Source organism: Nostoc sp. DedQUE04, assembly GCF_034530995.1.
Taxonomy (GTDB): Bacteria; Cyanobacteriota; Cyanobacteriia; order Cyanobacteriales; family Nostocaceae; genus Nostoc.
On record NZ_JAVRCA010000008.1, the window covers coordinates 1 to 115,343 of the forward strand.

Genomic DNA, 115,343 nt, shown 5'->3' on the forward strand with positions numbered 1-115,343 from the left:
ACGACCTCTGTGAGGGCTGGCAGCTTGCAAAAGAGACTTAACGGGAAAAGTCAGATAGGTGTATCAGGTTCTTGTATTTTCAGTTTTTTGCATTCCAATGCGGTCAAAGCTTTACCTGGCAACAGTTCTGAATTTTCGGTCATAGCTGTAGAGGGCAGTAATAAACCAGTTAATATCGTGCCTATTGAAGTCACTTCAGGCTTTTGGTTAAATCAAGCATTCAAGGATAATACTAAAGCTCAAGCATTGATATCAGCGTGTATGCAAGAGGCACTACAACGGCGTTGTGATGCTGTCTTCAAGGTAGCCAAGACTGAACAACAGTATGAAGCGCAAGCATCTATTAATAGGGAATCCTGGGAACAAACAAGACAGTATTTAAGAGAGTCCCATAATGCCTTTACTCTTGCTTGTTCAAGATGGAAATTTAACGCAGCACAAGCGCATGATTCAGTTACTCTTGCTGTATGCGGTAAAAAAGCCTCTGAACTACGAGAGCTGGATGTGATAGAGGGCGCTCCTGATATCGGATTAAATCATATTGAGAACCTAGAAGCAATGAATAAGATAGCTAAGGTGAAGAATAACTTTGCTAGATACAAAAAAGGCAATGTTAGAGAACGCATCATTAGAGCGCTATTTGATGCCATTAAGCAATAAAAATATCCTCTAACGGAATGTAAGCCACTAAGAGGATATCGCAAATAACAAGACTCTCTCAATAGCTGCGAACTAACGAGAGAGTCCTATGCACTAAAAACCAGTGCTAATAATATTCATTCTGACAACAACAATAATACTAACAATGAAAAACAATATCGTACAGTTCTACAGACCCATTACCTTCATTTTTTGCTTAGGTTCATTGAACTGCTGGATAAGAGAAATATGTGATGAATACAGCTTGCTATCTTTGACTTGGGACGGGCAAAAGCTTGTATGTTGCAAAATAGACCCTATATGGGCTGAAGATTATGCACAAGAATTAATAAGTGCAGTATTGAGACAAGTTCCTATGAGCTTGCCAGATGAGGAACCCTTGGATATAGAGTACGCTAATGACCCTTGTAAATTGGGTGCTACCTTAGATAACACCCGCGATAACACCGCTGATGTCATCCAAAATGACACCCATTCTGTAGCATACTCAAGACCACATATTCAAGATGACAATGACCACGTGATAGAGCTTGAGTTAAGGGCAAAAGAGTGGGCGCTACGTTATCCACACGTAACAGTGGAACAGTGGAAAGCAATCTTTCTTGGCAACTTACCCGATTAAGGGTCAAGGGTTAATCGGTTTGTCGTGAGTTAGCTACTCGCTAGCAGAAAAAGTTATTCTAAAACCTTAAGGTATTAGAAAAACATTTTCTACTAGAGGCTGTATGGCTTTATGTTTTTGGGGTTTTTAACTCGCGGCTGAACAAGTAACTCCTAAGTTCATCGTTACATGGCTTTTGGACTAGCGCGAGAAAATCCCTGTCTGTGGATGCCGTGATTGACCATGAACACCCTTAAGCATCAAAACATACCGTTAACTTGGTGCAAGTGCCTTAAAGGCGATTTTGTCGCTAGGTGTTAAAGTTTGCTCACTTACGCAAGGTTCGAATTGTTGTTTTTTTTGCCAACAAATAATGGGTATTTGGTTGGTACAAGATACTGATATACCCCATAAAAAAAGATGACATCCTGTGGTGTCATCTTAGATAGTATCACGGGTGTCATCTAAGATGGCATCCGTTTTTTATGGGTATACCCTACTGCTTCACAATCGCTGGAAGGCTGATTCTATCGATATCAAGCCTGAGGTAATGCTCTCGGATTATTTATTCAATCAATGGTTTATTGAATTGTTTTTACTGGCACTTTAGCTTTGTCGTCTTTTATTTGGTAGTCGCTCGGAAGGTGTTTGTAATGCTTCAATAATTCCACTAGTTGCTGAGGTGTTATTCCACGACCATTCCTCCTTATAAAGTACTCAATACTTCTAATATGCACCCCGCTAATTCGGGCATTCATCCAATCTTTATCGTCAAAGATTAACTCACTACTACTGTAACCACCAATCTGGGAAGAGTGCCCATTGACAAACATAATAGCTAGTGATGAAAGTATCCTGTCACGAGTGACCTCCTTTAGTCGTTTATATTCCACAACGATATACCCTTCCGATGTCTCATAACGTGTCACCTCCTTATATCGACAATTCATTTCAATGACTTGATATTCGTGAGAGTGTTCAATAACAAATTTATTAGATGGCTTTGTTTTGCAAAGCTCATGATATGTCAACATTGTTGTACTCCTATATGCATAAGTGATACGTTCTTTGACGATTCAACGACACAATGCAGAATCAACTGCCTGGCATCATAACATCACTAACATCACCCAAATATCTTTTGGCAATCATGTTGGGAGAATTGCCTACCCACTTAGCTATCATTACGCTATCAACGTTACTTCTGACCATCATTGTTATAGCAGTATGTCTCATCTGGTAAGGATTCCTATACTCAATCTCCGGCAAAGTCTCAAGTACAGACTTCCATGCCCTATTAGCAAAGTTATGCCAGTCAATAAGACCACCTTTTTTAGCAGGAAATACGAAATCATCAAGAGAACATTTATCAGGTTTGATAGCATTAATGACGGTCTTTATTTGGCTGTTTACTGTAATGGAGCGCTTTGATTGGGTCTTAGTACCTGCCTCTATCTCGCCACTTGCTGTTAGCTTTTGACAGAAGGTAATCTTCGTTCCTTTGATGTGTTTCCATTGCAACGCAAGTGCTTCCTCTGGTCTACATCCAGTAGTAAACAAGAATTCCACCAATGGAGCGTAGTAGTTATAGTTTGTATTCGCATAAAAAGCTTTAATAATCTGCTTGCGTTCATCATCGCTAAAAGGATTGATATCCTCTTTAGTTCCTGATTTTTTTGTCGATGGGATTAAGTTTCTCAATCCCTCAAAAGTGTTTGACTGTAACTTGCCACTAGCTACACCCCATTTACAGCAAGCATTTATCAATTTCCACTGCTTCTCGATACTACTAGTGGATGTACCTTTATGGTCTTCTACTAGCCAGTGCATTACAGCAACAGCATCTCTCGCTAACTTGTGAGGGCATTTTATAAGCTTGTTTTTAATGCGGTCGTAGTCAATCATGCTGTTTGCCATCAAGGTTTTAGACTTGAAACGGGTATAGTCTTCAAACAGTTGCAGTAAATCAACCGCATTCACTGACAGCCTTGCAGCAACAATCTCTCTTGCTTCTTCAGCGTCCTGTATAGCGGCTTCCTTTGTTCTGCCTTGCATTGCATTAGGCTTGTACTTTGTCAATGTGGAGTCAAAATATCCGGTTGTGCAGTCTTGGTAAATTCGATTAGCAATTTCTTCAGCTTTTGCAAGTGCTAACTTGTCGTGATAACTTGCTCCGGGTGTGGGGCTGAAACTATATCTTTTACCTGCGTGGGAAAACCTGATGATTATTGACCCGTTATTCTCCCTTGGTGTAATTTCTCTCATATTTGCCACATTTCTTACTTGTTTACACTATTCTGGCATAAAACTGGCATAAAAAGACATCGAAGGAGTCAGTGTTTAACGTAAAACTCTTAACTAGCTTGGTTTTTAAGCAATATTGAGATAGGACTGAAAATCCTCGTGTCACCGGTTCAAGTCCGGTTCCTGGCATCGAATACAGCTAAAAACACTTCTGACATATTGCATAAGCAAAAGAGTTGCCTGCAAGTTGTTTTTAGCTGGGGTGGAGAACGCTATTAGAATGCGTTCCTTCCCTACACCCTTAGCAAGTTGAATTTACCTATAATCAAAGATAATCAAAGAAACCGAAGCCACTGCGGTAATAGTCATGCTGTCAGAAAACCTTAAACTCGTTGGGCTTCCAAGCACTGACGAACTAGCCTGCTCGGACGATATACCTGTGGATAATGAGGATCAAAATTTTCTGTCCAACATTCTACTGTTCCTATTAACCTCGATTTGGGCAACGCGCACCGATTGGTTTTTCGGCGTAGACATGGCAATCTACCACACAACAGGGGCTAATGCGAGAGTTCCCATAGTACCAGATGGGTTTTTGAGTTTGGGAGTCGATCGCAAAAAAGGTGGTAAATCGCGTAGAAGTTACGCTGTCTGGGAAGAAAATGAGGTAGTACCGATACTAACATTGAAGATGGTATCCCATTCCCCAGGAAGTGAATACGACGAAAAGTTAGAAATTTATCGGAAACTTGGCGTACTTTACTACATTATTTACAACCCCGAATATTGGCAACGCGATCGACATCAACCATTTGAAATTTACAAATTGGTAGATAAAAATTATCAATTACAAATTGGCGAACCCCATTGGATGCCAGAGGTTGGTTTAGGAATTGGACGACATCAAGGTGTTATTGGTGGAATTGGTCAGGAATTTCTATCTTGGTATGACGAACAAGGAAATCGGTATTTAACGGCAGAAGAAAAAGCAGAAAAGTTTGCACAGCATTTACGTTCTCTTGGTATTGACCCCGATAATTTACCCAGCAATCCGTAAATTAGGTTTGCTTCAAGCTAAAAAGCGGGAATTTGTTAAGTAGTTGAAATCTTGTCAGCTTTTATGCTTAAAATTGCACAAGAGGTTTATTTAGCATCTACTGACAGCTAAAGTTAACCCTTTGCAGGACTACCCCAAGCAATGCTGACTGAAATTTTACCTTTCCGTTTTGAGTTAGACACGATCGCGATCGCTGGAGCGAGTTTGTGGTCATTGGCGCTATATCTAGGTTTTTCCAAAGTCAATGAATGGGTAATCGAGCAACTCAATCGCTGGTTTAACTTTGCCGAACGATCGCTTTATACCAGCGAGTCAGAATTTGAAAAGACTCGTAAAGCCAGAGAATCCCAAAACGCTTTCTACGCCTCACTGTTTAGCATTGTGCCTTTTTTGGTAGTTGGCGCTTTAGTTAACTGGGGTGTAGAACTCAGTTTAGGGTCTAGTTGGGGAATCAGCTTAGGTATACTTGCGTGTATTAGTTGTGGCATTTTTGAACTGGGACGACGCAATGGCGAATCTTCGGATTAAGTGCTGGTCTTTAGAAGTTCACCAAGATTGTTCGAGAAGCTTTTTTAAGCGTGGCTTGATATCATAATACCTATTCTTGTCCTCCATAGCTTTTGAGTAGCCTAATCATTTCTTCAAAATTGATTGATTTTGCATAAGCAAGAGGAGTTTTGCCATTACGATCTTTAGCATTTATATTTGCACCCTTAGATATCAAAAATTCAGATGTTTCTAAAATATCTTTTAAATGAATACGTGCCTTACCTTCTTTAGTATTAATTTGTGCTTTATAGTGTAGTGCAGTTAAACCTTTATCATTTGTTGCATTAATATTTGCACCTTTTGCAATGAGAAGTGCAGCAATATCTTTTCTGTATGCAAAATCAAGTGGTCTTAAGCCCTCAGAACTCACATTGTTAACATCTGCATTCATGGAAATTAGTAGTTCGACGTATACTTTACAACCAAATCCAACTGCTGTATGCAATAAAGGAAATGGCGAACCCCAAGCATATGGGGCATATTTAGGTATCGGCTCATTAATCATCTGAGGATATTTTTGAATACCTCTAAATAAAGACTCTATTATTTTTTTCTCTCGACATGTTTCTCTGCTTACAGGAGGAATTAATATTAATACCTTTTCTTCTTTGATAATTTCTTTTTTTGTAGCTTGCTGTTTTGCATAACTTAAATTCTTACTATATTCAGCAATTTTTTTCTGAGCGATCGCATAATTTTCGCTATTATATGGTATAGTTCTCATCAAATTTATTGCTTCTTGCCATTTACTATAAACTAAATTCCAATCATCCTTAGATACAGATGATTGACTTATAGTAGTAGCGCTAACAGCTGCATCTAGTGCATCTTGAAAAGTATTTTTAGGCGATTCTGATGAAATTTTAGAATTATTTAGAGACAAAGATGATTCAGCTTTTGGCGAGGAAATGGGTGATTGTACTGTTAATTGCACTTTTTGTGGTGATGAACACCCAGCTAAAAAAATTACCAATAAAATACTTGTATAAGCGGGTACTAAAAAAAATCGCATCAGGATAATTGTATTTAAAGTATATATTTTAGGACTTACGCAAACTCTACGAATTCTTGGCGTTCTTCTCTACGAGACGCTGCGCGTTGGCAGAAGCCGTAGAGAAGGCGTCTTGGTGGTACCCTTCAGCAAGCCGCAAAGCGTCTACGAGAAATTAAGCTTTTTGGCTATTTTTGCGTAAGTCCTGTATTTATTACTTTCTATAATTCCCAACCGAAAGTGTAAAACAACACGGCTATACCTTTTCGATTTTTTGATTGGTTGACCATTTATCGTGATGTGTTTGTTACTTATAAAGCCAGTTTGGGCTACATTTGGGCTTAATTTTTGTCTAAGTTTCACTATTAAAAATTCAAATTAAATTCTGCCAAACTGTTCCTACTTCCCAATCTCCTCACCAACAATCTGTGCTATCTTCTGCGCTGCACCGCTTTCACCGCGAATATTTCGGAGTTTAGCGCGCATATTATCCAATTTTTCTGGATTCGCCAAAAAGTCTAAAACCATTTCTCCAATATCTTGTGGTTGAACTTTACCCATAATTTCTGGGACTATCTCTTCTTGTGCCCAGATATTTGGCCATGCTAATAAACCTTTACGTCTCACAAATCTCAGAAATGACCAATTAATCACCTTAGCGCATAGCGTACCGACTACTGGCAGATTTGCCAACAATCCAGGTAAACCATCCCAAGAACGCATGGCATCAAGTTGCTGCGTTGGCAGTAAAACAATCATTGGCACTCCTAAAGCACCAAGTTCAGCAGTGTTTGCACCCACCGTAGTCAAGCAGATACAGCACTGGGATAATAGGTGATATGCAGGATTTTCTTGCCACAGTTCCACAGTTAAGCCCGTTGCAGTTTTGAGCAATGCCTTGCCTTGAGCATCCTCTGGGATAATTAAGGAAGCACCGCCAAAGCCAAAGATTTCAGCAATAGAGTTCTTTTGGGGATTGGCAAAACTAGCTAAAGTTGGTAAATCCAAAGTTGGGGCTACAGGAATCACAAATCTGATTTGCGGTCTTTTTGCATGAATGTATTCGGCAATAGCTAAACATAATGGTACTCCTTGGGCTAATTTTGCTGCTTTTGAACCAGGGAGTAACCCAATCAATTCAGTCTCTTGTTCTACTTTGTGGGTTCGCCCTTGGCGTTCTCGAATAGTAGCCGTTGACGCATCTATGTCATTAGTCATTTGTCCTTTGTCGTTTGCTAAGGACAAATGACCAATGACTAATGACGAATGACTACTAGCTTCTAGCATCAAATCACCGACAACAGTGAATTTGTGAGCATATTTTGCTGGGACTTTGGCTGCTACTTCGGGTTTCATCACGCCAAAGCGATCGATCCAGTTATGCCAACGAGCTTCCCATTCAGCGTAAACAACTGTGCGGTATCCGAGCTTTTTGCCTATAATCACTGGAAAAATTTGATCGCCGCCCAAAAAAACGATAACACCGCGACTTCTCCAATCCCAATTTTCAAATGTTTTGCCCCAAAGCAAAAATTGCCAAAAATGTTCTGCTCCCTGAACTCTATCTACTTCGGGGTAAGAAAGAGCGATCGCTGCTTCTTTACCACTGGCATTTGAGCAAGGCGATAATACCACAGAAATTCTCACTACAGAACGGTCATCCCCTAGTTCTTGCCGCAACGCCTTTACTACTGGACGCACCCAGGTTGTTACTTCACCTGGGCCATTTGAAAGGATCAGAATATCTACTTGAGTCATTAGTCAAAAGGCAAATATTACCTAATTTGTTCTTATGCTATAGGTATATACTGTAGCTTGTTAATGAGATTTGATAACCTCTTTCACATTAATTTTGCATAGAGTTGGCAGTTATTTAATCGCTACCACTGTCACCTAGATTGCGACTACTGGCTTTCACCTACATTTAGTTGAGATTACCCAATCATCCAAAAGTTTTAATTTTAAATACCTATTTTACTAGATAAAAATTGACCATTTTATAAAATTTAAATATCAGTAATATTATCTAATTTATCAAAAAAATATAGCGATAAAGTTGATTATTATATTTTCTGTAAAATATATTTTTGGAATTTATACCATTTTTTTAAGGCTGCGCCAAACCCTTTTAACTTATTTACTTTCTTTATTTCTTTGTATTTTTTGCGTCGTTTGCGGTTCGTTTTTCTTTTTTATTTCTTCTACTTAAAGATGGTTTAGCGCATCTTCATACAGAATTGGTATTACCCGATGGTAAGCCTATACGTACTTCGCAATACAGGTCTTTAAAGAATGGTTAGCAAAGTTTAGGGTATTGACAATCGCAGCGATGGGTAACAATCATAGCTGCAATTATTAATAATTTTTTGGGCAATCTAAATATAGCCCTTTTTTTTGCTTATCAAACCCATTATTTAGAGGGTGAACCCTGCGATCAAAGGCAATTCCAGCCCATCTGACATTAAAATGTATTCTTCACGCAATTTACTGATTCGATTTATTCTTGGCGGCACTACTCTTCTTGTGAGTATTTCTGCTTATTTTAGCTATCAAGCTGCTCGGAAAATAACGCTACAAGACTTGAGAGGAAAAGCTTTTTTAGAGGTACAGAGAGGAGTTGATGAAATTGAGGAGTGGTTACATATTCGCAAAGTCGAGGTACAAACCCTTGCTCATACTTCAACTGTACGCTCCTTAAACTGGTCTATAGCAGAACCTTATTTAAAGTCAGAAGTTGAGCGGATCGATGAATTTTTCTTTTTCCAAATAGTTACCCCGGATGGTTCGTATTTTAATACTAAGATTGGTCGGTCAAATAAGAATATTAAGGATCGAAACTACTTTCAAAAAGCATTAGCGGGAAAAAGCAACATTTCCGATCCCTTTATCAGCCGTTCCACAGGTATTCCTTTAATTGCGATCGCCACTCCAATCTGGTCTGATTCTCCTACCAATCGTTCACCGATTGGGGTTTTCCACGGCAATGTTAAAGTCGATCGCATTGCAAAGGTGGTTAACTCGTTGCGCTACGGCAAGAACAGCTATGCATTCGCCCTCAATTCCCAAGGAGAAGCGATCGTCTATCCCAACTCAACCTTAATGTCAACGTTAGAAAAACCTGCACCCAGCCTGCTGAAAATTCCAGATCGGAATTTAAATGCGATCGCGCAGCAGATGGTAAAAAAACAACAGGGAATTCAATTGATGGAAATTGACGGCACTAAAAAGTATGTTGCTTATGTACCGTTACAAGAAGCTAATTGGTCTGTGGCTTTGGTAATTCCGCGCCAAAACATTGAATCTCGGCTACAATTCCTCGATCTGATCGCCCTAATTGTGGGCGGATTGACAGCGATTATCGTCACTGTCTTGTGGCAGGTACAAGCTTTTGAACAAGCTCAACTGAAAAAATCTAAAGCAGCGGCTGATACCGCAAACCGGGCTAAGAGCGAATTTTTAGCCAACATGAGCCATGAACTGCGAACGCCCTTGAATGGTATTTTGGGTTGCGCTCAAATTTTGCTGCGTTCCAAAGCTTTGCCAGAGTCAGAGCAATATCATGTAAACATTATTGAACAGTGTGGCTCTCATCTACTGACTTTAATTAATGACATTTTGGATCTTTCCAAAATTGAAGCGCGAAAACTAGAACTGAATCCTCAAGATGTGCATTTTCCGTCTTTTTTACAGGGTATTGTCGAAATTTGCCAGATTCGGGCAGAACAAAAAGGCATTTTGTTTGTCTATGAACCCACAAGCAACTTACCCACAGGAGTTCATGTCGATGTCAAAAGGTTACGTCAGGTTCTTTTGAATCTGCTGGGAAATGCCATTAAATTTACCGATGAGGGTAAAGTTAACTTCGAGGTTGAGGTAATCGATCGACTGACTGCTGATGAACAGACAGAGAAATATCGCATTCACTTTAGTGTAAAAGACACAGGAATTGGCATAACTCCAACCCAATTGGGCAGCATTTTTCTGCCATTTGAACAAGTAGGTGAAAAAAAGCATCAGATAGAAGGGACGGGGCTGGGTTTAGCTATTACTCGGCAGTTGGTGCAGATGATGGGTAGCGATATCCAGGTTAAAAGTGAGATCGGTCAGGGTAGTACTTTCTGGTTTGAAATTGCGATCGCCCAAGCCAACGAATGGGTACAGTCTGCGATGGCTGTATCCAAGGGGCAAATCATTGGCTTTGCAGGTAGACCCCGCACGATCTTAATGGTGGACGATCGCTGGGAGAATCGCACAGTAATTACAAATTTACTGCAACCATTGGGTTTCAAGGTGGTTGAAGCCAGCAACGGTAAAGAAGGTTTAGAAAAAGCGATCGCCTTGAAACCAGACCTAGTGATTACAGATTTACTGATGCCAGAAATGGATGGGTTTGAATTGATTAAACACCTACGTCATACCCCAGATATCCACGATATCAAGATTATCGTCTCTTCTGCTAGTGTCTTTGAAGCCGACCAACATCGCAGTCTGCAAGCAGGAGGTGACACCTTTTTGAGCAAACCTGTACAGGCAAATGAATTACTGCATCAATTAGAGTGCAATTTAGGTTTGACATGGATTTACCAGCAATCTGAGGAACAAAAAATTAATTCTTCGCCTACAACACTTGATACACCAGATAAATTGACTCCTCCTTCACCCGATGTATTGCAAGAATTGATGAATTTAGCCAGTAAAGGTAACTTCAATGACATTTTAAAATGGGCAGATAAACTAGAGGAAACAGACGCAAAATTCACTCTCTTTGCTAACCAATTGCGGCAGCTAGCGAGGCAGTTTGATGAAGATTTAATCCTTAATTTTTTGAGCGAAAATTCAAAGGATTAATTTTCCTAAATTTATGGTGATTTTATGCCGTGAATTTTGAATTGAGAGTCTTCTCCTTTAACGTTTTGCAAAGAAGCAACGTGAATCAATATAGGATAGAAATATTATGACAGTAACTATAGGCGACCAAAAAAATTTCCTAAATAGCAATCCTAGTAGAGGAATTATTTTAGTCGTGGACGATAACCCTGCCAACTTACAAGTTTTATCGAGCTTTTTGGATCAGTCTAGCTTTGAAGTTTGGGCAGCTCGCAGTGGTGAAAAAGCCATTCAGAGATTAGACAATGATAATTTACCTGATTTAATCCTGCTTGATATCATGATGCCGGGTATCGATGGGTTTGAAACTTGTAAATACCTCAAAAGTGAAAGCAATCCCCGTATTCGGGATATTCCGATCATTTTTATGACTGCTCTTTCAGATACTGCTGACAAGGTTAAAGGATTGCAATTAGGAGCCGTAGATTATATTACTAAACCTTTTCAGTATGAAGAAGTATTGGTGCGAATAGAGCACCAACTGAAACTGAGAAATTTGACGAAAACCTTGATTGACAAAAACGCCGAATTACAACAGATTCAAACCCAACTGATTCAAGCAGAAAAGGTCGCAACTTTGGGTCAAATGACAGCAGGAATTGCCCATGAAGTAAATAATCCCATCAATTTTATTGCTGGAAACTTGCATTTTATTGAAGAGTATTTCCAAGAGGTTGTTAATTTGCTCGAACTATATCAAAAGTATATACCCGATCCCCCGGATGAAATTCAAAATGCTATTAAAACAAAAGATATCAATTATTTGTTAAATGATTTATCCAAAATTATTCAATCTATGCAAATAGGTACAGATCGCGTTACAGAAATTGTGTCATCCTTGAATAAATTCTCTCGACACGGAGAAGCAGGTAAAAAACTGGCTAACCTCCATGAAGGTTTAGAAACTACACTACTCATTCTTGGACATCGACTTAAAGCAAATGGTCATCGTCCAGCAATTAAATTAATCAAAGAATATGGAGAATTACCACTTGTTGAGTGCTATCTAGGCGAACTAAATCAGGTTTTTATGAATTTGATTGGTAATAGTATCGATGCAATTGAAGAAATCCAAAAAAATCAATATTTTGATGAAAACTTTCGACATATTGGGATGATTTGGATTAAAACTGAAGCAATTGGAGAGCGAGTTATTCTCAAAATTGCAGACAATGGCTCAGGAATCAGTGAAGCAAACCAGACAAAGATATTCGATGCTTTTTATACTACAAAAGTCATCGGTAAAGGAACAGGACTAGGTTTATCTATTGCTTACCAAATTGTAGTTAGCAATCATCACGGTAAGCTAAATTGCCATTCAACACAAGGTGAGGGCACCGAGTTTGTGATTGAATTACCTATTCTATAAATTAAAATCCTAAATTCTACCCACATTGGCTGAATTATTAGTTGCAAGCTCAATTACTACCAGAGAAAAAAGCAAACTCTCGTTTAATATTCCAGCGCTTCCCGTCGTGAAGCAGCAAGGTTAATTTGTCAGCAGTAAACTCAAAATGCAACTGACGATTTTCAAATTCTGGCCAAGCAGCTTTAAAATTCTGCTTTGTTAAATCCCGAAATGCAACCGTTAAATGGGGGGAAAAAGGGCGGGTTTTAGAAACTTTATCAACAATTCCCAAGTTGCTTTCTGTATAAGCCATTAAATCAGCTTGCAAAGTTAAAAGTTCTTGACTTTTGACGACATTAATGTATGTGACACGAGGTACAAAGGCATCAAACCCTTGCAGTGTAATTGCTACTAGCTGTTGTCCACTGGTAAACTCCTTCAAGGATGCTTCTAATAGTGGCAAGTTATCATCTGCCCATTCAAAGGGCGGTTGCAGGGTAATATGAGGCGGAGACTTTAGCGCCCCGCTACTAGCATAGCGTGAGGCAAAGTATTGCTTAATCTCGTTGGCGTAGTCTTGAATATCTTGCGGTGGTAGGAGGGCAACAAAAAAGCGGCTCATATATCTATATCAATTATTTTTATTGCTTAATAATTGGTGGTTAATGGGAAAACTTAGGAAAGATGGATCGAGTTGGCGCTTGATCCGTCATGTTGTTTACTGAAAGAGAAAATTAAATGAGCGATCAAATTATTCTGTCTGATGAGGATGTTGTTTCTATGGCTCAGGATGCTAACTTGACTGGGGCTTCAACATCAACAGGTGAAGAATTGATGCAACGTCTGAAGTATTTAGTGCATAGGAACAGCAACTTACAAGCGGATAAGGCTTCAGATTGGTTTGAAGATGGTGCGAACTGTAAGCTTTTACTGGCTCAGGGTGGCGGCTGGCAGAAAGGTAAAATCAGAATTCTCTTTGAATTTGTTTCTGAGAACCCGAAACCAACAAAACCATTGATTTCCACTAACTCGGCATCTCCACTGGATGATCTACGATCGCACCTAGAAGTCTAACATTCACAGATGCGTTGCTTCTGCTGTTTTAGTGAAATCTTCAGTAAATCGCTATAGTTCGTGTATATTGCTACTTGTTTGCTACTCAAAAATAGTCATAACTAAAGCAGGATGTTATTGTAACTGGAGTTAAGAAGCCAATGCCGTGGTTTGTAAAAATAGGAGTAAACCTCGTCACAACAAGCTTTTTATAGAATTCAGTCACGTTTCTACTCATTTGCTACTCAAATGCACTGTCTTTTATGAGATTTTTAGCGATCGCAAGCAGGAATTTTGCTACTCAAATGCTACTCATTTAGAGCAATGGACTCTTAATCTATTGGTTGCGGGTTCAAATCCCTCGTCACCCACTACTTCCAGCCCTTCAAAAAACCCTTTGACTAATTCTTGACTAAATTGAGCAAACGCTCTCTTCCGAAAGCCTTGTCTATCAAGGGTGAACAGCGCCAAAGCTTTGACTAACTTAAATAAAAACGATTACTGCCCAGTGGACTTTCTCGTGTGTCCATAGCCAGTTAAAATTTAAAAGCTCACACGCCAGGGCCGCTTGACCTTATTCCCGGTTCCGGTGGTATTGCCTTGGCTTTAATATAGCAAGTGACAAAAACGGGATTATGGAAGAACCAACAAACAGTAAACCAATAATCGCAGCAATCATTGATTCACAAAACTATCTTTACGAGCAATTAAAAGAACAATTAGCAATAGAGGATAAAACTGAATATGAATTAATTACGTTGGGATTAGCTCTATACAAATTAGGCTCAGAATGCTTAGAAAAAGCAAATTACAAGCCTCAAGACAGTTAAAGTGTGACAAAAACACAATTATGCCATTTAAAATTTTTGATAGCCCTTACCATGCGGCTATTGACCGGGTATCGCGTATTTTGTCGCCCAAGACAATCTATAGAATTTTAACAGAGGGTTATTTCTTAGGTTTTCAGAAATTGCCTCCAGATGTTTTTGTAGCGGCTTGTATTATTGTCTGCTTACATAGAATTTCTAAGAGTCCATTAGCGTTATTTACTTTTGGGAAGTATGAACGAAGATGAAGCTAAAATTTATAATTTATTACTAAAGACTGGCCCGTTGAGAGCCGTCCAGATTCATGAAACCCTAAACATGGGATTTCATCGGTTATATCCAGCCATACATCGGCTTAGAAAGCAGGATTTTATCCAAGGGCGTAAGCAGCCTGGGAACCAGTTGACCTACGAGCTTACAGGGCTAAAACCTGTTGAGTGACAAAATGGAGATTATGACTAATCGGTACTATTACAAATTAGAAGGACAAACCCCGATTCCTGTTGAGTCCTTCATGGAGTGGTCTTTGTGGATAATGTCAGCTAGCACCACGGTTATGATCAATGAACTTAAAGACTCTATAATTTCAACTAGATTCGTGGGCATAGACTTAAACCCTGGCAGCAGCAACTTGCTTTCTCAACCGATGATATTTGAAACATTGGTCATGGGTGGGGTAATGGATGGAAAAAGAAACTTCTACCCCACTTGGGATGAAGCAATACAGGGGCATCTGAAAATATGCACACAAGTTTTTAAGCTTTCAAATGACTAGAGTGAATCCCCAGTGAGTTAATCTGGAAACGCACATGGGAAAACAGCGTCCGCTTGCCCGTACACTACACAACGCCTGTCAGAAGGTAGTGGACATAGTGCAGGAGAAGGTTAACTCTTCTTCAGGATGGGAGGCAGGGAATAAATACTTGTGCATTCCCTAATTTGTCTAGAGTCCCCATAAAAGTTTCAGTTACCCTGAATCCCCACAAGACATGAATGAATTAACCATCGCAGAAGATCCAAAACAATTTCTTAAACAGATGATGAGTAGTTTTTCGGAAAGGATGTGGTCTGCTGGCTGGCTTTCAGGGCTTGAGTTTATCCTATGGAAAAAGGTCAGGTCATGCTCAGATGACCTAACCTTACGAGAAATAGCTGACTTTAATTTTTATGCAGGATTGGCTGGTGGGTGGTGGATCTGGGAAAAAGATCAAAAGTCTGAGGTGTTTGTCACTCTAGATCGATGGCTAGAGATTTACAACCAAAATGTAAACTCCCAGTAACTAAAACTTGTCATCTCGGATTTGGAAATTAGATTGTTTGTTGAGAAACCCCGCAATCTGCTTGACCCAGTTAGCAAGTCGGTCAAACTTGTGCTTGACCATGTTTTCAATACCGTTAAGCCGATATTCAACGAAAAGCTTTTTTTCGTTGTACTCAGTTAGATGCACGTCTAATTTTCTTTCAACAGTGTAGAGGCGATCGACAAAGTTATCTTTAAGTTGATCGACAGCTGTTAGTACAGTAGACTCAACTCGGTTAATTTTAGCGTTGATATTTGCCTCTACCTGTGCCAATCGGTAAATTGCTCCTACTAAAGTAAGCAGTCCAAGAATAATGGTTAAAGCATTGTTAATATCAATTTTCATTTTATATACCCAGCGATGTTTTTATCGCTTGAACATCATCTTCTAGGGTTGTCGTATCTATTCCCTCATATTGGTAAATAGCAATATTGGCATTGATAAACCATTTAGGAACTTGCAGGGACAGGAAGTAATTAGTATTCAAATCACTAAAAAATATTAAATTAAACTTACCTAAAAATAAGCTTTCAGGTTCACCGACGAAACTTGCACCCAAGCCAGTTGTTAAACTGCGGCGTAAATATCCTGCATAGTTCCAAATTTTTCCTACAGGAACAGTAGTGTTGACAGACACAGCAATGATGGGTTTATCAAAAACTACGGGAATATTTATTTCAGTTATCCTTTGATATATTGGTTTCCCTGCTGAATCATTTAAGTAACTTACAGCAGGGAAAGAATCACTGTATTGCAAATTCCAATTACTTTCTATCCCTAGCTGTAAATTCCTACTCACTTATACCCCTCGGCACATTATCAACTCGACATGATCGCAAAATTCACCCACTATTTCGTAAGGATTCTGTACCCCATGTAATTGCAGCTTATCGCAGTAGTCAGCTAGAGAGATTTCATTCTGTAACCATTGTCTTGCTGCTTGGTTACACCCAATCATCCCAGCGAATTCTGCATCGCTGGCATCAATATCAATCTCTACTGCTAGTAAATCAATATCATCGCTGGGAACCCATAGAAATCCTTCTCTCTGGGCTATTGGGCTATACATGGATTAAATTCCTTCTGGGGTGAACTTGTAGGATTTTTTGACTGTAGCGGTGCCGGCATTTTTCCAAGCACTTGCGCCACTTGCCCTAGTTTTAATATCCAGAACAGCTGTGTCAAAATCCTCAGACATCGTTTTCCCACCAAAGGGCATTGATACTGTATCAGTTGCAGGCTTTTTATAAGTAGCTCCAGTGATACGGGAGACACGATCAACAAAAGATTCTTTGTTGGTAAAACTCAGCTTAGCAAACTTATATTTGGGGTTTTGCAAAACCACAGGGGTAGTTCCGGCCGCTGTGAGGAAATACTGCCCAAGCAATGCAGTACGCAGAGCATTGGCTACATCTTTCCCAACAGCCGTGCCTTGGGTCGCGTCTAAAATCTTAGATGTCTCAATGTAGGTAACGATTGTGCCGGTAGAGTTGAAGGGAATAATAAAACCATCTGCAAACACCGGTTTAGCTCTGCCAGTACTAATGCCCGGAATTGCGTCATACAAAGCTTTTTTCTGTTCTAAGGTCTTTGCCTGCCAAGCTTTGTAAGCATCATATCTAGCCTTTTGGCTTTCATATCTGTTTAACGCTCTAAAACCCATATTGATTAATCTCTCGTTTAGATTTTTTTCCAACATAGGCTAGTTTTTAACGTTATCCGTTGTGGTGAAACCTAATAGGTTTCAAAGAAATTTCCCGACCGAATTTCACAGCCACTCTACTAACGACTTATTTCTAAGCGTGGTATCAATCAGGAATATCGGAGAAACCAAATTACCTAAAGAGATATAGGCGTATCGAAATCGGAGTATGGCAACTGGTCTGTATCGCCTGTTGTTGTACTGTTTTCCTAAGATAGTTGTCTTTCCAGCCGTGGCAGTAGTTGTACTGGCTTTGTCTGGATCGTTTAGCAGAATATGGCTGTCACCCTTGTAAGGTACATCAATTGCGTTACACATTTTTGAATATATACTTACCGCATCAGCTTTAGAGTTGACCAACAGATAATTCCCTTTTGCAAAACCGTTATCTGGATCGGTGTAGCTTGCTGATTTATTCCCAGTGGTGTAAGTAATTCCTTTTTTATTATCTAAAAATAAAGTTTTAATTTCGTTTGCAATTGCGGTCATATCTGCTTTAGTAATAGCCGGCTTTGCACCTTCACTTGAGCATGAAAAATTCATCAGCCTACAACTTTTTTCATGCTCGATTAATGGTTCGTCTATTGGTTTAGCTGCTGCGTCCTGCGAGAAATATAAAAACAGTTGGGGATGACCTGCCACAGGTGGGGCTGTATCAAATTTTGAGCCATAAACTATAGCTAAATTCTTCCTACCATATCCCAACAAATCAAACAATAAATGATGCCGCAAATTCATCATTAATTGATTGTCATTATCAACCATTGTGCAAGCAACTCTTAAAGCGCTGCGAGGGCTTGCTATATTCGGTTTCCAGTCATTTCCTAAGTCAGAGAAATATTTTTGAACGAGTGCATTGTGTTGAGGTATATAAATTTTTTGCAAATGCTCAAAAGGATCAAAATTGTCAGGCAAGGAATCTTCTGGAGGTGGCTTTGGTATTATGTCAGACATTTTTAATCACCCCCATCGAAAATGTCGTCAAGCACTAGCTGTAAGAAATTAGTGGAATCAGCTTTTGCTTGATCGCCTTCAGTCTTGACCACAGCAGGATCGGGAACATCTAGACCGGGTTTGTAATGAATTACTGTGCCATCGGCGTTGTGAAGTGGATGTTCTTGCGCGTCTGTAGGATCTTTCTGTGATATCTCTCGCTTTAGGTCGGCGACACTACTATCAACGCCGTCCTTTGCAGCAACTAAAGCGATAGGAATCGCAGTGACCAAGGCGATTGCTTGCAAATTCTCACCAACGAGATTCATTTGATTAAAGAATTTTCCTTTCAAATTTGGTTGAGGATTCATATAACTGTAGGCATTTTCGAGAAGTACTCCACCCTTGCGAAGTGCGTTACCAATTTTGCCAACATTCCCGCCGATCACCTCTAAACCCGCAGTTAAAATACCTCCAAGTCCTAGCACTTGGTTATGGATGTTTAGTGCAGCCTGGTAAATACGGTTAGCTTGATCCCACTTTTGTTGTATTTGAGCTGCTGTTGCCTCTCCTACGGTGCTGACAATGACTTCATGTACAGCCTTTCCAAGTACATTACTAATGCTTATTGGCGTTCCATCAAGTCCTTTCGGCAGGATAAATGCTGTTACTTGGTCAATAATCATGAATAACGTTTGACCGAGATTGGAGGACAGCATTAGCGCATTGTGTACCGTTGTTGCAAAAGTTAAAACCGCCAGGGCTTTTTCAATGTATGTATTTTCAGCAACGGCTGTCACTAATCCACTAATTCCACCTGTTACCTGTTGACCTAACTTATTGTTGATGACGTTTAACAGTGCTAAATTTGCGCCATTCACAACAGCACTTGAAGCGCTGACCACAGTAGCAAAACCAGTATTTACTGACGCTTTAATACCCGCTATTGCACTTCCCAATACACCCTGCGTTTGTTGATGTTGTGCGGCGATAAATGCCTTTAATTCAAATACTTCTGCTTGTCCCATATCCTTCCCGTCCTTACCATCTCTGCCAGGGAATCCGTTTCTACCGTTAATACCATTTCGCCCATCTCTACCAGGAATGCCGGGTAACTGAACTTGTACAACAGTGGTGATACCGTTCTGTCCGTTCGTGCCGTTCGTGCCATTTCTGCCAGGTAATCCCGGCAGACCGCGATCGCCTTTGTCACCCTTGAGGCCTCTCAGTCCTTGCAGTCCTTTAACCAACTGAACTGTGGCGATTACCGTTGTTGCGATCGCAAGTGCTTCACCTGCCTTTTGCAATGCTTGTCCACCGAGTTTTGCAGCCTGCTGCCCAATTCCTTCTGCTTTGATGCCTTGTTTGTAGGCTGTGGTGGCATTTTCATTTGCTGTTGCGGCATTACGAACCGCACCGTCAGCTGTCAATTGCGCTTGTTTGGCATTGATTAAAGCACTTTCAGCTATGCCTTGGGCCCTAGCAGATGTCACCTGTGCTGCCCCTGCCTTTAAATTCGCCGCCTCACCAATACCTTTGGCATCTTGGGCGATATTTTTCACTTGTGCGATTGTAGTTTCGTTGTTACCGATCCGGTTTTGAAGTCCCAGGAGTTTGCCAAGAACGCGGGATAAGTCGTTACCCAACGCCACTACACCGTTTTCTACTGCGTCAATGCGATCGCCAAGAATAACTAGTGTTTGTAGTTGCTCAATTATGGTAAATATCGTGCCGATAACCTGAAAAATCTCCAGAATCCTACCTGCTAGTCGCCCTGTGGCTGCTAAAGCTTCTGAGCTTATACCAACTGCTTTTGCAGCATTCGCTACGGCAGTCGCGGTTTTTGATTCTAGTACGCCGATTGCCCTACCTAACCCATCAATTCGAGAACCGACACCATTTACTATCTGCCTTAACCCTGTCGCCTCACTAGCAGCATTAATAACAGCGTTTGTGGCTTTTGCAGATTCAGTAATTGCCTGCCCCGATCGTGATATTGCTTGATTGGATAATCCTTTCGCCAGTTCTGCGTCTTTGGCTGTTTTTATGACTTCAGACAATGATTTATTGGCAGTAGATTTCGCGCTATTGGCTGTACTTGCTACGTCAGCAATAGCGTTATTCATACTAGCTAATGTTTTTTCAAACCTTGCATTCTTTTCTAGAACTTCAGTTGTTTGAGTTACAGCTTTTTTAGCGGTAGCTTCGTTGTCTCCGATGGCAGCTTTCATTTGAGCTAGCGTAGAAGCAAAGCCAGAATTTCTAGATTCTATTGCTGCATTTACTGCTGGTTTTAATTGTGTTGTCAATGCTGCACCAACAGCAACAGCAACAAGCGATTGAATGCTATTACTACCACCTGGCTTTAATGACAATACGTCTCTTTTTAGTGCATCAATTTGTTGCTGAAGCTTGTCGCAACAATCACACTTTCCAGCGCAATCAAGCGCTGATTGCATACTCCCAATCACGCTGGACGTACTCATATATTTAGCCGCAATTCCTATTTTTTAATTGATTAGAAAGACCTTCAATTTGCGCCCAGTCACTATTAGAAATACACTTACCACTGCAACCAGTACCGCAAGCTGTCTCGCATTCCGATAGCGTCTGGTAAAGTCCCAGAGTTCCGTGTACCGTGCTTTTGATGCAAGCACCGTTAATGCAATCGTATTTGATATCTGGTAGAGGATCAGGAACGAAACTTTTAGAAACAATGTATCCATTGCCCCAGTTTGCAAGAAAAATTCTTCCATCACACGATGAAATCAAATTCATAGTTGGACTTGCGCTAACCAGAATCGGATTGTCATCTGCAAAGCCAGGATAAGTTTCTGTATAGTCGCGGTTTCCAGTGTTATACAGTCTAGTTATTAAATTCCAAGTCCCTGATACACCACAATTAGCCATTAGTAATTATCCGGGTCAATTGTTGAACTTGTATCGAGTTTTGCAAGGTTGATTGTCAACTGATCGACCCTATAAGAATCATTGTTACTACCTCTAGTCGTAAAGCTAGAAAATCCCTTATCAATATAAATACTTTGGTCGGTATTTGTACCAAAGTTTGTTTGTGTTAAATAACTTTGTGCGTTCAGATTTATTGCTGCAAGATGTCCTTCTGCGCTTGCACTACCCGGTGTAGCTAGTCCTGCTGTTTGTAAAGCGCTATCAGGAATAAACAGCCCTGCGCTTGGTGTTGTTGCACCACTTGCTAAACGTGTTGCACCTGTTCCAAAAATTTGAACAATTGTAGGTTCTGGCATGAAACGGATTTTTTTATGAAGTGAATAAATCCGTTGTATGAACTAATCAAAATAATGTAAATGTTCCACTTTTATGTAAAAGCAGCACATTTGCTGAGGACGTGGAACCCTTGCAGTGAATAGGATTAATCCAGATTTTGCTATTAGCTAAAAATAGAAATATTCCGGTTTAGCCATTGGGAGTGGTTAAACCGGAACAGTTAATAAGAGAAGGTCGAAATGAAAAATGATAGAGAAGGTCAAGCTGCTGTTATCTCAAATGCGGATTGCTCGAAAATTCGCACCAAAATCAGGAGTCGCAAATACAAATTACTTTTTGATTTGGCTTGGTACACGGGTGAGCGCTGGGGTGCTTTGGTACAGCTGCGAGTAACCGATGTTTACAGCGAGGATGGCAGCCCACGTGAGTATATCAATTTTCGAGCCAGAACGCGCAAGGCTAAACCTAACAGTAAGCGCAAGGCACAAGACCCAGCCGCCAAACGCAAAAACCGACAAGTGCCAGTGCATCCAGTCCTTAAGGAGATATTGCTTGCGTACAAGCCAGAATCAGATTCTCTCTACTTGTTTCCCGCCCGCGAAGGTGACAAACCGATTTCCTTGAGGTGGGCAGATGCAATTTTACGCGCTGCCGTTGAAAAAGCTGGATTGTCTGCCAAAGGAATTAGCACCCACAGCACCCGCCGGAGCTTCATTACCAATCTGGCAAACAAGGGTATCAACTTGGCGATGATTAAAAAAATTACTGGTCACTCAGATTTAAAAGTGCTTTCGGCGTACATCGAGGTCAGCGAAGACGATATGAAAAACGCGATCGCTACTCTATAACACCAATTTTGTGACTTTGTGACAAGCAATACTCTAAACGGATAAGCTGTATTTGCCGATAACACAAATGGGCTTTACTCGCGATCGCACTTTTATCTCTTGAAAAGTACGATCGCATTTTTAAAGGAGAAGAATATGCCTTCTGCAACTAAAGAACTGACTGTACAAGAACTGATTCAGGAATTACTAGACTTTCCGGTTGATGCACATATCTGCTTGACGGATGCCTATGGTGAAACGTATACCATCATCGGCTTTGAGGCTGGATCTGACTGTGTGAATATCGTCATCGCTGACGATGTTGATGACGACGATAGCGATGACGAAGGTTAAGCCCAAAGACAGCGGGGTTTCCTTTAACCTGAAGTCGTCAAATCCTCCACATGGTAAATGGAGGATTCAAGATCATGACAACTTATGTAAGCTATAACTGAATTGCTAAACTTGTGGGGCTTGAATTATTGGCAGAGTTTAGTTGCTCCAGCCCCACTCCCAACAGCAGTAGGTTTTCCACACTCTGACCCGTTCTTATAAATTTTTATTTCTAACTTCCCTTGTCCCAACAGTGTTCCATCTGCCGAAACTATGGATTGTTTAGGAGCAGAAAAGCTTACCTTGTGGGGAAGTATTACTTCAACGTTTTCTACTCTTGAAGGTGCGGTCAGGTCTTTGGTTGAGCCGATAACATACGTTCCAACAATCTTAGTACCCTTGGGGCCATTCCACTGAACCTCGTATTTGTCTGAACCACTAAAAGAATTTGCTACTGAAATTGGGTTTGTGTTTGATGTTGAATTCGGTGAAGGGATGCAGGAAGAAGTACATCCGTGTAAAAACGCAAGTCCAGCGATAGCTGATAGTCTTATGGAATTTCTCATTTTTCTTGGTGAAAACAATAAGTACAAAATTATTTTTCCCAGTATTGAGTTATACATTACTGTGCCAAGAATAGAAAGCTTATCAAGTGCAGGACAATCCATCCGCCTTGAACATCGATCGCAATACTTGTCGATCGCACTCTGGCGGATTATAATGTCAGGCTTTTACTAGTTGATGCGGGAAGTAGGCTTTTGCAAGTCGTTTTTTGCGATCGTCAGATTTTAACCAGATGCCATCGGCTCGAATGGTGGTGATGGTGGCAAAGGTTTCCTTGTACTTGCCAACCAGAATAACTACTTTGTCCCCCACACTAAATTCACTCCTGGGGGATTGTTCACAGCATTGTAAATCCGTGAAGGTCAGACTAAATCTGCCTCGCCCAGTCACATGACAGCTGGCTTCGGAAAACTCATCAAAAATTTGGAATACTTTTACCTCTCGCTGGAAAGATGCACTCCAGTAAGTGCCTTTCTCTTCAATAAATGGCAGGATGGGTAACTCTTGTTCTGTGGCTTGTAGTACATAGCCTTTGTCGTCGAGGCGATCGCGATCGCCTTGGATCACCTTGCGATCGCAAGGCGATCGCCTTACCGGATCACCTTCTGGATTGCTTGCTGGTTCTGCGTTTCCGGCTAAGGTGATCGGGCGATCGTTCTTGATGTTGATTTTTTTCTCTGATTCAGGATTTGATAAAATTGCAATTTTTGATGTACTTAGATGATCACCTTCCAAATTCTCTGGCAAGTTATCGGCTGAAATGGTTTCTAGAAAATGGTTGGTATTGTGGTTGGTAAGGTGATCCGTCAAGGTGATCATAGAGGTGATCACAGGTGATCCATCGTTTTTATACACATCATCATTTTTGCCATTTATCTCGTCATGATAAGTGTTTGAGTCATTTTCAGAGGTGATCCGCGGAGATGGTGTTATTGTTGCACTTTGTAACAGAATTTCTGTACTACAATTTTCGGATTCCCAAGCAATGTAATACAGCTTTTTCGTCCCGCTAAGGCTTCTCTCGTCAAGGCTTATTAGTCCGTCTCTGGCTAATTGCGATAAGCAGCGCCGTGCGTTACCAGAGGTCGTGCTGATATAGTGAGCTACTTCTTCAGCTTCAAATTTGTTGTTAGCGTGTTCCTGTAAAAACTTAACGATGCGGTCTTTAGTGGAATTGTCTGGTGAGCCGAGTTCTTGCCCAACTTCCTCTAACAGAGAAAAACTGAAATCCTCTTCGTTGAAAAATAGGCGATAGCTCGCAGGGAAGCGGCGCGATCGCGATTTCTCGATCGTGAGAATTTTCTCTTGTGGACTAGCGCTGCCGCTAGTGTCTTTTTCGAGCTTGATAACTTCTGAGACGGCGTTCCTAACTGCTGTTGTCCCCCTAGCTCCTCCGCTTTTGTTGGTGTGGTGAACAATGACTACGGTTATCCCTGTTTCTGCCGCGAACTTGTTTAGCTCCAGGACTGGGCGAGAGTATTCTGTTCTGTTTTCGTCGTAAAGGGAGTGGCGGTTAACAAAGGTCAGTGAGTCGATCATCACGATTGCAGGTTTAAATTCATTTGCGTCTTGGTACAAAATCGGCATTGCGTCAGTATTCCAGCCAAATCTAACTTCTGTCCTTTGGCGAACTTCTGTACCTGGTTTGAATCCGCGCTTGTTGAGCGCCTGGAGCATATCGTGTTTTGACTCGTCACCTTGATAAATCAAAACGCGGCGACTATCGGCGGTGGCAGGAAACCCATTCCAGTTTTTACCGGAGGCGATGCAGTGGAGCAAGTCGTAAAGCCATTTGGTTTTACCCACGCCACCATCGGCAATAACTAGCGCGGTGGTTGCCTGTGCGAGTATCCCTCCTAAAAGCCATTTCCTTCCCTCTGTTCCTATTTCCTCTTCAAGTTGATCTAAGCTTTTGCGTGGCTCGACTGTGGCGCACAGTGATTTTATGTAGAGGTCTTCAAGTCCTGTTATTCCTTTTTTTATCTCAGGGTGAGCATTAGCTAGTAGATTAAGCCTGTATAGTTTCAGACTAGGGTCAGATGTTTTAAGGTAAACATCTTCTAGTTCACTTATTAGCTTCTTGTGATGCCACAACTCATTCTCTTCTTTTGTTGGAGCTAGTGGGGTTTCAATTACTGAGAGAACTTTGCTTTTAGAAGCTACACAAATATCTGTCCATTCTGCTTCAGTATCGTAAGCTAAATGTATAAGTTCATTGCCTGCTTTTATAAGTTCTCTACGTCGGGCTGTTAGCATTACTAACGTAGCTAAACTATCAATGTTGATAGCGCTAACTGTTCTATCAACAAGAGTAGCTAATTTATTTCTGCCACCAATTTTTGCTAATAAATCATGGTCTGATAACCAGCTAGTAACGTGCAATAATCCCGATGAACCGCCTGCTGGTAGTCCTTTTTTACAAACACGAAGACAAGCTTGATAGATATCTCTATGTGCGCCAATATAAAAGTGTTCTGTTCTTAGTCTGTCTTTAACTTGATAAATTGCATTTGGATCAAGCAATATACCACCTAGCACCGCTTCTTCTGCTTCAATATTCTGCGGCGGGAGCCTGTCATCAACAGATTTAAAGTTTGGTTCTTCGGTATATGTATAGGGGATTACTACCATTTTTTTGTCCCCCCATTAGCTAGCTTTGAATTACTTGATGTGATAGAATACAGGAAGGTAACGGTTATTTGACCGCTTAATCTTATTAAGTATTTGTTCATTTTTTATTCAATCTTTTTGGTAATTGATTCACCAATGTCTAAATTGGTGAGTTTTTTTTGCGGGCAAGAAGTTGCCTAGTTGCTGTTTAAGAACTACCTCCTCTGATTGAAGTCACGTTGGGTTGTCTTTAGGGTGCTAAGGGTGTTGAATTCAGCTAGCAGCTTGGTACAGATTGGGTCTTTGGACTGTTCTCGCCCCTTAGTTTCGGCTAGCTCTGCGGCCAGTGCATAAGTTAGTTCTAGAGTGGAGAGCAGATGCCTACGGAGGAAATCCACTGTACGCTCTAGTCTGTCTAGTCGCTCCTGGGTTAGGTCTTTGGGTTTAGGAAGTGGTTTTTGGTGAGGATTCAACATCGGAAAGCTGTAAAAACAATAGAAAGTTATCTAATTCGTCCTCGGTCAACAGGAGGCGCGATCGCACTCCGTAATATTTCTGCAAATGCTCTCGACCTTGTTCTACCGTCCAGTCCAGGCGCTGCATCTCGGTATCTATCTTGGTCATGAGGTCTTCGAGTCTTTGTCCTTCGGTTTTTTCGTCGGGCATTGGGTGTTAGATATGCAAATGTGGCTCCCACTGGTAAGTTGCCTCCGAGAGGCTTTGTTCTACTCGTTTGTAAAGATGTCCTTGATGGAAAATGAAACCAGGGAATTCAAGTAAGCCGACCAATTCCTTTGTTGCTACTATTTCCCCTGTGCTGATTTTTAGAACTACTTTCATGGTTAGTAATCAACATTGCTGGTCAGTCAAGTCTTCGTGGCGATCGCACTCCGATTTCAAGTGAGGCGATAGCGCCACGAATAAAGCCGTCTACCCAAATAGGTAAACGGCTTTATTCTGTATGGCTTATAGTTACTTCTTTTAGCTCTTTGAGTCTGTCTCTTAGGATCTCTGCTTGTTCTTCGTGGTAGGCCAGCTGCTTTTCAGTTTCATCAACTAGCTGGCTGATGATTTTCCCAGGTATTGAGTTGTTTGTGAATGATCTTGAGGTATGGGAATCTCTTTTGTTGCTATCTTCTCCAGAAGTTCCGAGCGAGTAAGTCCCAGGCTCTGCGCTAGTCTCTGAAAGAGTTCCCATGCTTCGGGATTGACTTTCAAACTGACTCCCTTTGTTTCTCTGCCTGACCTCGGACGACCTTTTCCTACCATTTTTTATTTCCATTGGTGAACACCTCGATTATTGCATATCCAGAAATCCATTATTGACTAGTATATCTGGATATGCAATATTTATTGATTAATGGATATCCGTAAATCCATAAAGCAAATCTCCCCAACGCCTGACAGTTCGCGTTGCAACCGGAGCAAGCACCCGCGCCACCTTGCGCGGAAACACCCTGTACCTGATGCCCAATGACTGATGACTGACAACTGCATTCACCCGTAAGTCGTAGCGTCGCGGGGTTAGCAGCCATTAAAAATCCAGAGCAAAGTGCCCTGGATATCCTCAACTAAGTCGGTTCAAAAATAACGTTGAAAGGGAGAACAGCATGAATGTAACAGAAATCAATTAAAAAGGCGATCGCAGCCAGGTTTAAAGACTGCGATCGCCGTCAACAAATGAATGAAATTAAAGATATTTCAGCAATATTAGGAGGTAAAGCCAACCTAGCTTAACGCTCAAATCCAGTCAGCACAAGCATTTTGCCAAAATGACTGCGGCGCGATGCCTGCGGCGAGCTACGCTAACGCAGTAGTAAAAGACCACTATACAAGGACTTAAATACCGCATAAGCGGCACTATAACCCTAGTATGCAGGGACTTAAATACCGCATAAGCGGCACTATAACCCTAGTATGCAAGGACTATGGAAGCACTAGAAGCCACTAGTAATGGCAACAAATCAGCAAAGACTGAGGACAAGACCGAGGCAAAGCCCAAAAAAGAGAGAGCAAGGCGATACTTGCCATCTTTACCCAGCGCCGGCTCTGCCGCAGACATGAATCAAGTCGAGTATTTGGGACTAGCTGACAGAACAGCAGTCGAGTGGGATTCTCTGAAAAATTACGAAATGTTCAGCCTTTCACCGGATGGTTCATTCCCTCTAATGAAAGTCAGTCGTAGCAAAGCCGTTCGCCTTGCGGATCGTGAAGTGATGATGGTCGGCGGCGGTCGATGCTTTCGAGTTTCCTTATCAAATCATCCCAAATCCAAAACAAGCCCTAGTTCGCCCTAGAGCTTGTTTGGAGAGACAAATGTCCCTATCAAGCTATTCAAAATTTACCATGAAACCACTAACACCCAAAGAACAGAAAGTAGTTGATGAATTTGAATCAGCCCGTCCTGGGCTGGGTGCGATCGCAGAAAACAACATCCGCCACAACGACAAAACAGGCTGGGCTGAGATCATCGCTGATACCCCAGAATCCGAGTTGATAGTCCGTGAAGGTTTTTCTAGCAATTCTTTTATGTACAAGAGGATTGGCTGATGAAAACACTAGCGCAACTCATTGGAGAAACATCAGGTTTAATTTCGGAAATCAAAGCACATCCTGATTACCAAAGTCTTGTAAACCAAGGCTACCAACCAGAGATCACCCTTAGCGATGCTTATGCAATGCTTGGTAATCTCATGTGGGAAATTGCACCATCACTTATTAGCGGGGGCAGATGAAAACACTTTCCGAACTAATAGTTGAAGCCTCACTACTAATTAGTGAAATCAGCAATCATCCAGACTACCAGGCTTTGATAGAAAAAGGATATTACCCAGACTTGACTGTGGGTGATGCCTTTACAGCGCTTGCTTACCTAACTTCTGAAATCGATCCACCAGTAATTACGGTTCCTGAAATACCTGAAATTGAGGTGACTCATGAATCAAGAGCGTAGTCCGTGGTTAGAAATTGCGATCGCGATCAACGAAGAACTCAAACAGCAGCCACCAGAGGTACAGGAATCTATTCGGCGGATGGATCGCAAAACCTACCCCGAAACGTGGAAGGCAATTCGAGAAAGGGAGCAGGGAGCAGGGGGTACTAAGGAATGAATCAAATTTTCATTCTTATTCTCACCACTTCAGCGCTAATTATTGGCATCATTGCACTTTGCAAACAGCAAAGCCAGCAACCTTTTTACTTGAAAATAGAGGTGCAGTATGGGAAATGATCTAATAGATATCAAAGTTGCCTCACCTCCCAGAACTGCCAACGCCCACACTTGGGTAGAGATGCACTTGCCCAATGCCAAAACGTTAATGCGTTATTGTGCCTGGGGAATGGGTCGTGTAGTATTCTCCTTTGGATTGTTCAGCCTTTACGGTGTCACATCTGCTTTGAAATTGGGTATTACCATCACTCAAGCGACCGAAACCGCCGTCAAGAAACTACTGAAAGTCTACGATGCCTTGCCCTACGCGGGGGTTCCCATGTCCCAAGTCATTGAAGCCTCAGCTGTTCCAGTCGATGAACCACTGGAAATCATCACTGATATCATCGCTGCTATTGAAGGCAAACAGGTGATGATCATCGGCGAAATGGGTACTGGGAAATCAACTCTGGCCCAATACCTCGCCTACACCATCGGCGGCGCGGTGAAAGTGTATGAGTGTGAAGGCACTCCCACTGACTGGTCAGGCTTGGAAGTCATTGGTCGCGGCGAAGATTGGGTGGCAATTGACCGGGGAATGACAGAGGATCTAGACGATTTGAGCAACCAAATGAAGATCCGCAACGAACGCGGGGACGCTGCATTAGCCAGTACTGAGCGCGTAATCATCGTTGAAGAATACCCAGAACTGGTTTCAAAAGTAGGCAGTTCCGGTGAGTGGCTAGAGCGTCACGCCAGGAGGGGACGCAAAGCGCGACGCTTTACAATTTTACTCTCGCAGTATGACCGTGTAGCAGCCTGGGGGCTGGAAGGTAAAAGCGATTTAGCCGATGCTTTCTACCGTATTCGCCTTGGTAAAAAGGCGATAGCCCACGCCAAATCATTGAAAAATGAAGTGCTTATTAACTGGTTAAAAGCTGACCAGTCACACTGTTTACTCGACGATCAGCCGCTCAAACTCCCTCCATACAGAGAGATGAAAGCCGCAGCGCTGCGCGGTGGTTCGACCATAGCACAACCTTACTATGACAACGCGATCGCGCCCGAAAAACCACCTAAAAATGACCTCAAAACCGCTCTGGGCAAGGATTTTGAGGAAAATTGTTCCGATAACGACCGGGTACTTTGGCGGCTAATTCAACGCTTGGGAGGTGAAAAAAGTGATAGTGCGATCGTGACGGAAGTCCTTGGCTTCACTGGCAAGCGCTATGGGGAGGGTGCAGCGCTTTTGGAGCGGTTGAGAAAGCAATTTGGAGGGTCAACAAAATGAGTAGTGATTTCAAAGTTACTTTAACTCACGACAGTGGCGATGCAGGTGTAAATAGAAGCTTTAACATGAGCGCGATCGAGGTGGAAGTGCATTTTTCCAAGGAAGTAAAAATCCTTCAAAACTCCCCGATAAGTGCCGTTAGCGTCAAAGATGAGCATGGCACAGTAACTATTGAAAAGCGGAAAAGTAGCTAGTTCAAAATTTGAGAGCGATCGCTAACTTTTAGGAGAGCGATCGCTTACCTGATTCAAACACTTCAAACTTGTACAAGCCAAAAATATCAAATATTTATCATGGCAGCTATTGACCGAGCGAAGGAAATTATCAAGGAGGCAATTCGAGCGACCCAAGCGGGTAACTCCGCTCGAATCCCGGTTGAAGATCAAGCCAATTTAGCTGTATTTCAACGAGCGTTAAGGTCGGCAGATATTCAGCGAATGCTTGTACAAAAAAATGTGTCAGTTGAGTTCTACATTGCAGAACCGCCAATTGAACAAGCTAAAAAATGGATGCTGAAATTTATTAGTGAAGCTCCAGCAGATGTCCGTGAAATTGTTTTCCCGTACCGTGCGCGCGACTGTGCCGATGCACAAGCAGCCTTGGAATTGGCAGAAGTGCAAGCCGCCTTAACTCGTCGTGGCATAACAGCTTCAATACAGCGAATTGATGACCAGCCATCAATTGTTATCGCCAGCATCGACCAAGTGATTAGCGGCGAACTTGACCGATACATGAGGGAACGGGAGTAGAAAAGTCAAAAATATTACATCATGTGTAGTGGAATTTGGATTCTATAAAAGTACTGAAACTCTAAAAGAAGAAGTTTACAACCTTCCCTTCTAGCAAGGTTTTGACTTAAATCAATTGATTTTATCTCAACAAAAAGTAGGTAAAAACCTACTTCATTTTGGGATGAATTTTTAATGGAAATTTTATGAAAAATATTGAACACCGAATCAAGGAGGCGAACGGACGACTCCGTAATTTTGGCATAAATATAGAGCAAATTGGCAGCAGACTTTACTTGCGGGCAACGCTTCCCCCAAAGCCACAATCAACAAAAAATAACTGGCATCAACAAAAAATAAATATTACTGTCGCCAACCTTGACGGGGTAAAGCTTGCTGAGAAGGAAGGCAAGTTACTCAGGCTTAAATTAGATACCAAAACTTTTGATTGGAACGATTATTTGAAATCAGAATTGCAGGACAGTAAAGTGAAAACTATTGGTGAGTTGATTCAAGAGTTCGAGAAGGATTACTTCGAGAGAAGGCAACGTAACTTCAAAACAGAAAGTACATGGAAGATTGAATATCAGACAGTGTTTAAAACACTACCTCAGCACGAAATACTTAACACTGAAGTGTTAAAGCAAGCCATTTTAACAACCACACCAGACACTAGAACCCGGAAACGATTTTGTCTGACACTGCGATTATTAGCTAAATTCGCTGACCTTGACTTTAACCCTAATTCTTATTCAGGAAGTTATGGCTACAGAAGCAGGCAGATCCGTAGTCTACCAACGGACAAATTAATTCTTGAATGCCATTCAAATTTAGCCGACGCGAAGTGGCAGTGGATATTTGGAATGCTTGTCACTTACGGATTGAGAAATCATGAAGTATTTTTCTTAGATTTAGAGCAGCTACGAGCAGGTAATAAAATTATTACCGTCCTCGCCGGCAAGACTGGCTACAGAAAAATCTGGCCTTTCCATCCAGAGTGGTTTGACTCATTTGGCTTGCCTAATGTCAAAATCCCCGATATCAACTTAAACCGAAGTAATTCTGCAATAGGCAGAACTGTTACTCAAAGGTTTAGACGAAATGATGGTTTACCATTCAGGGTTTACGATCTGCGTCATGCTTGGGCTATTCGCACTTTAGAGTATGGAATTGATATAACCCTTGCAGCGCAGCAGATGGGGCACAGCCTGTCAGTTCACAGTAACCTCTATCACGCTTGGATCAACGCTGAACATCACCAAAGAGCTTTTGACCTGGCAATAAATAAACGCGATCGCCCCGTGCCGCCAGAATGATGAATTTATAATTTATAGTTCTGAGTTAACCAGCAGCTAGTTGCTGGGCTTTTGCGTTGCGATCGTAATGAGACGATGACTCTTAATCTATTGGTTGCGGGTTCAAATCCCTCGTCACCCACTACTTCCAGGCTGCAAATTTTACCCTTGACTAATTCTTGACTAAATCGAGCAAACGCTCTCCTCTGAAAGTCTTGTCTATCAAGGATAAACAGTACTAAAGCTTTGACTAGTTTAAATAAAAACGATTACTGCCCAGTGGACTTTCTCGTGTGTCCACTAGGCAGTTAAAATTTAAAGGCTCACACGCCAGGGGCCGCTTGACCTTATTCCCGGTTCCGGTGGTATTGCCTTGGCTTTAATATAGCAAGTGACAAAAACGGGATTATGGAAGAACCAACAAACAGTAAACCAATAATCGCAGCAATCATTGATTCACAAAACTATCTTTACGAGCAATTAAAAGAACAATTAGCAATAGAGGATAAAACTGAATATGAATTAATTACGTTGGGATTAGCTCTATACAAATTAGGCTCAGAATGCTTAGAAAAAGCAAATTACAAGCCTCAAGACAGTTAAAGTGTGACAAAAACGGAATTATGCCCATTCGGTACTACAAGCTAGAAGGAAAAATACCCATCGCCGCTGAGTCGTTTCTAGATTGGAATTTATGGATGGCTTCAGCTAGTTTTGGTGACACTACAGTTATGTACAACGATTTCAACGACTCTTTAGTTTCAACTAGATTTGTGGGTATAGACTTAAACCCTGGTAGTAGCAACTCTAACTCTCAACCAATGGTATTTGAAAGTATGGTTATGGGTGGCGTACTGGACGGGAAAAAACAACTTTACCCCACTTGGGACGAAGCGATACAAGGGCATCTTAAGATATGTAGTCAAATTTTGGCTCTAAGTTAACTCCAACTTGTCTACAAGTTGCCTACAAGATAATTCCCCATTCCCGATCCAAGTGACAATGAATAACCTCTTAAAAGATTGGCTGTCAATGCTTACAACCATTTTGCAATATTATGATCGCAACTATGGCTACCCTTGGGGAAGACTAAAACTTTTAGGATCAACGTTACTAATGTTCGCTTGCTGGTTCGGAGCTTTAATGCTTGTTGTGGATGTAACAACAGAACTTATGAGAGTTTCCAAGTGACAAAATGGAGATTTTGACCAATGGATCAAAATACCAGCAACGCAGCAAAACACCGATTCTGTTGCACTTGTGGAAGGTACTGCAAAGAAGATGAGCAGTACTTTCCTGAGTCTGTACACTGCCTTTGGTGCTACACTCTGCAAGATGTCATTAAGCAGAAGAGATTTTTCATAGTTCCTCACTCCTGCAAATTGTTAGAGTTAATCCCCAGTGAGTTAATCTGGAAACGCACATGGGAAAACAGCGTCCGCTTGCCCGTACACTACACAACGCCTGTCAGAAGGTAGTGGACATAGTGCAGGAGAAGGTTAACTCTTCTTCAGGATGGGAGGCAGGGAATAAATACTTGTGCATTCCCTAATTTGTCTAGAGTCCCCATAAAAGTTTCAGTTACCCTGAATCCCCAGATGAACAAAGAAACAGAAACAGATATAGAAAAGTTACTGCGGCTTCAAAATGAAAGCTACCAAGAGCTAAAACTTACTCTAGGACTAGAAGGAAAATCTCAAATAGAGCTTTTAGCAATAAGTCTAGCCCTGACAAAGTTGGCAACAGAAGCGCGGGAGTTAGCAGGGGACACAAACCGTTAAGTTAATGAGTGAATATATGAATGAACCAACGATCGCAGAAGACCCGAAACAAATGGTCTGGGAGATGATGACCAGTTTTTCAGAAAGAATGTGGTCAGCTCGTTGGCTTTCTGGGCTTGAATTCATCCTATGGAAAAAGGTCAGGGAATGCTCGGATGACCTGACTTTGAGGGAGATTGCTGATTTTAACTTCTACGCCGGATTAGCTGGCGGCTGGTGGATGTGGGATAAAGTAAGGAAATCTGAAGTGTTTGTAACTTTCCCTGAGTGGCTCTCGATTTACTCTTCAAAGGCGAACGAATAGAGAGTTATTCGTTCTGCTGAGTCGTTTCTTCGTATTCCCTAATTTTGAAATCAGTATCACGTTGTAAAAAACGCTGAATATCCCTTGTGTAAAACAACACCCTTTTAAACTTGTGGTCAATCTTCTCGTTTAGCTGCCCCAGAAGCATTTGAATAACATCCTTCCGATTTACATATTCTTGAATATGTAAAGCCAAAGTTCTATCAATCTCACGAATTTTTTCAGCATTCCTTGCTTGTTCTTCGAGAGTTTTTTCAATTTGAGTAATCGAATTTGAAATCCGATTCATTTTGCTGATGACAGTAATAGCTACACCACCAAGAACAGAAACACTAACAAGAATCCCTAAAAATATACCAGTGCTTTCTAAGGTTAGTGTTATTCCTGGGGAATTAGAAGGAGTAACAGCTACTACTGACCGCATAGTATTCATTATTTAATAACTGTGATTTTTATAATTTAAACAAATCAATTACCGAAAATATTTCTTCGACTCCCCAACCGCTAGAAAGCCCTAAAGAAGCTGAATCTTGATTCCGAAATACTCGATATTCAAGCGCTAAAGATTTATTTGCAGCTATTGAAAACTTGCCGCTAAGTTCTGCTAAACATTGAGTATCCACCCCAGACCCAGGATAGATTGAGCTACTATTCAACAAAACAATGTTATCAGTAACATTCCTCAACCTAATTCTTGATGTTGCAGTTCTATAAAAAGGTGAAACTGCATTCAATATATAAGTTCCAGCAGGTAATACAAACTCATTATTAGAAAGCGTAACCGAGGCAGTGTCATCAGTCGCAATACTATTAAGCTTTCGTTTATTCCAGCTTCCTGCTGTAGCATTTCCCCCCTCCGTTCCAGATGGTTGGAGTTCCCTTAATTGGATGTAAATAAGTCCACTAGAAGAGACAGAGGGGGTATATAAAGGCATTATTATGTCAACTCCCGAACCAAAGCGTTACCGTTTGCAGCCGACCAAATACCACTGATTACGCCAGTATAACGAAATGGCACTTCATAATATCCACCTGCTGATAACTTGGCAGTAAAAGCGTTTGTTGCTGCGGTTGCAGCAAGTTCTAGATATAAAATAGCGGTGCTATCATTCCAAATCGTTGCACCTTTGCGGTTGGAATTGGCAGCCAGGATTGTAGTGCTACTTGTACTAGAAGCAACAGTAGTCGGGGTTGATGTAGCACTAGTCGATTCAGTTACTGTTACTGATGCTGGATTAACAAGAGCCATTACTCAATACACTCCGTGAAAGTTAATTTACAGTTGCTGGCAGAAATGGCTGAAACCTTTCCAACGTAAAGATTAGATTGGTTGATTTCATAACTTCCTCTCGGTTTTAAAACAATTCCTCGACCAATAGCACCTTTGGATTTATCGCCCAAAATCAAAGTGATATCAGAAGAAGAATTGTTTATGAAAGCTGCATATTGCCTGTTACTGTTGGCGTTCAAAACTGTATCGCCAACAGTCCCGGTCAAGTCTTTGTCCCCATGAAGGCAGTTGCTAAATTTAACAACTTCAATCGTGGTAGAAGAATTGTTAATCATAATTAATCAGTAGGGTCGTCGAGGTTGTCAACAAATAATGCAGTATCCACCTTGACGCGCACAGTAAATTCAAATTCTGGTGCTTCTGGTGTACCTGTTATTTGTTGTGATGCAAATTGAATTGGTGGAAGGTTAGCATCAATCCTCGCTTCATTTACTTGGTCAGTCAGCGCAGACAATCCTTGCATCAACTTCACAATACCTTTAACGCAGGAAGTATTAAGCGTTAAATTATCGGCTGTTGCTAAATTGAAATTGAGTTTTACTTGGTTGTTTCCAACAAACTCAATTGCACCTGCGGCTAATTTTTCAGATAAAGCTGAAAAGCTTAATGTCGTCATAAATTATCAGTTTTGAATTCAAGAGTTAGTTTATTCGGAGAGAGTTGGTAATAGCTACTGTTGGTTTTGCACTATCCATATTTGTTTATATTTCTAGCGCTGTATTCTTACCGTCACGTCATTCCTTAGTACTTAAGAATAGATGTATTCGGTAACTTTAACTTTGGCAGTTGTTGTTAGCACTCCTGTACAAATGCCGACAATGGCATTTTGACTAGAATTATTATCAAAAAATTTCTCGCCGGGAGCGAGTGAAAAATCATAATTACTAGCAGAAACAGTCACAGTATTAGCAGTTGGGTCAGTCCCAATAGTTACGTACTTAAAATAAACTGTTGAGGGTCCTACATTTGTAAACAGGCATGAATGCCTACTTCCATCAGCCTTTTCACCGACAACTGTAGTTTTAGATGTGGTAATACTAACATCATTAATTGGTTGAGCATTCGTAGCCTGCTGTTTGTTGATGGAGGAAGAAAACATAACATTAGATGATTGAAAAACTTCTATATTGATTTGCCAGGGAATTAGAGACTTATCTAATCGCTTGAAAGCTAATCTTTGCGCAGTCATTCCTTTGAGTAAAGGCAGATATAAAATCTCTTTTTCTTCTCTGTAAGTTAACCTTTGAGGACTAAAAATATTGATGCCGTTATCATCAAAACCTTGGGCAACTAAAGCTCTAAAATACATATCACTTGTCGAATCAACACTACAAATGTGCTGGATTCTAAATAACTCTGTGCTGAGAATATCTGTTAGAGTCCAAGTACTTGTAATCTCAAAAATGCCCAAGGATTGCCACGACATCTTACGTTGTTGGGTCAACTAAATTATCTGGAAACTGATTAGCATCAACTGCAATTTCAACAATGAAAGCAGTAAAAGTAAGACTCATAGCAAATTATCAACTTTAAATTCAATCGTTTCAAGTTTTGCTCTAACAGTCTGAATTAATTCTTCTGTTGAGTCGGTTTCTAATCCTGTGTACTCCCAAACGCCCAAAGTTACCTGTTCAATCCAGGGTAGTGCTTCAAATCGCAAGCGGTAATTACTGGTAAGTTTTGGAAAGATTACTAACTCAATGGCGTTGAGTTTAATTAAATGGCGAGTGCCGTCTATTTCAGTAGAAGGAACCTGCCCCAATCCCTCAAAAATCACCGTGTCGTCAATGTAAATACCGCTGATTTGCTGGTAGAAGTAACCGGCTCTAACCCAACTTGGCTTGGCATTCAACCAAGAAGCACCGACCAAAAAAACGTGCTTGTCTGTTAGGTAAGGAAGCTCAACCGGGTCAATGAGAGGAGCGCGAATTCTGCGGTTTTGGGGATTGCCTACCAGTTTTTGATAGTAGGTCAATTCCCATGCCCCGACCGCTGTCAGGTCGAGGTTAATTGTCATACTCCAAATTCCCAGTCATCAGCTAGTTCAAAAACATCAAATTCCTCTTCATCCAGGAAATCAAGAAAGGTATCGGGGTAAATTTCTCCCCTGAGAAACGCCGCCGTAATTTGCGCGCGCTGGAGCATGAGGTTAATTTCTTCTTCATACTCCAGCTGAGATTGCCCTGGATACCAAATTGCGGGAGTTTCTAACTTATTCGCCACTGCCAGTTAAAACAAAGTATTCAGGAGTGAACCAGACTCGACCGTAAGCGCCACCCAGCTTGCCTTTGACTGCGGTGAAAGCAGATTTAACCTCAGTGTCTAGCGCTGTTGCCACCTTAATGGAAATAGGAGCGGTGTAACTGTACTGGGTATTACTGCCACGATTGCCGGGAGCATATCTCTTGTAAGGACGAGTGCTACCCAGTGCCCGAATAATTTGCGGCGAATCGTCTGCCACCGTTGCATGAACCTGAGCCGGTCGAGCGCCACGAGGTAACGGATCTTCTGCGCCTGCATCTGGAATATTTAGCTCGGTTTGCCCAAAGAATAAGACACCTTTTTGGGATGCTTGTACTTTGTATTTTTTGGCACTTTCACCAGCAGCAATTTGCATCGGTTTGTAAGCTACGGCAACTTTAGGCTGCTTGCGGCTGGTTGCTCCTTCTTCTCGAACTGGGGGATTATAATTTTCCCGTGCTTGAGCGTATTGAAGGTCTTTTTGAATCTGTTTGAGGCTCTTACGTCTGCCCATACTTAGTTATTTTTTTGTGTAAATTACTTCGCGTAATTCAGTTCTAGCAGACGTTTTGGGTCAATTTTCCCAGACGGATTACTTAAAGTAGTCCAGCAAATTTTTGGAGTAATTCTTAACCAACTCGCTCGATCACGCTTCGTAATCTAGTGCCCCCGACTGACACCAAGTTGACTGGGTTTGGTTGCCCCCAAATCAGTAGTTGAGCGTAACGGAACTTCACATCAGCACGGCGACGTTTGATTGGTTTTTTGACGGTGCGACCGTAAACCCGATGAGTACCTGGGGACGAGGAATAAGTGCGATCGTTCTCGATGTACTGAAAGAAATCACGATCGAAGGGATGCTCTTGAATTTCCAAAACTGACCTGATGGTGCTTTCTGCTTCGGCTTTACTACTTACAAGTAATCGCAAATTATAACCCCGATTTTCATCTGTATATGTTGCCTTAAAGTGTCCTTTGCTCCAAATAAGCGGAGGAGTAGCAAAGATGTTTTTAATATTCCTGGCTAACCGTTCTGCATCACTTCTACTGATAGTTTCGCTTGATTCTGTCATCAACCTAAAGGTAATTTCTCCCTCTAGCTGTGGCAGTCCATCACCATGAGTTTCGTGGTTATACGCTTCCAAGAAATATAGTTTAATTTGTGGTTTAAAAGTTCTGTCTGTTTGAGCATCATAAACAGGTACGCCATAAACTGGACGCTGCAATGCTTGAGCGTGTCCAACAGTAACTTCAAACAACCACATTCGCATTAAGGTCATTGTTGATGTGTCTGAATCCTTCATCAAGCAAGAATGTTTGAGTCTGGGCTTCGGGTCACTAACATCGTTGTCAGGTTGATTTTTAAAATAAGCTTGAACTGCTTTGTTATGTTCAAGCCTAATTATGTCTTGAAGATTCTCCCATTCGTCAAAACCTTCTGGCAATGGCATTATTCATCCGCCTCCTTATCCGAATCTGATATCGCTATTCCTGTAGCACTAACTAATTTAGAAGCATCAAATCCCGCTTTGACTTTTATTGCTTCTGGTGGTTGTACGCCTTGCTTTGAGCCGTCTTCTTCACCGATTGATTTGCCTAGCTCGTTCTTCAATTCTCCAATTTGAGCAATATTTTGCTCTACAGAGACGACTTCCGAAGCTACTTGATCTATTTGAGAAACAACGTTAGTAGTTCCTTCTAATGTGGTGAAAAATTTGTTATGGAAGTTTGGTTGTGGGTTGAACCACCTATAAGCACTTTCCCCAACTTCACCCCATTTTCGCAAAGCATTTCCAATTAAAGCTACATAGCTACCAACAACTTCCAATGCACTAAGAATTGAATACCCGATTGATTGCAACGCATTAAATATGTTTGCAGTCGCTTGATAGATTCGATTAGCTTTTTTATAATTAGCTACCAACTCGGTGTAATTTGCTTCACCAAATATTGCTTTAAAGAAATTAGCAGTCCATTCCGAGGCGATGCTACCAAAACCGGATTCTTCGCCTTTCTCATTTTTCCACTTGAAGCCTACGGCTTGAGAGATGTTATCAATGGCAGCGAATAGAGTTTGAGCTAAGTTATTGGAAAGCATTAAGGCATTGTGGAAGGTAGTAATTAAAATCAGAATGTTGAGGATTCTATCTACTTGTAAGGTTTGCCACAGCCGAGTAAATGTACCAGATAATCCGCCAGGTAGTAAATCACCTAGTTTCGTATTAATTAACTCTAAAAGTGCTAACTGTGCAGCGTTTGCCCCAACATTAATTTTGTCTAGAAGATTAGCTGTATTTTGATTATTATTTTGATTAACTTTATTGGCAGAATCATCTATTGCTTTTCCTAAACATCCCCCAGGTTGAGCAATTTCGCATACTGCACCTTGAGTTGTTTCTTTATTGGCAGCTTGTACCGTTGGGCTTTTTGCGATCGCGTCTGGTATGCCTTGAATAGCTGGTGTCAAAGCTGCAAGCCCAGTTGCTATTGCTGTTAACCGTTTTATTTGGTCATCAAAATCTTTTTTTTGTTCGTCTAGCGCTTTTTTGATATCGTCATTGGCTGCCTCCGTCGGCGTCCTTGGCGATGGCTGCGATTTTGCTTTTGGTACGGGCGATAGAGCATCGCTAATCGGTACAGGTTTCGCTGTTTCGGGTACATACGCGGGATATGCGAACGTTGACGGATTTGTTGCTGTTGTGGTGGCTTCACCGCTTGAAAGCATCGGCGTAATGCGTGGTACAGCGATGTCTTCAGCTTCGGCGAATGGCAATGGCTGTGGCGCGTTTTTGATCGCTGGCAACATCCCGCCCAAATTCGACGGCTGGTGTTCTGGATTGGGTAAGTACGATGGTGCAAGTCCGCCATGCCCGACAAAACCACGCGCACCGTTGGGTGTATTATTTGATGGCATTGATGGGGCGATATCACGTGATTCTGGTTTGTTTTTACCTGCCGCAGGGATGCCAGACGGGATAATATTATCGTTGCCAACTGGCGACGAATCGTAACGGTAAGGCGTGTTGTCCGGCGGCGGCGATGGTACGGTCTTGTCGATATAGCGATCCTGGGTACCACCGCTGACGTAGGTAATAGATATCTGAAGTCCGTAAGGCTTCGTCGCCGGGGCAAAACCATTACCTTGTATGCGGTTTAGAATACTTCCATCGGCATTTCGAGCAACAATTCGACAGCCTGGTGCGCCTTCTGGCGGATTTTCTTCTAAATGAATATCGCTTATTGGCCCATAGACCTCGGCATTCATTACCTGATTATCACCAGGCTCACCATTAAAGGTAGTTTTCCAAGTGCATCGCACAGAATAAAGCGCTCCAACACCTTGACCACCAAGAAAAGGTGGGTAGTTTGGCACAAAAGTCTCAAGGTGTCCCACCCCAGAGGGCAGTTGTGGGGGAAAAAGTGCATTCGCAAGATAACCACCAGCAAAACTACCAATAGACGATCCGATATATCCACCAAGCGGCCCGCCAATAGCAGTGCCAATAATGCCACCAACGACGCCACCAGCGAGAACACCGGCAGTAGTTGTAGCAGCTTGCGTAACAGATTGTCCGGCAATTAATGCACCTGCAAATGTCAGTCCAGCGTTAACGCCAGGAACAACAAGTCTCCCTGCTGCTTGCGGAAGTGCTTTTGGTAATGTTTGTCCGATACCGCCAATGGTGTTACCAATCGCTTCACGCAGTATGGCGGGGCGTGGTGTCGCAGTGGGTTCGACAAGTGAATCTGCTCGTGCTGCCGTGCCGCTGATAGTGGGGGGCGGTGAACCTGTGGACGGGAATGGCTGACGTTCGGGTGTCGAGCGCTGAATTTGAGCGACAGGTGATTCCCTCCGTGGTGGCTCTAGGTCAGGGTTTTCAATACCGTTTATACGATTTTTAATTTGCTGTCGCTGTGCTTGCTCCCTACCAAGTATTTCCTCCTCTACAGCCTTCTCTCTCTGTACGCGTTCTTTATGATACTCAGGGTAGTGTGCAGTTTCCATTTCCCATAAACGCTTCTCCATTATCCGCACAGCGGGGTTATCCCTGTTGGATTCGGTAATCGGCATGGACGGTTGAAGTGGAACTGCTGGTGCTGGACGCTCTAACAATGCCCCATACATATCAGCGTCAGCGTAGTCTAAAGATGCGAACTGCCGGGGGTTGATAGCGTCTGCCATATCAATTCTGCTTAAATGCCGCAGGTAAAGCAGTATTACTTAATGGCTGAATATACGTCCAGTTCTTATTAGCACCACTTGCTTGATCGGGCGACACTTCCAGCGATAACCTGACGATCATCCGTGTCTTTGCATCAGTTGCTACGAAAAAGTTCCCTGCTTGGCAAGCGCGCTCCGTGTACCCAGCCCCTTCGATAACAGTCAATGTCGGATTGATGGTAAAAAGTGCCGATCCTAACCATGCTGCAAGTTTCTCTAATGTATCGATCTGGGATGGAATATCTGTTGCTGGATTAAATGCTGTCATTTGAAGAGATTTATAAATAGTTACTCTTCTGTTTTATTAGCCAATAAAAATTGTGTAAATGTTCTACTTTTATGTAAAAGTGGTATATCTTTACTGAACCAACATATTGCAATGACTGAATTCTAGAAAGATTACTGTTTTTATGAATTTAAAATATACCTGTTTAACCATTTGGCAGGGTTAAACCGGAAGTCATACCCCAACAAAATTTTTAACAGCCTGAGTAGCTGTACTGATTTTGACAGGAAAATAATTTATACAAATCTTTAAACTAGGGCAGATTTGATAAAAACTTTGTCAAAACCTCGGTGTTAATCGCGATCGCCTTGTGAGAAATAGCGATCGCTTCCATCGCACTTGCCTTAACCCTCTAAGGCGAATACCTTGGGGGTGGAAATATGAATTGCTATTGCGCGATCGCTTCGACTTGTAAGGTAGAAGGGCGATCGCGTTTTACTTTGCTTATCTTCTACGTCTCCTCAAATTCACCAAAGTGAGAAGTTACGATCGCGTTCTCAGGAGTGGTGAATATGAAGTGGGTAACAGTCGGGGGATTAGGAATGCTTTTGAGAATACAGTCTTCAATCCACTGGTAGTCATCGTCTCCGAGAATCCGCACCTTGAACTTGTAGCTTGCATTTTCAATCTTGGAACTGAAATATTTCCTTACCTTCTCTTCCCACTGCTGAATAACACCACATTCTTTGGACAACCTGGGTAGCACCTTTTTATCTGGGGTTGCCTTGATGGTCTTAGTTAAGGTCTGCCCGTCAGGTGTCTCGAATATCAACCAGATTTTACTCTCACCGCTTTTTTTGAAGTAGTGGTATGGTTCGGCGCTGACCTGAACGGCTCCAAAGTCTGACTCTACTTTGAATATGAAAGGTTTAACGCCGTCAAATGTTTTGTAATAGCTGCATTTCTCTGGGCAAGTGACAGACAGATGATCGTGTTGCACACTATTTTTTTCAGAAAAGTTGAGCAAAACATCTGGATCATCTGGATCATCTGGATCAAGCTTGCTGTGACTGGGTTCTGGATGATCCAGATGTTTTTGGGTATCTGGATCATCTGGATCACTGACTAAGGTGTGTGTCGTTTCAGTCAATGAAAGCTGAGAATACTGATCCAGATGATCCAGATGTGGAAAAACATCTGGATCATTGTCAAACCCTTGCTGTATCTGGGTTGATCCAGATGATCCAGATGATCCAGATGTTTTCTCAACTTTTCTGAACCAAACACGTAACGCATGACCGTTGACCCATTTTCTCTGTTGCTGCCATCCAGTTTGTCTCATTACAGCCGAAACTCTTCTCTCTGCTACCTTGTCCTGGCGACCTGTTTCTATTTGCAGTCCGTTGAGGAGAATGTCATGAGTTGTTATCCCCTGCTTATTCTGAACAAACATCATAATTATTTCTTCCCAAGGGTCGGCTGACTGGTATTCCTTGTTGGCTTCAGCTTGTAGAGCATATTCGGAGGAAGTCAAATACCAAATGTGTCCCATTTGATAAAGCTGGTTTGCAGCTGCCCAAATCAAATCTCGTTCGCGGATCAGTTCGTCAACAGGAATCATTTGGCTTACGGGAATAATCAAAAATCGGCGGTTGCCTGTGGGGTCGTTGAGCAGTTCTTGTTCGTTGGAAGTTCCAACTAAGATGCAGGCCCGAGGATGTTCCTTGATTTCGCGATCGTAAGGATAGCGGAAAGCGTCTGTACTGCTACTCAAGAATTTTTTGATGGAGCCAACATCTTTTCTTTTGTAGATATGCTCAATTTCGGGTAGCTCTAAACCCCAAAACTGGTGCAGTTTCATTAACTCGTCTTTCTCGTTGCTGTCGCTTAATTCGTCGGTGAACCAGTCGGCTCCAAATAACTCTCGCCAAAAGGTGCTTTTCCTCAATCCCTGTGCCCCAACGAGAATGCAAGCATCATCAGCTTTGCACCCAGGTTGCCTAGCTCTAGCAACTGCGGCAATGAGCGCTTTCTTTATATATGTATTGTGGAGTGGGTCGGCACTACCAAAGTATTTGAGGGCTAGGTTATCCAGGATTGATGTATCTGGATTGGGAAATCTCTCTGCTAGGCTGTCGAGATATTCAACAACTGGACTGTAAGCGTTGTTTTTTGCGATCGCCATAACTATTGAGTGTGAATCTTCTTTTGAGATGTCTATGTCGAATTCCAGAGCAATATAGAGTTTTAAAAGGTCTAAATCTAGTCTGGAATCATCTAGCTCAATCTGTTTTTTAAGTAAATTTAATCGAATAGAATCACCCCATCCCTGCTTAATAATTTTGTAAGCACGATAGAGTCTAGATTTCTTCTCTTCATCATCAAAATCAAATTCTTGAGCTTTGCGTTTTTCGTCTAATTCTTTTTTCCACTCTTCTATGGTGGGAGCCTCCTCAATCAATTTTCTAAATTCATTTTCACCTTTAGCCGCAATAAAATCATCCATGCCTTTAAGGTCTAGGAAAGGCAGGCTGATAATCATGATTTTGGAACCAGTAGCAGATAAGTCACGGGCTAAGGATATCAAAGCGTTTTGAACGGGTCGCTTTTCAAGGATGTCCGCATCAAAACAGAGGTAGAATGTTCGCCCAAATCCTGCGAAAGCTTCTAGCCAGTAGTGTAATCGTCCAAATTTTCGACAAGTAGTAACACCAGGAAGGCTGATGGTTGGAATTCCCAGACTTAGCCCTGCACCTGCTTTTTTAGCACCTTCGGTTATAACAATGGGTTGGCTTTTATCTTCTATTATTGTCTTCCAGTAGTTCTCGATACCTGTATTCAAAAATAATGGTGCTGTGCTGGCTCCAGTCCTGCCTATGTATTTTTGAAATTTACCTCTTTTATCAATTGGTGCTGTATCAGGTTTTACTTGTACACCTTCTCCTGTGTTCTCTCCTGTCAAAGGGTCAACACCTGAAACACACCACGCAGGTACTAGATGGTCGGAGTGTCTACGACGGCTTTTAGTATTCCGGTTTAAGATTTTATCGAGTTCTCTAGAATCTTCAATTGTTCGGAAGTTAAGGCTGATTATTGTATCCGAAATAGCACTGGATTTAAATTCTTTCCAGTGGCGTTCTAGCACGCCGTTGACAACACTGAGGGTAGATAAAATCATTGTTCTACCCTCCAATTAATGTTAGAATGGTTAGCAGAAAAGGAAGATTCCTTAATCTTCTTTTGAAAGTAATTTTTCATACATTTTTTCCTTTTTGACTCTAGCTGATTCCTGGGGTCTTTTTTTTGCTTTGGTTATCTAACAGGATGATAAGCATTTGTTAACTGTTATTTGAAGCTTCAAAATTCCCCATCAGATGACTGGTATTTGCGTTGCTCGTCTTCCTCTAACAATTTGAGGATCTGCGCTGCGGCAAAGGAGCGATCGTAGTGTGGCAGCCCAGAGGTGGACATTGCCGCCAGGAGGCACTTGATTTCTTCGGGGCGATCAACCGATAAGTCGGGGACTAATGCCAGCATCAGCCTGCCATAAGCGCGTACTTCCTTATGGGTGAGCTTGTCGCCTTCCTTGTTGTTCTTGATTTGTTCAAGGAAGTGAACGATCGCCTTGGTAGATCCGTCAAAGCCAAACATTGGTTAGTTAGGGGTTAGGGGACTGGGGTGTCGGTAAGTTGCAGGTAAAGCAGAAAATTATCTAATTCCTCTTCGGTCAATTGGAGGCGCGATCGCTTCCCGTAATACCTCATCAAATGCTCTCGACCTTCTTCTACCGTCCAGCCCAGGCGGTGCATTTCGGCATCTATGTTGCCAATTAGGTTGTCGAAGTTTGGGTATGTTGGTTTTTCGGTCATTGGGCATTGGGTATTGGGTAGGAGCGATCGCGCCTTATCTGGCAGGGGTGAAATCAACGTAAAGGTCATACCCTACATAAAACTGAGAGGCTGCCTCTGGGTTGGTGATTTGGAGTTCAATTCGACCGGCTGGTGTCGCTTTCCAGAAAGCCTGGTTTTCTTCGCTGGGCGGGTTAGTGGTTACTGGGGTGAGGATGACTGTTGCTGTCTGGGTTTCGTGGTTGAAAGTATTTTGCTGGCAAGTAAATTTAGCTCTGATCATTGGTTTTGTTCCTTGGGCATTGGTCAATAAAAATGGCGGTTGACCTTGGTGTTGATCAGCCGCCGCTAAACTTCAAAGAAGAGAGTTAGCTAACGCCGATCGCGTTCTAGATCGCTAATTATTTTTTCTAAATGCCAACCGTAGTGCTTGGAAGGGTAGGTCTGTCTTTGTTGCATTAATAAACGTTCGGCTGCGGCTGTATCCCCTTGCAGCATTACCAGAAGTCGTGAGTACATTTCGTAGTCTCTGAGTTCATCAATCCCGTTCTCCAGGTTGTAAATAACTTTCGCTAAATACCAGTTGTCGTGTCTGCCGGGGAACCATTGCCTCTGTTGCAGCAGCAATTGCTTGGCGGTAGAAACATCACCCTGCAATATTTGCAAGAGTTGAGCTTGTAGTTGGCGATTTCTGGGATTGGTGAGATAAGTGTTGGAGTATTTGGGTTGTTGCTGGGGAGATGATTCAGCCTTGTAGCCTTGCATTTGTTGCAGCACTTTTTTAAAGAACTCAACGATCAGCCAAGCTAATGTCCAAGTTATGACTGTGAGAAAGAAATTGAATACAATGAGTTCCATAGGGATTGAAAGGTAGATGTTCAATCCCAACATGTGGGGATTTTCCAGCTAAAGGCATCGGAGAATCCCCGCATTTGTTTTTAGATTTTCGAGTATTGGCATTCATCACTTAGGCATTAACTTTCTACTAAAACCGATCGCAACTCAATCCCGAATAATCACAGATGCATCGCCTGCTGGTGGCAGTAGGCGACATACCCATGAATTAAGCCGCCCTACCTGCGAATGGTAGGACGGCTTAAATTTTTGCTTCTAATGGAGGTTTTAATTCCTCTTTTAACGCTTGAAGTTCTTCGATCTTTGACTTTAGACGAGCTATTTCTTCCTCAATGCGTTGATTTTCCTGTTCCTTAATCGCCACCTGATCGGAATATTCACCAATCAAGTGGTCAATTGTTCCCCCAGGAGTTCCTGCTCCGTTAATGAAGAGATTTGATCTCTGGCCATCTGTTCCACTAATTCGCTCTTGCTGACACCCAATGCCTTTGCCTTGGACTCCAATTTCTCTACCCCTTCCGGCGAGAGAGTCAGAGTTAAATCCTTCTTCCTCTGCCCATGCAGTGGTTTTCTCATGTTTTCTACCCGTGTACAACATATTAATTCTACCCCTGTACTATCTTTACATTTAACCCTGGCAGTATTAGACTATCTATAGTTGTACCAGGGTAGAATTATTTTGACAACTAACCCTCGCCCCAAACCAGGCAGAGATAGCAGCCTGCCAGCACTGAGCAAAGACCAAAGACCTGCTAGGGGAAAGTGACAACGGACAACAGACAACTGCATTCACCCATAAGTCGTAGCGTCGCGGGGTTAGCAGTTGGGTACGTAGCCTTCATCCATGCTGAATGTATTAACGAAAACTGTATTCACCCATAAGTCGTAGCGTCGCAGGGTTAGCAGTGCAATTAAAAATCCAGAGCAAAGTGCCCTGGATATCCTCAAGTCGATTGGCTAATAGCGTTAAAAGAGTGGACGAAATGAATGTAACAGAAATAATCACCTACATCGAGCAGAACTTTAACCGCACTCAAGCCATCGGGCTAAACAGCCTAATTTTCCTCTCACTCAGGGAAGACACCTCTGTTGGCTATCAGTGGAAGTCATGGGGTTTTGTGGATATCCCCAAACAAGTTATCGACTGGTGCGGTTGCATGGACGAACACGACCTTATTGAACTGGCGACAGCGATCGCAAACTGTTTAATTGATGGAATTATACCGACTGCGGTCGAGCCAGCAAACGCTCAAATTATTGCTATGCAAGCGATTGACAAGCAAAAGCAACCCAGTTTATTGAGCGACTATTAACGCACTATCGACCAACTAGTGAGGCACACATCACCAACTAATGACCCACTATCGATTAACTAATGAGGCACTCGTGACCCACTATGACCGACCAACAGATAACAGATCGAGCCATTACTAACGGTAAATCGACCAACAACAAGAGCGATCGCAAAGGCAGACCGCGAGAGTGGAAAGAAATGGCAGACGATCCACTCTCAGATGGGTTCGATCCTCACCAAGCTGAATACGTCGTAGGTAGAACTCAGGTAGGCTTTGGGACTTTAGAACCCGGTCAACTGTTTTCTCGGTCAAAAACCGGGAAAAGCCTTTACGTCAAGCTTAATGATGGTCGGGCAATTTGCCTTGATACTCGTCAACCGATCGAAGTTAGCCCAACAAGGCGAAAAACTTGGCAGATATGGCTTGTAACCCTTTTTAACAGCACTACTGCCAGCAAAGCCGATTTTTAAAGGCGATCGCCATCCGCACAGATACGCGATCGCCCAGGAGAAGGGCGGTGTTTTACAGAGAAAACAACACGTTACCAAGATTATGACAGAAGACATCAACAAATCCTACGTCCAGCGTTATGTTGACCGAGCGAAGTCCACAGACAGTATTGCTGAGAAAAACAACTGCCTCTACCGTGCCGGAACGCACATGGAGGTCATCGACTGCAACGGCAATGACAACCTAACACTCGATCAGCAGCAGACTGTATTGGATGCCGCCGACAAATTGCTAGGGGGGCGGGAGTGAGTCAAGCAATCATTCTTTTTTGCACCATAGCAGCTCTCTTAATTGCGATCGCGGCACTGTGCAAGCAGGAAAGTAATCGCCCTTTCTACCTCAAAATCGAGGTGCAGTATGGCAGATGAGCAAAAAATAGTTGTAGAGGTTCCGAGCAGCAGCGGTCACTATTCCCCAGTCCCCAGTCCCCAATTATCCAAACTGGAGGAATTTAAAAAGGGGTGGAGGGACGCGATCGCGCTCCCAGACAATCTGCCAGACTTGGTTTATAGCCTTACTTCTACGGTGGCGATTCCGGCTTTATTGAGTAGCTGTTGGGTGAGTATTCCCTTTCCTGGATTTATCCGCCTGGGGGTGTTGGGAGTGTTAGCGATCGCTGGAATTGTTGTCCTTTACTTGCGGCAAGCCGTGCCAGAGGTCAAGGATATTCTGCTGCTACGTGTGGGTTTAATTGCTGTGGGGGTTCTACTAGGGATATGAGCAGTGATTTGCACCCATCCCAGCTACATCAACACTTGCAGATGTACGCCTGTGCCAAATGGTCGTTTTGGGGTAGTCTAGCTGTCAGCTGTGGCTTGTTGTTCCTGGGGGCAACTCAAAAGCCAGAGTCTAAGCCTTGGATACTAGCGGCCTCCGTTGGTAGCCTAGAAGTTGGGCGCAGACATCGCCAAACAGCCAAACTGTTACAAGAGTCTCTAGGCGATATCGACCGAGCATCGCGGCTCAACTTCCAAGCCTGGGCGAGGAACAACACTCAACCAACAGCACAGTTAGCGCTGACGGTTGGTACTATTGATGCCAACTGGCAACCAGAGAACTTAATCACCGATCCGGTTGAGTACATCCAGAAAAAGCAGAAACACGTTGCTTTAGTAGGTGGCACGGGTGACGGGAAGTCAACCTTTACCCAGTTCCTATCCTCCAAAATCGGTGGTAGGGTCATTGTCTACGACAGTGACGCTAAACCAGATGATTGGTCATGGATCGATCAAGCTGATGTCATTGGCAGAAAAGGAAATTTCAAAGCCATCGACACCGCAATGGGTAAAGACTTAGAAATTCTCGAAGACCTAGTTCAGCTTAGGGGTGAAGGAGGAGATAACGCGATCGCTGGTCGGGAACGGTTCATGATCGCTGAAGAATTCCCCATTTTGGTAGACGAATGCGACAATGCCAGACCGTGGATCAAACGCCACGCCAAACGGGGGAGAAGATACCAGCAGTTCATTTGTGCTTTGGCCCAAAATGATACAGCTGAGAATTTTGGTTTGGAAGGTGACAAAGACACCCTCTACAGCTGCTTTGTGTTGGTGCGGTTGGGTCAATTTGGCCGCGACTACGCCAGGACTAAACTAAAAGATCCTCAGTTAGAGCAGTGGCTAAAGGCAGGTGGTAAAAGGCGGTTTATGGTTGATGACTGCCCCTGTGAGCTTGACCTGAGCAACTGGGGGACAACTGCTCTAGCACCTGCGGAAACCTCCAGCAGGGGAGATGATGAGGTACAATCTCAACCCTCAGTCATGAATGAGTTTGAGCAATTCATCCTCGACTGGGGTCAACAGCACCCAGGTGAGGTTTTAAAGGCTGCTGCACTCAGTCGCGCTACTCGGCTATTCGACGGTATGCAGCCAGACGAGATAAGGATTTTCTTTGTTTCTATGGCTGATAGGGGTTTGGGGGAAGTGGAAGGAAATGGCGATCGCCTCGGCTGGAGGTGGTCAAAGTAATGCCTACTGCTTGCCTACAGTCCGTCTACAGTCCGTCTACAGGCTGTAGGCAAAGCTTTACAAGCGATTTACCGATTAAATAGGCAGTGGTTGAGTGGAAGTGTGATCGCTGACCACATCCTCGATAAACACTCAAGAGAGCGTCTACACCGTCTACAATTTTTTAGCCCCAAAAATTCGGCTGTAGACGCTAAAAATAGCCTCCAGAGGGGATTTTAGCGATTGTAGACAAAATTTCTGGGGTTGAAAAAAGTTAAAAAAAATCGAAACAATTTTTAAATCTGCAATGACTCAAACAACTTGTCCTCGATGCGATTGCACGACGCTGCGATACCAAGAAAATTATGGTTATTGGGAGTGCCTTGATTGCGGTCACACCTGGGCACTGGATGCTGACGATCCAGATTATGACGAAATCGAACTGTGTTCCAAGTGCCACGGTAAAGGGGTGCTTAACTTTGGCGGTACAAATTACTCCTGTACCCTGTGCAACGGGAGAGGATCGCTATGAGCGAATTAGATAAAAGGCTTGTTTCACTAGCTGAAGATTACGTAACCGAGCAAGTTTACCGCGTTGGCGATCGCAGTTATGCCTGGGAGGAGACGGACTATCGCAGCGACGATTTAGACGGAGATGTTGTCTGCGGTGAATGCCCACCTAGTGACGCTGACCATTACTCATGGTGGGAAGTTGTTTCTTGCGAAATTGAAAGCAGCGAAGTTGATGATCGCAACGACGAAACCGGGGAATATTCTGTAACGGTTAAAGCGTGGGTGGCTGTTAGTTCTGGTGACGAGGAGGAAGAGGTTGACAAGAACGTAGCGCCTGACCTCCGCACCATTTACGTGCAACTTGACCGTGATGAGGAGGGCGATTTCTGTGTCGTTGGAACTGAAGAATGAAGACAAATGGATCAACGTCGATCCGCGAACAAAAAAGCTATCGCTTCGCTTTCGAGTTTCCGGTTTCTCTCGTCAATTCTATCTCTCGACCGGACTTAAGGACACAAAACGAAACCGGGAGATAGTGAGAAGCAAGAGAGACGCGATCGCAAATGACATTGCGCTCGAACGCTTTGACTCAACACTTGTCAGCTATGAATTCAGTCCGGGAGGAAGAGACAACAAGTTTCAAGTTACTGAAGAGGCTAAACCAAAATATCAATACAATATTTTAGAACTGTGGCATAAGTTTACTGACTTTCAGGAGACACAGCTTGAGCAAACAACGATTTTAGGGCGATACGTATACATCAAGAATTACTGTAATAGGCTACCTACTTTGTCTCTGGACGAGGCTTCGAGTATTCGTGATTGGTTGGTAAAAAATGTCGGGAACTTTACGGCTCGGCTAATTCTCGACTATTTCAATAATTGCTGTCGTTGGTCAATTGACTCGCGGCTGATTCATGACAACCCGTTTGAAAAATTGACGTTGAACAAACGTCGGACAAAAGTTGAGGAGAACGATTTCAGGGCGTTTAGCCTGCAACAAAGGGATACCATCATAGAAGCTTTTGAAAATCACAATTTGTATTCCCACTACAGCGCAATCGTAAAATTCCTCTTTTGGACTGGATGCCGTCCAGGAGAAGCATTTGCACTATGCTGGGATGACGTTTCTGCCGATTGCTGCAAAATAAGCATTACAAAATCATGCAACAAGTACAAAATTTTAAAAACTACCAAAAATAATCGAAAGCGAATATTCCCGACCGTAGAAGGTTCAAAGCTTCAACAGCTTTTACTAAGCCTTCGAGCAGAGAAAAGGTCATCTCTGATTTTTCTTTCCAAGTCAGGGCTGCCCATGACCTCCGATCTGTTTAAGCCAGCCTGGACTGGATATAGTACCAAGCAACAGAGCAAAAAGACCTACCGCTACATGGGCGTAGTCCAGGAATTAGCGACACAGGGGCTAGTCCCTTATTTGAAGCCCTACGCTACCCGCCACACTTTTGCAACCTGGGCGATTAGCAACGGAATATCACCGGACAAGGTAGCACTATGGATTGGGGATACCGTCGAGACAGTTTTACGTTTCTACTGCCACCCAAGCGTAGTCGAGTCCGAGTGCCCAGATTTTTGATCAAAATACTGCTCAAATGCTACTCAAAAACAGTCATAACTAAGACAGGATGTTTGTTGTAACTGGAGTTAAGAAGCCAATGCCGTGGTTTGTAAAAATTGAAGAAGGGAAAGTCGATAAACCTACCTTTGACCAATATGTACCTGCTCACAAAGCCTACATTCGGGAACTAATTACTAAAGGACACAAAGCGCGAACAGGCTATTGGGTAGAGCAAAGAGGCGGAATGTTACTGTTTGAGGCAGCCTCAAAGGAGGAAGCAGAAGCGATTGTAGCTGATGACCCCTTGGTAAAACACGGTTGCGTCAACTATCAGCTTTATGAATGGCGAATTGTTATGGAATGACACACACTTACTGAATTTTCATGTTATGTTTATATAAGACCTGGATCTATGCGATCGCAACACCCAAATCTTGTCAGAACCGGAAGGTAGCAGCAACACGGGAGGCTTGTGGTAGGCGTAGTCTCCGGGTCGCCCTATTTTTAGGAGCGGTCAGCAACCATGCCTGGTTTTGGAGATATTGTTCAAAAAGCTTTTTACCTCGGTGTTGGATTAGCTTCTTACGCAGGTGAGAAAGCAGGGGGAAAATTAGCCGAAGTGCGATCGCAAGTCCAAAAACTGGCAGATGAAATGGTGGCAAAGGGCGAAATGAACACAGAAGAAGCCCGCCGCTTCGTTGAGGACATGATGAAGCAAGCCCAACAAGCCCAACCATCTGTTGAAACCTCACCAGAAACGCCCCCTTCTCAACCTCGCCGCATTGAAATTTTAGAGGAAGATGAAGAGCCAACGGTCAAAGAGGCGTCAAATGATGAGAATGTAGATAAATTGCGCGATGAAGTGCTAAAACTGCAAGATGAGTTAAAACGATTGCAACGCGATCGATAAAAAGCATTCATTCTTTGAGCGCAATAAATATAACTAATAAGTGGCATTTTGACATGACACTTTGGATAAAAACTTGATAAGATACATTGCCTAGTGTGTATTTTAGTGCGTCAAGCCAGATAGCACAAAGCGTCCTGTTTATAGCCTGCAAAGGTGTCAAGTTTATGGAACAGTGGCAAAAAGATTTAGTAGAAATCGTCGAAACAGTAGCTGATGAAGTAGAGCGCTTCTTCCTGGGAATGAGTGAAGTGGTAGACGCATTTTTTGAGCTAACGGAAGAAGTCAGCGAGCAAGTACATAATAATATTGTTACTGAAGTCGATCAGTATCTACAGGATTTGGCTGAACCGATGTTAGAAGCTTACTGGGAACTGGAAGACATGGTAGCAGATGTAGATCCGGGTTTTCCTTATTCAGTTGAACCTACATCTGAAAAAAATCCTGCCTGTATTGGTTGTAGTCATTACCACGGTCAAGTTTATGGTGGTAATTTATTAGTTTGTGCTATGCATCCCCACGGTTGTGAAGATGAAAATTGTCCAGACTGGGAGAAGGAAGAGTATTGAGAGGGAGTTAGGAGTTTGGAGTTAGGAGTTAACAAGCTACAAAATTACTAAAAGGACGTAAAGATAAGTAGAATAACTAATGACAAATGACAAATGACAAATGACAAATGACAAACCAAGAAATGAAGTATGGCGAACGCGACATTGCCGAAGGTAAACTAATTACTTTTCCCAATCCGCGTGTGGGTAGGCGATATGACATTAACATTACTTTGCCGGAATTTACTTGTAAATGTCCATTTTCCGGCTATCCTGACTTTGCGACAATTTATGTTAGCTATGTGCCTGATGAACGGGTAGTGGAATTAAAGGCACTCAAACTTTATATTAATAGTTACCGCGATCGCTACATTTCCCACGAAGAATCTGCCAATCAAATTTTAGATGATTTTGTAGCTGCTTGCGATCCGTTGGAAGTCATTGTGAAAGCAGATTTTACGCCTCGCGGCAATGTACATACTGTGATTGAAGTGCGTCATCACAAGTACCCATAATGAAACCTTTGGCTTTTAGAGAGGACTTTAGTCCTTTTTACAAGACGCTACGTGATACAAAATCAGGACTGAAATCCTGACTAGAAATATTTTTGAAGGAAGGTTGATTAACTGGACAGGATATATATAAGTAAGTGGGCGGCAAAATTTACAAGTATGTAACGTCAAGTTAACTAAAGCGATTAGAGTTAAATTTTACACGTTTTGTACTGTAATCTCCTTTTTCTCCCTTAGCTTCAATTTAAATATTCGTTCTTATTAGTTTTCTTGTACTATTTTATTTACATTTTGTTGATGTTGTGTGACAGTTGGGGTGCGGAATGTGGGTTCAAAGCATCCGTTACACATTCTTAGCCACTTGTTACTTTTATGACTCTTGGGTTTCATAGGAATTGTTCCCCCTACTCTTGGGATAATGAATCATCGACTACAGGACATAGCAGAGGGAATAGAAGAACTTTGGGCATATTGAGCCACAAGAATAACATCACCTTTACCATCAACAATCCATCCTTGAGCCTCCACAATCTGATTAGTAGATTTAGTAACAGATGTAGATAATTTATCCGTGACTCTCTGTGTTGCTTGTGGGGGCAAATCTACCCAACCAGTAATTACTGCTCGTCCCCGCAGAGGCTCGTTGGGGCTAAGGGGTAATCCACCGCGTCCTGTGGCAATAAAACGACTGGCGGTTTGTCGTCCTCTGGGAGTGCAGCCTTGAGCGATTTGTTGGGATGCATCGACGAGGTTAGAGGGTAGTTGAATTAAGCCGCGACTAGGGTCAGTATCAGGTGTGTTGAGATTTATCTCACCATTTAAGGAAGGCTTGCTTTGGGAGATTGCAGTGATGTCACTTGTTAGCAACTGACTAGGATTTAGCTTGTTCGGGTCGGTTGTTTGCAACTGCTGCTCGAGCTCTTGCCGACTGCGCGGCTGTAGCCCAAAGATGCCAGCAGAGTTGATAATAACTTTCCCGCCGCTACCCTCAAAGGCGTTGGCAGTGATATCGCTATTTTCGTTGGGAACTGCAACGATAAAGCCTCGGTAATTTGGGAGGTTATTAATAATGATGTTACCGCCATTGCCACTTAATTTGTCTGTACCTGCGTTGGTGGAGATTTGACTGTTGCGACGGAGTAAAAGTAAGTCGCTATTGATGTTGATGTTACCGCCGTTACCGGATGCAGATTCGGCGTTGAGTTTACCTTGGTTGTCTAAAATAATTTTAGGTGAGTTGATTTCGATGTCGCCTGCGGTTCCTAAACCAGTAGAACTGACAAATAAGCCACTGCTAACGCCGATATTTTCTACCCGATCGCTAAAGTTATTAACTAGGTCATCATAATTAAAATCACTACCACTAATTATTACTTTATCAGTAGCATTGACAGTTATTTTACCTGCATCTCCTTGCCCTGAAGTACTAGCTGTCAGTGCAGCACCATCGATGATTTCTAAGGAATTGGTGTATAAATTAATATCGCCGCCTTTTCCTGTTGAGTCTTTGCTGGTAGCAGTCGTTAACAGGCTCCGACCCACAACATCGTTGAGGTTGGAGCCTTCAAGTGAAGTTCCACTCAGTTTTATAGAAGTGGCATTAACAGTCAAGGAACCCGCATTCCCTTTCTCTACACTGGTTGTTGAAACTGATGCTTGTGCCCCATCTTGGATAAACAACTGTCCAGTCTTAATTACCAAATTTCCAGCATTTCCTTGACCTGTAGTCCCTGTAATTATGCCACTAGGAAACGGACGATCCTTTACGACGTTAGAGACTAAGCCTCCACTAATTCCAATTAGTTGCTCTAAGACATCGGCGGACACTCCTTGCTTTGAGGTGCCGAGGAGTTCTACAGATTCGGAGGCGTTGATAGTTAAATCTCCGCCTTTTCCCAAGCTAGAAGTACCCGATGAGATGATTCCCCCATCACTGACTATTAACTTTTTAGTAGTAATAGCCATGCCGCCCGATTTTCCAGATCCCTGTGTTCCACTAGCTAAGACGCTAGGAACATTATTGTCTCTGCCGATGCCTTTTATTTCTACTAACTTTGAAGCATTCACAGTTAATTTTCCTCCTGGCTTCTCTCCAGCAGTACCTGCTGTCACCCAAGCCCCATCACGGACAATTAATCTTTCAGTATCAATAGTCAAGTCGCCTCCTGGCCCCAAACCTGTAGTTTCATTACGCAATCCACTGGGAACTCTACCGCCTATGGTGAACAGTCCTAGTCCTTGAGAAGCATCATTAGCTGAGGTGCCACTAAGTTCTATAGAGTCTTTTGCGTTCACGAATAAATTTCCGGCTCGCCCTAGGGTAGTACTCCCTGCCGATACTACTGCCCCATTAGAGACAATTAACCGCCCAGTTTCAATGGTCATATTTCCGGCATTTCCACTTGCAGTAGGTAGAGAAGAAATGAGAAAATTCCTGAAAAAAAGAGGAACGTTACTAAGAAGATTCGGGGCAAGAAGAGGCGTTGTATCAATGGAGGCGGAAAACAAGCCTATAGGAACAGTAAAACTGGGAGAATAACCGAAGAAATTAATCGGAAAGATGTCAATTGCACCGTTTGATGAGGAACTACCAGTTAGTTCTATTGAGTCCGAGGCGTTCACAACCAGATCCCCAGCACTACCACTAGAAGTAGTAGCAGTCGCTACTATTCCATCTTGAATAATCAATTTTCCTGTATCTACGCGTAGGGAACCACCATCTCCTAAACCAAAAACGGCATTGTAGATAGAGCTATCTTTGACTGTCACTGTTTCTTTGGCGCTGAGGGTGATATCTCCAGCTTTCGCGTTAGCGGCTGTAGTTAATGGCTTGATGCCAGCACGTAAGCTACTTCCCTCCGAAATATCTATATTCTGGGCATTGACGGTAATACTGCCACCACCATCAGATACAACATCCACTTCAGCGCCCTTGGTAAGCGATAATGAAGCTCGTAATCGGTCAGGCGGAAAATTTAAGCTCAGATTATTATCATTTACATTTAGCCCAACTATTCCTTCTTGCGCTAAACCTCCTAATTCTACTCGCCCACCAGAAGCCTTCAGGGAGCCACCATTCATGTTTATATCGCCACCAACTAGCAGCAAACTAAGATTATTTTTGACACTTAGGTTAGTTGAGTTATTTTGAATTGGCGCAGTAGGAATTTGATTGAATAGAAAAGCGGAAGGATTGATTGTCAACAGTGGAGAAGTAGTTGGATTCGTAGCGCTGAAAATCACTCGATCGCCAAAAGCGATCGCATTTGCTGTAGTCGCAACAAAAGAACCTTTAACATCCAGCCTCGCACGCGATCCAAAAATAATCCCGTTTGGATTTATCAAAAACAAATTAGCGGGAGTCTTAACACGAATTAACCCATTAATATTAGAAACTGACCCACCCGTAACTCGGCTGATGATATTTTGAATATCTCCAGTATTATTAATATTTATATTAAAATTAGCAGTGCCACCAAAAGGTACAGAAAATTCAGAGAAGCTGTGGAACAAATTACTTCCTGCTTTTGTTCCTCCAGTAATATTGAAGATGTTTCCATTTGTTGTGACGCTAGAGTTAGTAGGCAAGGTGGTATCCGGGGTAATTTGAGCAAAAACACGCTCTTCTAAGGAAGCAATGAACACACTTGCTATAATCAAGCAACTTCCTAACCCTACAAATTTACTATGCCAGCACACCAAGCCCTGAGTTTCATTTGATACAGCAGTAAATTTGTCACAGGATTTGGAAAAGTCTGTTTGATTGATGGGCGATCGCCAATATATACTTGCAGGATAGTTTTTCAACATGTTTTTAATGCCGACATGATTTGCTTCGGTATTGGAAGGAGCGAAGGGCATTGTAATACTCAAAAACTCTTACAGTCTGACAATCTAGTTGCAAAGTAAGTCGTAGATGGCATTATAAAAAAACAGTAAACGGTCCAACAGCATTCAATGGGATTTTGTATTTTGTCAGGTCAAACAAATCACCCGAAACAGGCATCAGAGAAGTAATCCCCTCCACAATCCCAACTAAGTCTCCCGATGATGTAGAGATGTTTAAACTTCCATTTACTACTTGAGAAGTGTAGTTCTGTGGTGCTCCTTCTAGCACAATCATGTCACTGAGTCGCTCAAAGTCCTGGATTAAAGCATAATCTGTATTACCACCACCAACGTAAAATTGTTGAGGTGTAGAGCTTAATGAAGACAAACTAGAATGGCCAAGGAGGAATACATCTCTCCCTTGGGTGCCAATTAGGGTATCAATCTGACCGACTCCAGCAACTGTTGCTCCATTTGATAAAACGTCAAAACCAAGTCCAGCAATGAGTTTGTTACCTTCACCAAAGCCTGTTATGGTGTCATTCCCGTTGGTTCCAAAAAAAAAGCCAAAGCGATTCTCCTCAAATTGTCCAACCTGTTCATAGTGTTGTAGTCCTGAGGTAAAAGAGCCAGCATTAACAGCCGCCGCTACATCAGGGTATGCTAGCAAGTAAGCTTGTTCATTGAACATAGCAATAGCCTCCAGATAATAATGGGAATATCAATCAAAAAAGTACTATTTGGTCAGGGTCTGGCAGTTACTTCCATTAAGTTAGAAGCTTATAAATATTGGAAAAACCGCTATCTGAAGTTAATTGAGCAAGTGCACAATTCCTAGCCAAAGCACTCTAAAGAGCAAAATCCAAATCACCGGACATTGCACCCTCCACCAAATAACAGCACTAAACTTCACTCAACTAGGAATAAAGTTATTAGCTGTTTCCTATTTCATGATAAAACTGCAATGATTATTGGGTTGCTAAAAAATTTCTTATTCTTTACAAAGTTTATAACTAAACGCAATATCTGAACTATCTCCCCTGCTCCCTGCTCCCTTGCCTCTTTTTCAACCATTTAGTCTATGTTGCATCCAAAGGAGAACTGCTATATTTATTCAGCAATTTTCTTGACGGCAGATTGCACTTGCAGCACAACTTTTTTTGATAAAGGAATATATCCAAGTTCCAAACTGGATTTTTGCCCGTCAATCACAGCCCAATTTACAAAGTTTTTCAGTGCTTGAGCTTTGACTCGATTTGGATATTGGTGGTAAGTTAAAAGCCAGCTGTAAGTGACAATGGGATAAGACTGGGTACCTGTAGGATCGGTGATAAAAGCAATCAAATTATCACCTGGTAATTTTACTGCTTCTAAAGTTTGTGCTACAGATTCTGGTGTCGGCGTAATATAATTACCAGATTTATTTTCTAAAGCAGCCACAGGAAGCTTATTTTGTTTGGCGTAAATGTATTCTACATAGCCAATAGCTCCTGGTATCTGTTGAATCAGGGCGGTAACACCTTCGTTACCCTTTCCACCAATTCCTATTCGCCATGCTACAGATTTACCAGCCCCAACTTTGCTTTTCCATTCTGAACTTATGGCGCTTAGGTGTTGCGTGAACACGCTTGTAGTTCCACTACCATCAGTTCGGTTTACAACTTGAATTGGTAAATCGGGCAAACTTACACCTGGATTAGCTGCACCTATTCTAGGATGATTCCAATTCTTAATTTTTCCGAGAAAGATATCTACGTAAACTTGGCGTGGTAGCCTGAGAGTGGGTAGCACATTTACTTGAGGCGACTGCCCTATAGATGGTGTCAGGTTATAAGCTAACACAATAGAACCGGCAGTTATTGGCAAAGCAATGACTCCCCGTTTTATCTTGGCTACTTGTTCCCTTGTAATTCCCACATCACTAGCTGCAAAATCCACAGTACCGTCGATGAGCTGTTGCACTCCAGCACTGCTTCCGATAGCTTGATAGTTAATTTCTATATTGGGATTTTGCTGGTTGTAATCTGAAAGCCAACGCTCGTACAAAGGTGCGGGAAAACTTGCCCCAGTACCAACAAGGGAAACACGCTTGATGTTTTTTTGCTCGGCAGCGCAAGAAGTAATACTCAACAAGATAGCGATTAAAGGTAGAAGGCAAACCCGTCCCTGAGATTGAAGTTTGGCAGATATAGAAATTTTTTGTTCCAATGTTTAATAAATACCTCTAGTAATTTCAATGTTTGTAGGCGTGTGGGTGTAATTAGTTGTAAATAATTTTGAAACGCAAAGGGACGCGGAGGTTAACGCAAAGGTACGCAAAGTAATCTTCTGCGTCTGCGTTCCTCTGCGATTTCCTTCTCTGCGAGACGCTGCGTGAACGCTAATGCGAATGCGCCTTTTTGTGTTTAAACTTCAATCACTGCCTCTTTATCTTCACTTTTTGGCTGTGAACTCAGCCGATCTAAAATCTCTAAAACTTCTTGTTCAAAAGCAACTTGGGCGCGATTAGTTTTGCCACCAATATATAAGCGATCGCCTTTTTGCAATGCCCAAATTTGCGAGTGTGAAAAGTAACTCATCACCACACCCAGCATGAGTAAGCCAAACCCTGTGTAAACAATTGGGATGCCTGGATCGGCTTTAATTTGCAAGCCGGTGCTACCAATTACATCTAGAATTTTCAGCTTCACGCCATTAACTTCGGTGAACATCCCCGCACGAACTGTATCAACAAGTTTGCCAGTGGCATCATAAATTAATACCATCCCTTGCAAGTCTTTCGCTAATAAAGAGACACCTTCACTCAAATCCGGTTTAGTCGGAACCCAGGTTCCCCAAATCCGCCCGTTACCGTTGGTGTTCAATTGCGCCATCGGCAACTGAAAAATCGGGCTGTTGTTAAATTGGACGCGAACACCTGCAATTCCCCAATCAGTTTGATAGAAAGTTACACCATGATAGCGCAGAGGCTCGTTGACAAAAATCTTTTTATGGTCAACTTCCTCTCCCTGATTATTCAAGACAGACATATCGGAATAAAATTGATCGATGCCGCCAGATGGAGTGTAGTCAATCCAAAAACGATTGACGCGCACAGACCAATCTTTCGGGACTTGCGCTGCGGCTAAAGGCCCAGCATCGACAATATTTGTCACTTGAAATGTATCGCCACTAGCAACCATTTCCTGAGCCAAAAACCCAGTCATCGCCCCCCAAATTCCCCCTAGCAAAATAGCAACGATGCCAATATGAACAATAATTGGGCCGATACGTCCGACTATTCCTTTGCGGGCATAAAGAAGATTTGTTTTTTCTTGATTTGGAAAAATTTTATAGCGGTGTTTTTGTAAGATTTCGCTGAGGGAATTCAGGGAAGCAGTATCTAGTTCTGCACTTAAAGCTAATTTTTGAAATTGTCGTGGTTCTTCGTAATATTTCCAGCGCTGGGCAGCTTTTAAGGCTGGTAACTGACGGGTAAATGAACAAGCAGTTAAGCTAGTGCCAAATAAGATCAGTAATGCCAGAAACCACCAGGTACGATATACGTGGTCTAATCCAACTACTTGAATTACTTTCCAAGTTAAGAAACCAAATAAAGCTGGATGTTCTGGGTAATTGGCTTGGTAAAATGCGGGTGACTGACCTTGCTCAATAACAGTACCAGTAGAGCTAAAGATGGCAATCAATAGCAGTAGTGCGATCGCTAATTTTAAGTTAGTCAGTACGGGCAAAAGCTCTTGGCGTAAGAACTGCCCAGGTAATGCCCACCATTTTATTTCTTTGGACGCTGAATCTTCTAAAGTCATTAGCTGTAAAATCTAATACAACGTATTGATATTAAAAACTGCCAAGGGGAATCCGAGAAATTAAGGAAAATACACCGAATCCTACCAATAGTGCCCCACTAACTGGGTTAATCCAGCCAGACCAGCGACGCAATTCTAGTAATTTTTTAATTGAAGCTGTAAAAGTACCCGCCAAAATCAACGGTGCTACATAACCGGCTGTATAAGAAAGTAGCAAAACAGCGCCTAAAATTAAGTCTTGTGTACTAGCAATCCAACTTAACAAGCTCGCTAAAACAGGCGTGCTACAAGGGGATGCGACTAAACCGAAAGTCAGCCCCAGCAAATAAGAACGCAATCCTGCTGGCAAATCTGGCGAAATCCAATTGGTTTCATTCAAGGATGGAAATTGTAGAGGCAGTGCTTCTAATAAGTTCAGCCCCATGAGAATGGCGATAATGCTGACGATAATTGGCAAACCAATTCCCACTTGACCGTAGACTTTTCCAACTAAACCTGCTATGATGCCTAGCCCTGCTAGTGTAGTTGCTAAACCTAAAGCAAACCAAGTTGATTGGGCAGCTGCTTGCAAGCGGCTTTTAGCTTCATAACCACCAATGTAACCAATGGTAATTGGCAGCATCGAAAGCATACAGGGTGTGAGACTGGTAAGCAAGCCAGCGACAAAGATGATGCCAACGCTTACCCCGCTAAGGTGTGTCAGTTGGTTAGAAACGAGGTTATTGGCAAATTGTTCTAGTTGGTAAATTTGGGTTTGCAGGTTATCAAACATGGGGAGTCTCTGAGCGGGAAATGCTTACTCTGCTTGAATTGTAGCTTAGTTATTCCGTTAACGATATAGCCAAACACGCAATAACGACAGCAATTGTTCAGTATCTACGGGTTTGGTGATGTAATCTGATGCGCCCGCTTCAATACACTTCTCGCGATCGCCTTGCATGGCTTTAGCGGTCAGTGCAATAATCGGCAAAGATTTAAATTGCTCGTTTTGGCGGATTAAGCGTGTTGTTTCGTAACCGTCCATTTCTGGCATCATTACGTCCATCAAAACAACATCAATATCTGGTGTAGTTTCCAACAGAGTAATCCCCTCTCTGCCGTTTTCAGCGTATAAAACCTGGATTTGATAACGCTCCAGCATACTTGTCAGCGCAAAGATATTCCGCATATCGTCGTCTACAATTAGCGCTTTTTTGCCAGCAAGTAAGTAGTCTATGGAATGCAGTTGTTCGAGTATTTCTCGTTTGGGTGCTGGTAAATTTGCTTGGACTCGGTGTAAAAATAATGCTGTTTCATCGAGGAGACGTTCGGGCGATCGCACATCTTTAATGATGATTGTTTCGGCAATTCGTCTGAGTTCCGTTTCTTGAGCTTTGCTAATTTCTCTACCTGTGTAGACAATAATTGGTAAAGTTTTACCGTGAGGTAAAAGCTTTATCTGCTCGATCAGTTCAAACCCAGTCATGTCGGGTAGCCCTAAATCGAGAACCAGGCAATCAAAATGCTGGGCGCGAATAGCTTCTAAAGCTGCTGCACCAGTGCCCACTGCTGTGGTAGAAACATCGCTGTTACCAATCAACTCAACAATACTCAGCCGTTGAGTGTCGTCGTCTTCGACTACTAGCAAATTTTTCACTTGGCGCTCTACAAAACCTTTAATTTTGGTCAACGCCTCGGATATTGTCTCGCTGGTTAAGGGCTTTTGCAGATATGCGATCGCGCCTAATTGCAAACCGCGTTGTCTTCCTTCCTCAACGGTCATGATATGTACAGGAATGTGGCGGGTATTTGGGTCATGCTTGAGACGATCTAATACCGTCCAACCATCCATTTCTGGCAACCTGATATCTAGCAAAATGGCTGAAGGTAAGAATTGCTGCGCTAGCATCAAACCTGTAGTGCCTGTTTGGGCAGCGATCGCCTTGAATCCTTGCTGTTGTGCCATCTCTAGCAGGATACGCGCAAAATTAACGTCATCCTCAACAATTAGTAACACGCGATCGCCTACGCCGATAGTAGTGCGATCGTCATTAATCAGTGGTAAGTGAGGACTTGTACTGAGCGAAGCCGAAGTAGTGAGGAGTGAGGAGTGGGTAGAGACGCGATTAATCGCGTCTGTGCTGGATTGAGTTGATGTTGGCTCAGGACTCAAAACTCGGAACTCTGGACTCAATTGGGGGAAGTAGAATGTAAAGGTGCTGCCTTGACCGGGGTGACTGATTAGTTTAATTTCGCCGCCAAAGAGACGGGCGATTTCACGGCTAATTGATAAGCCCAATCCGGTGCCGCCGTATCTCCGACTGGTAGAGCCATCGGCTTGCTGAAATGCCTCGAAAATAACTTTCTGCTTGTCGGGAGCAATGCCAATGCCTGTATCGCTAACTGAGAAGGCGATGACATTTTGGGCGCGATTCAAAGTTTCTTGGTCTTTGCTCCATCCCTGCTTCGCCACCGCAATCTGTAAGCGTACTTCTCCTTTTTCTGTAAATTTAAAAGCATTGGAGAGGAGATTTTTTAAGACTTGTTGTAAGCGTTTGACATCTGTATAGATGGTTGTGGGCAATTCGGGAGTCAATTCAATTGTGAAACCAAGTCCTTTGCTCTGAGCGATTTGTCGGAAGGTGCGCTCAATCTGATCGCCCAATTCTGTCAATGGCATTTGAGTTATGTCAATCGACATAGTTCCAGATTCAATTTTGGCCAGATCCAGAATGTCATTGATTAACGCCAGCAAATCAGTCCCGGCTGAGTAAATTGTTTGGCTGTATTCGACTTGTTTGGCGGTAAGGTTGCGATCGATGTTATCTGACAATAATTTCGCCAAAATCAACAAGCTGTTCAACGGTGTCCGCAGTTCGTGGGACATATTGGCGAGAAATTCTGATTTGTATTTTGAAGAAAGGGCGAGTTGTTCGGCTTTGTCTTCCAAAGAAAGTCTTGCTTGTTCAATTTCCCGATTTTTGCGCTCGACTTCTTTCTTTTGCATTGCCAACAACTCTGCCTTTTCTTCTAACTCAGCGTTGGTTTGTTGCAGTTCTTCTTGCTGTCCTTTGAGTAAATCTTCAGAGGCTTTGAGTGATTGGGCTTGTTGTTCTAAGCGCTTGTTAGTTTCCCTGAGTTCGCTTTGCTGGGTTTGGAGTTCTTCAGCTAAAGATTGCGACTGCTTGAGTAATTCTTCAGTTCGCATCGATGCGGCGATCGTGTTGAGGACGATCGCGATACTTTCGGTAAGCTGGTCGAAGAATGTCAGATGAATTTCGCTAAAGCGGCGGAAGGATGCTAATTCGATGACTGCTGTCACTTGTCCTTCAAAAAGTACAGGTAACACCACGGCATTCAAAGGCGTGGCTTCTCCTAAACCAGAGGCAATTCTGACATAATCGCTGGGTACTTCCGTCAACAGAATTCGCTCTTTTTCTAAAGCGCATTGTCCCACCAAACCTTCACCCAAGTGGAAGCGGTTAGCTAGATGTCTGCGTTCGCGGTAAGCGTAGCTACTAATTAATTTCAAATAGGGTGTATGTTCGGCAGACTCCATCAGGAAGAATACGCCGTGTTGCGCTCCTACCAAGGGCGCTAGTTCTGAGAGAATTAGTTTCGATACGGTTTCCAAATCTCGCTGCCCTTGCAGCATTCGGGTAAACTTGGCGAGGTTAGTTTTCAACCAGTCTTGCTCAGTGTTTTTCTGCGTTGTCTCGCGCAGATTAGCAATCATCTGGTTGATGTTGTCTTTGAGTATCGCTACTTCCCCTAGTGCTTCGACAGCAATTGAACGAGTTAAATCGCCCTTAGTTACAGCTGTAGCAACTTCGGCGATCGCTCGCAACTGAGTTGTCAGTGTCGCAGCAAGTTCGTTCACATTATCCGTCAAATCTTTCCAAGTTCCAGCCGCGCCAGGGACTCTCGCTTGTCCGCCTAACTTTCCTTCGATTCCCACTTCCCGCGCTACTGTAGTTACCTGATTGGCAAATGTTGCTAGGGTATCAATCATCTCGTTGATTGTCTCTGCCAAGGTTTCGATTTCTCCTTTGGCATCTAACATCAGTTTCCGTTTCAAGTCACCGTTCGCAACTGCGGTTACAACTCTGGCGATACCGCGCACTTGCGCCGTTAAGTTACCCGCCATCGAGTTCACGTTATCTGTTAAATCCTTCCAAGTCCCGGCAACACCTTGGACTTGCGCTTGTCCGCCTAACTTCCCTTCAGTTCCCACTTCCCGCGCTACCCGCGTTACTTCACTGGCAAAGGAACTGAGTTGATCCACCATCGTGTTGGTGGTGTTCTTCAAGTCCAAAATTTCGCCTCTGGCATCGACAGTAATTTTCTTGGATAAGTCGCCATTCGCTACCGCCTTGGTAACTTCGGCGATGTTGCGAACTTGTCCGGTGAGGTTCCCCGCCATCGAGTTCACATTGTCTGTTAAATCTTTCCAAGTACCTGCAACTCCTCTGACGTAAGCTTGCACGCCCAATTTACCTTCGGTTCCCACCTCACGGGCAACTCTGGTAACTTCTGATGCAAAGGAATTTAGTTGATCCACCATTGTATTAATAGTGTTTTTGAGTTCTTGAATTTCACCTTTCACATCAACGGTGATTTTCTTGGATAAGTCGCCGTTTGCTACCGCCGTGGTAACTTCGGCAATGTTCCGCACCTGTGCCGTCAAGCTTCCCGCCATGAAGTTTACACTTTCGGTCAAGTCTTTCCAAGTACCTGCCACTCCTTTAACTTCTGCTTGTACGCCCAATTTACCCTCAGTTCCTACCTCCCGCGCCACCCGCGTCACTTCCGATGCAAAGGAATTGAGTTGATCCACCATCGTGTTAATGGTGTTTTTGAGTTCCAAAATTTCACCTTTGACATCAACAGAGATTTTTTTGGATAAGTCGCCATTTGCCACCGCCGTGGTGACTGTAGCAATATTTCGTACCTGTGCGGTTAAGCTTCCCGCCATGAAGTTCACGCTGTCGGTTAAATCTTTCCAAGTACCCGCGACACCGCGCACATCTGCTTGTACGCCTAGTTTCCCTTCGCTTCCCACTTCCCGCGCCACCCGCGTCACTTCACTGGCAAAGGAGTTGAGTTGATCCACCATTATATTGATGGTATTTTTCAACTCCAGAATTTCGCCTTTGACGGCAACAGTAATTTTCTTCGATAAGTCACCATTGGCGATCGCAGTTGTCACTTCGGCAATGTTCCGCACTTGTGCCGTCAAGCTTCCCGCCATGAAGTTTACGCTATCGGTCAAATCTTTCCAAGTTCCGGCAACGTCTTTTACTTCCGCTTGTACGCCCAATTTACCTTCAGTTCCCACCTCACGGGCAACCCGCGTTACTTCTGATGCAAAGGAACTAAGTTGATCCACCATTGTGTTAATGGTGTTTTTCAACTCCAGAATTTCACCTTTGACATCAACGGTGATTTTCTTGGATAAGTCGCCTGTTGCCACCGCCGTAGTCACTTCGGCGATGTTCCGCACCTGTGCGGTTAAGCTTCCCGCCATGAAATTTACGCTGTCGGTTAAATCTTTCCAAGTGCCAGCTACGCCGCGCACTTCTGCTTGCACGCCCAACTTCCCTTCGCTTCCTACCTCACGCGCCACCCTTGTTACTTCTGATGCAAAGGAATTCAGTTGATCCACCATTGTGTTGATGGTATTTTTCAACTCCAGAATTTCACCTTTGACATCGACAGTGATTTTCTTAGATAAATCGCCTGTTGCAACCGCCGTAGTTACTTCGGCAATATTTCGCACCTGTGCCGTTAAACTTCCCGCCATGAAGTTTACGCTGTCGGTTAAATCTTTCCAAGTTCCAGCGACACCGCGCACATCAGCTTGTACGCCCAATTTCCCTTCACTTCCCACCTCACGCGCAACCCGTGTTACTTCCGATGCAAAGGAACTGAGTTGATCTACCATTATATTGATGGTATTTTTCAACTCCAGAATTTCACCTCTAACATCGACGGTGATTTTCTTCGATAAATCGCCATTGGCGATCGCAGTTGCAACTTCGGCAATATTTCGCACCTGTCCGGTGAGATTACCCGCCATCAAGTTAACGTTATCGGTTAAATCTTTCCAAGTACCCGCAACTCCCCGCACTTCTGCTTGTACGCCCAACTTCCCTTCAGTTCCTACTTCACGGGCAACTCTTGTTACTTCTGATGCAAAGGAATTAAGTTGATCCACCATTGTATTAATGGTATTTTTCAACTCCAGAATTTCGCCTTTGACATCGACGGTGATTTTCTTAGATAAATCGCCATTTGCTACCGCCGTTGTGACTTCGGCAATATTCCGCACCTGTGCTGTCAAGCTTCCCGCCATGAAATTCACACTATCGGTCAAGTCTTTCCACGTACCCGCTACCCCCCGGACTTCTGCTTGACCGCCTAATTTTCCTTCTGCACCCACCTCACGCGCAACTCTTGTTACTTCCGATGCAAAGGAATTGAGTTGATCCACCATGATGTTGACGGTGTTTTTCAATTCTAAAATTTCGCCTTTGACATCAACAGTAATTTTCTTGGATAAGTCGCCATTTGCAACAGCCGTTGTTACTTCCGCAATGTTACGCACTTGAGCAGTTAAATTTCCTGCCATCAAGTTAACGTTGTCGGTTAAATCTTTCCAAGTCCCTGCTACTCCTTTAACCTCGGCTTGTACGCCCAACTTCCCTTCAGTTCCCACCTCACGCGCAACTCTAGTAACTTCCGATGCAAAAGAATTAAGCTGATCCACCATCGTGTTGACGGTGTTTTTGAGTTCCAGAATTTCGCCTTTAACATTGACAGTGATTTTTTTGGATAAGTCACCATTGGCGATCGCAGTGGCAACTTCGGCAATGTTGCGAACTTGTCCGGTGAGATTACCCGCCATCAAGTTAACGTTATCAGTCAAATCTTTCCAAGTGCCAGCTACACCTTGCACTTCGGCTTGAACGCCTAATTTTCCTTCGGTTCCCACCTCCCGCGCCACCCGCGTTACTTCCGAGGCAAAAGAACCGAGACGATCTACCATTGTGTTAACGATATTCGCAGTTTGGAGAAACTCACCTTGCAGAGGTCTGCCTTCAATTTCTGTAGCGATCGTTTGCGATAAGTCACCATTAGCAACGGAGCGAATTACCCGCGTAGTTTCAGCTGTTGGTTGAACTAAATCTGTAATCAGAGTATTGACAGAAGTCACGCAATCTGACCAGGAACCGCGAACATCTCCGAGAGAGGCACGTTCAGCAATTTTTCCTTCTTTGCCAACAACGTTACCAATCCGTTGTAGTTCAGCCGCCATCCGCTCATTCTGGTTAATAATATCATTGAGCGTATCAGCTATTTTCCCCGCCACACCAGTATGGTCTATGGGCATCCGAGCAGAGAAGTCACCCTGTTTAACAGCATTCAGCGTTCTTAGTAGCTGATTTAAATCTAGATTGTCGCTGTCTCTAGTTAACTGTTCGGTTGCCATAGCCGTATCCTTAATCTTGAATCTTGAGGAATTTTTTATATTTTTTGCACCCCGTACTTATTTAGAGTACTTTTAGCCAATGCGTATCACAATAGAGAGCAGGGAATAGAAAGCGGATCGAACTAATTTTTATGGGTGCGAGTGTAAGCAGTCAAGAAAGACTGCTAACTAAATGGTATTGCCGTCGATATATCTGGCATACCACTTAGCTAATGATAGCTAGTTGGAATTTGTTATGCAGCATTAATTGTCGGCAATGCCTAACTTGGGCGAGTAAGCGATCGCACGTAGAACAGACGATGATAATTAACAATACGTTTTATGATTTTTGGAATTTGAGGAAAACAGCAAATCAATAAATTCTAACTGATATAGCAACAGCCAAAAAGGTTAGGACATTAACAGATGATAAAATTTAGACACAAAAAGGCTTTTCACCCAGTCCCCAGTCCCTAGTCCCCAGTCCCTTGCTATAACTGAGGTTTGCTAAAGTCAAAAATATCCGGCAACTCCAAGGATTGGCAAATGGTTAGAGAGTACTCACCCCAGAGACATCTGCCTCCGCTTGAAAGTGGCGATCGCTTAACTCGTCCTGAATTTGAACGGCGTTATGCGGCTGCACCCCATATCAAGAAAGCAGAACTGATTGAAGGAATCGTTTACGTTGCATCTCCTGTAAGACATGAGCAGCATGGCAAACCCCACAGTCGCGTTATGACTTGGTTAGGTGTCTACCAATCACTGACTCCTGGCGTTGACTTAAGCGTTGAACCAACAGTCAGACTAGATTTAGACAATGAACCCCAGCCAGATGCAGCGTTGTTTATTGAACCAGACGCAGGCGGACAAACCCGTTTAAGCCGCGATGGTTACATTGAAGGATCTCCCGAATTGATTGTTGAAATTGCCGCGAGTAGTGCAGCCATTGATACAGGCAGCAAAAAGCAGGTTTATCGCCGTAATGGAGTGTTGGAGTACGTAATCTGGCAATCTTACGAGAATAAAATTGAATGGTTTTGCCTAATTGACGGCGACTATCGATTGCTATCTCCCGGTGCAGATGGAATTATTCGCTCTGGAGTGTTTCCGGGTTTGTGGTTAGCGGTGGAGGCGCTGTTAAACAATCAGATGGTGCGGGTATTGGAGGTGGTGCAAGCGGGGTTGAAGTCACCGGAACATGATGCGTTTGTGCAGCAGTTGAAGAAATACACAAGTCTGAAATAGTTTACTCACTGAGTTTTCGTGTCAGTTTTACCCCACCCTAACCCTCCCCTTGGAAAGGGGAGGGAACAAGATTTCCTGTTTCCCCCCTTTATAAGGGGGGATTAAGGGGGGTAATTCGACTTGTATACACACCGTAGCCTTTCCAATGGGAGTGAACTAGATTTCCTGTTTCCGCCTTTTTAAGGTGAATATAGGGGGATTTAAAACGTTTTACAACCGGCTAAAGAACTTTTAAAACATCCTCTTAAAGTGAAACAGGAATAGGAGGGTACATCTAGCTAGGTTCATTCCAAGCCCTAATCGCTTCAATCGCAATACCAGCAGGAGCAAATAAAATCTTTACAGTCTCAATACCTGCTGCTGTCACTGCTCTTTGCAAACGTACTTTGAACTCTGGATTATTTTTGATAACTTGCTCAATCGCTTGCCTATTTTTAAGTACTGGATGACTCTCAACAGCTTGAGCCACAATAGGTTGAGCATCGATTACAGTCGGTTTATCCTGCTCTATTTTCTCAAGCAACTGCTCAAGCACAGTTTCTAATTTAGCAATATCTTTTGTGGATGCGTAATTGTTTTGAGTGCCAATGTTATCACCTTCGATATTTCCTGTAACACTGCCTGTGATGTTGCCAAAGGTAGCGCCTGTGAAATCATTTGTAGGAGTTTCTGACATAGTTATGAGTGTTTTATCAAGTTTTTTTAGAACACTAGTTAAAGGATCGGCGTTGTTTGTTTCCTCATTCAAGACAGAATAATAAATTTCATGGTTATAAAATTTGCACCGCTCTTGAATTTTGTAAATTGCATCGTTTTTATATAATGGTGTTTTTAATTGTAATTCCCATATCTGATACAAAACTTCAGAGCCAGCAATTTTTCCTAAGGTCTGTGCGGCAGTCCTACGAACAACGGAATCTTCATCCTGCAAAGCTATAGCTTTGATTAAGGCAGATACCGCTTCTTGGTTACTGATTTTTCCTAAAGCAATTGCAGCACTCCAACGAACAACGGTATCTTGATCCTGCAAAGCTTTAATTAAGGCAGATATCGCTTCTTGGTTGTCGATTTTTCCTAAAGCAATTGCGGCACTCCAACGAACAGAGGAATCTTGATCCTGCAAAGCTTTAATTAAGGCAGCTACCGCTTCTTGGTTGCCGATTTTCCCCAACGCCTCTGCGGCTCTCAAACGAACAGAGGAATCTTGATCCTGCAAAGCTTTAATTAAGGCAGATACCGCTTCTTGGTTGCCGATTTTTCCCAACGCTTCTGCGGCAGTCCAACGAACAACGGAATCCTCATGCTGCAAAGCTTTAATTAAGGCAGATACCGCTACTTGGTTGCCGATTTTTCCTAATGCCTCTGCACTTCTCCTACGAATATCGGAATCCTCATGCTGCAAAGCTTTAATTAAGGCAGATACCGCTTCTTGGTTGCCGATTTTTCCTAATGTCTCTGCGGCAGTCCAACGAACAACGGAATCTTCATCCTGTAATGCTTTAATTAAAGCAGATATCGCTTCTTGGTTGGCGATTTTTCCTAATGCCTCTGCACTTCTCCAACGAACATCAGAATCTTCATACTGCAAAGCTTTAATTAAGGTAGATATCGCTTCTTGGTTGCCGATTTTTGCTAACGCCTCTGCGGCAGTCCAACGAACAACGGAATCTTCATCCTGTAATGCTTTAATCAAGGCAGATACTGCTTCTTGGTTGCCGATTTTTGCTAACGCCTCTGCGGCTCTCCAACGAACATCAAAATCTTCATGCTGCAAAGCTTTAATTAAGGCAGATACCGCTTCTTGGTTGGCGATTTTTCCTAACGCCTCTGCGGCAGTCCAACGAACAACAGAATCTTCATGCTGTAAAGCTTTAATTAAGGCAGATACCGCTTCTTGGTTGCCGATTTTTCCTAACGCATCTGTGGCAGTCCAACGAACAACGGAATCTTCATCCTGCAAAACTTTAATCAAGGCAGATACTGCTTCTTGGTTGCCGATTTTTCCTAACGCCTCTGCACTTATTCTACGAACATTGTAATCTTCATCCTGCAAAACTTTAATCAAGGCAGATACTGCTTCTTGGTTGCCGATTTTTCCTAACGCCTCTGCACTTATTCTACGAACATTGTAATCTTTACCCTGCAACGAATTACTTAAAAAAGTAACGGCATATTCAGAATGACTGATACCCAAAAATTCAACTTTAAGTAACTGATGAATGTCTAACTCTAAAATTAAATCGACTGTTTTTTTCTGATGCTCCCACTTTACTTCTCCTGCCAATCTTGCCCCTAAGTTCAAATCTACATCTAAAGCTAATTTTACCACTCGTAAAGCCTGCTTTTTATCACCCACCAGCCCCAACATCAATGCCACGGGTTCTGTCCACTTCAAATAATTCAAATAATCCCGTTTCAGCCTCTCATCACTAATATTGTCAAGCTGTGAGAGTATAAATTCTGCGGCGTAGTATTCCTGAATTAGCTGATGACGAAATTCAATCTGGTCGTCTGTTCGCAATTGAATTAAGTGATACTTGAGCAAATCTTCTATCCAGCGTCTTGCACAATCATCAGGATAAGCTACTTTGCTCTGTAAAAATGTCGCTAAAACATTCCTAGCTTGCTGTTTAGAAATAGTTAATCGCAACTCAGTCGAATTGTCACCTTGCATCATTACAAATGCTAGATGCTGCAATAAATCAGATTGCCAGTTACGTAACCCTTCAGCAATTGGTACATCTCCCTTGAGTTTGTGATACTCTCCAGAAAACCAACGAAACAGCTCACCTAAACTAGTAGGAATTTGTTTAGCATTATTGAATACTTCACACAGCATCCACAATAACAGCGGCGTTTCCGCCAATTCTCGCAAGCGTCCAGCCAACTGTCGCAGCATTTCATCACCCACCTCTGAATAGGCGCGGACAAAATGCTGCATCTGCGCTTCTGTGAGGGGTTGCATTTCCAGTTTTTTTTCAATACCTAAATCACCCCCCACCCCCAAATACCGCGTAGTAAAAATCATCGGCGTGCTTCGGTGGTATTTCTGCCGAAATCCGTCTAAATCTCGTCTAGCTTCATCGTTGGGTAATTCATTCAAACCATCTACAAGTAACAAAAATTGCCCTGTAAACAGTAGATTTTCAATCTCTTCGCTGTTGAGGTCTAAGTTATAGCGAGTCAAAAAGTCCCGAATTAAATCCAGCACCGAAGTTTTGTAGCGCCTTAACTCTACTAGCACGGGAATTTTCTGATTTGGTTCTCTTTGTTTCCCCTTTTGAGCTTCTTCCCACAACAAACGTTCTAAAGCTGTAGATTTCCCTGAACCCGGTTTTCCTACTAGCAATACATGGACGGGTGCATACTTCCGTAACCCTTCGAGGATATCCAACCGTTCAATTTTTTCTCTGTCTGGTGCTTCACCTTCTTGTTGCTGTGGTACTGTTTGCACCATCAAACTCAAATCTAAGCGTCTGCGCGATTTTTTGGGTTCAAGTTTTTGACGGTCTATGGCATCAGTTGGCGTGTATAAATCTTGCCAATCTCTATATGTGTCATCCTCGCTCAGAGATTCTAGATATGTTTGAAAATCTATGCTGTGGTCTGCAACCATAGTAGTCAATTGACCGAGGACTTTTAAGCGCTCTTTTATATACTACACAATAAAACGCTCAATTCTTTTTATGGTGTCCGTCCTACAAAGGTAAAATTGATATCCCGCAAGGAACTGAAGTTCCTTGCTAATAGCAAAAGTCATCTGAAGATGACTAAATATACTCAAAAATATTTAGTCTACTTTAGTAGACTTTAGCTGTTAGCCTGGGAATTGATTCCCAGGCGGGTGAGGAAGCTAACAGATAAGCTATTTCTAGCTTAAGTTGACACTAATGGGCAGTGCCCATAGGCGTCAATTTAACGTAGAACTAAACCCTAGTGGATTTTACTCAACTCACGCTCGCACCCTACACCCGATTCATAGATCCATTTGCAGAAGAAAGCTTCACAGAATCGGCTGCTAAAGAATTGGTGGGTTTGGAATTGTCTAGTACGCTTCGCTTCTTCTTGGTATTACCTCGTCTAGCACCACCCGCCATCTCGTATTCTGGGCTGGTTTTACCGTAACGGCTGCCAACTCCTAGTAACATTTGTTCTGACATCGCTATTACAATTTTTTCGGCGTTATTCACGTCATCTGTAAGTTTGTCAATGGTAGATAATGCAGTGTTGTAAGCAGCAAGCTTAGACCGGAGATCGTTAATTGCCACCGTGTAAGCTTGTATAGTCAATCCTTCACCAAAGTCAAGTTCTACACTGATAGATTGCATACTTTCAATCCGGCGATCGGCTCTTTCTAAAGCGGTGGAATTTCTTTTACGACGTGCCATAATGCATCTCTGCTACTAGGTTATTAGTACTGTTCTATACCAAATTTTTTCTGATTGTCATGGGAAAATATCGCAAATCAGTTGCAATTACATTTCTCGAAGTTTAGTTAATTTCACTTAGACTATATTCTATTTCCGGTATTAAATAAATCTATAATTTCGTTACAACAATTGCTGCAATGACTTAAGCCTTTCTTATACATGGAAGAACATTTGTTGCACAGCATTAAACAATTGCAGGAAGGACTTATACATTTGCCAGAAAAACTTAAGCCTTTCTTATACATGGAAGAACATTTGTTGCAAAGTATTAAGCCTTTCCAACAAGGGCTTATACATTTGCGAGAAAAACTTAAGCCTTTCTTATACATGAAGTAATCTTAGCTGCAAAGGTTTAAATTTTCACAGCTTCAAGCGTAATAGCGTAGACGTAGCCCGTCGTAGACATCGCTTTCAATACGGTTCGGTTAAGTGAAGACGCGATAAATCGCCGTCTCTACAATAATTTTTATTTGAACTTTTAACGCATCTACCTTCTAAACTGTCACACCTTCCAACTCTTCATCCGTTAACTCATACAACTGGCGCAATTTATCTAACTTATCATCATCAGCTTCCCAGAAACCCCGCCCATGCGCCTCCAACATTCTCCCTAAAATATTGCGAAAAGCTTCAGGATTCGCCTTCCGTAACTTCTCTGCCATCTCTGCATCTAATGCATAAGTATCTGCCGCTTGGTCATAAACCCAATCATCGCTAAAATCGGCAGTACCACCCCAACCAATCAACGCCGTCATCCGTTGAGAAATTTCAAACGCACCACCAGAACCTTGATTCGCCATCGCTTGCGCCCATTTGGGATTTACCAACTTGGTGCGATACTCCATTCTGAGCAAATCATCTAACTTGCGCGGTGTGGTATCCTTCGAGAAACTTTCTACAAAGCTGGTTGTCACCTTCTTACCGCCTTGTTTTTCTGCTGCCTTTTTCAAACCGCCGGTATTAGCGTAATATTCTTGAATATCAGTTAAACCATATTCTACCGAATCGATTTCTTGAACAATGCGATCGCTAGTTTTTAACAAGGTATTCAAAACTTCCGGTCTAGCTTGACCTTTATCTTCTCTCCCGTAGCTAAACACATTGCGACTTTGCCAAGTATTGCCTAACTCCTCGCCAGATTCCCAGTTACCATCCACAACTCTATCGTTTACCAAAGAACCAAAATCACCTGCCGGATTAGAAAACAATCTCGCCGAGGCATTTTCCACACCTTGGGCTTTTAAAGCTAAAGCGTGTTTCCTGATAAAATTGCGATCGTCCGCTTCATCAGCATCAGCCGCCCGTTGAAATAAATCATCCAGCAATTCGATAATATTTACAAAACTATCTCGGAAAATTCCAGACAAATTACCCAACACATCAATGCGGGGATGTCCAACCTCCGCCAACGGCTTTAATTCATAACGAACAATTCTACCAGTTCCTTCTTTAACAGGTTCAGCCCCCACCAATTCCAACAGAATCCCTAAAGATTCACCCTTAGTTTTAATCGCATCCAATCCCCATAACATCACCGCTACCGTTTCTGGATATTTCCCATGTTCATCCAAATGCTGGGCGATAATTTTTTGAGCAATTTCTCGTCCCCGTTCATACGCCGCAGGCGAAGGCATCCGATAAGGATCTAAAGCATGAATATTTCTCCCCGTCGGTAAAACACCAGCCCCATCCCGTAACAAATCCCCACCAGGCGCAGGCGGAATATACTCCCCATTCAACCCCCTTAACAAATTCGTTAACTCATCCGTAGATTGCATCAACAAATCTTTTATTAGTTTTTCCTCTTCTTCTCTTTCTTCATTTTTTCCTTCCTCTTCCCCAAAATATGCCTCTAAATAAGAAGCCAATTCCTCTTCATTTGGTGCTTCCCCCAAAGTATGCAGCCCAGAAGAAAACAATCGATTTTCTAAAACTTGCAAATATTCATACAACTCCACCAAATAATCATCAAAAGCATGATTGCTAAACATCCGCACATTTTCAGGAGTAAACGCAAGTCCCAACTTTTTCGCATCCGCAAACGGACAATCTGCATCCAATCCAGAGTCCACAATTTTTTTACAAATCCCTTCCTTCAAAACATAATTCTTTTGCGGATCTTCCCGATACTCTGCAATCAAATCGCGCAATGCTACCAATTCCTTATACAAACCTGCACGTCCATAAGGCGGTACATTATGAGAAATCAATACACCATAACCGCGACGTTTTGCCAACATCGATTCAGACGGATTATTCGCCGCATATATATATAGATTAGGCAAATTTCCTAACAAAATATCTGACCAAGAATAACCCGTATTACCTAACGGAGAACCAGGCAACCATTCCACCGTCCCATGCATTCCAAAGTGAACTAAAGCATCAGCTTGAAACTCATTTTGCAACCATTTATAATAAGCGGCATATTGGGGATGTGGCGTTAAATCTCGTTCAAACATTAAACGCATCGGGTCGCCTTGTATACCCAAAGGTGGTTGTACACCTATCCACACATTTCCTAATTGCACACCGCCAATCTGGAATTCTTCACCATAAGTTTTAATACCAGTTCCCGTGAGAGATTTCCATTGTTTTTCGATGCGGGAAGTTTGCAGATATCCCAACCATTTTTCTAGAGTGCGAATATTGACACTGTTTGTGGGGTGGGCATCTTTCTCTAGGGGCGGGCAAGATGCCCACCCCACAAGAGGATTAGCTTCATCCGCCTCTTTCACCCAGCGAATCAATTCTTCGCCATCTTCTGGTAAATCTCCCACGGTGTAACCTTGTTCTTTGAGTGCGTGGAGAAACTTCAGCAAACTACGCGGCACATTTAATAATGCAGCTGTACCCACAGCACCATAACCTGGTGGGAAGCCATATAATATAATGGCAATTTTGCGTTCCGATGCAGGTTTTTGCCGCAAAGCCACCCAAGTTTTTACCCTACCAATTAATCGCTCCACCCGTTCGGGAACCAGATAAATATTTTCACCCACCAAACCACCAAGGGGAACGGTATCAATAGCGCCATCTAATTCTGGTAATGCGTACAATACGACACTTTGCAATCCGCCGATACCTTGACGCGTCCACGAGGAAATATCTTGAATTAATAGTGGTGCAGCAACAATATAAGGTACATTCTTGGCAGTGAGGATGCGTTTTGCTACTTCTATTTGACGGCCAGCTTCCATTGAACCAGCCGGGCCACCCACGAGAGGAAAGCCAATTGTGGAAACGATCGCATCCACTTTTACTGCTTCACTTGATAGTGAGGGAGTTTCTACATTACCTAGTTGTCGTTGCTGAATTTCATAGTCGGTTGTCATTAAATCTCGTACCGCCACATGTCCTTCTACGCCGTTGATGAAGATGGGCAAAGGAGTTAAGCCGGCTTTTTCAAAACTGCGAATCAGTTGGGGAATGTATGGTTGTTTGGTGATGACGTGTTTTCGGTAGAGGAGAATTCCAACAACTGGTTTTGTAGAGACGCGATTCATCGCGTCTATTGGGAAGACGCGATGAATCGCGTCTCTACAATGGGTTTTATACCATTCCAAATACTCGCGGGGCGATTCAAAAAACCCTGGATAATCGGGGTGGAGTAATCCGATGTTGGGGGTTTCAATTAGCGGGGGAATGTCGCCGACTTTTAAATTTAAATATTTTTCTGCCAGTGTCCAAAATAATGAAGCGACGTTTTCCGGGCCGCCTGCATTCCAGTAACCATAGATAATTAACCAGTTGCGTAAGTCTTGGACTTTTTGCACCGGCACGTATTTCAGGAGTTTGGGGCCAATCTTTAAGAAGCTGATGTAACCAGCGAGTTTGTCTTCTTCTCGTCCGTTGCTAAATTTGTCGAGGATAAATTTAACTGGTTTGGGCATTCCTTTGGGTTTGTCGCCAATGGCAAAGTCACCCAGCTTGGTTAAACCTATCAATTCCAAGGCTGACTCGAAAACTAGGCGGATGGGAATTTGGGCAATGCGATCGCGCAACCACACAACTTGGTCATAATCAAATAGTAGGCTACCGAAAAACACATCAGCGCCATCGAGTGCTGTTTCTACCTCGGCGCGTTTGGTTGTAAGATCGCGATCGCTAAATACCCGAATATCCAACTCAGGACAGCGAGAGTTAGCCAAAAAGGCTGCTTTTCTGTACAAGTCAGCGTTGAATGATTCAAACCCAGCAACCAAGACGATGCGTTTCATGCCTGTAAGCTACGAAATATTTCTTTACTTAAATTTTAAACGTGCTTTCAGGCTGATTATTAAATATCTACCCACAGATTCCGGTTACCAACAGGGTGTTGGAGGTAGGGGGTAGGGTTGCAGGTTCGACAGCATTGGTCGGGGCTTGGAACCCCCACCAATGCCATCGTCTTGAAAAGACGGGGCTTGTGACCCCTGGGTTGTTGGGGCTGTATCTTCCCCCACACCCCACACCCCACACCCCACACCCCACACCCCACACCCCACACCCCACACCCCGCCCCAACGGGGCTTGGTCAGTAGTTCCTTGAAGGGATGAGGACTTCACTATCACTACTACCTTTAGGATATTTTGATTGCAAAAAAGTTGTAATATGTTGAGTCAAATTCAGTGCATCATTGAACTCTTTTGACTGCTGTAGCGCTTCGTATAGCAAACGAATTTCTTGTGCTGACAAGTTTGTAAATGTACGCAACTCGGTAATATCTAATCTCCGGTTAAACTCATTGGCAGTATGTCGCCATTGATGTATGAGCGAAAATAACTCTCTATCTTGACGTTCTGCAAACACATTAGATGCGATCGCTGTTTCCGTCACTGATATAATTAATCGCGGAAAAACTATCGGTCGTCCTGGTCTATGTGAGTTTGGATTAAATCGTTCGTCAGATAAAATTACGTCATTCGATCTGCACTCATTCAGTAAGGCACGCAGAAATTCTATCCTCTTTTCGTTAGCTGATGCCCATCGTTCGCCAAAAATCCCGGTAATTGTGGCTAATAATCCCAGACCTGTTAGTATTGGTTCCAAATTTTTTTCATCTTTAGTCCACCAGACGGCAGCTAAAATAAATCCCAGAAGTAGAGGGAAAAACGTGATAAAACTCACTAGGTTTTTCATACTCATATCCCATCTTACCTTTTAGACCATATATCATTTGCTACAGAAGGATTCTTGTTAATTCCTGAAGAGTCAGGGGCAATTAAGATTAAATCCATGCCAAATCCATTTTTTAAACGCGGTTCCAATACTGTGTGTAGCCTATCAACAAGCACCAGGTTGCAGTCTGATATAGTTTTTTGGATGCCATTAGAAGCATATTTCCGAGTCAGATATAAACGAATCGTATCTTGGTCTTCAAAATTCATTACTGAGCGATCGGGTAACATTACTTCAATTTTGTTTTCAGTTAGATTGCGATACAGGATTTTTATTAAAATTCCTCTATCAGCTTCTACAGTACCTTCAAAAAACACACTATTTAAGTCGATATGTAAATCAGTATTTTGCAGCAACGCGCTGGTGACAAACTCTTTAAACGATTTAGTTTTTGCGTATTCTTTGGCTGCATTTTGTGCCGCTTCTTCGCTTAATTCTTCGGTGGTAGCTACTTCTAGGAGTAGTCTATCTTCAGGTCGCATTAGTTTAGAAATAGTTTGCAAAAGTTCTGTGTCTTGTTGAAAATTAGCTAATGTGTTCCCCAGGAGCGAAAATAGCACAGGACTGTTATTGATAACTCTATCTAGTAGTTTTCGTAATTCGTCAACATTTCTCTCAATTGAGAAGTCAACTTGAATTGGCAATACATGGCTACCTTGCAATTGCGATCCTCTCGTTGCTTGTTGCACACCTAGTCTTAACATTTCCGAACTCATATCAACTGGAAAGTAGAGGAGATCGGGATTTACGTTGAACAATAAACTTAAAATGTGTTGGTCTTTCTCACCGGTGCCGACACCTAAACTTACATAATGATATTGCCGATCTTTGATATTATTGAAATGAATTTGATGCCATCGATATCTAAAAGATTCTATACTCTCTTTCATTACAAGATAGAAGCGATCGTTGCAAGCACGATCCCAGGCGATGGTTGGGCCGATTCCCCAATAGGAAAAACCAGATAAAATCTCTTTTCCATCGCCTGTTGCAGAAAATTCCCCTCTCAATTCTTGCGTGAGTTCTGCAAGTTTGCTAGATTGATCTTCCCCTATGAAACAAAGAGTCCACCCTAAGCCGGGTTCATTGATGGAATTCTCCAGTAGCTTCACAAAATTTAAAGATCCCATGTTGAGCCTCGTTTCTTGAGCAGTTTATTTGATAAATCTCGCACAGGTGTGTCTAGAAGCGCTCGCGTATTCATTAATACTGTAAAGCATTATGTGTTAAGCTGCTCAGGGTTAACAAGAAGCCAAGGGTAGAGTCTGTCAAGGGTTTACGGCCTTATAAACCCAGGTTCACATCAGGGGGTGCGTTCGGTTTCGGGATTTGGGCATCTTAACTAAGTACTTTTGTCATGGCTTTCCAGTTTTACAAAGCGTTATTATCTAAATAATGGAGGCAATTACTAGATTTCAATTTATTGCAAAATTTTACTGGTTATTCTCGATATTGATAATTTATAATAGTTGTGTTTTTGGTTACAATATAGCTTGTAATTAATGGATTTTACCAAATCAAAGTTACTGCTCAGGTTCGCACAAAAACTTATTTGGTTTAATAGCATAGTCATGCTGAAAATAATGCAGCCATTGCTAACAAGTATTTTCACAAAGTTATTAACAAAACTTTGTCTATATAATTAGAAGAGTTTTGAATTAGTGTAAAAACAATTAACTTGAGGATGAAATAATGAAATTCGGAATCGATAGCGGGCACAATTGTCCACCAGATACAGGAGCTAGAGGGATTAAAATCGAGGATAATTTAACTTTAGATGTCGGTAATAGAGTTATAACCAAATTAAGAGCTTTAGGAAATGAAGTCGTAGTATGTAAACCAAGTAGTGCTAGTACAGTACGTGAATCACTCTCAAAAAGATGTTCTACAGCTAATGCGAGTAAAGTAGATATTTACGTCTCGATTCATTTTAACTCTTTTAACGGGCAAGCTAACGGCACAGAAGTATTTGCAACTAGCGATACAGGTAGAAAAATCGCTAAACCTGTATTAGATGAAATCATCAAGTTAGGATTTTTTAATCGTGGCGTTAAGAGTGGTTCCCACTTGTTTGTTCTGAAAAATACAGATATGCCTGCTATCTTGATAGAATGTTGCTTCCTCGATTCGCAAAAAGATATAAATCTTTTTAATCCTGAAGCAATGGCTAATGCAATTGTCAAAGGCTTAACTGGTAAAGTGCCAAGTGCCCCTGTTAACCCTGTACCAGATGAAGAAGATAATGTAGATACCACGATTCTCAGACTCCAAAAAGCCTTAAATCGACTAAAAATAACTGATAAAAATGGTAAAACATTAGTGGAAGATGGCTTCACAGGGGCTAACACCAAATCTGCTGTAGAAAAATTTCAGACTATTGTTGGGGTTCAGTCAACTGGAATTGCTAATGAAGCTACATGGAGTGCCATAAATCAAATTTTGGCAAAACGAATACTTAGACCAAATCATGCTGGTAATGCAGTTGTCAAATACTTGCAATACCGTTTAGGTGTTGAGAATGATGGCGTCTACGGGCCGCAAACAGAGGTTGTAGTTAAAAACTTTCAAAAGCAAAATGGTTTAGATGCTGATGGAATTATCGGCCCTGCTAGTTGGCAGAAATTAATTGGTTAGACTGATGGGGACTAGAGACTAGAGACTGGGGTAGTAGTGCTGAGTAAAGAAGTTGGGAATCTAACATCTTTACTCAGAACTGAGAACGGGTTAAACGCCGCGTTACAGCTAACAAAACTTTTTTGCCTAATCAATAAATGAAGAAGCTAATTTTAGCAAATTACAACCATATTTTGTTCATAACATCTTTGGCAAGTACACAAACTGCCAAAGCATTTAAGATAGCATTGATATTGCTTAAAGGCAGTGAGCTAAAATAATTAAAAGAAATAACCAGAGCGTAGGAAATCACCTATTCTGCTGACAAGAATCTGTTCAACTTAACCTTCGGCACTTTCAGCGCGCACGGGAATTATAATTCCTTCCTGTTGCAGTGCATTCGTAAAAATCTTCCGAAGAACGCGCTGAATCTGAAGATGTTTTCCTGGCTTTACTTTCGTCAATGTTCGTAGCAACAAGTTAGACTCTCCCAAACTTTCGACTCCATCCACCTGTGTGCTTTCTAGTACATCTGGATCTTCTGCTTTTAACTGCTGTCCTACCTCCTCAATTACTTTGTATACGTGCGCTAAGTTGGAATCATAAGGCACGCCAACTTCTACTACTGCAAAGATATACTGTTTGGAGTAATTAGTAATTGAGCCAATATCGCCATTGCGAATAATCTGCAATTGACCATTAGGATGTCTGACACGAGTGGTTCTGAGTTCAATCGCCTCGACAATACCTTCGACAACTTTCTCTTCGGCTTTTCCAGCTTCAATATAGTCACCTACTAAGTAGTAGTTTTCAAATAGAATAAAGAAGCCGCAGACAATATCATTAATTAGTGTTTGTGCCCCTAACCCCACAGCGATGCCGACAATACCAGCACCCGCAAGTATGGGAGTTGGATCGATACTCAGGGCATAGAGAATGAAAACTGTAGCACCAAAGTAAATTAAGTATTGTAAGAAACTACGAAACAGAGGAACGAGCGTCAGGCGTCTACTTCTTTGAATATCAGTTAGATTCTGCTCTTTGAACAGCACCTCTTCAATAAGTAAGTAAACTACCTCAAACAACACGCGACTAATGAAGATGATACCGATTATCTTGATAATTCGCGGGCCAAAAGTTGCGACATTGGCAATTAACTGCACCTGTTGAATCACCAATGTTGCCATGCAGACATAAATCACAAATTCCAAGCAGCGCTTTAAAAAGGGTATTAAGTGTCGGAGGCGATCGTAGAATCTGAGCAGGTTATCAGGATTGGAGTATCTGATGCTGAGAGCATCTAGACTATCAACGATCGCAGCGGCTGCTTTGAGTATAAGCAAGCCAACGGCAATGATTAGATAGATTCGCAGGGCGATGTACAAATATTCCGAAACCGTAGTTGGTAATTTGAGAAACTGGGCACACAAGATGACAGCCCAAAGCCAGATTCCACCACTGATTCTGTCATACAAAGCGTTAAAGAAAGCATCAATACTTTCATCGTCAGCAGTATTTTTTTCTAAGTTCTTGGCGCGAGTGCTGGCTACCTTCAGCCAATATTTGAGAAATTTCAGAGCGATCGCCGCTAAAATCAAAGTGCCAATACTCTGAGCTATGCCAATTCCTAGTGTCACCCAAAATCCTGATGGGATACGCTCAATCAACAAGAGTGTGTATTGCTGAAGGTTTTCGCCCCGATAAACTAGATAACCATTAGCACCCACAATCAAAATGCACGACACCACGCAAACAAATAACAATAACCCTGTGATATTTCGGCGGAGGGTTTTGATACTTCTATTGTCGTTTTTAGGTATAAAGGTTTTAGTAAATAGCTTGAATAATTTGCTGAAAACCCAGTTCAGTAATAAAAAAACAAAGATTATCAGGCTGACTTCAGCCAAAATAATTAATACATTCATATATGAACAGAAAACTGAATCAGTTTAACAGTTGTATATCAAAATCTCTTGAGATCGTCAAAGTTTTTTTATACATAGATGATTATTATTTCATATAATCACAACTTGTCAAGCCATTAACATTTTATTCACACGTTTACTTTTCGTCTTATCTTCACCAACTCAACGTAAGTGAGAATAAATCGAAGTAAATTAAGTAATGTAAAAAATCTGGAGATTATTTTTTAGTGACGGCTTCAGCCTTCATTTGCTCTCACTACAAACTTTGCATTATTGATGCCGCTTTCCTTAAGCGATGCTGATAGATGATTACCCCTGAATTTATCCAATCGAGAAAAGATTTTTGTTCCATTTAAATTCAGAAAAAGTCATTTCAGCAACGGCTAGCTGTGAAAAAGATTTACTGGCACTGTCAGGGGGAAATAACGATTCTTGCAACGAAAGCTGGTAGACGGGATGAAAGAGGATTATTTAGCATCAGCATTCTTACAATCCATCTGCACGACACAATTTCTCCCTTGTGCTTTTGCCTGGTAAAGTCCTTGGTCAGCAGCAGCAATTAAGGTTGCAGGAGATAGTTGGCTATGAGGAGTGATGGTTGCCACACCAAGACTTAGAGTAATGAATTTACTGACCTGAGAACGGGGATGAGGCATTTGTAATGCACTAACATTGATCTGAATATCTTTTGCAACTGCAATGGCCCCTTCAATATCAGTATTCGGCAAAATAACTGCAAATTCTTCTCCGCCATAACGAGCCACTAAATCAGCGGGGTGTTTAACTGTCTGAGAGATTGCCTTAGCAACCTGTCTAAGTGCATCATCTCCTGCCAAATGTCCATGCGTATCGTTGTAAAGCTTAAAGTAATCGACATCACACAAAATCAAAGATAGCGAACCTTGTTCTCGTCCCAACCATTGCCACTGCGTATTTAACGTGTCATCAAAGCAGCGGCGATTTGCCACTTGGGTTAGACCATCAGAACAGGCAAGGCGCTGTAATTCTTGGTTTGCTTGTTGTAATTGGTGGTAAAGTTCTGATTGCTGAATAGCGATCGCAGCTTGACCTGCTAACTGGTTAAACAAGTTAATCTCCGATTGCTGCCATTGTCTCGGATGACGGCATTGGTGAGCAATCAATAGTCCCCACAAACGCCCTTGCTGTAAAATTGGTACGACAAGGTTTGCCCGGATTTGCAGACTTCTAAGGAGGTCAACATGGCACGGTGATAATCCCGCAGTTTCAATGTTTTCGATCGCTCTGGTATTACCTTGTTGATAGTAAGCTGCACGCGTGGATTGAAAGCAGGTATCCATGACGTGAAATCCCAAAATCGACATACACCCTTCTGCTAAGGATTCTACAGCGACTAATCCACTCCAGTCTGGCTTAAACTGATACATCACCACTCGATCTACCTCAAACAGTTGTCGCACTTCGGCTACCGTGATTTGCAAAATCTCGTCTAACTCCAACGATTGTCGAATGCGCTGCGTTACAGCCGCAACAATTCGCTCAGACTCACTTTGGTGTTGGACACGCTGCTCAACCTGCTGAGAATGTGCCGATGCTACAGTTAATGATGCGATTTGCTCAAAGAAAGGGGTTGTAGTGACAGGCGCTGCACTGGGTTTAGCAATCAAATAGCCTTGAGCAAAATTTGCACCTCGTTCTCGCAGCCAGTTCAGTTCTTCAATGCACTCAATCCCTTCAGCAACAGTTTGAATATTTAACTTTTGAGTAATCTCTAAAAGCTTCTCGGTAATCGAAGCTTTGTAAAGGTCTTGATGCACATCTCGAATTAACTCCATGTCCAGCTTGATAAAATCTGGACGTAACTGATGCAGCAAGTTTAGGCTGGAATAACCAGAACCAAGATCGTCAAGAGCGATTAAAAACCCAGCATTCCGGTAGTATTGAAGCACTGCCTTGAGGTGAGCTAAATCTTGAGGATTGTCTGACTCCACGACTTCAAAAACAACGCGATCGTGGGGAATTCTGGCAGTATCAATGGCCTCTACCGTACTACGTAGGCAAAAAGCTGGGTCATAAAGTGACGTTGGTGCAAAATTGATGAAAATGTGCCCATTTACTTGATGGCGGCTGAATTGAGTGATTGTGCTCAGACGAGCAACTTGGTCGAGTTGTGGTAGAAGTCCGGCTTCAGTTGCTAACTCCAGAATAGATGTCGGTAGTACTAAATTGCCTTCTTCATCTAGACCGCGCAAGAGCGATTCATATCCAAAAATTTGCGATGTATCGTTAATTGAAACAATTGGTTGAAAGTAACTGGTGAATCGTTCTGTTGCCAGCATTTCAACCAGCCAGTCGGATTGGTTTAACTTAATGAAGCGTTGTAATGAGGCTATGTCACTAAAATCATGGAGTTGAGGTTGGAAAGTGCCTTGCATGAAAAGCACTTGCGTCTCTTTTAATTCTCTCGGTGCAAGTAGTTTGGCCAGGTTACGGGCAATTTCTAGAGACTGTCCGGGTCTACACTCCAAACTCAAACCTGGTCGCTCGTGCATCAGTTCATACTTAAGGGAAAACTGCTGTAGGTAGGAGGTGACTTTTATCAGGGTATGTGAAACGGGGAACCAGAGAAAGAGCTTACCTGCTTCCTTAGTCCGGCAGCGTGCAATATTGCGACAAGCACAGGTTTTGGAGATAGGACATATTTGGCTCATAGCTAAATAATTTGCTCAATCCGATTTATTCTATTATTCCCATTATTTTTACTGTAAAAGATAAACTACACTTCAAATACATGAAGATTTGATGAGTTAAGTAAACTGCATAATTTAGCTGAGTAAGTGACTTTGCGACACATACCAAAATTTATACTCGAAGCCCAAGTAATTGCCGAGGTATTTTGTACAATCAAGCAACAAAAAGAGGAGTTATATTAACAATTTAAGTTACAAAGTAAAAGTAAAGTTAGCCAAATTAGTGACAGCGTTTAGCTAGATTAATTCAGAGTAAATATATCTTTTTGAAGAATGAATAGACCTCAATAAATAACAAAATATTTAAAACAAGTTAATAAATTAAGCCATGAATCAAAGAGCTTTCATCCTAAATCCCTCTCCCAATGTTGGGAGAGAGACTTTGAAATTGGCTCCACTATACTTAGACATGCCCACTTCTACCAATTAGAATTGCAATTTCCTTGATTAATTCCTCTGGTTCGACGGGTTTAGACAGATGCTTTTGAAACCCTGATTCAAGTGCTTGTTGCTGATTGATTTCTCCAGCATAAGCAGTTAAAGCGATCGCCGGAATTTGTTTGGCTTGATTTGCCTGCAATGCTTTAACTTGGCGCATTAGCATATAGCCATCCATCTCTGGCATCCCAATATCACTGAGCAGCATATCTGGTTCTGACTCTGCCAAAATTTGTAATGCTTCTTTTGCTGATGTCACTGCTGTCACCATTGCTCCAGCCTGTTCTAGTACAAATGTGTGAAAGTCACGGGTATCATCGTCATCATCTACAACTAAGATTTGGCTGCCTGCCAGGATTTCAGTTGGAGGAGAAGGATTTAGTGCAGCAATATCTATGTTTGGTTTTGGGGTTAAATCTTTTTTAATTAGTGGTAGCCAGACTCGGAAAATAGCTCCTTGCCCCTCACCTAAACTTTCTGCTTGAATCGTGCCGCCATGTAATTCGGTCAAATGACGCACAATTGCTAACCCTAACCCCAATCCACCAAATTTTCGGGTTGTCGTGCCATCAGCCTGACGAAAATATTCAAACACATAAGGTAGAAACTCAGGGCTGATTCCCTTACCTGTGTCGCTGACGGTAATCTGAGCTTCAGCGTCAACGTACTCTAGTTGAATATCAATTTTTCCTCCTTCAGGAGTGAATTTAACGGCATTCGATAAGAGATTCCAAATAACTTGTTGTAAACGACCGGAATCACCCAAAACTTGCCCGAAAGAAGCATCCAGCATCGTCTGAATTTGAATATTTTTGGCTTCTGCTGCCAAACGGACTGTTTCCAATCCCGCTTCAATCACCAGTACTAGGTTGACAGGTAACATCTTCAGGTTGAGCTTGCCTTGTAAGATTCGAGAGACATCAAGCAAATCTTCAATTAGTTGAGCTTGTAATTGAGCATTCCGCTCGATAGTTGCGATCGCTTTCTTTATGGCTGCTGTGTCAAACTCACGAGTCTGCAAGAGTCTCGCCCAACCAAGAATCGGATTCAGAGGCGATCGCAATTCATGGGAAAGTACCGCCAGAAACTCATCTTTTATCCGGTTGGCTCTTTCGGCTTCAGTTCTGGCAGTTTGCTCGAGTTTTAGGAGGCGATCGCGTTCGGCTTCTGCGACTTTGCGTTCGGTAATGTCAATCACTGAGCCGATGTAACCTTTAAACTCACCGTCCACTCCAAACCACGGATTCGCAGCATCGATGCAAGAGCGATATTTGCCATCTTTGCGCCGCAAGCGGTACTCCAAACGAAAAGCCGAATAACTGCTACTAGCTTCCAGAAAAACATTCCTGGTGTCATTGCTGTCTTCTGGATGCACAGCATTTAACCAGCCAAATCCCAAACCCATTTCCTCGCTCTGACCTGTAAAATCGTACCAGCTTTGACTGAGATAGGTGCAGTAGCTATTGGTGTCTGTCACCCAAACCATGAAGGGGGCATTATCAGCCATGTTGCGGAACTTTTCTTCGCTTTCCCGAAGTGCTTTTTCTGCTTGTTTGCGATCGCTAATTTCTGTAACAAAAATGCTGACTCCTTCTGCAAAGGGGTAGACGCGGTTTTCAAACCAGCGCTGCCAAGGCGCATAAAAGTATTCAAATTGAACAACGGTGTTTTCTGCCTTCGCCCGATGAACCTCAGTATCAAACTCGCTTTTAACCACATCGGGAAACACTTCCCAAACGATCTTACCTAGCAATTCTTCCTTGGGGATGCCAACAACATCTGCTACGCGATCGTTGACAAAGCTATAACGCCACTCTCGATCCAATACAAAGAACTGGTCTTGAATACCAGCGATAACAGTCTCTAGGTGTGCTTTGGCGACCTCAGCTTCAATTCGCAACCCTTGCTCGCGTTCCATTGCCTCTTGGCGGAGACGAGCCATTTTTAAGGCTGCCTCTACTCGCGCCAACAATTCACGGGCAGAGAAAGGTTTAATCAGATAATCATCGGCTCCTGCTTCTAACCCTTCCACCCGTGCCTCTTCCCCTGCCCGTGCCGACAACAGAATGATGGGAACTTTTTGCGTCAGCGGATCGGCTCGTAATGCTTGCAGCAGTCCAAAACCGTCTAATCCAGGCATCATCACATCTGTCAGTACCAAATCTGGGACACGTCCACGAGCCGAATCCAAAGCAGCTAAACCATCCGGCACTGATTCCACCTCATACTGCTGACTTAATAGCCGCTTAACATAATCGCGCATATCTGCGTTGTCATCCGCCAAGAGAATCCGAGCAGAGGGTGCAGAAGAGCAAAGGGGCAGGGGGGCAGGGGAGGCAGGGGAGGCAGGGGAGGCAGGGCAAGAATCTATATATATGTTGTAGTCTTCTTGAACTAGTTCTTCTCCCCCTGCTTCTCTTCTCCCCCTGCTTCCCCTGCTCTCTTCTTCCGGTAGCCACCGCAGGGCTTCTTCTAAATAAGGTGTTGCACCTAATGCAGTTGAAGCTAAAGTTCGCGGGGCACTAATTCGGTCTGGAGGCAAATGAGCATATCCTGTTGGAATTGACACAGTAAAGCAACTGCCTACTCCAAGAAGACTGGTAACATTAACTATTCCACCATGCATTTGCACCAATTCTTGCACCAGTGATAATCCAATCCCTGACCCTTCAAAAGTTCGTCCTTGCGCCCCTTTGACGCGGTGGAATCGTTCAAAAAGGTGGGTGATTTCTTCTGCTGGGATACCGATTCCTGTGTCTTTGACTGCAAACTCAACATGGTCATTTAACCACTGCAAACTGACCGCAATTTCTCCAGCCATCGTGAACTTGAAGGCATTCGAGAGTAGGTTAAGAACAATTTTTTCCCACATCTCTCGATCTACATACACTGGTGCTGGCAGAGCCGGACAATTAACTGATAACTGCATCCCTGCCCGTTCTACTGCGGAACGAAATACACTAGCTAGTTCTGCGGTAAAGGTGGCAAGGTTGGTGGGTTCATAAGAGGCTTGAACCCTTCCGGCTTCAATGCGTGAAAAATCTAGCAAGCTGTTGACCAGTTTCAGTAGCCGAAGTCCGTTGCGTTGCACCATTTCTAGCTGCTCTCGTTCTTTGGCTGGAAGCAGAGTAGCACAGGTGGCTAAGGTGTCTTCTAATGGCCCCAACATCAGAGTCAGTGGGGTACGGAACTCGTGGCTGACGTTGCTGAAAAAGACGGTTTTGGCGCGATCGATTTCTGCCAAGGCTTCAGCGCGTTTGCGTTCTTCCTCGTAAGCTTGGGCGTTAGCGATGCTGGCTGCAATTTGAGCCGCAACTAAATCAATGAATCCTTTATAATTGTCATCGAATAGCCTGAAGGGGTTCAAACCAGCGATTAATATACCAGCTTTTCCGCTTTGACCAGATGGGGCAATAGGTACTGCGATCGCTTGATGGGGCGATCGCTGCCAAACACCACAGGGTAGACTACTAAAAGACACTTCCAAATCGGAAATCAGTTTGGCTTGATGCGTTTTGCTCACTTCCGCAAAGGGCCAAACCCCATCAGCATCGAGAGCCACTGTTTCTGGAACTGCTACGTGGTTTTGCCCAATGCGGCACGTTCCAGCCAGAAAAACTTCCTGCTTATCGGGATCGACCAGATAAATCATTGCGAACGGGAGATCGTAAGGGTTGCTCTCCAGACAACTCGCACTTAGCGTACAGGCTTCATCGAATGTCCGTGCGTCTGCTGTCCTCGCCGCTAGTTCGCGCAAAAGTGCCAATTGACGCTCGCTGATAATCCGCTGCGTGTCCTCTGTGTTGGCGCAGATGATCCCACCTGTGTCGCCCTGGTCATTAGGAACCGGGCTATATGAAAAAGTATAATAGGTTTCCTCTGGGTAGCCATTGCGCTCCATAATTAGCAGTAGCGCTTCGTCGTAAGTACCCTCATTCTTTAGCATCGCTGATTCGGCGCGAGGCCCAACCTGATCCCATATTTCCCGCCACACGTATGAAGCTGGCTGCCCAAATGCTTCTGGATGTTTGCCGCCAATAATAGTTTTATAAGCGTCATTGTAAAGGTTAATCAGTTCTTCACCCCACCAAACAAACATGGGTTGACGGGAAGTTAGCATAATTCGCACGGCAGTCTTCAAACTCTGCGGCCACTGCTGTGTTGGGCCAAGGGACGTTTTTGACCAATCCTGTTCTCGCATCCTAGCCCCCATTTCACCTCCACCGATAAGGAAATTTACGTTGGCGTTGCTTGCTAACGTTGACTCGTTCTTCATTAATTCCTCTCGATTGGTCATGTACGGTTACAGGCTACATCGGTGGTTATCTTTTAGAAAAAATCCTCTATAAATTAGACTAGACCTTTACGCTTCTAAACACTTATTTTAGAGGATATTCAAAGGCATATACAGGGTGAGATACCAACTCTACTGTGACTTTTCAAAGCATTGAAATTGCCTTTTCGGGGCAAGCTTCTACTTTGGCTATTTTTATTGTCTCCTTTATATCATCGATATTTCAAGCTAGCTACCAAGGGCAATTCTCATTAGACAATGATGTTGCAACGGCGATCGCTAGCCACAAGCATTTGGCACGCTGTAGGTTATTTAATGGGTCGCGCTAAAATTCCCCTGCTGAGCAAACTTTGAAGGAGGGGAATTAAAGCATTCTAAGTTAAGACTACCCCTTTCAAGGTGACTGGAAAAATCTCTCTTTTTCTCTTTGTGCGCTCCGCGTCTGTGCAATTTAAAAGTAATTTATTTAACTACTCCAGACGGAGAAAACACAGAGTAAAAAATTAAAGAGGAATTTTTTGACCAAAATTTTTACCCACCTTGAAGGGCTAGTCCTATAAGTATTTAAATCGTTTCTGTAAACATACCGGTTCGGGCAAACTCTTCTTCTTCAGGGGTGAAGAGTGGAGCTTTATCCACAAGGCTAGGTTCAAAGTAGTATGTTTCTTGGAGAAATTGTCCGTTAATGACAGCTTCCTCTAAATCTTTGATGTGGTTCTGTGCAACTATACACGCTTCCTTGAGGTTATTCGCATCGCCCTTCTCCAGCAGCTTTGGCAATTCTGTTTTTACCCCTGTCAGCCGTGCCAATGGCTTCAGAATTCCATAGATGTTGTAGATGCGAGCAGTTTCTATGCTGGTGTATTTGAGTGCATTGGCTCTTGCTAACTCAGAGTCAAGGCTGGGCCAAAAACGGGTGGTGTAGAATGCTTTTTCATCCTTGTGATACCATTCTTCCGATCGCGCAATGGAAGAAGAAACGGTGTTATGCAGTTTCCAGAAGAATAAGCGCAGGGAAGAACCATCTACGACGGTGGACAATTTTGCCTCCAATGATACCTCAAAGTCAGTCAGCTTGGGGTCGCGCCCAAGTATTAGGTATTCTACAGGATACATATCCACTTCCTTATTTTGGACAACGTACATATTCAGGTGGTGTCGGCAGTAAGGACAGGGGTACATTGTGGCAAACAGTTGGAAGAAATCTTTGAAGATTGCGATTGCGGCTTTTTGCTGTACATCGGTCTTGGTAGACACAATCTCAGCTGTAGTATGGAAGAAGCGCCACACTGCCGGGCCAATGTAGTAGGGGAAGCTGACTCGCATTTGGGAATCCTTCACCTCAGTCCGATCTAGATAGACATCAATGAATGCTACATACTGCGATAGCGCTCCTGATTCTCGCCCAAATTCTAAGCGTTCGCGGCGTTTCTGGACTCCATTCAGGTAGTGATGCGTTAACCGCCATGCTTGTTTGAGGATCAATTTCTGTTTGGGAGTGCAACGGGGAAAATTTTCGGCAACATCCGCCCCGTAGCGGTTAAATTCTCCTGAGTTTTTTGTACACTGATACCATTCATCCAAAGCCACTTCGTCGGGTACGGTGTTACTTTGGATATCTGCTGTGGTAGAAATACTAAACGCTGCCAACAATTTTGGCATAAAGTCCTCATACCAGTATGCTACTGGCATGATTGCACCATCTATTTCCTCAGTTGCTTGGGAGAGAATGACGCGGTTCCACTTGTGCAAATAGTCTTTTGGATTTGCCTGAGATTTAGTTGGTGGTGGAGCCATTTCTTCATTCAGTTCTATTCCCCTGAGACGATTGAGTTCGTTAATGGCCAGCACACCTTCGACGATATCACCCAAGCTGAGACTTTTCTTTTTGATCGTAATTGCAAACTCGACTCCGGCAGCAAACTTTTCTTTGACATTGGCAAATTTACTCCGCGCTTCTAAAATCGCTTGCTGTTCTGCCAACATTTCTGGTGTCTTTGCCACTGTTTGCCAGTTCTTAATCCGCTCCTGCAATCGGGCGTATTCATCAGCAATTGATTTCACCACTGCATCTAGAACGGGGTAGCAATCTTCGGATACTATACCTAATGCTTTGTACAGTGCGATCGCTTGTTTGACAAACTCCACAAAATCAGTAATTCTGTATGGCAAGTTTTTCACCCGCAAGTGAGTTTCGTGATTTGCAGAGAAACTCTCACGGAAGCTGCGGTAGGCTGCTCCTTGAATCAAACGAAACAAACCTATCTGCATTTGTAAGGGAGACGTACCGCTTTTTTTCTGATTCGTTGAGTTTGGTTGTTGCGCTAACTGTTCTCTTAGCTGTGCCAACTCTGGAGTTGTTGCTTCTGGCGTCGCCTGGGTGCTAGCTGCTGCGGCTTCATTGGAAGTAGCCACTGTCTTGAGCGAACTGTTCAGGGAAATCGGTGAGTCTTGATAACCAGTTTTGCTTGACTCCTCCGGTACTAGCTGACAGAATTCCTCAAAGTCAATTGAGCCATCGCCATCATGATCTACTTCCTGCAACATTTCTTTCAACTCAGCGTCTGTCAGCCCAAACTGAGTCATCACTGTCCGCAGTTCAACGGCAGTAATTTCACCGCTACCGTCTTCATCAAAGGCGCTGAAAGCTAACTTCAGGCGACTTTGGCGATCGCCTACTTTCGCAATCATCAGCGTTTTAAATTCTTCAAAATCGATAGTGCCTGATAAGTCAACGTCAATCTCCTTAATCAAGTCACGCAGCCCCGCTTCTGTGGGATTTTGCCCTAGCGATCGCATTACCTCCCCTAGTTCCTCGGTTGAGATCGCGCCGTTGCCGTCTACGTCTAATACTTTGAAAGCTTGCCACAATTTTTCTATTTCTTGTTCATCAATCATGGTTTTGTTCCAATTCTATATCTGTCACTAATAAATTTATTACCATGTTTTATAACAGCTACTTCAATGGTGTTTAATTATATTAAGTAAGTAGGTTCGGCGCTTGGCAGATTGTTAGTCGTGAAGATGATGCCACATATCGTCCAGAAAGTTCAAACATTCGTCCAGAAAGTTCAAACATTCGTCCAGAAAGTTCAAACATTCGTCCAGAAAGTTCAAACATTTGTCCAGAAAGTTCAAACATTCGTCCAGAAAGTTCAAACATTCGTCCACAAAGTTCAAACATTCATCCAAGAGCATAATTTACTAGATGCAAGAGTCTCATACCCGATTGGGCATAACCACAGTCAACAAAAAATATCTCTGTATTTAGTGCCCCATACCCCATGCCCAATTCCCAGTCCCTTGTATTTGCGATCGCAAACTGACTTAACTTAAATATATACCTTTAGTAGAGGTAAATTCAAAGGCTATATTCGATATTTAATTAAATAGTAAATATTAAGAACAACTAAACTCAGTTTTAACTCTACTTGCGATCGCCTTGTAAATTTGTCATTTGCTTATTCTTACAACAAATCTGGCTTTACAGGATTGATTGCAAATGTCCTAGAGTGAGTATCAAAAGTTCTCTGTTTTTACTTATATAAGCTCCTTTGCCTCATTTCAGCTATTAGAAATGAGGCATTTCCTATGTTGCTATACACCCACGCATAATTTTGTCAACGGGAATATAGGCCAATACGGTTCAGTTAAGCAAATTTATCTGTTAAGGCAGGGGGAGAGAAAAAGCTTAACTGAACTGTATTGGAATATAGGCAAAGTGTTATAGGACTCATATTTGATTTTTGAAAAAAACTCAGTACACCTTTATTCCTTCTTCCCAGTCCCCAGTCCCTAGTCCCTACGATTAATTCAGAAATCAAATCGAATTGCTATAGTATTGCAAGGTATTTTGCTTAACCTAGTATATTGACTTATCTCTAAACTTGAATGTGGCATTGATACTACAAAAATTAAGACTCTTAAGAAAGTGTTTAGTCTTTAATCTTATTCACTAATTACAGGACTCACGGACACGATTTTCTCAGCTTCATTTACTCTAATCTCCGCCAGCCCAAACTGTTCAATAACTGCTGCATTTGTCGTCAAATGCCTACTTACTTCAGCCACTCGATAGTGACTTTCTTGTGAAGCTAAAGCAGCCGGCAATAATAACTGATCTGCTAAATGTTCATCCACCGGTGCGCCGGTGTAATGAAACTCAAGCAGTTGCTGACAAGCAATCTCTGCAACTGTTTCCGCCGACAACCGCAAACGCCCAAATCCACCAAAGCCAGTTAAGCTATTCTGATACTCAGCAGTTAAAAAAATACCCGCCCCAGGTGCCACACCTCTTTCTCGTAAAGTCTGTACAGTAACCTTTAAATGAGCTTCCCGTAACAAATTCTCCGCACGATTAGCCATCCGTTGCGGAATATGGGAAGGCAATTCCGTCACCACTGCTAGTCCTCGCACCTGTTGTAAATCGCCCCGTTCCAGCAAGTCGATCCCACCGAGTTTACCACCGCCATCCACCTGTAACTCTACCTCTCCGCCACCTTGGGGATACCACCCCCAAGCGCCTAACTTGACTTGGGCTTCTACACCCATGCGTTGCAGTATGGGCAGATAAACTTGCTCAATATACGTCGCTGTCGGGCTAAAATTCACATGAGTTCCACCCTTTAGTGTCACCAGGGAATTACCAGATGCTAGTGCCAAAGGTAAGAGAATTGTTTGAAGAACTAAAGCGATCGCACCCGCAGAACCACCTTGTTGTGCTTTACTAACATCAAAGGTATAAATTCCAGCTTGCACAGCACTACCTGGGATGAATTCCAGCAGCATTGAACCCAAAGCATCACCCCGTAGTTGGGCATTACAAATTCTCGCCGCCGCCCGAACTGCTGTTAAGTGTTGTGCTGCTAATCCTGGCTTTTTGCGTCCAGCGCGAATGCCTGTAATTCGTATGGGTTCGCCGGTAATGGCGGCTAGGCTTAAGGAAGTGCGAAGAACTTGTCCGCCTCCCTCTCCGTAGGAACCGTCAATTTCAATCATGGGCGATTATTGGAATGTTGGATTTTGGGTTATCCCCACGGCTGTTAAAATCAAACCACAAATTATAAACGCCCAACAGCTAGCTTTTTGGAAGTAGGTTACACAAATATACAGAGAAATTTCTGATATGTGTTTCTGTAATTTGCTAATTTTGAGTATGGAATTGAATAACCTTGCTTTTACCGGGGTTCATCAACCCATAAGGATCGACTATTTCTTTAAATTTTAACTGCTCAGGATCGATAAATTTTCTGCCGCCGTCTTCAATAATATACGTATGAGGATTGGCAATACTTACACCCTGTTCTTCGTGATAGCGGATAATTTCATTGAGGCGTTCTTCTGTGGTGTAGCGCACAAGTTGCAATGCACCAGGAACTACGACACCATTCACCCGAAAAAATTCTAAATGCATCATTACCTCATCGCCAAAGTAATTATACATCTGCTCTACTACTTGCAAACTGCAATCATTAGGAAAGAGACTTTGTAAGTATGTAATCCCAGTATCTACACTCCGGGCAAGTAAGGTAGTGTGGTTCCAGGAAAATTCCCCTAAATGTGTACCTTTAGCTGCTTCCTCAGCTGGTTTTTGATATGTAATTTGTCCGCCGTATTGCTGCACCAAAGCCGGTAAGAATTCCAAACTCGGTTCAGAAATTATTAAGAATACTGAGTGACTTCCTTCAGGAATATACTCTTGTAGTGCGTGAAAATATTGGGAAATTGGGGATGCAAAGACAGAAATTAACTTCTTAATCATGCCATCAGCATTACCAATTGCCTGACCAAACTTTGCTGCTGTCATAAAGTCATCAAAGGTGACAATGACTTCTGCCCAAGGATAAGCTGGCCCTAAAGGAATTTCGACTTCAGTGATGATGCCATTAATTCCCCAAGCATGATTTACCTTTTGGACATCATCGCCGCGTAATGCGATCGCACGGGGTTCATCTTCTACAGTTATCACTCGCAATGCTAAGATATTACCGCGATCGGCTAACATACCATATTGGATCGAGCCAATACCGCCACTTCCTCCAGCAATAAATCCGCCAATTGTGGCAGTGCGGTACGTAGAGGGAGCCATACGAATTTCCCAGCCAATTTCTCGTGTTTTTTTATCCAAAGCTGCCAACTTCACCCCAGCTTCCACCCGCGCCACTCCCGGTTTTACCCAAAGAATCTCTTGCAGCCGCGTCATATCCAAAATTACGCCACCGTGCAACGGTACACATTGCCCATAATTCCCAGTTCCCGCGCCTCGCACAGTTACAGGTATACGATGTTTTGCACAGGCGGCTGCAACTTTTAAAACCTCTGCTTCATTAGCGGGACGCACTACGATATCCCCAACTTTTCCCTCTAATTTCGACACTAACACAGGGCTAAAAGTGTGATAATCCTGGGATAATTTTGCGACTTGAGTAGAGTCAGTAATAGTTTCTATACCTTCTAGAGAATTAATCAGAGCATCTAATTTTGTCGTCATATATATCCTTTTTTAACGCAGAGGAACGCAAAGGTTTACGCAAAGGAACGCAAAGAATTCACTCCTCTGCGAACCTTTGCGCTTCCCTCAGCGCCCCTTTGCGTTTTAAAATCTTAACTCTCATCTTTCACAAAACTTTCATGCCACTAACTCAAAAAGTCAGATAGCGCACTCAAGCAGACAAAAATCAATACTTAGTTTCCTGTGTCTGTGCGTCAATAATTACACTCCAGTCATCGTTTTTCACAGCAGCTTCAAGTTGACGTTGACGTTCGGCTTCACTCGCATCTATTGTTTCTAACTCTTTAGAAAGGGTTGTATCAGCCATTGCTTTCCGCAGTTTTAGCTTTTTCTCTTCGTAGGCTTGAAGTTGGGCTTCTGACATTACCGCCTTAGTCGCTTCACCTACCGTACTAGCCCACATTCTGCAATCAGTTGCATTACCAGGTGGCGTACTTTCAAGTTCTGCTATCCACGCATCTCGCAAATCTTCCATTTCTTGACGCTTGGGAAACTTGAATGCTTGCACGCGTACAAAAGCACACTTTTGCTTGCCATTTTGGCGAAGATGGCCGTTTAGGGAAAGCAACACATTCCGAGAATAGCCAATGTACTGCGTGTGACGTTCTGCATCTAATACAGCGTAAACTCCGGCAATTTTAGCGTTCTGAGCAGCTACACTCCAAGCCTCAAAGCCAATGATTTCAGTACCATTGTTTGCCAGTTCAGGAGTTATACTCACCTCAATGGCGGCGTGTTCGTTGTCAGAACTATACAAAAAATCATGCAGCCCACGGTGGTTTATGGGGACATTTTGATGTTCAATTGGCGGATTGTGCTGAATTTCCATTGCAATTGATCTCCAAGTTATTAATTAGTGATGTCTACGACGAACTTCTCTACGAGAGGCTACGCCAATACTTACACAAGCAAATAATGCCCTTAAAATATTGAAGCTTAAATCTACTCACATCTCCAAATTCTTGTTTTGACAAAGCAAAAACAACTATTAAATTCTTATGAATCAATTGATACCTAAAAATTGGATGTTCATTAAACAGCGGCTTACCCCTTATTTGTTCTTACTACCCGCCTTAGTTCTTTTAGGCTTAACTGTCTTTTGGCCTGCATTGCAAGCCTTTTACCTGAGCTTTACCAGTTATGAAGACATTGCCCAGCCGCCACAATGGATAGGTTTCGCCAACTTTCTCAAGCTTTGGAAGGATGCAGTTTTTTGGAAAACTTTGGAAAACACTTTTTTATATCTTGTAGGTGTAGTACCAATTTTAGTAATCGCTCCCTTAGTACTGGCAATTTTGGTAAATCAGAAACTGCGGGGAATGAATTGGTTTAGAGCAGCGTACTACACTCCAGTGGTAATTTCAATGGTGGTTGCGGGAATAGCTTGGAAATGGCTGTATGCAGAAAACGGATTACTGAATCAGTTATTTAAAGCCTTAGGTCTTTTTCCAGAAGGTATTCCTTGGTTAACTAGCCCAGCAAAAATTCTTGGCATTGTACCAATTTCTCTTGCCAGCGTCATGGCTGTCACCGTATGGAAAGGATTAGGCTACTACATGGTGATTTATTTAGCGGGGTTGCAATCAATTCCTGCTGATGTATACGAAGCCGCAGCCATTGATGGCTCTGATGGTATTAGCAAACATTGGGATATTACCATACCTTTAATGAAGCCATATTTAGCCTTAGTGGCAGTAATTTCGGCTATTTCTGCGACCAAAGTGTTTGAAGAAGTCTACATTATGACTCAAGGAGGCCCACTCAGTAGCTCAAAAACGATTGTTTACTATTTATATGAGCAAGCTTTCAATAACTTGGAAATTAGCTATGCTTGCACGATTGGTTTAGTGCTATTTTTGATAATTTTAGGATTATCAATTTTGCGATTAGCTATTGATCGGCAAGGTGATAATATCACAATTTAATAAATTTAGAAAAATCATCTTCCCTCAGCCCCGATAATCTGAAAATATTCAAATATCGAGAGTGCATGAAAACAGACACGATTTTTTACACCTTATTCCAAACTCTTCCAGGTGTCTTATTTGAACTTTTGGAACAATCGCAAGCTTTAGCATTACACTACCAATTTACCTCAGTAGAAATTAAAGAACTAGCACGTCGCATCGATGGCTTATTCTTACCCAAACCTGACTACCCAGAAGACACAATCTATTTTGTTGAGGTACAGTTTCAGCGCGATGATGATATTTACTGGCGAATAATCACAGAAGCTTTCCTCTATATCAATCAATATAAACCTCAACGTCGCTGGCAAGCAGTATTACTTTTTGCTCAATGTAATCTCGATCCAGGTATACCATTCATTTATCAAACATCATTAGCTCCACAGCAAATTCGTATAATTTATTTAGACGAATTAGATAATGTACCATCATCTTCGATTGGGCTAGGCATAATTAAGTTAGTAGTTGCAGCCGAAGATCGAGCCGTACAGCAAGCGAAAAATTTGATAAAACAAGTACAACAAACGGATGAAGTTAACCGTAGCAATCTTTTAGAATTAGTAGAGAGAATGCTTATCTACAAATTTGTAAACAAAAGTCAGCAGGAGTTAGAAGCGATGTTTGGATTAACCGACTGGAGACAAACTAAATTTTATCAGGAAGTAAAGGAAGAAACAAAGCAGGAAGTAAAAGAAGAGGTTCGCAAAGAAACAAAACTCGATACTATACCCCGTCTACTTAAGTTGGGTTTAAGTATAGAGCAAATTGCTGAAGCATTAGAATTGGATGTTAAACAGGTACGACAAGCTATTGAGAAGCAAGGAGAAGAGGGAACAGGAAGTAATTCGTAATTGAAGAGACTTATTTAAAATCGCTTTTGATATTCCACTACAGCACGACTGTCATCGGTTAAGTTAGTGGAGGCACGCACACGAAATTCATTGTTTATCCGGTAATTAATACCCCATTGGAAGGGGTCGTTTGTTGTCAAAATTTTGATACTGGAAACAGATATTTTGGAAGAAATGTCAACCCCAGCCTCCGCTGCTAATTCTAAAGTTGAATTGCTTCTTCCAGCTTCGGGATTCTCAGAAATAACGGTAGGAAATATCCGCAGTTCGCTTAAGCCAAAGGTACTCCCAATTTGGTTAAAAGCTGACTGAAAATTGTTAAATACAGCCGAACCTGCGATGTTAATCAGACCTAAAGTACTGTCTGCACGCCCTTGGGTGTCTACAAATCCACCTCCTAAAAGAGCAACAATTTCAGTTTGACTACGTGATGGACTACTTGTTAATTCTAAATTTTCATTTAGTTTGCTAGCTAAACCGTTGATAGTAGCTTCGACTCGAACACTCTCTAACGCTGATAAACCTGTAGAATTTACTCGGCTGAAGTCATTACTTTGAGTTACATCCAGTACTTTGGCAAATAGCCGAATATCTAAGTTGGGGTCGCGGGGTTGAGAAGGACTAAAAGTTGCAGTGTGTTTATAGCCACGAGCAAGGTTAAATTGGGTAGTAAATAAATTTACCCCTCCTTTTTCTAACTGGATGGTACCATCGGGTATCGGCTGATTAATTAAGCCGTTAACTATGAGATTACCGCTGGCACGGAAGTTGAGAATAGGGTCACGGGTAATTTGGACGTTTTTACCTAGTTCCAAATCTAAATTATTAAATCTGGCGTTAGTATTTCCCGTGCTATTTCCAATTTCAGATTTGCTCTGCTTATTATCTTTTGTAGGTGATACGCCAATACTACCATTTTCAGATGTCGTAGCGTTGGTAGATTCTGCCAGCAATACTTTACCATCAAATAAATCTACTCTACCGCCAATTATGGGGTTAAGGGCAGAACCAGTAATCTGCAAATTGCCACTAGCGCCTCCTTGGTAAAGTCCCTTGAGATTCAACGCTAACTGATCGAGATTAACAGTCAGGGGATTTTTGATAGTTACGTTCTCATTGTTGAAAATGGGAATTTCACCAGCGGCTTTTACCGTCCCACGGCTAAATCTACCTTGAAGATTTTCTACTAAGATGCTGTCAAAATTAAACAGAACTCTACCTGTGACACCTCTCAGCTTACGTGGCAAAGCCTGGGCTGAAAAAGTAGCATCATTGACAGTAGCAATTCCCTGTACTTGGGGTTTTTGCAATGTTCCCCGCACTTTCAAGTCTACTTCTCCTTCACCTTTCTCAAATAACACTTGATTATTCAATGCGTTTAACAGCCCCAATCCCTCGTTTTCTAACTTCATATCCAAACTGATTTGATCGCTGTCTGGTGCGACGGAAGCAAAAGGCAATTTATAAGGAATGCTGCCAGTAATATCAACAGGTTTTGGGCCAGCAATTGCTACAGTACTACCAAAGTTTAAGCGTCCGTTGGCATAGCTGAAACTTGCTCTTGCTGATTCTATTTTGCTCTGATTTAATATTCCTTCGGTGATTTGCAATTCCCCTCTAGCTTGGGGATTAGCAATGCTACCTGCTAAAGCTGCTGTACCGTTAAGATTACCTGTGATTCCAACTGGTAGTTTGACAACATTATTCAATAGTTGTACTGGAAAATTATTCACCCGCAGCTGACCAGATTGTTCATCACCGCCAACGTTACCCGTAAAGGCAATCAGTCTGTTTTTAGACTGGATTCGTAATGGTCGCAAACTCAAAACACCATTTTCAAAGTTACCTTCGGCAATCACTCGATCGGCAGTATAAAAACGATTTCGTTCTTCCTTTTTACCCCAGGCAAAATCTTGTCCGTTCAAATTAAAATCTACTGATAATCCATTGGCTGTAGCTGTATTTACAGCCACTTCCCCGTTGAAAGTCCCCTTTAAGTCTGCCAAATCTGGTATGGGAGTGGAATTAAGTCGCTGTTCTTCCTGTTCTGCCACCAAAGCTTCAATTTCAGAAAACCGTTGGATTTGGGTGAATAAAGGTTCATTTGGTGTTCCTTGGGGGTTGGTAGTCAGATCCGCTGCGGTGCCGTAAATTTCTGCCGAACCACCTGGCAAATTTTGTAAATCAAATACCTTGGCTACAGCCAGAACATCTTGGATCTCACCCTGCTTGACGTTCAATTTACCTTGTAATTTAGGCCCTTTAGGGCTTTGAGCCACAGTCCCAACAAGGGCGTAGCTACTTTTTCCTTTGACAAATTCGCTACTAGTGAGTGTAGCTTTACCGTCACCGTAGCGGAATTGAGCAGCTATTCGATCGCCTTTAACCCGGCCAATTTGCGGATTTGCGATCGCTAAATTCCCCGTTGTTGCCAATGTCTGCTGATTAAACAGCAAATCCCCAGTTAACAATCCAGCTATCTTACCAGCACCCAAGCGAGTAATTGGTGGCGGCGTCAAATTCAATATTTGTAAGGGGAAATTGGCAAGTTTCAGCGCCCAATCATTTCCTTGAACATTACCTGTGGCTGATGCTTGCTGCCATTTAACTAAGAAAGATTTCGGGCGATTATTGGCATCTAAATTGAAGTTCAGGCGATCGCTATTTCCTGCCAAGTTCAAATTTAAACCGCGTCCCTGTTCTGAATCGATGTTTCCAGTTAACAACGGCTCAAAAGCAATATCTTGAACAACCAAGTCTCGTAAATTGATTTGTCCTACGACATTTGGTAAGGGCAGTTTACCAGTGATTTGACCATTAAAATCTACATTTCCCGCCACAGCAACCTGATTAGGAAGATTGATCGGTAACTGTTTTAAGTTGTAATTCTGCGCTTGGACGTTGAGATTTAGGGCAGTAATTTCCGGTATCCCTGCTGATTTTGCATTGGCTAATATGTTACCAGTCACACTTAAACCGGGAGCAGTTGCTCGCTCAATGGTCAGCCTTTCACCACTCCAAGCGATCGCAGCCGTCAGAGGTCGCTCTAAACCAGGGATACCTTGAGATAATTGCACCTGTCCAGCTGCACGCACATCAGCTAATTTGGACGATCCAAGCGTACCGGCTAATTGCAATTGACCGCCAAACTGACCTCGTAATTGCTGATTGAGCCGATTTAATTCCACACCGGCAGCATCGACGACAGCTTGATAGCGACCATTAGCTACTTGGATATTAGAGGCTGCGATCGTTCCACCTGCAACATCCAGCCGTCCCTGACCGTTAGCTTGGATAGTTTGTGGTTGGAAAGAATCAACAGAACCCGCCACGTTTGCTTGACCAGTTAACGTCCCTCGAAACTGTGGTGGTACTGCTGCTAACTGCTGTAACGGTACATTAGTTGCCTCAACTTGCGCCTGGTATACACCATTACCCACTTGGATATTAGAGGCTGTAATAGTTCCACCCGCAACATTTATCCGCGCCTGACCGTTGGCTTGGATCGTTTGCGGTTGGAAGGATTCAACAGAACCCGCCACGTTTACTTGACCAGTTAACTTCCCTCCAAACTGCGGTGGTACTGCTGCCAACTGCCGCACAGGTACATTGGTTGCCTGAACTTGCGCCTGGTATACACCATTACCCACTTGGATATTAGAGGCTGTAATAGTTCCACCCGCAACATTTATCCGCGCCTGACCGTTGGCTTGGATCGTTTGCGGTTTAAAAGAATCAACAGAACCCGCTACATCGAACTTACCAGTTAACGCCCCTTGAAATTGCTTTGGTACTTTTGCCAACTGCTGCACAGGCACATTCTTAGCCTGAACTTGTGCCTGATATACACCATTTGCCACTTGGATATTAGAGGCTGTAACCGTACCTCTGCCAATAGCAAGGCGACCCTCACCACTGCCACGGAACGTTTTCAGACTGAAATCATCTCTGCTACCTGCGATTTGGAACGTTCCCGCCAAAGGATTATCTAAAGCTGGGGGAGACTGTTTCAATATTTGTCCCAACCGCACGCCATTAGCTACCAGTTGAGCCGAGAAACTTTGGTTTTGCAGTTGGATATTAGAAACTGCAACTGTACCGCCACCAATTTGAACTCCTGCACCATCACTGCGAATTGTGGCAATTTCAAATGGTGCTGTGCTGCCTGAGAGAATGAGACGAGCATTGAATTGTGCCCCAGCCAAGGAGACATTTTGCAGTTGACTCTTGTCTACAAAGGGTTCTAATTTTACCCCAGAGGCAACAGCCACAGCTTGCCAACGCTCATTGGCATAACTACCAGTTGCCCGAACTGTACCACCACTTATATTCAGAGCCACATTGCGGAAAGAGACGGTGCGATTTGGAGCGATCGCAACTTCACCAGTTCCGGGGTAAGTTCCATTAGGAGCTTGGAACTGTACCACGGTTTGGACATTGGTAGGAGCGCCAGTTAGTTGAGCTGTAGCAGAGACATTGCCGATTTGAAAGGTCGGTGTTGTTTCATAAACTTTGGCGATCGCATCCCCTGGAACATTCTTGGCAGCGAAATTTAAATCCAGTCGCGGATTTTTACCAAGTCTAATTGTACCAGCGCCCGTAATCTCACCACCAACTTTGGCTTTACCTTGAATATCTTTTAAGGTAATTAAAGAGGAACTAGTAGCAAGCTCAAACTTACTACTGATGCTATTAAAATCAACTTTGTCAATTCTGGCAGTTTGGATTGTGGCAACTGAGCCGGAGAGTATTGGCTCTTTTGTCGATCCGGTAATTTGCAAAGAAGCTTGTACTTGTCCAGCGATCGCTACAGGTAATTTTACCTTGAGAGTCTCCTGGGCATTCGCCAAACTCACCGCATTTACACGCGCTGCCAACTTCAAGCCTGCTTGAGTATCGACGATTCCCGTAGCCACTAAAGGAATTTTGCCGTAGTTGCTAGTCACATTATTTAACTGCAACTCCGTTCCTTGGAAGTGGAGGTTTCCTTGGCTATTGCTCAACAGTTGCGGGACTTTGGGTATTTGCAGCGTTACCCCTTGCACAGTGGCGTTGCCAAACAATAGAGTTGGCTGTCCTGGTGTCAACCGAACTAACAAATCGCCATTGGCTCGACCCGCCTGTAAGTTCACTGGTAACTTAATCAACCGAGTAATATTCTCAGCCAGAAAATCTTGTGCTTGCACCTGGAAAGTCCCTGCTAGCACCTTAGAACGTGTCTCTCCCTGAATGGAAATATTGCCACCACTGTCTGCTTGACCCCCGACTTCAAACCGTATCAACTGGTTATTTGCTAAAAGTTGAGCAGAACCATTAAGTTGAGAAAATAGCACCGGCAATTGCTGAGTGTTGTTAGCGGTAGCAGGGCGTTTATCCAGTACTGAATTAGAATTTGGGTCTTCTCCCTTGCCCCCCTGCCCCCCTGCCCCCCGGTCACTGAGCGTAGCCGAAGTGCTGCCCCCCTGCTCCTCTACCCCCTCATCTCCCTCTACTCTCTCATCCGGCATCAAGGCCAGCTTGGCATTCCGAAACCGCAGGTAGTCCAAATCGGTTTTAATTGCACTGCTTCCACCTGACGACGTGATGGTAGTGGAAACCCAACGCCCTTGGTCATCCTGGTCAATGTAAATATCTGGATTGACTAAGGTTACATCTAGCTTTAGATGGCGATTAAAAATTAGTTGTAACAGATCGAAACCCACCTCTACAGATTCGACTGTGGCCCGATCTGCATCTGTGGGTGTGGCTGGGATAGCTGAAGCCCCAAACTGTACTCCTGTCAACGAAAATTGTGTGACTCTTCCCAGTTTTACCGGACGGTTGAGTGTAGTAGTCAAACTTTGTTGTGCCAACGGCGTTAACTCTGTTTGGACAAAAGTCCACAACCGCCAAATACCAACGAGAACTCCTAACAGCAAAAGTCCACTCAAGGCAATGCTACCCCGGCTCAACACCAGCAACCACAAACGTTTGCGGATAGGGGAGGGGGAATGAATATCTTGATTGGTAGATTTAGTCATTTGCTTTCACTGTATTAATTGCCGGATCTCGCTGGCACACACAAGCATTAACTGGCACATTGGTTCAGTATGCCATTTCCAGGATACGCCAACTAAACCCAAGACCCCATTGGTTGAGTTACGGTATTTTATCGATCCAATACTTATGCTTAATAATATTGGCGTTTTCAGGAAAATCTGAATAGAGTGAAAATTATTCCTGTGACTTTCCTTGAGGCACAATCTCGAACTTTAATATGAATAAACCTTAAAAAGGACAGATGATTACACCAATGCGTGTTTTTGTGTTAATTTTTAACGCTCGAACGGAAAATGAGGGGATTCACACAATTCGGGAAGGCGATGCCGAAGGCGGCAAGCTACGCAATAAAATTCTGATGTTCGAGTCAGAAGACGATGCGACGCGCTTTGCCCTGATGTTAGAAGCTCAGGATTTCCCCGCACCCACACCGGAGCCGATGGATGCTGAAGAAATCAAGGAATTTTGCGAAAGTGCTGGATATGAATGGGAAATCATCCCAGAAAACAGCAATTTAGTTGTAACTCCCCCAGAACTTAACGTCGAAAAAACTGACTGGCAAGAAGATGCCCAGAAGGAGGATACTGTTGAAGACACTTTCCCTCTCAATCAACAGCCGCTAGAAGAACCAGAATTGTCTGATTCTGAATTAGAGAAGATGCGTCGCAAATTGGAAGGGTTGTTGTAAGTAGTCATTAGTCATTAGTCATTAGTCATTAGTCATTGGTGATTAGCCATTGGTCGCTAACTGACTAATGACAACGGACATAGATAGATGCCCAAAGAAAGGGCGGCGTAGGCTAGAACAAAAGACAAATGACAAATGACAAAGGACAAATGACAAATGACAAATTTGCAAGAACGCGGGCATCTTTTAACTGAGCTGGTCAATCCTAATAGTCTGAACTTAGACCAGCTTAGTTCCCTAGAATTGGTGGAGTTGTTTAATGACGAAGACCAAAAGGCTGTCGCAGCAGTTGCAGCAGCGAGAATTCAGTTGGCAGAGGCAATTGAGCGCACCGCAGAGCGTTTGCGCCACGGAGGGCGCCTATTTTATATCGGTGCGGGTACAAGTGGCAGATTAGGGGTGTTAGATGCTGCTGAGTGTCCACCTACTTTTTGTACACCCCCAGAGTTGGTACAGGGGATTATTGCTGGTGGTGCTGGCGCACTAGTACGCAGTTCTGAAGATTTAGAAGACAGCATTGAAGATGGTGAAGCGGCGATCGCTGGGCGGCACATTACCCAATTAGATGTCGTAGTTGGCATTACCGCTGGTGGCACAACGCCTTATGTCCACGGTGCGCTTCATGCTGCTCGTCAGCGAGGAGCCATAACTATTTTTATCGCCTGTGTTCCTGCTGAACAAGTTAGCTTTGATGCCGATATTGACATTCGCCTATTAACAGGCCCAGAAATAATCGCCGGTTCAACTCGCCTGAAAGCGGGTACAGCTACTAAATTAGCTTTAAATATCCTTTCTAGCGGCGTAATGGTTAAACTAGGCAAAGTTTATGGCAATCGCATGGTGGATGTAGCAGTAACAAATCAAAAATTACGCGATCGCGCTTTGCGAATTTTGCAAGACCTCACAGGTTTAAGTCGGGAAGCTGCTGGTTTTTTACTAGAACGTAGTGGTAAATGGGTTAAGCTGGCGTTATTGATGCACTGGACTGGTTTGGAAAAAGACGAGGGCGATCGCCTTCTTTCAGAACACCAAAGTAATCTCCGGGCAGCTATTATCAGCTATCAAAACCACAAGCAACCTTGAATAAATTGTCTAAATAAATACTTTATAATCTGGCTGCTACTTGTTTTAGTAGCACGCCTTTTTTTAAGAATAATATTCCCTAGAAAAACTGAAATTAATTAGCATAATTAAGAATAGTAAATTTAAATAAATATTTAAACCTATGTTGTCAATGTGAATAACAAAAGTAAAACTCTTTAGAGACTGCTAGTATTTTTTAAACTAAAATTCAGAATTTATACGGATATGATTCAGTATGAAAATTCTTAAAATGATATATAAATACATCATAATCTCGACTATGGCAACCTACTTTAGTCATAAATATTAGCAGAAAAGTAAACTCTGCCAATAAAGACTCTATGCTAGATAAATTATTTACTAGCAATAGTTTTGTCATGTTAACATCTGTCTTGCTTTTAATAATCTTGATTTAGACTGCTATATACCAAATGCATTTGCACTTATTCACAGCTATATAGCTAGAAGACTGTGACGGAAGTGTTGCCTACCTTTGACAAGTGACTTAAGAAACTTGTCTGGTTAATTGACATGGTAGGTAGATTTACGCTGTGCTCTACTAGTATTGGTTTTTAATAGCTAGCTTTTTAATAAAAGGAACAAACTATGCCCCATCAAGAACTTATTTCAAATAACCTAGTAAATGAATTTAAAACTTGTACTCAGTTGCAATACAATGGCAAATTAAATATTAAGAGTTCCAAGGGCAGCCAATGGACTTTTTACTATCGACTGGGACGGATAGTTTGGGCAACAGGAGGAACTCATCCCTTCCGACGTTGGCGTAGACATATAGCCCAGAATTGTCCCCAGATTGATGTTGATAAGTTGCAGTTACCGATGCAAGACCTATCAATTGATTACTGGGACTATAAACTGATAGAAGTATTTTATAAAAAACAGAAAATTCAGAGAGAACAGATTCAATCTATTGCGGAAAATACAATAGCAGAACTATTATTTGACCTAGCTTTGCAAGGAAACTTTGCTTCTCTAAGTTGCAACCGCAACCAAGAAGTTATCTTAGAAACCCCAATGAGCTTCACGAGTTCAGAAATGTCTGTAAAGCACATGCAAGACTCATGGAAAATTTGGTCAGAAGCAGGTTTAGCAAATTTTTCTCCTGACTTAGCACCAATTCTACGGCGACCAGAACAACTTGAGCAGATGGTAAGTCCATCTGTCTACAAAAACTTTGTGAATTTAATCAATGGCAAATTCACTCTACGAGATTTAGCCATGAAAATGAAGCAAAGTGTATTGCCACTAACCCGTTCATTGCTTCCTTATATCCTTAAAGGAATCATCGAATTGATAGAAGTACCTGATTTGCCTTTAAGAATTACTGAAGTTAATAATAACTTTACTACCACCCAAGCAAAAAAGCGAATTGCTCCACTAGTAGCTTGCGTCGATGATAGCCCTCAAGTATGCAAAATGGTAGAGGATATTGTCACTTCCAATGGATTGAGATTTATCAAAATTCAAGATGCTGTACAAGCTCTACCAACCCTGATTCAGGATAAACCAGACCTGATTTTCTTGGATTTGATTATGCCAGTTGCTAGTGGTTACGAAATTTGTACTCAGCTACGACGAATATCTACCTTTTCTAACACACCAATAATTATATTAACAGGCAGTGATGGCCTTTTAGATAGAGTTCGTGCCAAAGTAGTTGGTTCTACAGATTTTCTCACTAAACCTGTAGTGGCTGATAAGGTAATGAGTATAATACGTAAATATTTACCTACACAAAGCGTATCCAGCGATAAGAGAAAGTCTAGTTTAGAGGTTTGTAATTAGAGAGACTTAGAAGGAATTTTTGGTTTTGAATTATTCCTCAAAATTTAGAGACTTTTATACCTCAGTAAGAATTAAATTATTGAGGTTAAACAACTTTAGTGAAGTCTATTGTTCAAATTATTTATTTCTCAACTAGGTTGGAATTTTATATATAAAATCAGCTTTAATTTTTTCGTTATCAATCATGTTTCAAGTTTAAAAATTCAATCCAATCTTGAAAGTTTAAATTAGTTTGTCAAACTATTTTATATTAAAAATTTTATCTAAAATAATGTTTATTACGTACTTTTTCTGAGGTTGATAAATAAAGATTGAATCAAAATTAAACAAATACAATTTTTTGTATTTATAGCAGTCCTATTTGATTTGTGAAATATTGGTTAGGGCAAAGGGGTTAGGGCTAGTCTCTAGTCCCTTCCATGTCTTTTTGAGGAATCATTGAGGATTTGTATATTTTGTTTACACTTTGAGAAAAAGTTAACGAGTAATTGCCATGAATACTGTTTTAGTTGTTGAAGATGGCTTAACAGATATGGAAATAATCAGCCGTTACTTGCAACAGGCAGGTTATTCTGTGATTAGCGCCACTAGTAGTGAAGAGGCTCAAGACAAAATAGATAAAAATAAGCCAGATTTAATATTTCTCGATGTAATTTTACCAGGGAAAAGTGGCTTTGAAATTTGCCGAGAACTAAAAAATAATCCCGATACTAGCAAGATACCTGTGGTTTTTTGCTCTACAAAGAATAGTGATGTAGATAAAATTTGGGGTAATATGTTAGGCGCTGATGGTTATCTATCAAAACCGATCGATCGCGACGAACTAGTGGTAATTTTAAAGCGATTACTTAATTAGTAAAAATCTCATAAGTCAACAAATCATAGAAGTTACTATTTTTTAGATAGAATATCTCCAAAAATCAACAATAAATGCAAATAGTGGCTAGAGATAAATCATCAAGGACAAAGGATCGATAGCTTTGGAAACCCAGCAAAAGTTTTTAAGTTTTAATTTGGGAGTAAATGATACAGCCGTCATTTCTCTACAACACATCACAGAAGTTTTACAAGTATCATTACCAGAAGTATGTGGTGTTCCTCAGATGCCAAGCAGCATTTTAGGTATTTATAACTGGCGTGGTGAGATGCTTTGGTTAGTTGATTTAGAGGCAATGTTAGGTTATCCTCCTATTTCGCAAGGGCCAAATTTACTTTCAAAAATGATGGCAATTGTTCTGGAAAATAAGGGTAAGTATTTGGGACTTTTGGTACGACAGCTAATAGATATTGAATGGCTAGATACTAAAGAAATGAAACCTGTAACTGCTGAATTATTTTATCCTAAACTATCACCTTTTTTACAGGGATACTTTATTAATGATTCAGAGAATATAATTTTTAATTTGGATGCAAAAACTATTCTTCAAGCTCCAGCATGGGGGATTTATAATTGAATCTTTAGTAAGATGTAATTTTTGAAAACTCCTAATTCTTAATCAGCAAATACCAAATAAATATTGCTTGCCACATATCCATTTATTACCCATCACAATTTTGAGGTTTAATTAAATGACATTTTTGTATAACAACAGCCATGATAACGAGCATTTAATTTCTGAATTAGAAAATCAGAATGGTAACGCTAATATAGCAAATATTGCTAGTAGTGAAATGTCTTTGTTAAGTGCGATCGCTCAAGAATTTAAAACTTGGCGGCGACAGATGAAAGATATCGCAACTCACATGCGCCAAGCCCCAAACATTGATACATTACTTAAAATTACTGTAGCACAAATTAGAGAAAAGATTGGCTGCGATCGCGCCTTAATTTATCAGTTTACTTCGCGAGAATCAGGTAATGTTTTAGCCGAATCAAGAACATTAGGTTGGACTCCAACTTTAGGCGAAAATATTCCCGGAATTATTTTTGGTCTATATACCAATCAAGACTATGTAGAAGCTGTAGTTATTGACGATATCAATCAGATTCAACTTACCCCTTATCAAAAGCAACTGCTAGATAAATTTCAAATTAAAGCTAGTTTGAGTTTACCGATTGTAGTAGAAGGTAAAGTGTGGGGCTTACTAGCAGTCAATAATTGCTACTCAAAGCGGCAGTGGCAAGAAGTAGAAATTAGCCTACTATCTCAACTGACAACAGAACTAATTTACAAATTACAAAGCTTTGAATTCCAAAAAGAACAGCAACAGCGGCTACTAGCAAAAAAATCGGTAGCTAAAGTCATCGACAAAATTCTGCGGGTATCAAATGTCGATAAGCTTTTTCAAACAACTACTCAAGAAGTACGCCAATTACTAAAATGCGATCGCGTCGGTGTCTATCGCTTCAAACCTGACTGGAGTGGTGAGTTTGTCGCTGAGTCAGTGGGTAACGGTTGGATAAAAATGGTCGGCCCTGATTTTTACATGGTCTGGGAAGATACCCACTTACAAGACACTCAAGGAGGACGTTATGCCAAGGGTGAAAGCTTTGTAGTTAATGACATTTATCAAATGGGCCATTCTCAATGTCATATTGACATTTTAGAGCAGTATGAAATGAAAGCTTACATCATTGCACCCATATTTGCTGGAGAAAAATTATGGGGTTTGTTGGCAGCTTATCAAAATTCTGGGCCTCGTGATTGGCAACCTTGGGAAGAAACCTTTGTAACTCAAATTGGGTTGCAATTTGGTGTAGCTATCTCACAAGCGGAATATCTCGAACAAGTGCAGAAAAAATCTAACCAACTAGCTCAAATAGTTGAACAAGAGAAAGTTTTCACTAAGATAGTCAACCGCATCAGACAATCTTTAGATGTAGAAAGCGTCTTCAAAACAACCACTCAAGAAGTGCGTCAATCACTACAATGCGATCGCGTTGCCGTCTATCGTTTTAACCCTGACTGGGGTGGTGAATTTGTGGCTGAGTCTGTGAGTACTGGTTGGACAAAACTGGTAGGCCCTGATATTAAAACCGTTTTGGATGATACCTACTTGCAAGAAACTAAGGGAGGTCGGTATGTCAGAGGTGAAAACTTTGTCGTTAATGACATTTATGAAGTAGGGCTAGCTCCCTGCCATATTGAGATTTTAGAGCAGTTTGAAGCCAAAGCTTATATCATTGTTCCGATATTTTTCGGGGATAAATTGTGGGGATTGCTGGCAGCTTATCAAAACTCTAGCTCCCGTGACTGGCAAAGCTGGGAAGTGAACTTTTTGGTTCAGACTAGCTTGCAATTTAGTTTAGCTAAATCACAGATAGACTATTTGGAATTAGTGCGGGTGAAATCTGAGAAACTAGCTCAAATAGCAGAACAAGAGAAAGCTGTTACCAAGATCAGTAACCGCATCCGGCAATCTTTAGATGTAGAAGAAATCTTCAAAACAACTACTCAAGAAGTCAGACAATTACTGCGATGCGATCGCGTTGCCGTGTATCGCTTCAATCCTAACTGGAGTGGTGAATTTGTCGCCGAGTCAGCAGGTCATCTTTGGGTAAAACTGGTAGGCCCCGATATCAAAACTGTCTGGGAAGATACCCACTTACAAGAAACTCAAGGAGGTCGATATGCCCAAGGAGAAAACTTTGTTGTAAATGATATTTATCAGGTAGGTCATTCTCCTTGCCACATTGAAGTTTTAGAGCAATTTGAAGCCAAAGCTTATGTAATTGTTCCTGTATTTGCTGGCGAACAATTGTGGGGAT

The 115,343-nt window shown here is 42.5% G+C and carries 109 protein-coding genes and 1 other RNA gene (1 of these 110 running past the window's edge); 52 read left to right on the forward strand and 58 right to left on the reverse strand.

Annotation, left to right across the window (positions count from 1 at the left end):
• On the forward strand, positions 1-660 hold a 660-nt coding region (locus RM049_RS07430), incomplete at its 5' end, for a hypothetical protein (RefSeq protein ID WP_322703706.1).
• 145 nt (positions 661-805) lie between these two features.
• On the forward strand, positions 806-1,282 hold the full coding sequence (locus tag RM049_RS07435; protein ID WP_322703707.1) for a hypothetical protein: 477 nt from the start codon (positions 806-808) through the stop codon (positions 1,280-1,282).
• Between the two features lie 560 nt (positions 1,283-1,842).
• Here the strand turns inward: RM049_RS07435 and RM049_RS07440 are convergent.
• Together RM049_RS07440 and RM049_RS07445 are read right to left on the reverse strand one after the other, a co-directional pair.
• Complete coding sequence (locus RM049_RS07440; RefSeq protein WP_322703708.1) at positions 1,843-2,295, reverse strand: hypothetical protein; 453 nt, start codon at positions 2,293-2,295, stop codon at positions 1,843-1,845.
• Positions 2,296-2,356: 61 nt separating this feature from the next.
• The gene (locus RM049_RS07445) at positions 2,357-3,526 is read right to left on the reverse strand and encodes a site-specific integrase (RefSeq protein WP_322703709.1); all 1,170 of its coding nucleotides are present in this window, start codon (positions 3,524-3,526) and stop codon (positions 2,357-2,359) included.
• A gap of 346 nt (positions 3,527-3,872) precedes the next feature.
• On the opposite strand from RM049_RS07445, the gene RM049_RS07450 reads away from it, so the two are divergent.
• The gene (locus RM049_RS07450) at positions 3,873-4,562 is read left to right on the forward strand and encodes a Uma2 family endonuclease (protein WP_322703710.1); all 690 of its coding nucleotides are present in this window, start codon (positions 3,873-3,875) and stop codon (positions 4,560-4,562) included.
• Between the two features lie 141 nt (positions 4,563-4,703).
• Positions 4,704-5,090, forward strand: coding sequence for a hypothetical protein (locus RM049_RS07455; RefSeq protein WP_322703711.1), 387 nt, complete (start codon positions 4,704-4,706; stop codon positions 5,088-5,090).
• Between the two features lie 70 nt (positions 5,091-5,160).
• On the opposite strand, the gene RM049_RS07460 is transcribed toward RM049_RS07455, so the two are convergent.
• Both RM049_RS07460 and RM049_RS07465 read right to left on the reverse strand, forming a co-directional pair.
• Entirely contained in the window at positions 5,161-6,123 is a 963-nt protein-coding gene (locus tag RM049_RS07460) for an ankyrin repeat domain-containing protein (protein WP_322703712.1), read from the reverse strand.
• 378 nt (positions 6,124-6,501) lie between these two features.
• Positions 6,502-7,860, reverse strand: a complete 1,359-nt coding sequence (locus tag RM049_RS07465; RefSeq protein ID WP_322703713.1) for a lipid-A-disaccharide synthase — start codon at positions 7,858-7,860, stop codon at positions 6,502-6,504.
• Between the two features lie 708 nt (positions 7,861-8,568).
• On the opposite strand from RM049_RS07465, the gene RM049_RS07470 reads away from it, so the two are divergent.
• Complete coding sequence (locus RM049_RS07470; protein ID WP_322703714.1) at positions 8,569-10,950, forward strand: hybrid sensor histidine kinase/response regulator; 2,382 nt, start codon at positions 8,569-8,571, stop codon at positions 10,948-10,950.
• 106 nt (positions 10,951-11,056) lie between these two features.
• Positions 11,057-12,358, forward strand: coding sequence for a sensor histidine kinase (locus RM049_RS07475; RefSeq protein ID WP_322703715.1), 1,302 nt, complete (start codon positions 11,057-11,059; stop codon positions 12,356-12,358).
• Positions 12,359-12,407: 49 nt separating this feature from the next.
• Here RM049_RS07475 and RM049_RS07480 read toward each other — a convergent pair whose 3' ends face one another.
• A complete protein-coding gene (locus tag RM049_RS07480; protein WP_322703716.1) occupies positions 12,408-12,959 on the reverse strand; it encodes a 2'-5' RNA ligase family protein in 552 nt (183 codons plus the stop codon).
• A gap of 116 nt (positions 12,960-13,075) precedes the next feature.
• On the opposite strand from RM049_RS07480, the gene RM049_RS07485 reads away from it, so the two are divergent.
• From RM049_RS07485 to RM049_RS07505, 5 genes are all read left to right on the forward strand, one after another.
• Positions 13,076-13,411: a KGK domain-containing protein gene (locus tag RM049_RS07485; protein ID WP_322691217.1), complete on the forward strand. Its 336-nt coding sequence runs from the start codon at positions 13,076-13,078 to the stop codon at positions 13,409-13,411.
• Between the two features lie 614 nt (positions 13,412-14,025).
• A complete protein-coding gene (locus RM049_RS07490; protein ID WP_322703717.1) occupies positions 14,026-14,220 on the forward strand; it encodes a hypothetical protein in 195 nt (64 codons plus the stop codon).
• Between the two features lie 231 nt (positions 14,221-14,451).
• Positions 14,452-14,658: a helix-turn-helix domain-containing protein gene (locus tag RM049_RS07495; protein ID WP_322703718.1), complete on the forward strand. Its 207-nt coding sequence runs from the start codon at positions 14,452-14,454 to the stop codon at positions 14,656-14,658.
• Between the two features lie 13 nt (positions 14,659-14,671).
• Complete coding sequence (locus tag RM049_RS07500; RefSeq protein WP_322703719.1) at positions 14,672-14,992, forward strand: hypothetical protein; 321 nt, start codon at positions 14,672-14,674, stop codon at positions 14,990-14,992.
• Positions 14,993-15,206: 214 nt separating this feature from the next.
• Complete coding sequence (locus tag RM049_RS07505; RefSeq protein WP_322672587.1) at positions 15,207-15,497, forward strand: hypothetical protein; 291 nt, start codon at positions 15,207-15,209, stop codon at positions 15,495-15,497.
• Here the strand turns inward: RM049_RS07505 and RM049_RS07510 are convergent, their stop codons facing one another.
• From RM049_RS07510 to RM049_RS07545, 8 genes are all read right to left on the reverse strand, one after another.
• Positions 15,498-15,863, reverse strand: a complete 366-nt coding sequence (locus tag RM049_RS07510; RefSeq protein WP_322703720.1) for a hypothetical protein — start codon at positions 15,861-15,863, stop codon at positions 15,498-15,500.
• A 1-nt stretch (position 15,864) separates the two neighbouring features.
• The gene (locus RM049_RS07515; protein WP_322703721.1) at positions 15,865-16,317 is read right to left on the reverse strand and encodes a hypothetical protein; all 453 of its coding nucleotides are present in this window, start codon (positions 16,315-16,317) and stop codon (positions 15,865-15,867) included.
• The gene (locus RM049_RS07520) at positions 16,318-16,587 is read right to left on the reverse strand and encodes a hypothetical protein (RefSeq protein ID WP_322703722.1); all 270 of its coding nucleotides are present in this window, start codon (positions 16,585-16,587) and stop codon (positions 16,318-16,320) included.
• Positions 16,588-16,590: 3 nt separating this feature from the next.
• On the reverse strand, positions 16,591-17,181 hold the full coding sequence (locus RM049_RS07525) for a hypothetical protein (RefSeq protein ID WP_322703723.1): 591 nt from the start codon (positions 17,179-17,181) through the stop codon (positions 16,591-16,593).
• A 105-nt stretch (positions 17,182-17,286) separates the two neighbouring features.
• On the reverse strand, positions 17,287-18,174 hold the full coding sequence (locus tag RM049_RS07530; protein WP_322703724.1) for a hypothetical protein: 888 nt from the start codon (positions 18,172-18,174) through the stop codon (positions 17,287-17,289).
• Positions 18,175-18,176: 2 nt separating this feature from the next.
• Positions 18,177-20,612: a hypothetical protein gene (locus RM049_RS07535; RefSeq protein ID WP_322703725.1), complete on the reverse strand. Its 2,436-nt coding sequence runs from the start codon at positions 20,610-20,612 to the stop codon at positions 18,177-18,179.
• A 31-nt stretch (positions 20,613-20,643) separates the two neighbouring features.
• On the reverse strand, positions 20,644-21,063 hold the full coding sequence (locus tag RM049_RS07540; protein WP_322703726.1) for a hypothetical protein: 420 nt from the start codon (positions 21,061-21,063) through the stop codon (positions 20,644-20,646).
• Positions 21,063-21,419 carry a hypothetical protein gene (locus RM049_RS07545; RefSeq protein ID WP_322703727.1) on the reverse strand — a complete coding sequence of 119 codons (357 nt, stop codon included), beginning with the start codon at positions 21,417-21,419 and terminating at the stop codon, positions 21,063-21,065. Before RM049_RS07545 ends, RM049_RS07540 begins: the two co-directional genes overlap by 1 nt.
• 219 nt (positions 21,420-21,638) lie before the next feature.
• Between RM049_RS07545 and RM049_RS07550 the strand changes: the two genes are divergently transcribed.
• On the forward strand, positions 21,639-22,247 hold the full coding sequence (locus tag RM049_RS07550; RefSeq protein ID WP_322703728.1) for a site-specific integrase: 609 nt from the start codon (positions 21,639-21,641) through the stop codon (positions 22,245-22,247).
• 135 nt (positions 22,248-22,382) lie between these two features.
• Entirely contained in the window at positions 22,383-22,580 is a 198-nt protein-coding gene (locus RM049_RS07555; protein ID WP_322703729.1) for a hypothetical protein, read from the forward strand.
• Between the two features lie 125 nt (positions 22,581-22,705).
• Here RM049_RS07555 and RM049_RS07560 read toward each other — a convergent pair whose 3' ends face one another.
• From RM049_RS07560 to RM049_RS07585, 6 genes are all read right to left on the reverse strand, one after another.
• Positions 22,706-23,227: a hypothetical protein gene (locus RM049_RS07560; RefSeq protein WP_322703730.1), complete on the reverse strand. Its 522-nt coding sequence runs from the start codon at positions 23,225-23,227 to the stop codon at positions 22,706-22,708.
• A gap of 55 nt (positions 23,228-23,282) precedes the next feature.
• The gene (locus tag RM049_RS07565; protein ID WP_322703731.1) at positions 23,283-25,754 is read right to left on the reverse strand and encodes an AAA family ATPase; all 2,472 of its coding nucleotides are present in this window, start codon (positions 25,752-25,754) and stop codon (positions 23,283-23,285) included.
• A 194-nt stretch (positions 25,755-25,948) separates the two neighbouring features.
• Positions 25,949-26,209, reverse strand: coding sequence for a hypothetical protein (locus tag RM049_RS07570; protein ID WP_322703732.1), 261 nt, complete (start codon positions 26,207-26,209; stop codon positions 25,949-25,951).
• The gene (locus RM049_RS07575; protein ID WP_322703733.1) at positions 26,178-26,399 is read right to left on the reverse strand and encodes a hypothetical protein; all 222 of its coding nucleotides are present in this window, start codon (positions 26,397-26,399) and stop codon (positions 26,178-26,180) included. The genes RM049_RS07570 and RM049_RS07575 overlap by 32 nt, the downstream gene beginning before the upstream one ends.
• 6 nt (positions 26,400-26,405) lie before the next feature.
• Positions 26,406-26,573: a hypothetical protein gene (locus RM049_RS07580; protein WP_322703734.1), complete on the reverse strand. Its 168-nt coding sequence runs from the start codon at positions 26,571-26,573 to the stop codon at positions 26,406-26,408.
• A gap of 112 nt (positions 26,574-26,685) precedes the next feature.
• Complete coding sequence (locus RM049_RS07585; protein ID WP_322703735.1) at positions 26,686-27,015, reverse strand: hypothetical protein; 330 nt, start codon at positions 27,013-27,015, stop codon at positions 26,686-26,688.
• A gap of 646 nt (positions 27,016-27,661) precedes the next feature.
• On the opposite strand from RM049_RS07585, the gene RM049_RS07590 reads away from it, so the two are divergent.
• From RM049_RS07590 to RM049_RS07655, 14 genes are all read left to right on the forward strand, one after another.
• Positions 27,662-28,030 carry a hypothetical protein gene (locus tag RM049_RS07590; RefSeq protein ID WP_322703736.1) on the forward strand — a complete coding sequence of 123 codons (369 nt, stop codon included), beginning with the start codon at positions 27,662-27,664 and terminating at the stop codon, positions 28,028-28,030.
• 49 nt (positions 28,031-28,079) lie between these two features.
• Positions 28,080-28,283, forward strand: a complete 204-nt coding sequence (locus tag RM049_RS07595; protein ID WP_322703737.1) for a hypothetical protein — start codon at positions 28,080-28,082, stop codon at positions 28,281-28,283.
• On the forward strand, positions 28,283-28,468 hold the full coding sequence (locus RM049_RS07600; RefSeq protein WP_322703738.1) for a hypothetical protein: 186 nt from the start codon (positions 28,283-28,285) through the stop codon (positions 28,466-28,468). Before RM049_RS07595 ends, RM049_RS07600 begins: the two co-directional genes overlap by 1 nt.
• Complete coding sequence (locus tag RM049_RS07605; RefSeq protein WP_322703739.1) at positions 28,465-28,686, forward strand: hypothetical protein; 222 nt, start codon at positions 28,465-28,467, stop codon at positions 28,684-28,686. The genes RM049_RS07600 and RM049_RS07605 overlap by 4 nt, the downstream gene beginning before the upstream one ends.
• Positions 28,670-28,843, forward strand: coding sequence for a hypothetical protein (locus RM049_RS07610; RefSeq protein WP_322703740.1), 174 nt, complete (start codon positions 28,670-28,672; stop codon positions 28,841-28,843). The genes RM049_RS07605 and RM049_RS07610 overlap by 17 nt, the downstream gene beginning before the upstream one ends.
• Positions 28,840-28,962: a hypothetical protein gene (locus tag RM049_RS07615; protein WP_322703741.1), complete on the forward strand. Its 123-nt coding sequence runs from the start codon at positions 28,840-28,842 to the stop codon at positions 28,960-28,962. The genes RM049_RS07610 and RM049_RS07615 overlap by 4 nt, the downstream gene beginning before the upstream one ends.
• Positions 28,952-30,172, forward strand: a complete 1,221-nt coding sequence (locus RM049_RS07620) for a hypothetical protein (RefSeq protein ID WP_322703742.1) — start codon at positions 28,952-28,954, stop codon at positions 30,170-30,172. The genes RM049_RS07615 and RM049_RS07620 overlap by 11 nt, the downstream gene beginning before the upstream one ends.
• Positions 30,169-30,366, forward strand: a complete 198-nt coding sequence (locus RM049_RS07625) for a hypothetical protein (protein WP_322703743.1) — start codon at positions 30,169-30,171, stop codon at positions 30,364-30,366. The genes RM049_RS07620 and RM049_RS07625 overlap by 4 nt, the downstream gene beginning before the upstream one ends.
• Before the next feature lie 99 nt (positions 30,367-30,465).
• A complete protein-coding gene (locus RM049_RS07630; protein ID WP_322703744.1) occupies positions 30,466-30,921 on the forward strand; it encodes a hypothetical protein in 456 nt (151 codons plus the stop codon).
• Positions 30,922-31,106: 185 nt separating this feature from the next.
• A complete protein-coding gene (locus tag RM049_RS07635) occupies positions 31,107-32,216 on the forward strand; it encodes a site-specific integrase (protein ID WP_322703745.1) in 1,110 nt (369 codons plus the stop codon).
• A 387-nt stretch (positions 32,217-32,603) separates the two neighbouring features.
• On the forward strand, positions 32,604-32,798 hold the full coding sequence (locus tag RM049_RS07640) for a hypothetical protein (protein WP_322703717.1): 195 nt from the start codon (positions 32,604-32,606) through the stop codon (positions 32,796-32,798).
• A gap of 20 nt (positions 32,799-32,818) precedes the next feature.
• The gene (locus tag RM049_RS07645) at positions 32,819-33,139 is read left to right on the forward strand and encodes a hypothetical protein (RefSeq protein ID WP_322703746.1); all 321 of its coding nucleotides are present in this window, start codon (positions 32,819-32,821) and stop codon (positions 33,137-33,139) included.
• Between the two features lie 654 nt (positions 33,140-33,793).
• On the forward strand, positions 33,794-33,976 hold the full coding sequence (locus RM049_RS07650; protein ID WP_322703747.1) for a hypothetical protein: 183 nt from the start codon (positions 33,794-33,796) through the stop codon (positions 33,974-33,976).
• Positions 33,977-33,992: 16 nt separating this feature from the next.
• A complete protein-coding gene (locus RM049_RS07655; RefSeq protein ID WP_322703748.1) occupies positions 33,993-34,280 on the forward strand; it encodes a hypothetical protein in 288 nt (95 codons plus the stop codon).
• A 4-nt stretch (positions 34,281-34,284) separates the two neighbouring features.
• Here RM049_RS07655 and RM049_RS07660 read toward each other — a convergent pair whose 3' ends face one another.
• The 19 genes from RM049_RS07660 to RM049_RS39245 form a co-directional block, all read right to left on the reverse strand.
• Positions 34,285-34,713, reverse strand: a complete 429-nt coding sequence (locus RM049_RS07660) for a hypothetical protein (RefSeq protein ID WP_322703749.1) — start codon at positions 34,711-34,713, stop codon at positions 34,285-34,287.
• A gap of 19 nt (positions 34,714-34,732) precedes the next feature.
• The gene (locus RM049_RS07665; protein WP_322703750.1) at positions 34,733-35,215 is read right to left on the reverse strand and encodes a hypothetical protein; all 483 of its coding nucleotides are present in this window, start codon (positions 35,213-35,215) and stop codon (positions 34,733-34,735) included.
• A gap of 2 nt (positions 35,216-35,217) precedes the next feature.
• Entirely contained in the window at positions 35,218-35,529 is a 312-nt protein-coding gene (locus RM049_RS07670) for a hypothetical protein (RefSeq protein ID WP_322703751.1), read from the reverse strand.
• Complete coding sequence (locus RM049_RS07675; RefSeq protein WP_322703752.1) at positions 35,529-35,846, reverse strand: hypothetical protein; 318 nt, start codon at positions 35,844-35,846, stop codon at positions 35,529-35,531. The genes RM049_RS07670 and RM049_RS07675 overlap by 1 nt, the downstream gene beginning before the upstream one ends.
• 2 nt (positions 35,847-35,848) lie before the next feature.
• Positions 35,849-36,187: a hypothetical protein gene (locus RM049_RS07680; protein ID WP_322703753.1), complete on the reverse strand. Its 339-nt coding sequence runs from the start codon at positions 36,185-36,187 to the stop codon at positions 35,849-35,851.
• Between the two features lie 132 nt (positions 36,188-36,319).
• Positions 36,320-36,997 (reverse strand): hypothetical protein, encoded by a 678-nt coding sequence (locus RM049_RS07685; protein ID WP_322703754.1) that lies wholly within the window; start codon positions 36,995-36,997, stop codon positions 36,320-36,322.
• A gap of 84 nt (positions 36,998-37,081) precedes the next feature.
• On the reverse strand, positions 37,082-37,588 hold the full coding sequence (locus tag RM049_RS07690) for a hypothetical protein (RefSeq protein ID WP_322703755.1): 507 nt from the start codon (positions 37,586-37,588) through the stop codon (positions 37,082-37,084).
• Complete coding sequence (locus tag RM049_RS07695) at positions 37,585-37,794, reverse strand: hypothetical protein (RefSeq protein ID WP_322703756.1); 210 nt, start codon at positions 37,792-37,794, stop codon at positions 37,585-37,587. The genes RM049_RS07690 and RM049_RS07695 overlap by 4 nt, the downstream gene beginning before the upstream one ends.
• Entirely contained in the window at positions 37,784-38,326 is a 543-nt protein-coding gene (locus RM049_RS07700) for a hypothetical protein (protein WP_322703757.1), read from the reverse strand. The genes RM049_RS07695 and RM049_RS07700 overlap by 11 nt, the downstream gene beginning before the upstream one ends.
• Positions 38,327-38,441: 115 nt before the next feature.
• Positions 38,442-39,263: a hypothetical protein gene (locus RM049_RS07705; protein WP_322703758.1), complete on the reverse strand. Its 822-nt coding sequence runs from the start codon at positions 39,261-39,263 to the stop codon at positions 38,442-38,444.
• A complete protein-coding gene (locus RM049_RS07710; protein ID WP_322703759.1) occupies positions 39,263-41,995 on the reverse strand; it encodes a hypothetical protein in 2,733 nt (910 codons plus the stop codon). Before RM049_RS07710 ends, RM049_RS07705 begins: the two co-directional genes overlap by 1 nt.
• A 1-nt stretch (position 41,996) precedes the next feature.
• On the reverse strand, positions 41,997-42,302 hold the full coding sequence (locus tag RM049_RS07715) for a glucose-6-phosphate dehydrogenase (protein WP_322703760.1): 306 nt from the start codon (positions 42,300-42,302) through the stop codon (positions 41,997-41,999).
• A 469-nt stretch (positions 42,303-42,771) separates the two neighbouring features.
• A complete protein-coding gene (locus RM049_RS07720) occupies positions 42,772-45,438 on the reverse strand; it encodes a VapE domain-containing protein (protein ID WP_322703761.1) in 2,667 nt (888 codons plus the stop codon).
• A 179-nt stretch (positions 45,439-45,617) separates the two neighbouring features.
• Complete coding sequence (locus RM049_RS07725; RefSeq protein WP_322675081.1) at positions 45,618-45,911, reverse strand: hypothetical protein; 294 nt, start codon at positions 45,909-45,911, stop codon at positions 45,618-45,620.
• A 14-nt stretch (positions 45,912-45,925) separates the two neighbouring features.
• Positions 45,926-46,198, reverse strand: coding sequence for a hypothetical protein (locus tag RM049_RS07730; RefSeq protein WP_322703762.1), 273 nt, complete (start codon positions 46,196-46,198; stop codon positions 45,926-45,928).
• Entirely contained in the window at positions 46,164-46,391 is a 228-nt protein-coding gene (locus tag RM049_RS07735; RefSeq protein WP_322703763.1) for a hypothetical protein, read from the reverse strand. The genes RM049_RS07730 and RM049_RS07735 overlap by 35 nt, the downstream gene beginning before the upstream one ends.
• An 89-nt stretch (positions 46,392-46,480) precedes the next feature.
• Entirely contained in the window at positions 46,481-46,966 is a 486-nt protein-coding gene (locus tag RM049_RS07740; protein WP_322703764.1) for a hypothetical protein, read from the reverse strand.
• Positions 46,967-47,204: 238 nt separating this feature from the next.
• The gene (locus RM049_RS39240; RefSeq protein ID WP_416212621.1) at positions 47,205-47,327 is read right to left on the reverse strand and encodes a hypothetical protein; all 123 of its coding nucleotides are present in this window, start codon (positions 47,325-47,327) and stop codon (positions 47,205-47,207) included.
• A gap of 20 nt (positions 47,328-47,347) precedes the next feature.
• Entirely contained in the window at positions 47,348-47,539 is a 192-nt protein-coding gene (locus tag RM049_RS39245; protein WP_416212622.1) for a CopG family transcriptional regulator, read from the reverse strand.
• A gap of 407 nt (positions 47,540-47,946) precedes the next feature.
• On the opposite strand from RM049_RS39245, the gene RM049_RS07750 reads away from it, so the two are divergent.
• The 14 genes from RM049_RS07750 to queF all read left to right on the forward strand — a co-directional run bounded on the left by RM049_RS07750 (position 47,947) and on the right by queF (position 54,773).
• Positions 47,947-48,276 carry a hypothetical protein gene (locus RM049_RS07750; RefSeq protein ID WP_322703766.1) on the forward strand — a complete coding sequence of 110 codons (330 nt, stop codon included), beginning with the start codon at positions 47,947-47,949 and terminating at the stop codon, positions 48,274-48,276.
• 83 nt (positions 48,277-48,359) lie between these two features.
• Positions 48,360-48,728: a hypothetical protein gene (locus tag RM049_RS07755; RefSeq protein WP_322703767.1), complete on the forward strand. Its 369-nt coding sequence runs from the start codon at positions 48,360-48,362 to the stop codon at positions 48,726-48,728.
• Between the two features lie 82 nt (positions 48,729-48,810).
• Positions 48,811-49,017 carry a hypothetical protein gene (locus tag RM049_RS07760; RefSeq protein WP_322703768.1) on the forward strand — a complete coding sequence of 69 codons (207 nt, stop codon included), beginning with the start codon at positions 48,811-48,813 and terminating at the stop codon, positions 49,015-49,017.
• Positions 49,014-49,136 (forward strand): hypothetical protein, encoded by a 123-nt coding sequence (locus RM049_RS07765; RefSeq protein WP_322703769.1) that lies wholly within the window; start codon positions 49,014-49,016, stop codon positions 49,134-49,136. The genes RM049_RS07760 and RM049_RS07765 overlap by 4 nt, the downstream gene beginning before the upstream one ends.
• Positions 49,126-49,488, forward strand: coding sequence for a hypothetical protein (locus tag RM049_RS07770; RefSeq protein ID WP_322703770.1), 363 nt, complete (start codon positions 49,126-49,128; stop codon positions 49,486-49,488). The genes RM049_RS07765 and RM049_RS07770 overlap by 11 nt, the downstream gene beginning before the upstream one ends.
• A complete protein-coding gene (locus RM049_RS07775) occupies positions 49,485-50,735 on the forward strand; it encodes a hypothetical protein (RefSeq protein WP_322703771.1) in 1,251 nt (416 codons plus the stop codon). Before RM049_RS07770 ends, RM049_RS07775 begins: the two co-directional genes overlap by 4 nt.
• 286 nt (positions 50,736-51,021) lie before the next feature.
• The gene (locus RM049_RS07780; protein ID WP_322703772.1) at positions 51,022-51,246 is read left to right on the forward strand and encodes a hypothetical protein; all 225 of its coding nucleotides are present in this window, start codon (positions 51,022-51,024) and stop codon (positions 51,244-51,246) included.
• Positions 51,222-51,638 carry a hypothetical protein gene (locus RM049_RS07785; protein ID WP_322703773.1) on the forward strand — a complete coding sequence of 139 codons (417 nt, stop codon included), beginning with the start codon at positions 51,222-51,224 and terminating at the stop codon, positions 51,636-51,638. The genes RM049_RS07780 and RM049_RS07785 overlap by 25 nt, the downstream gene beginning before the upstream one ends.
• Positions 51,616-52,821, forward strand: coding sequence for a tyrosine-type recombinase/integrase (locus RM049_RS07790; RefSeq protein WP_322703774.1), 1,206 nt, complete (start codon positions 51,616-51,618; stop codon positions 52,819-52,821). Before RM049_RS07785 ends, RM049_RS07790 begins: the two co-directional genes overlap by 23 nt.
• Before the next feature lie 79 nt (positions 52,822-52,900).
• A complete protein-coding gene (locus tag RM049_RS07795; RefSeq protein WP_289795594.1) occupies positions 52,901-53,167 on the forward strand; it encodes a YciI family protein in 267 nt (88 codons plus the stop codon).
• Between the two features lie 37 nt (positions 53,168-53,204).
• Positions 53,205-53,301: signal recognition particle sRNA small type (gene ffs / locus RM049_RS07800), an RNA gene on the forward strand.
• 25 nt (positions 53,302-53,326) lie between these two features.
• Positions 53,327-53,713 carry a phasin family protein gene (locus tag RM049_RS07805; RefSeq protein WP_289795595.1) on the forward strand — a complete coding sequence of 129 codons (387 nt, stop codon included), beginning with the start codon at positions 53,327-53,329 and terminating at the stop codon, positions 53,711-53,713.
• Positions 53,714-53,877: 164 nt separating this feature from the next.
• Positions 53,878-54,279, forward strand: coding sequence for a hypothetical protein (locus RM049_RS07810; protein WP_194046692.1), 402 nt, complete (start codon positions 53,878-53,880; stop codon positions 54,277-54,279).
• Positions 54,280-54,386: 107 nt separating this feature from the next.
• Positions 54,387-54,773 carry a preQ(1) synthase gene (gene queF / locus RM049_RS07815; RefSeq protein WP_322674279.1) on the forward strand — a complete coding sequence of 129 codons (387 nt, stop codon included), beginning with the start codon at positions 54,387-54,389 and terminating at the stop codon, positions 54,771-54,773.
• 420 nt (positions 54,774-55,193) lie between these two features.
• Here the strand turns inward: queF and RM049_RS07820 are convergent, their stop codons facing one another.
• From RM049_RS07820 to RM049_RS07845, 6 genes are all read right to left on the reverse strand, one after another.
• The gene (locus tag RM049_RS07820) at positions 55,194-58,631 is read right to left on the reverse strand and encodes a filamentous hemagglutinin N-terminal domain-containing protein (protein WP_322703775.1); all 3,438 of its coding nucleotides are present in this window, start codon (positions 58,629-58,631) and stop codon (positions 55,194-55,196) included.
• A gap of 61 nt (positions 58,632-58,692) precedes the next feature.
• Positions 58,693-59,289, reverse strand: a complete 597-nt coding sequence (locus RM049_RS07825; RefSeq protein ID WP_322703776.1) for a hypothetical protein — start codon at positions 59,287-59,289, stop codon at positions 58,693-58,695.
• 419 nt (positions 59,290-59,708) lie between these two features.
• Positions 59,709-60,806, reverse strand: a complete 1,098-nt coding sequence (gene pstS, locus RM049_RS07830) for a phosphate ABC transporter substrate-binding protein PstS (RefSeq protein WP_322703777.1) — start codon at positions 60,804-60,806, stop codon at positions 59,709-59,711.
• 197 nt (positions 60,807-61,003) lie between these two features.
• Positions 61,004-62,404, reverse strand: coding sequence for a cytochrome c biogenesis protein (locus tag RM049_RS07835; protein WP_322703778.1), 1,401 nt, complete (start codon positions 62,402-62,404; stop codon positions 61,004-61,006).
• 31 nt (positions 62,405-62,435) lie between these two features.
• Positions 62,436-63,176, reverse strand: a complete 741-nt coding sequence (locus tag RM049_RS07840; protein ID WP_322703779.1) for a cytochrome c biogenesis protein CcdA — start codon at positions 63,174-63,176, stop codon at positions 62,436-62,438.
• Between the two features lie 57 nt (positions 63,177-63,233).
• Complete coding sequence (locus tag RM049_RS07845) at positions 63,234-69,875, reverse strand: HAMP domain-containing protein (RefSeq protein WP_322703780.1); 6,642 nt, start codon at positions 69,873-69,875, stop codon at positions 63,234-63,236.
• Between the two features lie 525 nt (positions 69,876-70,400).
• On the opposite strand from RM049_RS07845, the gene RM049_RS07850 reads away from it, so the two are divergent.
• A complete protein-coding gene (locus RM049_RS07850; RefSeq protein WP_322703781.1) occupies positions 70,401-71,099 on the forward strand; it encodes a Uma2 family endonuclease in 699 nt (232 codons plus the stop codon).
• A gap of 274 nt (positions 71,100-71,373) precedes the next feature.
• Here the strand turns inward: RM049_RS07850 and RM049_RS07855 are convergent, their stop codons facing one another.
• The 5 genes from RM049_RS07855 to RM049_RS07875 all read right to left on the reverse strand — a co-directional run bounded on the left by RM049_RS07855 (position 71,374) and on the right by RM049_RS07875 (position 81,820).
• Positions 71,374-74,715 (reverse strand): HEAT repeat domain-containing protein, encoded by a 3,342-nt coding sequence (locus RM049_RS07855; RefSeq protein ID WP_322703782.1) that lies wholly within the window; start codon positions 74,713-74,715, stop codon positions 71,374-71,376.
• Positions 74,716-75,064: 349 nt separating this feature from the next.
• Positions 75,065-75,487: a hypothetical protein gene (locus tag RM049_RS07860; RefSeq protein WP_322703783.1), complete on the reverse strand. Its 423-nt coding sequence runs from the start codon at positions 75,485-75,487 to the stop codon at positions 75,065-75,067.
• A gap of 536 nt (positions 75,488-76,023) precedes the next feature.
• Positions 76,024-79,749, reverse strand: a complete 3,726-nt coding sequence (gene bchH / locus RM049_RS07865; RefSeq protein ID WP_322703784.1) for a magnesium chelatase subunit H — start codon at positions 79,747-79,749, stop codon at positions 76,024-76,026.
• 296 nt (positions 79,750-80,045) lie between these two features.
• A complete protein-coding gene (locus RM049_RS07870; protein ID WP_322700786.1) occupies positions 80,046-80,651 on the reverse strand; it encodes a hypothetical protein in 606 nt (201 codons plus the stop codon).
• Positions 80,652-80,665: 14 nt separating this feature from the next.
• Entirely contained in the window at positions 80,666-81,820 is a 1,155-nt protein-coding gene (locus RM049_RS07875; RefSeq protein WP_322703785.1) for an L-histidine N(alpha)-methyltransferase, read from the reverse strand.
• A gap of 562 nt (positions 81,821-82,382) precedes the next feature.
• Here RM049_RS07875 and RM049_RS07880 point away from each other — a divergent pair.
• Entirely contained in the window at positions 82,383-83,324 is a 942-nt protein-coding gene (locus RM049_RS07880) for an N-acetylmuramoyl-L-alanine amidase (protein ID WP_322703786.1), read from the forward strand.
• A 320-nt stretch (positions 83,325-83,644) separates the two neighbouring features.
• Here RM049_RS07880 and RM049_RS07885 read toward each other — a convergent pair whose 3' ends face one another.
• The 3 genes from RM049_RS07885 to RM049_RS07895 form a co-directional block, all read right to left on the reverse strand.
• A complete protein-coding gene (locus tag RM049_RS07885) occupies positions 83,645-85,228 on the reverse strand; it encodes a mechanosensitive ion channel family protein (protein ID WP_322703787.1) in 1,584 nt (527 codons plus the stop codon).
• A gap of 467 nt (positions 85,229-85,695) precedes the next feature.
• On the reverse strand, positions 85,696-87,918 hold the full coding sequence (locus RM049_RS07890) for an EAL domain-containing protein (protein ID WP_322703788.1): 2,223 nt from the start codon (positions 87,916-87,918) through the stop codon (positions 85,696-85,698).
• Between the two features lie 442 nt (positions 87,919-88,360).
• Complete coding sequence (locus RM049_RS07895; RefSeq protein WP_322703789.1) at positions 88,361-92,671, reverse strand: ATP-binding protein; 4,311 nt, start codon at positions 92,669-92,671, stop codon at positions 88,361-88,363.
• 155 nt (positions 92,672-92,826) lie between these two features.
• On the opposite strand from RM049_RS07895, the gene RM049_RS07900 reads away from it, so the two are divergent.
• Positions 92,827-93,018 carry a hypothetical protein gene (locus tag RM049_RS07900; RefSeq protein ID WP_322703790.1) on the forward strand — a complete coding sequence of 64 codons (192 nt, stop codon included), beginning with the start codon at positions 92,827-92,829 and terminating at the stop codon, positions 93,016-93,018.
• A 235-nt stretch (positions 93,019-93,253) separates the two neighbouring features.
• Here RM049_RS07900 and RM049_RS07905 read toward each other — a convergent pair whose 3' ends face one another.
• The 5 genes from RM049_RS07905 to RM049_RS07925 all read right to left on the reverse strand — a co-directional run bounded on the left by RM049_RS07905 (position 93,254) and on the right by RM049_RS07925 (position 100,029).
• Positions 93,254-95,587: an EF-hand domain-containing protein gene (locus tag RM049_RS07905; RefSeq protein WP_322703791.1), complete on the reverse strand. Its 2,334-nt coding sequence runs from the start codon at positions 95,585-95,587 to the stop codon at positions 93,254-93,256.
• 82 nt (positions 95,588-95,669) lie between these two features.
• Positions 95,670-95,873: a hypothetical protein gene (locus RM049_RS07910; RefSeq protein ID WP_322703792.1), complete on the reverse strand. Its 204-nt coding sequence runs from the start codon at positions 95,871-95,873 to the stop codon at positions 95,670-95,672.
• 764 nt (positions 95,874-96,637) lie between these two features.
• Entirely contained in the window at positions 96,638-97,687 is a 1,050-nt protein-coding gene (gene rtcA / locus RM049_RS07915) for an RNA 3'-terminal phosphate cyclase (protein ID WP_322690600.1), read from the reverse strand.
• 145 nt (positions 97,688-97,832) lie between these two features.
• Positions 97,833-99,179 carry an FAD-binding oxidoreductase gene (locus RM049_RS07920; protein ID WP_322703793.1) on the reverse strand — a complete coding sequence of 449 codons (1,347 nt, stop codon included), beginning with the start codon at positions 99,177-99,179 and terminating at the stop codon, positions 97,833-97,835.
• A gap of 187 nt (positions 99,180-99,366) precedes the next feature.
• Positions 99,367-100,029: a GIY-YIG nuclease family protein gene (locus RM049_RS07925; RefSeq protein WP_322685184.1), complete on the reverse strand. Its 663-nt coding sequence runs from the start codon at positions 100,027-100,029 to the stop codon at positions 99,367-99,369.
• Positions 100,030-100,198: 169 nt separating this feature from the next.
• On the opposite strand from RM049_RS07925, the gene RM049_RS07930 reads away from it, so the two are divergent.
• Together RM049_RS07930 and RM049_RS07935 are read left to right on the forward strand one after the other, a co-directional pair.
• On the forward strand, positions 100,199-101,125 hold the full coding sequence (locus tag RM049_RS07930; RefSeq protein ID WP_322703794.1) for a sugar ABC transporter permease: 927 nt from the start codon (positions 100,199-100,201) through the stop codon (positions 101,123-101,125).
• Between the two features lie 65 nt (positions 101,126-101,190).
• The gene (locus tag RM049_RS07935) at positions 101,191-102,018 is read left to right on the forward strand and encodes an Rpn family recombination-promoting nuclease/putative transposase (protein ID WP_322703795.1); all 828 of its coding nucleotides are present in this window, start codon (positions 101,191-101,193) and stop codon (positions 102,016-102,018) included.
• 14 nt (positions 102,019-102,032) lie between these two features.
• Here RM049_RS07935 and RM049_RS07940 read toward each other — a convergent pair whose 3' ends face one another.
• Positions 102,033-108,038 (reverse strand): translocation/assembly module TamB domain-containing protein, encoded by a 6,006-nt coding sequence (locus RM049_RS07940; RefSeq protein ID WP_322703796.1) that lies wholly within the window; start codon positions 108,036-108,038, stop codon positions 102,033-102,035.
• 260 nt (positions 108,039-108,298) lie between these two features.
• Here RM049_RS07940 and RM049_RS07945 point away from each other — a divergent pair, with 260 nt between their 5' ends.
• From RM049_RS07945 to RM049_RS07970, 6 genes are all read left to right on the forward strand, one after another.
• The gene (locus RM049_RS07945) at positions 108,299-108,745 is read left to right on the forward strand and encodes a DUF3110 domain-containing protein (RefSeq protein WP_322672603.1); all 447 of its coding nucleotides are present in this window, start codon (positions 108,299-108,301) and stop codon (positions 108,743-108,745) included.
• A 156-nt stretch (positions 108,746-108,901) separates the two neighbouring features.
• Positions 108,902-109,828, forward strand: a complete 927-nt coding sequence (gene murQ / locus RM049_RS07950; RefSeq protein WP_322672604.1) for an N-acetylmuramic acid 6-phosphate etherase — start codon at positions 108,902-108,904, stop codon at positions 109,826-109,828.
• Positions 109,829-110,434: 606 nt separating this feature from the next.
• Positions 110,435-111,634, forward strand: a complete 1,200-nt coding sequence (locus tag RM049_RS07955) for a response regulator (protein ID WP_322690612.1) — start codon at positions 110,435-110,437, stop codon at positions 111,632-111,634.
• Between the two features lie 493 nt (positions 111,635-112,127).
• Positions 112,128-112,490, forward strand: a complete 363-nt coding sequence (locus RM049_RS07960) for a response regulator transcription factor (protein ID WP_322664528.1) — start codon at positions 112,128-112,130, stop codon at positions 112,488-112,490.
• Between the two features lie 124 nt (positions 112,491-112,614).
• A complete protein-coding gene (locus RM049_RS07965) occupies positions 112,615-113,088 on the forward strand; it encodes a chemotaxis protein CheW (RefSeq protein WP_322703797.1) in 474 nt (157 codons plus the stop codon).
• Between the two features lie 115 nt (positions 113,089-113,203).
• Positions 113,204-115,343: the 5' portion of a GAF domain-containing protein gene (locus RM049_RS07970; protein ID WP_322703798.1), read on the forward strand. Its footprint extends 1,169 nt past the window's final position; the window shows 2,140 of its 3,309 coding nt (coding positions 1-2,140); it begins with the start codon at positions 113,204-113,206; its stop codon lies off the right edge, out of view.

Bases quoted from the DNA above. Each gene is read 5' to 3' on its own strand.
- RM049_RS07450 (WP_322703710.1), top strand. From the start codon at position 3,873: ATGCTGTCAGAAAACCTTAAACTCGTTGGGCTTCCAAGCACTGACGAA.
- RM049_RS07555 (WP_322703729.1), top strand. From the start codon at position 22,383: ATGCCTTCTGCAACTAAAGAACTGACTGTACAAGAACTGATTCAGGAA.
- RM049_RS07770 (WP_322703770.1), top strand. From the start codon at position 49,126: ATGGCAGATGAGCAAAAAATAGTTGTAGAGGTTCCGAGCAGCAGCGGT.
- RM049_RS07545 (WP_322703727.1), bottom strand. From the start codon at position 21,419: ATGCCAGAACCTACAATTGTTCAAATTTTTGGAACAGGTGCAACACGT.
- RM049_RS07635 (WP_322703745.1), top strand. From the start codon at position 31,107: ATGAAAAATATTGAACACCGAATCAAGGAGGCGAACGGACGACTCCGT.
- RM049_RS07850 (WP_322703781.1), top strand. From the start codon at position 70,401: ATGGTTAGAGAGTACTCACCCCAGAGACATCTGCCTCCGCTTGAAAGT.
- bchH (WP_322703784.1), bottom strand. From the start codon at position 79,749: ATGAAACGCATCGTCTTGGTTGCTGGGTTTGAATCATTCAACGCTGAC.
- RM049_RS07535 (WP_322703725.1), bottom strand. From the start codon at position 20,612: ATGCAATCAGCGCTTGATTGCGCTGGAAAGTGTGATTGTTGCGACAAG.
- RM049_RS07935 (WP_322703795.1), top strand. From the start codon at position 101,191: ATGAAAACAGACACGATTTTTTACACCTTATTCCAAACTCTTCCAGGT.
- RM049_RS07640 (WP_322703717.1), top strand. From the start codon at position 32,604: ATGGAAGAACCAACAAACAGTAAACCAATAATCGCAGCAATCATTGAT.
- RM049_RS07860 (WP_322703783.1), bottom strand. From the start codon at position 75,487: ATGGCACGTCGTAAAAGAAATTCCACCGCTTTAGAAAGAGCCGATCGC.
- RM049_RS07685 (WP_322703754.1), bottom strand. From the start codon at position 36,997: ATGTCGTGGCAATCCTTGGGCATTTTTGAGATTACAAGTACTTGGACT.
- RM049_RS07920 (WP_322703793.1), bottom strand. From the start codon at position 99,179: ATGACGACAAAATTAGATGCTCTGATTAATTCTCTAGAAGGTATAGAA.
- RM049_RS07930 (WP_322703794.1), top strand. From the start codon at position 100,199: ATGAATCAATTGATACCTAAAAATTGGATGTTCATTAAACAGCGGCTT.
- RM049_RS07820 (WP_322703775.1), bottom strand. From the start codon at position 58,631: ATGCCCTTCGCTCCTTCCAATACCGAAGCAAATCATGTCGGCATTAAA.
- RM049_RS07560 (WP_322703730.1), bottom strand. From the start codon at position 23,227: ATGGATTGTCCTGCACTTGATAAGCTTTCTATTCTTGGCACAGTAATG.
- RM049_RS07750 (WP_322703766.1), top strand. From the start codon at position 47,947: ATGAATGTAACAGAAATAATCACCTACATCGAGCAGAACTTTAACCGC.
- RM049_RS07565 (WP_322703731.1), bottom strand. From the start codon at position 25,754: ATGGTAGTAATCCCCTATACATATACCGAAGAACCAAACTTTAAATCT.
- RM049_RS07475 (WP_322703715.1), top strand. From the start codon at position 11,057: ATGACAGTAACTATAGGCGACCAAAAAAATTTCCTAAATAGCAATCCT.
- RM049_RS07825 (WP_322703776.1), bottom strand. From the start codon at position 59,289: ATGTTCAATGAACAAGCTTACTTGCTAGCATACCCTGATGTAGCGGCG.
- RM049_RS07550 (WP_322703728.1), top strand. From the start codon at position 21,639: ATGAAAAATGATAGAGAAGGTCAAGCTGCTGTTATCTCAAATGCGGAT.
- RM049_RS07925 (WP_322685184.1), bottom strand. From the start codon at position 100,029: ATGGAAATTCAGCACAATCCGCCAATTGAACATCAAAATGTCCCCATA.
- RM049_RS07460 (WP_322703712.1), bottom strand. From the start codon at position 6,123: ATGCGATTTTTTTTAGTACCCGCTTATACAAGTATTTTATTGGTAATT.
- RM049_RS07485 (WP_322691217.1), top strand. From the start codon at position 13,076: ATGAGCGATCAAATTATTCTGTCTGATGAGGATGTTGTTTCTATGGCT.
- RM049_RS07455 (WP_322703711.1), top strand. From the start codon at position 4,704: ATGCTGACTGAAATTTTACCTTTCCGTTTTGAGTTAGACACGATCGCG.
- RM049_RS07505 (WP_322672587.1), top strand. From the start codon at position 15,207: ATGAATGAATTAACCATCGCAGAAGATCCAAAACAATTTCTTAAACAG.
- RM049_RS07620 (WP_322703742.1), top strand. From the start codon at position 28,952: ATGGGAAATGATCTAATAGATATCAAAGTTGCCTCACCTCCCAGAACT.
- RM049_RS07605 (WP_322703739.1), top strand. From the start codon at position 28,465: ATGAAAACACTTTCCGAACTAATAGTTGAAGCCTCACTACTAATTAGT.
- RM049_RS07720 (WP_322703761.1), bottom strand. From the start codon at position 45,438: ATGATTTTATCTACCCTCAGTGTTGTCAACGGCGTGCTAGAACGCCAC.
- RM049_RS07905 (WP_322703791.1), bottom strand. From the start codon at position 95,587: ATGATTGATGAACAAGAAATAGAAAAATTGTGGCAAGCTTTCAAAGTA.
- RM049_RS07510 (WP_322703720.1), bottom strand. From the start codon at position 15,863: ATGAAAATTGATATTAACAATGCTTTAACCATTATTCTTGGACTGCTT.
- RM049_RS07775 (WP_322703771.1), top strand. From the start codon at position 49,485: ATGAGCAGTGATTTGCACCCATCCCAGCTACATCAACACTTGCAGATG.
- RM049_RS07840 (WP_322703779.1), bottom strand. From the start codon at position 63,176: ATGTTTGATAACCTGCAAACCCAAATTTACCAACTAGAACAATTTGCC.
- murQ (WP_322672604.1), top strand. From the start codon at position 108,902: ATGACAAATTTGCAAGAACGCGGGCATCTTTTAACTGAGCTGGTCAAT.
- RM049_RS07490 (WP_322703717.1), top strand. From the start codon at position 14,026: ATGGAAGAACCAACAAACAGTAAACCAATAATCGCAGCAATCATTGAT.
- RM049_RS07655 (WP_322703748.1), top strand. From the start codon at position 33,993: ATGAATGAACCAACGATCGCAGAAGACCCGAAACAAATGGTCTGGGAG.
- RM049_RS07730 (WP_322703762.1), bottom strand. From the start codon at position 46,198: ATGACCTTTACGTTGATTTCACCCCTGCCAGATAAGGCGCGATCGCTC.
- RM049_RS07570 (WP_322703732.1), bottom strand. From the start codon at position 26,209: ATGTTGAATCCTCACCAAAAACCACTTCCTAAACCCAAAGACCTAACC.
- RM049_RS07845 (WP_322703780.1), bottom strand. From the start codon at position 69,875: ATGGCAACCGAACAGTTAACTAGAGACAGCGACAATCTAGATTTAAAT.
- queF (WP_322674279.1), top strand. From the start codon at position 54,387: ATGACAAACCAAGAAATGAAGTATGGCGAACGCGACATTGCCGAAGGT.
- RM049_RS07735 (WP_322703763.1), bottom strand. From the start codon at position 46,391: ATGATCAGAGCTAAATTTACTTGCCAGCAAAATACTTTCAACCACGAA.
- RM049_RS07595 (WP_322703737.1), top strand. From the start codon at position 28,080: ATGAAACCACTAACACCCAAAGAACAGAAAGTAGTTGATGAATTTGAA.
- RM049_RS07880 (WP_322703786.1), top strand. From the start codon at position 82,383: ATGAAATTCGGAATCGATAGCGGGCACAATTGTCCACCAGATACAGGA.
- RM049_RS07530 (WP_322703724.1), bottom strand. From the start codon at position 18,174: ATGTCTGACATAATACCAAAGCCACCTCCAGAAGATTCCTTGCCTGAC.
- RM049_RS07615 (WP_322703741.1), top strand. From the start codon at position 28,840: ATGAATCAAATTTTCATTCTTATTCTCACCACTTCAGCGCTAATTATT.
- RM049_RS07610 (WP_322703740.1), top strand. From the start codon at position 28,670: ATGAATCAAGAGCGTAGTCCGTGGTTAGAAATTGCGATCGCGATCAAC.
- RM049_RS07670 (WP_322703751.1), bottom strand. From the start codon at position 35,529: ATGGCTCTTGTTAATCCAGCATCAGTAACAGTAACTGAATCGACTAGT.
- RM049_RS07480 (WP_322703716.1), bottom strand. From the start codon at position 12,959: ATGAGCCGCTTTTTTGTTGCCCTCCTACCACCGCAAGATATTCAAGAC.
- rtcA (WP_322690600.1), bottom strand. From the start codon at position 97,687: ATGATTGAAATTGACGGTTCCTACGGAGAGGGAGGCGGACAAGTTCTT.
- RM049_RS07895 (WP_322703789.1), bottom strand. From the start codon at position 92,671: ATGAAGAACGAGTCAACGTTAGCAAGCAACGCCAACGTAAATTTCCTT.
- RM049_RS07780 (WP_322703772.1), top strand. From the start codon at position 51,022: ATGACTCAAACAACTTGTCCTCGATGCGATTGCACGACGCTGCGATAC.
- RM049_RS07960 (WP_322664528.1), top strand. From the start codon at position 112,128: ATGAATACTGTTTTAGTTGTTGAAGATGGCTTAACAGATATGGAAATA.
- RM049_RS07690 (WP_322703755.1), bottom strand. From the start codon at position 37,588: ATGACAATTAACCTCGACCTGACAGCGGTCGGGGCATGGGAATTGACC.
- RM049_RS07940 (WP_322703796.1), bottom strand. From the start codon at position 108,038: ATGACTAAATCTACCAATCAAGATATTCATTCCCCCTCCCCTATCCGC.
- RM049_RS07440 (WP_322703708.1), bottom strand. From the start codon at position 2,295: ATGTTGACATATCATGAGCTTTGCAAAACAAAGCCATCTAATAAATTT.
- RM049_RS07955 (WP_322690612.1), top strand. From the start codon at position 110,435: ATGCCCCATCAAGAACTTATTTCAAATAACCTAGTAAATGAATTTAAA.
- RM049_RS07520 (WP_322703722.1), bottom strand. From the start codon at position 16,587: ATGTATAGCCCAATAGCCCAGAGAGAAGGATTTCTATGGGTTCCCAGC.
- RM049_RS07435 (WP_322703707.1), top strand. From the start codon at position 806: ATGAAAAACAATATCGTACAGTTCTACAGACCCATTACCTTCATTTTT.
- RM049_RS07910 (WP_322703792.1), bottom strand. From the start codon at position 95,873: ATGTTTGAACTTTGTGGACGAATGTTTGAACTTTCTGGACGAATGTTT.
- RM049_RS07945 (WP_322672603.1), top strand. From the start codon at position 108,299: ATGATTACACCAATGCGTGTTTTTGTGTTAATTTTTAACGCTCGAACG.
- RM049_RS07645 (WP_322703746.1), top strand. From the start codon at position 32,819: ATGCCCATTCGGTACTACAAGCTAGAAGGAAAAATACCCATCGCCGCT.
- RM049_RS07600 (WP_322703738.1), top strand. From the start codon at position 28,283: ATGAAAACACTAGCGCAACTCATTGGAGAAACATCAGGTTTAATTTCG.
- RM049_RS39245 (WP_416212622.1), bottom strand. From the start codon at position 47,539: ATGAGAAAACCACTGCATGGGCAGAGGAAGAAGGATTTAACTCTGACT.
- RM049_RS07625 (WP_322703743.1), top strand. From the start codon at position 30,169: ATGAGTAGTGATTTCAAAGTTACTTTAACTCACGACAGTGGCGATGCA.
- RM049_RS07495 (WP_322703718.1), top strand. From the start codon at position 14,452: ATGAACGAAGATGAAGCTAAAATTTATAATTTATTACTAAAGACTGGC.
- RM049_RS07650 (WP_322703747.1), top strand. From the start codon at position 33,794: ATGAACAAAGAAACAGAAACAGATATAGAAAAGTTACTGCGGCTTCAA.
- RM049_RS07760 (WP_322703768.1), top strand. From the start codon at position 48,811: ATGACAGAAGACATCAACAAATCCTACGTCCAGCGTTATGTTGACCGA.
- RM049_RS07525 (WP_322703723.1), bottom strand. From the start codon at position 17,181: ATGGGTTTTAGAGCGTTAAACAGATATGAAAGCCAAAAGGCTAGATAT.
- RM049_RS07710 (WP_322703759.1), bottom strand. From the start codon at position 41,995: ATGGCAGACGCTATCAACCCCCGGCAGTTCGCATCTTTAGACTACGCT.
- RM049_RS07675 (WP_322703752.1), bottom strand. From the start codon at position 35,846: ATGATTAACAATTCTTCTACCACGATTGAAGTTGTTAAATTTAGCAAC.
- RM049_RS07855 (WP_322703782.1), bottom strand. From the start codon at position 74,715: ATGGTTGCAGACCACAGCATAGATTTTCAAACATATCTAGAATCTCTG.
- RM049_RS07795 (WP_289795594.1), top strand. From the start codon at position 52,901: ATGCCGTGGTTTGTAAAAATTGAAGAAGGGAAAGTCGATAAACCTACC.
- RM049_RS07890 (WP_322703788.1), bottom strand. From the start codon at position 87,918: ATGAGCCAAATATGTCCTATCTCCAAAACCTGTGCTTGTCGCAATATT.
- RM049_RS07870 (WP_322700786.1), bottom strand. From the start codon at position 80,651: ATGAAAAACCTAGTGAGTTTTATCACGTTTTTCCCTCTACTTCTGGGA.
- RM049_RS07580 (WP_322703734.1), bottom strand. From the start codon at position 26,573: ATGAAAGTAGTTCTAAAAATCAGCACAGGGGAAATAGTAGCAACAAAG.
- RM049_RS07465 (WP_322703713.1), bottom strand. From the start codon at position 7,860: ATGACTCAAGTAGATATTCTGATCCTTTCAAATGGCCCAGGTGAAGTA.
- RM049_RS07885 (WP_322703787.1), bottom strand. From the start codon at position 85,228: ATGAATGTATTAATTATTTTGGCTGAAGTCAGCCTGATAATCTTTGTT.
- RM049_RS07810 (WP_194046692.1), top strand. From the start codon at position 53,878: ATGGAACAGTGGCAAAAAGATTTAGTAGAAATCGTCGAAACAGTAGCT.
- RM049_RS07590 (WP_322703736.1), top strand. From the start codon at position 27,662: ATGGAAGCACTAGAAGCCACTAGTAATGGCAACAAATCAGCAAAGACT.
- RM049_RS07630 (WP_322703744.1), top strand. From the start codon at position 30,466: ATGGCAGCTATTGACCGAGCGAAGGAAATTATCAAGGAGGCAATTCGA.
- RM049_RS07740 (WP_322703764.1), bottom strand. From the start codon at position 46,966: ATGGAACTCATTGTATTCAATTTCTTTCTCACAGTCATAACTTGGACA.
- RM049_RS07540 (WP_322703726.1), bottom strand. From the start codon at position 21,063: ATGGCTAATTGTGGTGTATCAGGGACTTGGAATTTAATAACTAGACTG.
- RM049_RS07585 (WP_322703735.1), bottom strand. From the start codon at position 27,015: ATGGAAATAAAAAATGGTAGGAAAAGGTCGTCCGAGGTCAGGCAGAGA.
- RM049_RS07805 (WP_289795595.1), top strand. From the start codon at position 53,327: ATGCCTGGTTTTGGAGATATTGTTCAAAAAGCTTTTTACCTCGGTGTT.
- RM049_RS07470 (WP_322703714.1), top strand. From the start codon at position 8,569: ATGTATTCTTCACGCAATTTACTGATTCGATTTATTCTTGGCGGCACT.
- RM049_RS07875 (WP_322703785.1), bottom strand. From the start codon at position 81,820: ATGGGATCTTTAAATTTTGTGAAGCTACTGGAGAATTCCATCAATGAA.
- RM049_RS07660 (WP_322703749.1), bottom strand. From the start codon at position 34,713: ATGAATACTATGCGGTCAGTAGTAGCTGTTACTCCTTCTAATTCCCCA.
- RM049_RS07575 (WP_322703733.1), bottom strand. From the start codon at position 26,399: ATGCCCGACGAAAAAACCGAAGGACAAAGACTCGAAGACCTCATGACC.
- RM049_RS07500 (WP_322703719.1), top strand. From the start codon at position 14,672: ATGACTAATCGGTACTATTACAAATTAGAAGGACAAACCCCGATTCCT.
- RM049_RS07715 (WP_322703760.1), bottom strand. From the start codon at position 42,302: ATGACAGCATTTAATCCAGCAACAGATATTCCATCCCAGATCGATACA.
- RM049_RS07835 (WP_322703778.1), bottom strand. From the start codon at position 62,404: ATGACTTTAGAAGATTCAGCGTCCAAAGAAATAAAATGGTGGGCATTA.
- RM049_RS07725 (WP_322675081.1), bottom strand. From the start codon at position 45,911: ATGTTTGGCTTTGACGGATCTACCAAGGCGATCGTTCACTTCCTTGAA.
- RM049_RS07445 (WP_322703709.1), bottom strand. From the start codon at position 3,526: ATGAGAGAAATTACACCAAGGGAGAATAACGGGTCAATAATCATCAGG.
- RM049_RS07700 (WP_322703757.1), bottom strand. From the start codon at position 38,326: ATGGGCAGACGTAAGAGCCTCAAACAGATTCAAAAAGACCTTCAATAC.
- RM049_RS07680 (WP_322703753.1), bottom strand. From the start codon at position 36,187: ATGACGACATTAAGCTTTTCAGCTTTATCTGAAAAATTAGCCGCAGGT.
- RM049_RS07665 (WP_322703750.1), bottom strand. From the start codon at position 35,215: ATGCCTTTATATACCCCCTCTGTCTCTTCTAGTGGACTTATTTACATC.
- RM049_RS07705 (WP_322703758.1), bottom strand. From the start codon at position 39,263: ATGCCATTGCCAGAAGGTTTTGACGAATGGGAGAATCTTCAAGACATA.
- RM049_RS07755 (WP_322703767.1), top strand. From the start codon at position 48,360: ATGACCGACCAACAGATAACAGATCGAGCCATTACTAACGGTAAATCG.